Here is a 112,160-nt window from a genome sequence, read left to right as displayed (position 1 = left end):
AGCTTGCCAGCGCTAACGTCAGCTCAAACAGCACCTGACAAGACGTTAGCCCCGGCACTCCGCCAACCCTTTCACCTGCCCCGAAGCGCTCTGGTTGTCCTCGCTCAACCAGCGCTCGAACCCTGCGCCGACCTTCGGCCATTCGCAGTCGAGGATCGAGAACCAGGCGGTATCGCGGTTCTGGCCCTTGACCACCATGTGCTGGCGGAACACGCCCTCGAAACTGAAGCCCAGGCGCTCGGCCGCATAACGCGAGCGGGCGTTGGCGTTGTTGCACTTCCACTCCAGGCGGCGATAGCCCAGGGCAAAGGCTTCCTTGGCCAGCAGGTATACCGCTTCGGTGCTCTTGGGCGAACGCTGCATGGGCGCGCCGAAGGTGACGTGGCCGATCTCGATGCGGCCCTGGGCCGGGACGATCGACATCAGGCTGAGCAAGCCCTGCACCTGGCCGTTGGCCCGGTCGATCACGCAGAAGAAATACGGGTCGTTGCCGGCCGCGTGGTTGTTCAGCCAGTCAGTGAAGGCGCTGCGTGCGGTAAAGGGACCGTAGGGCAGGTAATCCCACAGCTTGGGATCGGCGCCCGGGCCCTGGAAGGCTTGCCACAGGTCGTCGGCGTGGCGCGCCGGGTCGAGTTTTTCCAGGCGGATGAAGCGCCCTTCGAGCAGGGTGGTCGACGGCGGTGGCACGCCTTGCCAGTCGGCGAGTGAGGTCGGCATGGGGTTCTCCTTGAGCGCTTAAAGGGCTTTGCGAAATTGAATGAAACCCGGGCGCTCGGCGATCCGCTCGTAGAGCCGGATGGCGGTGGCGTTGGTTTCGTGGGTCAGCCAGTGGACCTTGCAGCAGCCGTCGGCCTTGGCGGTGGCGTAGACGAATTCGATCAGTTGGCGACCGACGCCGGTGCCGCGTTGCTCCGGGATGACCAGCAGATCCTGCAGGTAGCAGGAGTTCTCGATGCTCCAGTTGGAGCGGTGGTAGATGAAATGCACCATGCCCACCGCCTGCTCGCCGTCCCAGGCCAGGGCGGCGTGGGTCGGCTCGGCAGGATCGAGGAAGCGCTGCCAGCTGCTGCGGGTGACCGCGTCGGCCAGCTCGGTGTCGTAGAACCGCAGGTAGGCCTGCCACAGCGGCAGCCAGGCTGCGTGGTCAGCGGCGGTGACGGGACGAATCTGGATCTGGCTCATGGCTGCTCCTGGCGCATCAGTTGGGAAATGCTCTGGTCATGGGGATCGGCGCTGGCGCCCAATCCGTCGCGCACGCCGTCGATGTCGGCGGCGGTGCGGTTCTGGCTGAGTTTGCGTTTGCCCTCCAGGCGCTGGATCGGCAGGGCGAAACCGACGATGGCGCGCAGCATGCTGTCCATGAACTCGGCGGGGGCGTCCTCGAATTTCCAGGGGCTGGCGCGGCCGGCTTCATGCCGGTTGGTCAGGGCGCTGACCACTTCGCGGATGCGCTGCGGCTCATGGAACACCTCGGCCACGCCATAGGCATGCACGCTCACATAGTTCCAGGTCGGCACCACTTTGCCGTGCTCGGCCTTGCTCGGGTACAGCGACGGGCTGACATAGGCCTCGGCGCCCTGGAAGATCAGCAGCGCCTCGGCGCCGTTGGCCAGTTCCTGCCATTGCGGGTTGGCCCTGGCCAGGTGGCCGTAGAGGGTGCCGTAAGGGCCCTGGTCCGGGGCGAACAACAGCGGCAGGTGGTTGGCCTGCAGGCCGCGTTCCCCGTAGGTCACCAGGGTAGCGAGGCGGGTTTCCGCGATCAGCTGGTGCAGGGTGGGCAGGTCTTCTTCGGCGAAAGCGCGGGGTAGGTACATGGAAAATATCCTTGGCGAATGGCTGCATCCTAGGCAGGCTATTGGTCTGTTGTAAGAGCCATCTTTGGTCATTTTCACCGGTCCATTTGATCGCTCTATCCCGTCGCTCGGAGGGGCAAGCCCATGAACAGCCCGACATTGCCGCTTTCCTTCAACCCCGCCGGTATCGAACTGGACCGCGGCCAGGGGCTCAGCCGCCAGCTCTACCAGGCGTTGCGCCAACGGGTGCTGGACGGCCGGCTGGCCAGCGGCATGCGGTTGCCGGCCAGCCGCGACCTGGCGGCGGCCCTGGAAATTTCCCGCAACAGCGTGGTGCGCGCCTACGACCAGCTGTACGCCGAAGGTTTTATCGAAGGCCGGGTCGGCGATGGCACCTATGTGGCGCAATTGCCCGAGAGCCGGCTGCCGATCAAAAAGGCAGTGAAAAATTTATCCACAAAAGTATCCACAGGGTTATCACCAAGCTTATCCATAGGGTTATCCACAGAAAGCCTGGGTTTACCTGGGATTACATCCAGTAAAGCTATCCATAGCGAGGCGTTGGAGCGGGTCGGACAGCACCATCTGGCGACCCCGCAAAGCGGTCCGCCGCGGGCTTTCCGGGTGGGGATTGCGGCCTTCGATCTGTTTCCGTTCGAGGTCTGGGCCAAGCTGAACGCGGCTTTCTGGCGCAAGCCGGATCTGGGCCAGCTGTGTTATGGCGATTCGGCCGGCGAGGAGCGCCTGCGCGAATTGATCGCGGCCTACCTGCGCAGTTCGCGCGGCATGCAGTGCAGCGCTGAACAAATTGTGATCACCAGTGGTGCGCAACAGGGCATAAGCCTTTGTGCACAGTTGCTGGTGAACCCTGGCGACGGCGTGGCTGTGGAAAACCCCGGCTATCGGGCGGCGGGGCATGCCTTCGCGATTGCCGGCGCGCGCCTGCATGGGGTGGCGGTGGATAACGAGGGCTTCGATTGTGGGGCGCTGGCGGCCCTGGGCGATTGCCGCCTGGCCTATGTCACGCCGTCCCACCAGTACCCCACCGGAGTGACCCTGAGCCTGGCCCGGCGCCTGGAACTGCTGGCCTGGGCCGAGCGCACCAATGGTTGGATAGTCGAGGACGACTATGACGGCGAGTACCGTTACAGCGGAGCGCCACTGGCACCCTTGGCGGCCCTCGACCGGCAGGGCCGGGTGCTGTACGTCGGCACTTTCGGCAAGGTCGCGTTCCCGGCCTTGCGCCTGGGTTACCTGGTGTTGCCGCCGGCGCTGGTGCAGCCTTTCGCCCAGCGCCGGGCGGTGGATGTGCGCCATTCCGAGGTCAGCACCCAGGCGGTGATGGCCGAATTCATGGCTGCCGGGCATTTCCAGCGGCATATCCGGCGCATGCGCCGCGCTGCCTTGAGCCGGCGCAATGCCTTGCTGGCCGGCTGGCCTGTGGATATCCCCGGGGTGGGCACGTTGCCGAGCGTGGCGGCGGGCCTGCACCTGATGATCCCGGTGGACAGCCTGGCCCGGGAGCAGGAATTGGTGGCGCAAGCCGCGGCGGTGGATGTCGAGATCAATGGCCTGAGCAACTACTGGCTGCCGGATTCGCCGCTGCCGCAGGACAGGCGCGCCGGGCTGGTGCTGGGCTTTGCCGCGGTGCCCGAGGCCGCTATCGCCTGTGCCCTGGAGCGGTTGCGCCGGGCCTGGGGCGTGTGACGGCTATACTCGCGGCCATTGTCTTTGCCGAGAATCCTTATGAGCCTGACTCTGTCCGCGGTGCCCGAACGCAAGCTCGGCGCTCCCTTGTTCGCTTTGATCGCATTGCTCGCCGGCGGTGTATTCCTGCAGGCCCAGGTCGGCTCGCGCCAGGTGTGGCTGTTGCTGCTGGGCGCGGCCCTGGGCCTGACCCTGTATCACGCCGCCTTCGGTTTCACTTCGGCCTGGCGGGTGTTCATCCGCGATCGGCGCGGCGCCGGCCTGCGGGCGCAGATGGTCATGCTGGCGCTGGCGGTGCTGCTGTTCTTCCCGGCCCTGGGCGCGGGCAGCCTGTTCGGTTCGCCGGTCACGGGGCTGGTGGCGCCGGCCGGCGTCTCGGTGATTGTCGGTGCGTTCATCTTCGGTATCGGCATGCAGCTGGGCGGCGGCTGCGCGTCCGGCACGTTATTTACCGTGGGTGGCGGTAACGCGCGGATGCTGGTGACCCTGCTGTTTTTCATCTGCGGTTCACTGATTGCCACCCACCATGTGGACTGGTGGTTTGCCTTGCCGTCGTTGCCGCCGGTTTCCATCGTGCAGCGCTTCGGTGTGGCACCGGCATTGGGGCTCAGCCTGGGCCTGCTGGCCTTGATTGCCCTGGTCACGGTACGCCTGGAAAAGAGCCGCCACGGCGCCCTGGAAGCACCGGTCGACAGCACGCACCAAGGCTGGCGCCGCCTGCTGCGCGGGCCCTGGCCGCTGGTGTGGGGCGCGGTCGCCCTGGCCTTGCTGAACTTCGCCACCCTGGCCCTGGCCGGACGGCCCTGGGGCATCACCTCGGCTTTTGCCCTGTGGGGCGCCAAGGCCGCCAGCGGGCTGGGGGGGGATGTCGGCAGCTGGGTGTTCTGGCAGGGCGCGGCGAACGCCAAGGCCCTGGCCGCGCCGGTGTGGCAGGACATCACCAGCGTGATGGATATCGGCATCGTCTTCGGCGCCTTGCTGGCAGCGGGCCTGGCCGGGCGTTTTGCGCCGAGCCTGAAGATTCCCGCGCGTTCGCTGGTGGCGGCGGTGATCGGTGGTTTGCTGCTGGGCTACGGTTCGCGCCTGGCCTATGGCTGCAACATCGGCGCCTATTTCAGCGGCATCGCCTCCGGCAGCCTGCACGGCTGGTTGTGGCTGGTGGCGGCCTTTATCGGCAACGGCGTGGGTGTGCGCCTGCGGCCTTGGTTCTTTGCCGAAGAGCGTCAGCCGCAAGGGCTGACGGGGTGTTGAAACGTCCTTGAGCTTCTAGCTTCTGGAGCGAGGCTTGCCCGCGAAGGGCGTAAACGATGGTGCGGTATAGCGGCCAGATCGCCGCTGCGCGGCTATCGCGAGCAAGCTTCGCGCCTACAGAAGAACCGGGCAGTCAGGTCCCGGCCTTGATCTTGGTCCAGGCCCGGGTCCGTGCCCGTTCCGCGTCGCGGGGTAGCGGCTGCAGGGTGTACAGCGTGCTCATCGCCGCGTCGGTCGGGTACAGGTTGGGGTTGTTGCGGATCGCCGGATCGACCCGCTCGGTGGCGTCCTTGTTCGGGTTCGGGTAGCCGACGAAGTCGCTGACCGGGGCGATCACCTTCGGTTGCAGCAGGTAGTTGATGAAGGTGTAGGCATCGTCCGGGTTCTTCGCACCTTTGGGGATCGCCAGCATGTCGAACCAGATCGGCGCCCCTTCCTTGGGCAGGCGCATGTCCACCACCACGCCGTTCCTGGCTTCCTTGGCGCGGTTGGCGGCCTGGGAGAAGCTGCCGGAATAACCCACCGCCACGCAGATGTCGCCGTTGGCGATGTCGGCCATGTACTTGGACGAGTGGAAGTAGGTGACGTAGGGGCGGATCTTCAGCAGCAGCGCTTCGGCCTTGGCGTAGTCCGCCGGCTGCCTGCTGTTGGGGTCCAGGCCCAGGTGCTGCAGGGCCAGCGGCAGGATCTCCGACGGCGAGTCGAGCAAGGCCACACCACACTGCTTGAGCTTGCTGATGTGCTCTTCCTTGAAGATCAGGTCCCAGCTGTCCACCGGCGCGTTCTCGCCGAGGGCGGCCTTGACCTTGGCTGGGTTGAAGCCGATCAGGATGGTGCCGTACATATAGGGCACGGCGAACTGGTTGCCCGGGTCGTTGGCCTCGATCAGCTTCATCAGCTTGGGATCGAGGTGGTTCCAGTTCGGCAGCTTGCTACGGTCCAGCGGCTGGAACACCCCGGCCTCGATCTGCTTGGCGAGGAACACGTTGGACGGCACCACCACGTCGTAGCCGGAGTTGCCGGTCAGCAGCTTGGCCTCCAGCGCCTCGTTGGTGTCGAAGATGTCGTAGACCAGCTTGACCTGGCTGTTCTCGGCCTTGAAGTCTGCCAGGGCCTTGGGGGTGATGTAGTCGAACCAGTTGTAGACGCGCAGGGTGCGTTCTTCGGCCTGTGCGGCAGCGCCCAGCAGCGCCGCGCAGAGCACCGGCGCGATGTAGCGTTTGAGCCTGTTCATGTGGCGGGTTTCCTTCACTGGGCGCTTTGAAAGCCTTCGAGAACGTTCACGGCATTGATGCCGATTTCTTCCACCGCGTAGCCGCCTTCCATGACGAACAGCGTCGGCGTGCCCAGGGCGGCGATGCGTTGCCCCATGGCCAGGTAGTCCGGGCTGTCGAGCTTGAACTGCGAGATCGGGTCGTCCTTGAAGGTGTCCACGCCCAGCGATACCACGACGATGTCGGCGCCATAACGGCGGATTTCCTCGCAGGCCTGTTCCAGGGCCGCGCTCCAGCTGTCCCAGCCGCTGCCGGCGGGCAGCGGGTAGTTGAAGTTGAAGCCAACGCCTGCGCCTTCGCCAAGCTCGTCCGCATAGCCCAGGAAGAACGGGAATTCGGCTTCCGGGTGGCCGTGGATCGAGGTGAACAGCACGTCGTTGCGCGCGTAGAAAATCGACTGGGTGCCGTTGCCGTGGTGATAGTCGACGTCGAGGATCGCGACCTTCTTGTGGCCCTGGTCGAGGAAGGCCTGGGCGGCGATGGCCGCGTTGTTCAGGTAGCAGTAGCCGCCCATCAGGTCGCCGGCGGCGTGGTGTCCCGGTGGACGGCACAGGGCGAAGGCACTGCGCGCGCCGCGCTGGATCACCGCCTGGGCGGTCAGGGCGACTTGCGCGGCGCTGTAGGCCGCTTGCCAGGTGCCGGCGGTGATCGGCGCGCCGCCGTCGAAGCTGTAGTAGCCGAGCTGGCCGTGCAGGCTGGTGGGGATCACGCTGCGCAGGGTGCGCGCCGGCCAGGTGTAGGGCAGCAGGTCGCCGTCGATGCCCTGGGCGGCCCAGCGGTCCCAGGCGCCCTTGAAGAAGTCCAGGTAGGCGCGGCTGTGGATGCGTTCGATCGGCCCCAGGCCGAAGTCCCTGGGCGCCTCGACCGGACCCAGGTTGCGATACTTCACGCGGTCCAGCACGTGGTCGGCGCGGGACGGCATTTCGAAGCAGGGCATCAGTTGCCCGTCGATCAGTTCGCAGCGGCCGTGGTGCAGGTGGTGATCGTCCGAGTAGATCGTCAGCATTTGTTGTTCTCCGCAGGCTGGTTCAGTGCTCACAGTCTTGCGGCGCCGGGGCTTTTGGAGAACGGCAGGAGCGGCCAAAAGGAGATCGATATGGCCAAAACCTGTGTCCGCAATTCGCCCCTCACCGCGCACGGACGCTGTTTCTGTAGGCGCGAAGCTTGCTCGCGATAGCCGCAAAGCGGCGGTCTGTCAGCTACACCGCATTATGGTTGACGTTCATCGCGAGCAATCGAGCGTCGACCGGCTGCTCCTACAGGGGAGGGCGGGGTGAATCAGGGCCGGAACTGACTCGGGGCGACGCCGCTCCAGCGCACGAAGGCATGGCGGAAACTCGCGGTTTCGCTGAAGCCCAGGGCTTCGGCGATGCGGTAGATCGGCAGGTCGTCCTCGCAGAGCATCTGCTTGGCCCGCTCGAAGCGCAGCTCGTCGAGCAGTTCCTGATAGCTGCACCCCAGGTCCTTGAGGTGCCGGCGCAGGGTGCGGGCCGAGCAGTTCATCTGTTCGGCCAGGCCTTCCAGGCCCGGCGCGGCGTCCAGTTGCGCCGCCAGCAGCTGGCGGATGCGCCCCAGCCAGGCCTGGCGTCCGGTGAATTCGGTGTTCTGCTTGCGGCAGCGTTCGGCCATGGCCTGGTGGGTGATGGCGTCCGCCAGGGGCAGCGGTTGCTCGAGCCAGCGCCGGTCGAAGGCGAAGGCGTTGGACGTCGCATCGAATTGCAGCGGGCAGTCGAAGCGCTCGGCGTAACGGCTCTGGTAATCGGGCGCGGGGTAGTCGAAGCGGGCACCGCGCAAGGGCAGCGGATGGCCCAGCAGGTCGTCGCAGATGACCTTCATCGACACCAGGCAGAACTCGATATTGAAGGTCGCCAGCGCCGGGTTTTCGCGGTAATCCGCGGCGGTCAGCCAGATCAGCTCGCCGTCCGTTTCCAGGCTCAGCTCGAAAAGTGTTCCCAACAGCGCCGGATAACGCAGCGCCAGATGCAAAGCGTCACCTAAGGTGGCACTGGTGAGCAGGGCATAACCGAGCATGCCGTAGCTGGAAACGTGCATGCGCCGGCCCAGCTCCAGGCCGATATCCCGTTGCAGGGCCACGGCGTTGGCGCACACCAGCATCTCTTGGTTGGTGGTGATACGGGTGTCGGCGCGGCTCAGGTCGGCGGCGTTGATGCCGCTGCCGGCCAGCAGCGCTTCGCTGTCCTGGCCCTGGTCCTTGAAGGTATTGAGCACCAGCGAGACGGCGTTGAGGGTGGTGAGGTGGGAATGCAGCATGTCCGTTTCCAGCCCGGGGGATGCTGAAAACGGAGCAATTTATATGCCGCGCCTGCGACGAATGCCAACGATAGCGCGGGGCGGTTGCTGGATCGCCGCGTTGCGGCTATCGCGAGCAATCGAGCGTCGACCGGCCGCTCCTACAAGGGATTGTGGCGCTTCTGTAGGAGCGAGCTTGCTCGCGATGAAGGTGAACGATGACGCGTTGTCAGCTCAGCTCGCCGCACAGGTCCAGCTCCACCAGGCGCCGCACTTCGGCGGTGTCCAGGCCGGCGCCGAGCAGGGCGTTGAGCTTGCCGAACGCCGCTTCGCGGGTCATGCCGCCGCCGGACAGCACGCCGACGCCGCGCAGGCGGCTGCCGGCTTCGTAGATGTCCAGCTCCACGCCGCCTTCATGGCATTGGGTGATGGCCACGACCACGATGCCCTGTTCCCGGGCGCGTTGCAGGCTGGCCAGGAACTGCGGGTTGTCGCTCGGCCCGGTGCCGCTGCCGAAGCATTCCAGCACCAGCGCCTGGATGCCGCTGCCCAGCAGGGCGTCGAGCTGTTCGGCGGCGATCCCCGGCACCAGCGGCAATACGCCGACCTTGGCCAGTTGCTTGCCCTGGCGGTAATCCAGTTGCGGTGGAATCGACGTCGCCTTGGTTCCGCCGCCCTGGCGCTGCAACGCCGCGAATGGATGACGGCCGAAGCTGCGGATCTTCGCGCAACGGGTCGGCGCCAGCAGTTCGCCGTGGAAGTACAGGTGCACGCCCGGCGCCAGGCCCTGGCCGAGGGCGACCAGCGCGCCGCCGAGGTTCTCCCAGGCATCGCTGTCGGTTACGCCGGCCGGCAGCATGGAGCCAGTGAACACCACGCGGGCATGCAGGCCCAGCAACTGGAAACTCATGGCCGCGGCACTGTAGGCCAGGGTGTCGGTGCCGTGCAGGATCAGTACGCTGTCGCAGCCCTCGTCGACCGCATCGACCACGGCTTCGCGCAAGCGCTGCCAGTAGGCGGGGGTCATGTTGGCGCTGTCGATCAGCGGCGCCATCTCGCGAAAGCGCCAGTCGGGCACCACCAGCTCGGGCTGGCTGTGCAGGTAATCGCGCATCCGCGCCTCGAAGCCGGAGGCCGGGGCCAGGCCATGGGCGCTGGCCTGCATGCCGATGGTGCCGCCGGTGTAAAGCACCATGACGCTCTGCGCGCCGGGGTAGGTCGTGGAATTCATGGGAAGTTCTCCAGAACGATGACAGCGTGCGGTCGAGCATGAAGCTGACCGCCGCTTGTGTCACGCCGGGCGCAAGACATGCGCCCGGTTTTTGCCCGGTCAGCGTTGCGCTGCGGGAATGCCTTGCGGCTGAACGTCGGCCTCGGCAGCAACCGACGGGCTGGTCGGCCAGGCCTTCAGGTCCAGGTCCAGATCGGTAAATTTGCTGGAGTCGAACACTGGCTGGCTGACGCCGGCGCGGCGCTGCTCGTCGTAGTCGCGCATCACCCGCATGCCAACCTTGAACAGCATGGCCAGGGCCACCAGGTTGACGAAGGCCAGGCAGGTCATGGTGATGTCGGCGAAGGCGAACACGGTCGAAAGGTCCTGCATCGAACCCCATACCACCAGCGCCAGCACGAGGCCGCGGAAAACCATCAGCACGGCGCGGTTGCGGCTGAGGAACTGCAGGCTGTTCTCGCCCAGGTAGTAGTTGTAGAGGATGCAGGTGAAGACGAACAGCGACAGTGCGACGCTGACGAACATGCGGCCCCAGTCACCGACCACGGCGGCCAGCGAGTTCTGGGTCAGGACGATGCCATCACCTTCGAAGCCCGGGGTGTAGAAGCCCGACAGCAGGATCAGTAGCGCGGTGCAGGTGCAGATCACGAAGGTGTCGAGGAACACGCTGAAGGCCTGGACCACGCCCTGGGCGCCGGGGTGCTTCACGGCGGCCACGGCGGCGACGTTCGGCGCACTGCCCAGGCCCGCTTCGTTGGCGAACACGCCACGCTTCACGCCCATGACGATGGCGCTGCCGAGCAGGCCGCCGAAGGCCGGGTCGAGGCCGAAGGCGCTCTTGAAGATGGTTTCCAGCATGGCTGGCACGTGTTCGATCTGGGTGCCGATCACGTACAGGGTCACGCCGATATAGGCCAGGGTCTTGATCGGTACCAGCAGGTCGGACACCGCGGCGATGCGCTTGATACCGCCGATGAAGGTGAGGGCCAGCAGCACCGCCAGGACGATACCGGTGTGGCGTGGGTCGAAGGCAAAGGCGTTCTGCAGCGAGTGGGTCACGGTGTAGGACTGCAGGCCGATGAAGGCGAAGCCGTAGGTGACCAGCAGCAGGATCGAGAACACCACCGCCATGCCTTTGAGCTTCAGGCCGTGCTGGATGTAGTAGGCCGGGCCGCCACGGTACAGGCCGTCGCCATCGGCGCGTTTGTAGACCTGGGCCAGGGTGCATTCGAAGAAGCTGCTGGACATGCCGACCAGTGCGGTCACCCACATCCAGAACACCGCACCCGGACCGCCGAGGGTCACGGCGATGCCGACACCGGCGATGTTGCCTGCACCGACACGGCCGGCAAGGCTGAGCATCAGGGCCTGGAACGAGCTGAGTTGCCCGGCGCTGCCTTTGAGGCTGTCGCGGAACACCGCGAACATGTGGAAGAAGTGGCGCAGTTGGACGAAACGCGAGCGGATCGTGAAGTAGCTGCCGAGCCCGACGATGAGCACGATCAGTACTTTCCCTGAGAGGAAGTCGTTGATGACTTCGAGCATGGATTATTCCTCGCTGTTTTTTGTAAAGGCAGAAACTGGGTGGTCCGAAACATCAAGTTACACGCCGTCGCGCGGGCAGCACGACAGGTGGGGCGAGCGTCCGTCCCGGTTCCAATTCGCGGGTTGTTATTAGTTCGGGTTCGCATGGGTTTGGGTCTCGTTACCGACGACCGCGCACGCGAAGAGGGGGCGCACTATACCTATCAGTGCGCTGCCCGTCTGCACGGTTGTGGTGCGCCCGACGAAACGAGGGGGCCGCAAGATCATCGGATCGCAGCCTTCGACAGCCTCGGCGCGAGGTTTTTCCTGCGTCCGCGGAAGCTGTCGAAGGCTGCGATCCTGGCGTTTTGAGCATGGAGCGCCTCTGGAAAGTTAAAAAAAAGGGCTTGGAGACGAGGCTCCAAGCCCTCAAAAGGTGAGAGGTGTCTAGTCCCTCGACCTGGTGAGCGGTGTTACAGGGTCGGTTACGCCTTCAGCGGAACCAGACGCGGGGCAATCATGTTTTCCGGGCTCAGGATGTCGGCGAGCATGGCGTCGTCGAGCAAGCCTTCTTCGCGCACCAGCTCCAGTACGCCGCGGCCGCTTTCCAGGGCGATGCGGGCGATACGGGTGGCGTTTTCATAGCCGATGTACGGGTTCAGCGCGGTGACCAGGCCGATCGAGTGCTCGACCAGTTCGCGGCAGCGCTGCTCGTTGGCGGTGATGCCGGTGATGCAGTGCTCGCGCAGCATGTCCATGGCGCGTTGCAGCAGGCGGATCGAGTCGAAGATCTTGAAGGCGATCAGCGGCTCCATCACGTTCAGTTGCAGCTGGCCGCCTTCGGCCGCGATGGTCAGGGCCAGGTCGTTGCCGATGATCTGGAACGCCACCTGGTTGACTGCTTCCGGGATGACCGGGTTGACCTTGCCGGGCATGATCGAGCTGCCTGGCTGACGCGCTGGCAGGTTGATTTCGTTGATCCCGGTGCGTGGGCCGCTGGACAGCAGGCGCAGGTCGTTGCAGATCTTCGACAGCTTGACCGCGGTGCGCTTGAGCATGCCGGAGAACAGCACGAAGGCGCCCATGTCGGAGGTGGCTTCGATCAGGTCGGCGGCCGGCACCAGCGGCTGGCCGCTGATGGTGGCCAGGCGCTGAACGGCCAGGGCCTGGTAGCGCGGGTCGGCGTTGATGCCGGTACCGATGGCGGTACCGCCCAGGTTCACTTCGGTCAGCACTTCAGGCGCCAGGGTCTTCAGGCGGGCCAGGTCTTCGCTGAGGGTGGTGGCGAAGGCGCGGAACTCCTGGCCCAGGGTCATCGGCACGGCGTCTTGCAGCTGGGTGCGGCCCATCTTCAGGACGTGGCTGAATTCTTCACCCTTGGCGGCGAACGACTGGATCAGGCTGTCGAGGCTGGCCAGCAGCGCGTCGTGGCCCAGCAGCAGACCCAGGCGGATCGCGGTCGGGTAGGCGTCGTTGGTCGACTGCGCCATGTTCACGTCGTTGTTCGGGTGCAGGTACTGGTATTCGCCCTTGCTGTGGCCCATGGCCTCCAGCGCGATGTTGGCGATGACTTCGTTGGCATTCATGTTGGTCGAAGTGCCAGCGCCGCCTTGAATCATGTCCACCACGAACTCTTCGTGGAAGTCGCCGCGGATCAGACGGGCACAGGCTTCGCTGATGGCAGCGTGCTTGGCTTCGCTCAGGTGACCCAGCTCGCGGTTGGCGTCAGCAGCTGCCTGCTTGACCATTGCCAGGGCCACGACCAGTTTTGGGTAGTGCGAAATCGGAACACCGGAGAGGCGGAAGTTGTTCACCGCTCGCAGGGTCTGGATGCCGTAATACGCTTGAGCAGGTACTTCGAGTACGCCAAGCAGGTCTTTTTCTGTGCGGAAAGATGCAGCGGAGGACATGATAGAAATCATCTCGATATGGACCCGGTCTGTGCCGGAACGCTGCGAATCCTAGGCCTGCGGGAAAATTTGGGCCAATGCTGTTAAACACTGGCCTATGCATAAACGGCATAATGCCCGTGTGACGCCGCTTGCGCGGCAAGCGTGTGACCTAAAATGGTGCGCTCCCCTGGAGGACGTGATGAATCTGGAAAGCAAATGGCTCGAGGACTTCAGTGCCCTGGCCGCCACCCGCAGCTTCTCGCAGGCCGCCGAGCGGCGCTTCGTGACCCAGCCGGCCTTCAGCCGGCGGATCCGCAGCCTGGAAGCGGCGCTGGGGCTGACCCTGGTCAACCGCTCGCGCACGCCGATCGAACTGACGGCGGCGGGGCAGCTGTTCCTGGTGACGGCGCGCACGGTGGTCGAGCAACTGGGTGAGGTGTTGCGGCACTTGCATCACCTCGAAGGCGGGCAGGGCGAAGTGATGCAGGTCGCCGCGGCGCATTCCCTGGCGCTGGGCTTCTTTCCGCGCTGGATCGCCCAGCTGCGTAACGAAGGCTTGAACATCGCCACGCGGCTGGTGGCAACCAACGTCGGCGATGCCGTGCACGCCCTGCGCGAAGGCGGTTGCGACCTGATGCTGGCCTTCTACGACCCGGATTCGGCCATGCAGATGGACCCGGAAATCTTCCCTTCGCTGCACCTGGGGCAGACCGAGATGATGCCGGTGTGCGCGGCGGATGCCGCCGGCAAGCCGTTGTTCGACCTGGAAGGCGAGGCCAGCGTGCCGCTGCTGGCGTACAGCGCCGGGGCGTTTCTCGGGCGTTCGGTGAACCAGCTGCTGCGCCAGCGCAACCTGCGCTTCACCACGGTGTATGAAACCGCCATGGCCGACAGCCTCAAGAGCATGGCCCTGGAAGGCCTGGGGATCGCCTGGGTGCCGCACCTGAGCGTGCGCGCCGAACTGGCCCGGGGCGAACTGGTGGTCTGCGGCGGCGCGCAATGGCATGTGCCGCTGGAGATCCGCCTGTACCGCTGCGCCCTGGTGCGCAAGGCCAATGTCCGGTTGCTGTGGCGCAAGCTGGAGGGCGGCGCGGCACAGGGCGCAAGCAACACCTGACCTGTAGCCGCTGCCGCAGGCTGCGCTCGGCACCGCAGGGGCCGCAAAACCTGGCGACGCGGTCTGCCTGAAGAATTGGCAATACCACCTGTGCGCCGGCTTCGCCGTCGATCGCAGCCTGCGGCAGCGGCTACAGGAATCCGGCAACGATCCTGGCCCGTGCCGACTGACCCCAAAGTCAATAAAACCGCCGCTTTGCGCCTGAAACATGGTGTATGACAGATGGTCGGCAAAAGTGCGTTTAACTCGCCTTTTTCGGTATACTGCGCGGCCTTCGGCCGGTTCGTCCGGTCACGTTTCGAGTTCAGAACTCGCCGAGCGAAGGTCAGGCAAGGCAAAAACAAGCGAGGAAGCGGAGTTGACGTCAGTCAATGAGCATTCCGAGTTTGTTTTTAACGCAGCCTGATCGAGCGTAGGCAGTTCTGGACCGAAACTAATTCGTACAACAAGCCACGCATACTGCGTGGCTTGTTGTTTTTTGACGCGCCTGCGGGCGCCCAGAGAGAAGAGGCACGACGATGAGTGCACTGGTTGGCGTGATCATGGGCTCCAAGTCCGATTGGTCCACCCTTAGCCACACCGCCGATATGCTGGAAAAGCTCGGCATCCCTTACGAGGTGAAAGTGGTCTCTGCCCACCGCACCCCGGACCTGCTGTTCCAGTACGCCGAAGAGGCCGAAGCGCGTGGCATCGAGGTGATCATCGCCGGTGCCGGTGGCGCGGCCCACCTGCCAGGCATGTGTGCGGCCAAGACCCACCTGCCGGTGCTGGGCGTTCCGGTGCAGTCGTCGATGCTCTCGGGCGTGGACTCGCTGCTCTCCATCGTGCAGATGCCCGCAGGCATTCCGGTCGCCACCCTGGCCATCGGCAAGGCGGGCGCGATCAACGCCGCGCTGCTGTCGGCGAGCATCCTCGGCGCCAAGCATCCGCAGTTCCATACCGTGCTGAAAAAATTCCGCGCTGAGCAGACAGACAGCGTCCTGGACAATCCAGACCCACGCGTCGCCTGAGGTTTTTGACGATGAAGATCGGTGTAATCGGTGGCGGCCAGCTGGGTCGCATGTTGGCTCTGGCGGGTACTCCGCTGGGGATGAACTTCGCTTTCCTCGACCCGGCTCCGGACGCCTGTGCCGCAGCCCTGGGCGAACACCTGCGAGCCGATTACGGCGATCAGGATCACCTGCGCCAGTTGGCTGACGAAGTGGACCTGGTGACCTTCGAGTTCGAAAGCGTGCCGGCGGAAACCGTGGCTTTCCTGTCGCAGTTCGTCCCGGTCTATCCGAGCGCCGAAGCCCTGCGCATCGCCCGCGATCGCTGGTTCGAGAAGAGCATGTTCAAGAGCCTGGGGATTCCCACCCCGGCGTTCGCCGACATCCAGTCGCAAGCCGACCTGGAGGCCGCCGTGGCCAGCATCGGCCTGCCGGCCGTGCTGAAAACCCGCACCCTGGGTTACGACGGCAAGGGCCAGAAGGTCCTGCGCACCCCCGAAGACGTGGCCGGCACCTTCGCCGAGCTGGGCAGCGTGGCCTGCCTGCTGGAGGGCTTCGTGCCGTTCACCGGCGAAGTCTCGCTGATCGCCGTGCGTGCCCGCGATGGCGAAACCCGCTTCTACCCGCTGGTGCACAACACTCACCACAGCGGCATCCTCAAGCTGTCCGTGGCCAGCAGCGACCACCCGCTGCAGGCCCTGGCCGAAGACTACTCCAGCCGCGTGCTCAAGCAGCTGGACTACGTCGGCGTGATGGCGTTCGAGTTCTTTGAAGTCGACGGTGGCCTCAAGGCCAACGAGATCGCGCCACGGGTGCACAACTCCGGGCACTGGACCACCGAAGGCGCCGAGTGCAGCCAGTTCGAAAACCACCTGCGGGCCGTTGCCGGCCTGCCACTGGGTTCGACGGCCAAGGTCGGCGAGAGCGCGATGATCAACTTCATCGGCGAAGTGCCGGCGGTGGAGAAGGTCATTGCGATCGACGACTGCCACCTGCATCACTACGGCAAGGCCTTCAAGGCCGGGCGCAAGGTCGGTCACGCCAACCTGCGCTGCAAGGACAAGGCGACCCTCGAGGCACAGATCCTCAAGGTCGAGGCGCTGATCGCCGAATAACTTCCTGGGGCTGCGGTGGAACCAATCGGGGCCGCCGTTCTCTGATGGCAGGATGCCAAGGCACTCACTAGGCTTTGGCATACCTAACTCATACAGAGGGAAATGCCATGGGAATTATTGGAACCATCTTTATCGGCTTGATCGTTGGCCTGCTGGCTCGCTTCCTGAAACCGGGCGATGACAGCATGGGCTGGATCATGACCATCCTGCTCGGTATCGGCGGTTCGCTGGCAGCCACCTACGGCGGCCAGGCCCTGGGCATCTACCAGGCAGGCCAGGGTGCGGGCTTCCTCGGCGCGCTGGTTGGCGCGGTCGTGCTGCTGGTGATCTACGGCCTGGTCAAAAAGAACTGATTTAGCGACAAAGCCCTCTCTGCTGCGCAGGTAGAGAGGGCTAGAATGCCCGGCGTTGTCTTGTACCTTTCTTGCCGAGCTCCTCCATGCGCCGTCTTCTGTTGACTCTTGTTCTGCTGGGCTCAGGCCTGGCCCATGCCGGCGAACTGCCGGAAACCGACTGGCTCGAACTGATGCCCAAGTCGGACCAGAAAGCCCTCGAGCAAATGCCGGAAATCGATCACAACTCCCCCGAAGCCAATGGCACCTTTACCGAAAAGGGCGGCCTGAAGCAGAGCAAAGGGTTGCCGGCGGTGATGTATTCGACCAAGACCGTGCCGGCCATGAACGGCAAGGACATCCGCATCGGTGGTTATCCAGTGCCGCTGGAGTCCGATGCCAAGGGGCGCAGCACGCTGTTTTTCCTCGTGCCTTACCCGGGTGCCTGCATCCATGTGCCGCCACCGCCGCCCAATCAGTTGGTGCTGGTGCGTTTCCCCAAGGGTGTGAAGCTGGACGATATCTACACGCCGCTGTGGGTGACCGGCCACCTGAAGATCGAGACGGTCAGCAACGACCTGGCCGACGCGGCCTATGCGCTGGATGCGCAGAAAGTACGGGTGGTGCAGGAGTCGGATCTGTAAGCCGAAAGGCTTTCCCCTGTAGGAGCGCAGCTTGCTCGCGATGGACGTCAACGATTACGCGGTTTTACTGAAGCGCGTCGATGTAGCTGCCATTTATCGCGAGCAAGCTTCGCTCCTACAGGAGGCCGCGCCTGGCGTTACAACGGTACGCTGGTAATGCTCACACCCAGGGTATGGCTGGCGCCTGGCGCCAGGGTCACCACGTCATCCATCACGTTGGCGGTCTCGATGCACAGCATGCGTTGCCAGCCATCGTCGGCCATGTCGCTGAACTGCTCGGCGCGAGCGATCCACGGGTTCCAGATCACCGCCGAGCGCGAGCCCTTGCTGGTCAGCTGGATACGTCGCTCCCAGGCCGGGTCGACGATGCTCAGCTGTGGTGGTGGGTCGAGGTAGATACGGTCGGTCTCACCGGTGAAATGCAGGTCGCCGGACTGCTGCCGGGTCTTCCAGTCATCCAGGGTCTCGATGTAATTCAGGCCGTCCAGCCCTTCGACATGCACCTTGCGCACATCGCTGACCGCGAAGTAACTGTGCAGCGCCTGGCTGATGGTGACGCTGTCGTCGCCCAGGTTGTGGCTGGTGAGGTTGATGTGCAGTTGGTCGTCGAGACGGATGCTCAGCTTCAGCTCGACCTGGTGCGGCCAGCCTGGCAGCCCGCCCTCGGGGATCGGCAGTTGCAATTCCACCAGCAGGCTTTCGCCTTCGGCCTCGATACCCAGCAGTTCCCAGTCGGTGGCGCGGACCAGGCCGTGGGCCCCGGCCGGCTCGCTGCCCTGGCGCATGGCCTGGACGCTTTGCGGGTTGCGCGCGAAATTACCGAACCATGGCCAGCACACCGGAACGCCGGCGCGAATGCTTTTGCCGGTCTTGAACACGGCCTCGTCGTTGAGCCAGATCAGCGGCGGTTGCCCGGCCAATTGATAGCTGAGGATGTGCGCGCCTTGCTGGGCCACCAGCAGTTCGGCCTGACCGTGGCGGATGCGCCAGCAGTTCAGTTCATCCAGTTTCACCGTTTCAACGTGAGGGGTAGGCATGGTGCGGTTCTCGTTCAAAAGCAGGGCTGCTATGGACCACGTAACGGCCACCGGGTTTAACCCTCGCCGGAATTAACGGGCTCTGGGTGGAACCGAGCGGGTGCGGCCGCTGCCGTCGATGGCAACGAACACGAACACCGCCTCGGTGACCTTGCGCCATTCGCTGGACAACGGATCGTCGCTCCAGACCTCGACCATCATCTGGATCGAGCTGCGACCGATTTCCAGGGTCTGGGTATAAAAGGAAAGCTGTGCGCCGACCGCTACCGGCACCAGGAATGCCATGCGGTCGATGGCGACGGTGGCGACACGTCCGCCGGCCACGCGACTGGCCATGGCGGTACCCGCCAAATCCATCTGAGCCACCAGCCAGCCGCCGAAAATATCGCCAAAGCCGTTGGTTTCGCGGGGAAGCGCGGTGATTTGCAGGGCCAGGTCGCCTTGCGGGATCGGATCTTCTTGTTCGAGCTCTATCATGCCGGGGGTGCCTCTGACCCGTGACTCTTCATTGGTACTTCAGGTGAATAGCCGTCTTGAGGAAAAACGATTCAGCCCGAACATACTACGTTCGTCACGTTCTTCGTAAGGCGTACTAAAGGGAAACTCTGCGAAACCGGCTGGCCCAGTCGGCGCCTGGGGCGCCCAGCGGCGTTTTCGCACAGCAACCCTTGCCGGGGCGGCTTTACTCCAATGCCTGCGAGTATATCGGTCGACAGGCTCCACGACGACCATCCGGTTCTGATTTTGACCGTCAATTGTGCACATCTATGTGCTTTTTCGAACAATTTGCTATCGTGCCGAACCTGCCAGGCCACAACCAGCGCTGTTGCGGCTTCCAGGACCGACTATAAGAGAAGCCCTTGCCATGACCACTGTGCCTTCGAGCATCGCGCAGCCCGCGCAACCTGCTCGTCCGTTGACCCGCAACGACTACAAGACCCTGTCGCTGTCCGCCCTGGGCGGTGCGCTGGAATTCTACGACTTCATCATCTTCGTGTTCTTCGCCACGGTGGTCGGCAAGCTGTTCTTCCCGGCGGACATGCCCGAGTGGCTGCGCCTGATGCAGACCTTCGGCATCTTCGCCGCCGGCTACCTGGCGCGGCCCCTGGGCGGGATCGTCATGGCGCACTTCGGCGACCTGCTCGGGCGCAAGAAGATGTTCACCCTGAGTATTTTCATGATGGCGGTGCCGACCCTGATCATGGGCCTGCTGCCGACCTACGCGCAGATCGGCATGTGGGCGCCGATCCTGTTGCTGCTGATGCGGGTGATCCAGGGCGCGGCCATCGGCGGTGAAGTGCCGGGCGCCTGGGTGTTCGTTTCCGAGCATGTACCGCAGCGGCATATCGGCTACGCCTGCGGCACCCTGACCTCGGGCCTGACCGCCGGCATCCTCCTGGGCTCGCTGGTGGCCACCGCGATCAACAGCATTTATACCCCGGGCGAAGTCGCCGATTACGCCTGGCGGATTCCTTTCCTGCTGGGGGGCGTGTTCGGCCTGTTCTCGGTGTACCTGCGCCGCTGGCTGCATGAAACCCCGGTGTTCGCCGAGCTGCAACTGCGCAAGGCCCTGGCCGAGGAAGTGCCGCTGCGCGCGGTGCTGCGCGACCACCGCAGCGCGATCATCCTCTCGATGCTGCTGACCTGGCTGCTGTCCGCCGGGATCATCGTGGTGATCCTGATGACCCCGACCGTGCTGCAGACGGTCTATCACTTCACCCCGACTACCGCGTTGCAGGCCAACAGCCTGGCGATCGTGTTCCTCAGCCTGGGTTGCGTGGCGTCCGGCGCGCTGGCCGACCGTTTTGGCGCCGGCCGGGTGTTCGTGTTCGGCAGCACGTTGCTGCTGGCGACTTCCTGGACCTTCTACCACAGCCTGCTGGATCACCCGGACTGGCTGTTCCCGCTGTACGCGCTGACCGGCCTGCTGGTGGGCACCATCGGCGCGGTGCCGTATGTGATGGTCAAGGCGTTCCCGGCGGTGGTGCGCTTCAGCGGCCTGTCGTTCTCCTACAACCTGGCCTATGCGATCTTCGGTGGCCTGACGCCGATGGTGGTGACCGCGCTGCTCAAGGAGAGCCCGATGGGCCCGGCCTATTATGTTGCAATTATTTGCAGCATCGGGATCCTGGTCGGCCTGTACCTGTGGAAAAAGGGCCGCTGATCCGGGCCATCCTGTAGCCGCTGCCGCAAGGCCGCAGGCCCTTCTGCGCGCTGACGATCGTCGCGCCCCTTCGGGTCGATCGCAGCCTTGGGCAGCGGCTGCAAAACGCTCTATAAGAAAGGCCAGCCTTCCATCGAGAATGCTGGCCTTTCATCTAATTGTCATATTTCAGCCATAGAGTGTTCACACGGCCTACAGATACTTGGCCCGACTTAACACACCCTATCTGCTAGGAGTAAGGCATGAAACTGAAGCGTTTGATGGCGGCAATGACTTTTGTCGCTGCTGGCGTTGCGACTGCCCATGCGGTTGCCGCTGTTGACCCTGCTATCCCGAGCTACACCAAGACCACTGGTGTGTCGGGCAACCTGTCCAGCGTCGGCTCCGATACCCTGGCCAACCTCATGACCCTGTGGGCCGAGCACTACAAGAAAGAATACCCGAACGTAAACATCCAGATTCAGGCCGCTGGCTCCGCCACTGCGCCACCTGCGCTGACCGAAGGCACCTCCAACCTGGGCCCGATGAGCCGCAAGATGAAGGACACCGAACTGGCGGCTTTCGAGCAGAAGTACGGCTACAAGCCAACCGCCATCCCGGTTGCCGTGGACGCCCTGGCTGTGTTCGTGCACAAGGACAACCCGATCCAGCACCTGACCATGGAACAGGTTGACGCGATCTTCTCCTCGACCCGCCTGTGCGGCGCCAAAGCCGACGTCAAGACCTGGGGCGACCTGGGCGTGACTGGCGACCTGGCCAACAAGCCGGTCCAGCTGTTCGGTCGTAACTCGGTATCCGGCACCTACGGCTACTTCAAGGAAGAAGCCCTGTGCAAAGGCGACTACAAGCCTAACGTCAACGAACAGCCAGGTTCGGCTTCGGTGGTCCAGTCCATCAGCTCCTCGCTGAACGGCATCGGCTACTCGGGCATCGGCTACAAGACCGCTAGCGTGAAGACCGTGGCCCTGGCCAAGAAAGGCAGCAGCGACTTCATCGAAGACACCGAAGAAAACGCCCTGAACGGCAAGTACCCGCTGTCCCGCTTCCTGTACGTGTACATCAACAAGGCCCCGAACAAGCCTCTGGCCCCGCTGGAAGCCGAGTTCGTGAAGCTGGTTCTGTCGAAACAGGGCCAGGAAGTGGTCGTGAAAGACGGTTACATCCCACTGCCAGCCAAAGTCGCCGCCAAGGCGCTGGCTGACCTGGGCCTGCAGGAAGGTGCTGCAGTCGTAAAAAAGTAACACCCTAGGTCCGGGCCTGTCCCGGACCTTGTAGGAGCGAGCGGGTTCGCTCCTACACCCCTCAATTTTCGATCCGCTGCCAGCTCTGCTCCGCGGCGGATTTGTTGCGTCACTGCATTGTCATCTTTCTGTCATACAGGATCGCTAGGGTGTGCGCATGAATGATCTGGCCAACTCCACCATGACTCCGACTTCTCCCCCCAAGCGCATTGACTTCAATACGCCTGAGCTGCAACGCAAGCGCCGTATCCGCGCGCTGAAAGATCGCCTGACCCGTTGGTACGTCCTCGTCGGCGGTCTGGCCGTGCTGGCCGCGATCACCTTGATCTTCTTCTTCCTCGCCTATGTCGTGCTGCCCCTGTTCCAGGGCGCTGACCTGAGCGCCAAGGACCCGCTGACCCCCGCCTGGATGCAGGACGCCGGCAAGCCGCTGATGTTCTCCCTGGAAGAGCAGAACCAGGTCGGCATGCGGGTTTCCGACAAGGGCCAGGCGCTGTTCTTCGACATCGACAACGGTGCCGAGCTGCGCCGCGTCGACCTGCCGATTCCGGCCGGCGCCACCGTGACCGCCATCGGCAAGGATCAGCCGGGCAACCCGCTGGTGGTGGTTGGCCTGTCCAACGGCCAGGCGCTGGTGTTCCGTCACACCTATAAGGTCAGCTACCCGGACGGCAAGAAAACCATCTCGCCGGCCATTGAATACCCCTACGGTGAAACCCCGATCGTGCTGAACGAGCAGGGCGGCGCACTGGAGCATGTCAACCTCAACGCCACCGATTCGGCGCTGGTGGTGGCCGGTTCCAGCGGCGCGCAACTGCACGTGCTGCAGCTGACCCGCGAAGAAAACATGATGACCGGCGAGGTCACCAGCGAGCAGAACCGCATCGAGCTGCCGCAGATGACCGAACCGGTCAAGGCCATGTACATCGACCCGCGCCAGCAGTGGCTGTACGTGATCAACGGGCGTGCCCAGGCCGACGTGTTCAGCCTGCGCGACAAGAGCCTCAACGGTCGCTACAAGCTGCTGGAGGATGCCAATGCCGAAGTGACGGCCAGCACCCAGCTGGTGGGTGGCATCTCGCTGATCATCGGTACCTCCAAGGGCGGCCTGGCCCAGTGGTTCATGGCTCGCGATCCGGACGGCGAACTGCGCCTGAAGCAGATCCGCACCTTCCAGATGGGCACTACGCCAATCATCGAGATCACCGCCGAAGAGCGCCGCAAAGGCTTTGTCGCGCTGGACGCCTCGGGCAAGCTCGGTGTGTTCCACAGCACCGCGCACCGCACCCTGCTGGTGGACCAGGTGGTCGAGGGCGAAGGCCTGTTCGGCCTGTCGCCACGGGCCAACCGGGTGATCGTCGAAGCCGGCGGCAAGCTGCAGCCGCTGGTGCTCGACAACCCGCACCCGGAAGTGTCCTGGAGCGCGCTGTGGAGCAAGGTCTGGTACGAGAACTACGACGAGCCCAAATACGTCTGGCAATCGACGGCGGCCAACACCGACTTCGAACCCAAGCTGAGCCTCTCGCCCCTGACCTTCGGTACGTTGAAGGCAGCGTTCTACGCGATGCTGCTGGCGGCGCCGCTGGCGGTTGCCGCGGCGATCTACACCGCTTACTTCATGGCTCCGGGCATGCGCCGCAAGGTCAAGCCGGTGATCGAGCTGATGGAGGCGATGCCGACGGTGATCCTCGGCTTCTTCGCCGGCCTGTTCCTCGCGCCTTATGTCGAAGGCCACCTGCCGGGCATCTTCAGTCTGCTGATGCTGCTGCCGATCGGCATCCTGGTCGCCGGTTTCACCTTCAGCCGCCTGCCGGAGTCGATCCGCCTGAAGATCCCGGACGGCTGGGAAAGCGCGCTGCTGATTCCGGTGATCCTGTTCGTGGGCTGGCTGTCGCTGTACATGAGCCCGTTCATGGAGAACTGGTTCTTCGGCGGCGACATGCGCATGTGGATCTCCCACGACCTGGGCATCACCTACGACCAGCGCAACGCCCTGGTGGTCGGCCTGGCCATGGGTTTCGCGGTGATCCCGAACATCTACTCGATCGCCGAAGACGCCGTGTTCAGCGTGCCGCGCGGCCTGACCCTGGGTTCCCTGGCCCTGGGCGCGACCCCATGGCAGACCATGACCCGCGTGGTGATCCTCACCGCCAGCCCGGGTATCTTCTCGGCGCTGATGATCGGCATGGGCCGCGCGGTCGGCGAAACCATGATCGTGCTGATGGCCACCGGTAACACCCCGGTCATGGAAATGAACCTGTTCGAAGGCCTGCGCACCCTGGCGGCCAACGTCGCGGTGGAAATGCCGGAGTCGGAAGTCGGCGGCAGCCACTACCGCGTGCTGTTCCTCTCGGCGTTGGTGCTGCTGCTGTTCACCTTCGTCATGAACACCCTCGCCGAGCTGATCCGTCAGCGTCTGCGCAAGAAATACTCGTCGCTTTAAGAAAGGTAGAAGTCTGTGAAACAGAACTCCCTAAAAGACTGGTTCAAGAGCGGCGCCCCGGGCGTCTGGATCAGCGGTGGCGCGGTGTCCATCGCGGTCATCATGACCATCGGCCTGCTGGCGGTGATCGCCGTGCGGGGCCTGGGCCACTTCTGGCCGGCGGACCTGGTGCATGCCCACTACGATGTGCCGGGCCAGGCCAACCACCTGGTCATCGGCGAAGTGGTACAGAAAGAAGAAGTGCCGCGGGCCCGCCTGAAGAGCGCCGGCCTGCCGGTGCCGGACGAAGGCCCCGAGTTCATGACCCGCGAGCTGATCAAGGTCGGCAACCGTGACCTGAACGGCAACGACTTCACCTGGATCGTCGGCGACTGGCTGACCAACCAGACCACGCCACCGGAGCTGATGGCCATCGAGCGGCGCGAGTGGGGCAACTTCTACGGCTACCTGGTCAACGTCAAGCAGGATGGCAAGGTCATCGCCGAAGGCGAAGCGGCCTGGCTGGAACTGCAGGCGCGGATCGAGCGGGTGAGCAAGCTGGCTGCCCAGCTCAAGACCCTGGAGAAAGTCGACATCGGCGCGATCAACGCCGGCCTCGAGCGTATCCGCCTGCACGGTCGCAAGCTGGAACTGGACGGCAAGCTCGATGCCGCCGCCCAGGCCGACATGGAAAGCGAACGTGCCGAGCTGAACGCCCGTTACCAGGACGTCGAGGCCCGCCTGAGCGACCTGCACGCGCAGTTCAACCGCGACAGCCTCACTGCCCGCGATGCCAATGGCAAGGAAGTGGAAATCAGCCTGGGCAAGGTGGTGCATGCCTATCAGCCGAACGGCATGGGCACCCTGACCAAAATGGGTTTCTACTTCAGCAAGGTCTGGGAATTCCTCAGCGACGACCCGCGTGAAGCCAACACCGAGGGCGGCATCTTCCCGGCGATCTTCGGTACGGTGATGATGACCCTGATCATGGCGATGATCGTGACCCCGTTCGGCGTACTGGCCGCGGTGTACCTGCGTGAATACGCCAAGCAGAACGCCCTGACCCGGGTGATCCGCATCGCGGTGAACAACCTGGCGGGCGTTCCGGCCATCGTCTACGGCGTGTTCGGCCTGGGCTTCTTCGTCTATGTGCTGGGCGGTTCCCTCGACCGCTTGTTCTTCCCGGAAGCCTTGCCGGCGCCGACCTTCGGTACTCCGGGCCTGCTCTGGGCTTCCCTGACCCTGGCGTTGCTGGCGGTGCCGGTGGTGATCGTGGCCACCGAGGAAGGCCTGGCGCGGATTCCCCGCACCGTGCGTGAAGGTTCCCTGGCCCTGGGCGCGACCAAGGCGGAAACCCTGTGGAAGATCGTGCTGCCGATGGCCAGCCCGGCGATGATGACCGGCATGATCCTCGCCGTGGCCCGCGCCGCCGGTGAAGTGGCGCCGCTGATGCTGGTGGGCGTGGTGAAACTGGCGCCGTCGCTGCCGGTGGACGGCAACTACCCGTACCTGCACCTGGACCAGAAGATCATGCACCTGGGCTTCCACATCTACGACGTCGGCTTCCAGAGCCCCAACGTCGAGGCCGCGCGGCCGCTGGTGTACGCCACGGCACTGCTGCTGGTGCTGGTGATCGCGACGCTCAACCTGTCGGCGGTGTGGATTCGTAACCACCTGCGCGAGAAATACAAGGCTTTGGACAGTTAATCACCGCCACCCCCTGTAGGAGCGAGCTTGCTCGCGATGGGATCCTCCAGACGCAGATGCTGCGTTGGTTTCACCATCATTTCGCGAGCAAGCTCGCTCCTACAGAGAACGGCGTTACCGCTGGCAAGGCTAGCGGCTCACTGAAACGAATTTGTTAGCGTAGGGAGTTACCCATGCAGCAAGAAGCACATACCCACGGCATCAACATGTCGGCCCTGGGCCGCGACAAGCAGAGCCTGAGCCTGGAGCAGGAAACCGTGGCCATCGAAGTCCCGGGCCTGAGCCTGTACTACGGTGAGAAGCAGGCGCTGTTCGACGTCAGCATGAACATTCCGAAGCAGCGCGTGACCGCCTTCATCGGCCCGTCCGGCTGCGGCAAGTCGACCCTGCTGCGGACCTTCAACCGGATGAACGACCTGGTGGACGGTTGCCGCGTGGAAGGCGAGATCAACCTCTACGGCAACAACATCTACCGCAAGGGTGAAGATGTGGCCGAGCTGCGCCGCCGTGTGGGCATGGTGTTCCAGAAGCCCAACCCGTTCCCGAAAACCATCTACGAGAACGTGGTCTACGGCCTGCGCATCCAGGGCATCAACAAGAAGCGCATCCTCGACGAGGCCGTCGAGTGGGCCCTCAAGGGCGCGGCGCTGTGGGACGAGGTCAAGGACCGCCTGCACGACTCGGCACTCGGCCTGTCCGGTGGTCAGCAGCAGCGTCTGGTAATTGCCCGTACCATCGCCGTGGAACCGGAAGTGCTGCTGCTCGACGAACCCTGCTCGGCACTCGACCCGATTTCCACCCTGAAGGTCGAAGAACTGATCTACGAACTGAAATCGAAGTTCACCATTGTGATCGTGACCCACAACATGCAACAGGCCGCGCGCGTCTCCGACTACACGGCGTTCATGTACATGGGCAAGTTGGTGGAATTCGGTGACACCGACACGCTGTTCACCAATCCGGCGAAGAAGCAGACCGAAGACTACATCACCGGTCGTTACGGCTAGGAAGCAGCTGCAAGCCGCGAGCTTCAAGCGGCAAGGCAGAAACGGTGCGGTACCGGATCAATATTTAACTGCTTGAAGCTTGCAGCTTGAAGCTTGCAACTTTCGCGGAGTGAACAAGATGATTTCGAAGGAAGGCCTTACTCACCACATCTCCCAGCAGTTCAACGCCGAACTCGAGGAGGTGCGCAGCCACCTCCTGGCGATGGGCGGGCTGGTCGAGAAACAAGTCAACGACGCCGTCACCGCACTGATCGAAGCCGACTCGGGGCTCGCCCAGCAGGTGCGCGAGATCGACGACCAGATCAACCAGATGGAACGCAACATCGACGAAGAATGCCTGCGCATTCTCGCCCGTCGCCAGCCGGCGGCTTCCGACCTGCGCCTGATCATCAGCATCTCCAAGTCGGTGATCGACCTGGAGCGCATCGGCGACGAATCGACCAAGATCGCCCGGCGCGCCATCCAGCTGTGCGAAGAAGGCGAAGCCCCGCGCGGCTACGTGGAGGTGCGGCATATCGGCGACCAGGTGCGCAACATGGTGCGCGATGCGCTGGACGCCTTTGCCCGCTTCGACGCCGACCTGGCGCTGTCGGTGGCCCAGTACGACAAGACCATCGACCGCGAGTACAAGACCGCGCTGCGCGAGCTGGCCACCTACATGATGGAAGATCCGCGCTCGATCTCGCGCGTTCTGAGCATCATCTGGGTCCTGCGGTCCCTGGAGCGGATCGGCGACCACGCGCGCAACATCTCGGAGCTGGTGATTTACCTGGTGCGCGGCACCGATGTGCGCCATCTGGGGCTCAAGCGGATGAAGGAAGAAGTTGAAGGCACAAGTGCCGAAACCGCTAATGTTCCGGGTGAAGCTGACGATAAGTAAGGTTGCCCGAGAGAAGCGCCCGGCCCTTTTGGCCGGGCGTTTTCGTTTATGGGGATCGAACTTGAAAAGCAGCGCCCGCGAACGAAAAGTCCTGGCGTGACTGAAGAGTTTTGGCAAAGTGCCATCAGTAAAGCGTTATGCTAGCCGGGATTTTTAAAGGGGTGGTCGATGAGTAAGGTAAGTGTGTTGGTGGTGGATGACGCTTCGTTCATTCGTGACCTGGTGAAGAAGTGTCTGCGCAACTACTTCCCTGGCATCAAGATCGAGGACGCCATCAACGGCCGTAAAGCCCAGGCCCTGCTGGCCCGTGAAGCCTTCGACCTGGTCCTGTGCGACTGGGAAATGCCGGAAATGTCCGGCCTGGAGCTGCTGACCTGGTGCCGCGGCCAGGAGGCGATGAAGACCATGCCGTTCATCATGGTCACCAGTCGCGGCGACAAGGAGAACGTGGTGCAGGCGATCCAGGCCGGCGTCTCCGGCTACGTCAGCAAGCCGTTCACCAACGAGCAGCTGCTGACCAAGGTCAAGCAGGCGCTGAACAAGGTCGGCAAGCTCGACACCCTGATGAACAGCGCGCCGACCAAGATGAACTCGGCGTTCGGCAACGACTCCCTGAGTGCCCTGACCGGTGGCAAGGCCGAAGTCATCGGTGCCGCGCCGGCGGCTGCGGCGGTCAATCCGTTTGCCAAGCCAGCCGTGGTGTCTGCTCCTGCTCCCGCTGCAGCCCCGTCCCGTGGGTTGCTCAACAGTCCTGCGGTGAAGGCGCCGGCTCCTGCCGCCGCTGCGCCTGCCGGTGGTCGTGGCCAGGGGCAATTGCGCCTGCCCAGCGGTACCCAGCAGTGCGTGATCAAGGCACTGAGCATCAAGGAGGCGCTGTTGGTGGTGAAGCGTACGGATACGCTGCCGCAGGTGCTCGACAGTGCCGTGCTGGACCTGGAGCAGGGTGACAATGCCGAAGTGGCGCGCCTGAACGGCTACCTGCATGCGGTGGTGGCCTATGAGCCGAAGCCGGACAGCGAATGGTTGCAGCTGACTTTCCGCTTCGTCGACCAGGATGCGCAGAAGCTCGACTACATCTCCCGCCTGATCGCCCGCGGCACGGCGCAGAAACACTTCGTCCCTGGCGCCTGACGGGTTCCCGCCTTCTGTTTCGCGGGCAGCCACGCCTCTGTAGCGAGGCTTGCCCGCGATAACGTCCGTTCTGACGCTGCATTCTCCGGACCGCTGGCCCGCCCCTTGTAGCCGCTGCCACAGGCTGCGATAAGGCCGAAGGCCTTCAGCAATCTCAAAACCCAACGCCCGCTTCGTCAGAGTGCCGCCCAAGTCGATCGCAGCCTGCGACAGTAGCTACAACATCCCCGCTCCAGCGCCAGGGCGCGTCTGAATGCGGCGCGAAACCTGCTGCAAACACTTTCCTTTACCATGCTTTTGCACGCTGACGAGGGTGATCTGGGGCGTGTCACCCGGGCGTTGTATCTGTTGCTGGATGATGGTTGTAATGTGTTGCAGGCCGCACAGTGCAAGGCATTGGGGGAGGGAGTGGTGGTTTGATGCCGTGCGTCTGATTCTTGGTTTTTCAGGTTGATTTATATCTGTATGGATATAAGTTGTGGTCTGTGCTTTCGGCTTTTCTTGTGCCTGGCCACGCTTTGAAACAACCCGGCCGCGCGCTGTGGCGACCGGGTTGTTTAACCTCTCCGGGGTCAGTCACGGGAGGGGTTCGATGTCTAGGCACAAGGATGTGGTGTTTGTCGGGAGCGCGCTCCGGGACCTCCGGGCTTTTCCGCTGGATGCGCGAAGGGCCGCGGGTTTTCAGCTGGATCTGTTGCAGCAGGGCGAGCAGCCCTATGACTGCCGGTCGATGAAAACCGTGGGGCCGGGGGTATTCGAAATCAGGATCAGCGAGGAATCAGGGGCGTTTCGGGTGTTTTACGTGGCCAACCGGCCTGCGGCCATTTACGTGCTGCACGCCATGCGCAAGGCCACCCGCAAGACCGAAGCGCGGGACATCGAGCTGGCTCGGGCCAGACTTCAGGAGATAAGTGCACGCCATGACCGATCACATGCATACCGAGCGTTTCACCAGTGTCTGGGACGCGCTCGAAGGTTCGCCCCAGGAAGCCGCCAATATGCGCCTGCGCTCCAAGCTCATGCTGGAGCTGGGCAAGACCATCAAGGCCTGGGGCATTTCGCAGAAGGAGGCCGCCCGGCGGCTCAATATCACCCAGCCGCGACTGAACGACGTGCTCAGCGGCAAGATCAACAAGTTTTCCCTGGATGCGCTGGTCAATCTCTCCGACGCCGCACAGCTGGGTGTCGATATCAGCTTCAGTTCGTCGGCTGTGGAACCTCTGGCGCAGGGTTGATTCATACAAAGTCCACGTCGGGCTGCTAGCCTGACTTCAGGCTTTCTTCAGAATCTTGCCCATGTTCACGCACTTGCTGATTTCCTGCGGTCTGTTGCTGGCTGCCACCTCGGCCATGGCCATGACCATCTACAAGTCCACCGACGCCAATGGCGTGGTGTCCTACAGCGACCGTCCGTCGCCGGGCGCCCAGGTGTTCGTGTTTCGCGATCGCATGGTCGAGCACCTGGAGCGCCAGGTGCGTCTGGACGTCGAGAAGAGCTGGGGCGTAGACAGCGTCTTTGTGCGTAACGACCTGTATGCGCCGGTGGAGATCGAGTTGGGGTTTAGCGGCCTGAAGAACATCCGCAGCGCCCCCAGGCAGCCGATTCGCCGGGTACTGCCGGCCCGCAGCCGACAGCGCCTGGCGCAGCTCACGGCCATGCAGGCGGGCAAGCCGCTGATCTATGTCCCGCAGTTCCGTTATTCCCTGGGCGACCCCGCAGGCGCTGCCCAGGTCTATCGTTACCCGTTGCCCTGGCGTGGCGGCCCCTTTCGCCTGACCCAGGGCGCCAACGGCCGATACAGCCATTTCGGCCCCAAAAGCCGTTATGCCATGGACATCGCCATGCCCGAGGGCACGCCGATCATCGCCGCGCGGGGCGGGGTGGTGGTGAAGACCGAGAACCGCCAGAGCGGGCGCGGCACCGATCCTTCCGGCAATTTCGTGCGGGTGCTGCACAACGACGGCACCATGGGGGTGTACCTGCACCTCAAGCGCGGCTCGGTCAGGGTGCGTGAAGGCCAGCGGGTCGTGGTGGGCAGCCCGCTGGCGCTGTCGGGCAACACCGGTAACAGCAGTGGCCCGCACCTGCACTTCGTGGTGCAGCGCAATACGGGGTTGGGGCTGGTGTCGATTCCCTATCAGTTCAACCAGCCCATCGGTAGCCTGCCGAACTTCGCGTTGGGCAAGAAGTAGCCTGTAGCCGCTGCCGCAGGCTGCGATTGACTTAGGCTGTGCCTCGACGCAGCGGGCGCAGGATCTTGAGATCGCGAAGGCCTTCGGCCTTATCGCAGCCTGCGGCAGCGGCTACAGGGCGATCAGCGGGATGGGCGGTAATCGGGGGAGGGGATCGCGAGCAAGCTCGCTCCTACAAATCAACGCGGTTCATTGTAGGAGCAGCCGGTCGACGCTCGATGGCTCGCGATGGGATCTCAGGCCTGGCTCAATCGAGCATCAACACCTTGGCCAGGACGATTTTCGGGCCTTTCATCTTCTTGATGATGATGCGCAGGCCTTCGACTTCCATGACCTCTTCTTCTTCCGGTACCCGTTTCAGGGTCTCGTAGACCAGGCCGGCGAGGGTTTCGGCCTCGATATGGTCCAGGTCGATGCCCAGCAGGCGTTCCACCTTGAACAGCGGGGTATCGCCGCGCACCAACAACTTGCCGGGCTGGTAGGCGAGGATGCCGCGCTCGGCCTTGCGGTGTTCGTCCTGGATATCGCCGACCAGCACTTCCAGCACGTCTTCCATGGTCAGGTAGCCGATGATCTTGCCGTCGGCTTCCTCCACCAGGGCGAAGTGCGAACCGCCTTTACGGAACTGTTCCAGCAGCTGCGACAGCGGCATGTGCCGGGAAACGCGCTCCAGCGGGCGGGTCAGCTCGGCCAGGTTGAACGATTCGGGGATGTGGTCCAGCGCCGCCAGTTCCAGCAGCAGGTCCTTGATGTGCAGCAGGCCGACGAACTCGTTGCGCTCGCTGTCGTAGACCGGATAGCGGCTGAACTTGTGGCGGCGGAACAGGGCGAGGATCTGCTTCAGCGGCGCGTTGAACTCCACGCTGATCAGGTCTTCCCGGGAGTTGGCCCAGTCCACCACTTCCAGCTCGCCCATTTCCACGGCCGAGGCCAGTACGCGCATGCCCTGGTCGCTGGGGTCCTGGCCCCGGCTGGAGTGCAGGATCAGCTTCAGTTCTTCGCGGCTGTAGTGGTGTTCGTGATGCGGGCCGGGCTCGCCCTGGCCGGCGATGCGCAGGATGGTGTTGGCGCTGGCGTTGAGCAGGTAGATCGCCGGGTACATCAGCCAGTAGAACAGGTACAGCGGCACCGCCGTCCACAGCGACAGCAGCTCGGGCTTGCGGATCGCCCAGGACTTGGGCGCCAGCTCACCGACCACGATGTGCAGGTAGGAAATGATGAAGAAGGCGGTAAAGAACGACACGCCCTTGACCACTTCCGGCGAGTCCACGCCCACGGCGCTGAGCAGCGGCGCCAGCAGGTGCGCGAAGGCCGGCTCACCGACCCAGCCCAGGCCGAGGGAGGCCAGGGTGATACCCAGCTGGCACGCGGAAAGGTAGGCATCCAGCTGGCTGTGTACGGTGCGCAGGATCTGCCCGCGCCAGCCGTTCTTGTGGGCGATGGCCTCGACCCGGGTCGAGCGCAGTTTGACCATGGCGAACTCGGCGGCTACGAAAAAGCCGTTGAGCAGAACCAGGAGCAGTGCAAAAAGAATCATGCCGAAGTCGGCGAAAAGAGACGCGAGGGTAAAACCAGGGGAAGGGTCCATGATGGAGTTTTGCGGGTTCCGTGTATTCGAAAAAGAGAGAAATGCGCGGCGTAATGGCCGGCGCAAGCCAGCCAATGTAGCGGCTGGCAGGGCGATTGCCTAGTGGCGCGTGGCTGTCACCGCTGGTCGGTCAGGGTGCCGGCATGGAATCTTTTCACCTGGGCCGGGGCGAAATGGCAGGTAAAGGTGCTGCCGTGGCCCGGTACGCTGCTGATCTCCAGGCGCGCCCGGTGGCGCAGCAGCACATGCTTGACGATGGCCAGGCCCAGGCCGGTGCCGCCGGTGTTGGAGTTGCGGCTGGAGTCGACCCGGTAGAAGCGCTCGGTCAGGCGCGGCAAGTGCTTGCTGTCGATGCCGATCCCCGAATCCTGCACGCTCAGGTGCGCGCCTTGCTCGTCGCCCCACCAGCGGATGCGGATGTTGCCCTCGGCCGGGGTGTATTTCACGGCGTTGAACACCAGGTTGGAAAAGGCGCTGCGCAGTTCCGCCTCGCTGCCCTTGAGCATGACCTGCGCGTCGGCTTCCAGGGTGATGCGCTGGTTGCGCTCCCCGGACAGCGCCTGGGCATCGCTCTTGATCGATTGCAGCAGCACATCGATCGGCACCGGCTGGTTGTCCGACGGGTAGTCGGTGGCTTCCAGCTTGGCCAACAGCAGCAGGTCGTTGAGCAGGGTCTGCATGCGCCCGCCTTGCTGCTGCATCTGCTGCAGGGCGCGGCTCCAGCGCGGGTTCACTTCCTCGACGTTGTCGAGCAGGGTTTCCAGGTAGCCGCAGATCACCGTCAGCGGCGTGCGCAGCTCGTGGGAGACGTTGGCGATGAAGTCTTTGCGCATCTGTTCCAGCTGGTGGATGCGGGTCACGTCGCGCACCAGCATCAGGTGTTCGTTGTTGCCGTAGCGGGTGATGTACAGCTGGATACGTACGCGGTCGTTGGTCGGCGAGGGAATTTCCAATGGCTCGTTGTAATTGTCCTGCTCGAAATATTCCTTGAAGCGCGGATGGCGCACCAGGTTGGTCACCGGCTGGCCGCTGTCCTGCGGGGTCTTCAGGCCCAGCAGGGTTTCCGCGGCACGGTTCCACCACTCCAGGTTGCCGTCGCTGTCGAGCATGATCACCGCGTCTTTCAGCGCCGCGGTGGATTCCTGGACCCGGTCGATCACCGCTTGCAGGCGCCCGCGCACCCGTTGGTCGCGGCGTTGCAGATGGTAGATGCTGTCGAACACCTCGCCCCACAGGCCGTAGCCATCGGGCGGTGCTTCATCGGGTTGGTGCAGGCGCAGCCACTCGTGCAGGCGCAGCAGTTGCTTGAGGGTCCAGGCCAGATAGATCCCCAGGCCGATGGCCAGGCTCCAGCCGTAGTAGCCGCTGATCAGGCCCACCAGCAGGCAGCCGGTGACCAACAGCAACATGTGGCGAATCAGGGTGCCATGCCAGTTCTGGTTCAATTGGGATCCTTAGCGGATCAGCTGCAAGTTGCAAGCTACACGCTGCAAGGTTGAAGCGGATCTGCGTTTGCTTTTGCTCTTTCTTGCAGCCTGAGGCTTGCAGCTTTCTCAACTTTTAGTTGAGAACCGGTAGCCGGTGCCCCGCACGGTTTGTACCAGATTCTCGTAGGCATCGCCCAAGGCTTTGCGCAGGCGGCGGATATGCACGTCGACGGTACGCTCTTCGACGTAGACGTTGCCGCCCCAGACCTGGTCCAGCAGCTGGCCGCGGGTGTAGGCGCGCTCCTGGTGGGTCATGAAGAATTGCAGCAGGCGGTATTCGGTCGGGCCCATTTCGGCCGGTTTGCCGTCGATGGTCACGCGGTGGCTGATCGGGTCCAGCAGCAGGCCGCCGACTTCGATCGGCGCCTCGCCGTCGGTCGGGCCGGCGCGGCGCAGCACGGCCTTGAGGCGCGCGACCAGCTCGCGGGGGGAGAACGGCTTGGTGATGTAGTCGTCGGCACCCACTTCCAGGCCCTGGATCTTGTTGTCCTCTTCGCCCTTGGCGGTGAGCATGATGATCGGGATGTCACCGGTCAGCTCATCGCGTTTCAGGCGCCGGGCCAGCTCGATGCCGGAGGTGCCGGGCAGCATCCAGTCGAGCAGGATCAGGTCGGGCTTGCGGTCGACGATGATGGCATGGGCCTGCTGGGAGTTCTCCGCCTCCAGGCAGTCGTAGCCGGCCATTTCCAACGCAACGGCGATCATTTCGCGAATGGGCGCTTCGTCGTCAACGATCAGAATGCTCCTGCCAACCATGCTTAATCCTCTTGTCATTTAGCTGTCTTGCGCCGCATTAGATAACGGAATTATTGCAGTCGTGTGACAGTATTTTAGGTGCTGGAGCGAGGGTTGCATTCGTGGACTAAGCTTTGGGTCCGAATCCTGACAACCACCCAAGAAGGTTTCCATGACTCAACTCACACAATCCTGCAAAGCCCTGTTGCTGAGCGCTGCGCTGGCCCTGCCCGGGCTGGCGTTCGCCGCGGAACCGGCGATGACCAAAGACGGTATGTTTGTCGACCACAAGGGCATGACCTTGTACACCTTCGCCAAGGACACCGGCGGCAAGTCCATGTGCAATGACAAGTGCGCCGCCAACTGGCCACCGCTGATGGCCGCCAGCGGCGACAAGGCCATGGGCGAGTGGACCGTCATCCAGCGTGACGACGGCTCCATGCAGTGGGCCTACGACGGCAAGCCGTTGTACACCTTCGTGATGGACAAGAAAGCCGGTGACATGACCGGCGACGGCAAGATGGACGGTGCCTGGAAAGTGGCCAAGCCTGATTGACCCTGGTGCTTTCATCGCGGGCCAGCCTCGCTCCTACAGGTAGGCGTGAGGCCGGCTCGCGATAACGATCCTCAGCGAACCGCGTAATCCACGACTATCCCCAGGAAAATCGCCAGCCCCGCCCAGTGGTTATGCAGGAAGGCCTTGAAGCACTTCATCCGGTCGCGATCGCGGGTGTACCAGAACTCCCAGGCAAAACACCCGGCCGCCGCCAGCAAGCCCAGGTGGAACCAGATACCCAACTCGAAGCGCGCGCCCGCCAGCAGCAGGCACACCAGCGCCAGGCCCTGCAGGGTCAGGATGATCACCCGGTCGGCTTCGCCGAACAGGATCGCGGTGGATTTCACCCCGATCTTCAGGTCGTCGTCGCGGTCGGTCATTGCGTAATAGGTGTCATAACCCACGGTCCACAGCAGGTTGGCGATGTACAGCAGCCAGGCGGTGGCCGGCAGTTCGCCGGTCTCGGCGGTGAAGGCCATCGGGATGCCCCAGGAGAATGCCGCGCCCAGCACCACTTGCGGGTAATAGGTGTAGCGCTTCATGAAGGGGTAGGTGGCCGCCAGGGCCAGGCCGCCCAGCGACAGCCAGATGGTCGCCGCGTTGGTGCCCAGCACCAGCAGGAAGCTGATGAACATCAGCACGGCGAAGAACACCAGGGCTTCCTTGGAACTGATCTTGCCGCTGACCAGCGGGCGCTGTTCGGTGCGTTTCACATGGCCGTCGACCTTGCGGTCGGCCCAGTCGTTGATCACGCAGCCGCCGGCCCGGGTGAGGGTCACGCCGAGGACGAAAATCACGATATTGGCCAGCGACGGCGAGCCTTCGCCGGCAATCCACAGGGCCCAGAGGGTCGGCCAGAGCAGCAGGTAGATGCCGATCGGCTTGTCCATGCGGGTCAGCTGGACAAAGTCCCAGGCGCGCGGATTCAGGCGGTTGAGGGATTTGAGCAGGCTCTGATACATCAGCGGTTCTCCGGCTGGGCGCTGACAGCGCTCCACAGGGACGGCAGGAAGATTTCGGCGACCAGCACGCTCAGGGTTGCGCGATCGAAGCGCGAACGGCGGGCCCAGAGGTCATCGGCTTGCACCTCGTCGGGCAGCCACGGGCGTGGGTAATGGCAGACCTCGATGGGGCGGCGCTGAAAAGCCTGGTCGCAGAACAGCAGTTCGCCCAGGGAGCGGCTGCCCAACTCGTCCATGTTCAGCCCGCCATCCTGCAGGGCACTGCGGGCCGCCACGCTGCGGGCGAATACCCAGGCCTGGCCGTGACCGCGCAGATACACCTCGCGTACCCAGCCCTGGCTGCCCGGCGACAGGTCCAGCGCGGCGCATTCGTCGGCGCGCAGGGTCTGCCAGCCCTCGACCAGCGGCGTCACGCTGAAACCGTCATTGGAGAGACGGGTCAGGCGCCGGGTCAGCGAACCTTCATCGAACAGCCAGTCGAGGGTCTGTGCGTCGGGGAGGGGCGTCAGCCGGCTTTGCGGGAGCCAGTCCGGGGTGGAAAATGGAGAAATTGAGTGCGGCACAGTGGGTCATTATTGGCAGCAAATGAGGCCGCGAGCTTAGCATGGCGACAGGCGATTTTGCCGTTATGGAGCGGCCGCTCGCAGCGAACGTGCTTGCATCCGTCGGTGCTCATCAGTACAAAACGCGCTGGGCCGGACGCGCCCCCTGGCGTCATCCAGAGTCGATTCATCGACCATCCCGCCGGCAACAGCCTGAGAACCTGAGGATTTGCGTAAATGAAAAAGTGGCAATGTGTGGTCTGCGGCCTGATCTATAACGAAGCCGACGGCTGGCCGGACGACGGAATCTTGCCCGGTACCCGCTGGGAAGACGTGCCTGAAGACTGGCTCTGCCCGGATTGCGGAGTCGGCAAAATGGATTTCGAAATGATCGAAATCGGCTGATCACAACCAGTGATCCCCTGAACCTGAAGGAGTAAGGAATGAACGCACCTGTCGTCATCGTGGGCACCGGGCTGGCCGGCTACAACCTGGCCCGCGAGTTTCGCAAGCTCGATAGCGAAACGCCGCTGCTGCTGATCACCGCAGATGACGGACGTTCCTATTCCAAGCCAATGCTTTCCACCGGCTTTGGCAAGAACAAGGAAGCCGACGGCCTGAGCATGGCCGAACCCGGGGCCATGGCCGAGCAGCTGAAGGCCGAGGTGCGCACCCATACCCGCATCAGCGGTATCGACCCTGGCCACAAGCGCCTGTGGATGGGTGAAGAAGCGGTGAACTACCGCGACCTGATCCTCGCCTGGGGCGCGGAAACCGTGCGCGTACCGGTGGAGGGCGATGCCGGCGAACTGATCTTCCCGATCAACGACCTGGAAGACTACGCGCGCTTTCGCGCGGCCGCGGCCGGCAAGCGCCGGGTGTTGCTGCTGGGCGCCGGCCTGATCGGCTGCGAGTTCGCCAACGACCTGATCCTCGGCGGTTATGAAGTGGACCTGGTGGCACCCTGCGAGCAGGTCATGCCAACGCTGCTGCACCCTGCGGCTGCCGTGGCGGTACAGGCCGGGTTGGAAAGCCTGGGCGCGCGCTTCCACCTGGGGCCGGTGCTCAATCGCCTGCAGCGCACGACGGATGGCCTCGAGGCGCATCTGTCCGACGGCGAGGTGATTGCCTGCGATCTGGTGGTGTCGGCAATCGGCCTGCGGCCGCGTATCGACCTGGCCGCGGCGGCGGGGTTGATGGTCAACCGTGGAGTGGTGGTGGACCGGCATCTCAAGACGTCCCACGCCAACATCTATGCCTTGGGCGACTGCGCCGAGGTCGACGGGTTGAATCTGTTGTACGTCATGCCCCTCATGAGCTGTGCGCGAGCGCTGGCGCAGACCCTGGCGGGCAACCCGACGGCAGTCAGCTACGGCCCGATGCCGATCACCGTGAAAACCCCGGTCTGCCCGCTGGTGGTTTCGCCACCGCCACGCGGCCTGGAAGGCGTGTGGACGGTCGAAGGGCAGGGCGCCGACATCAAGGCGCTGTGTCGCGATGCCGACGGCAAACTGCTGGGTTATGCCCTGACAGGGGCTGCGGTCATGGAGAAATTGGCCCTGAACAAGGAGCTTCCCGGCTTGTTGGCCTAAATACCGGTCGTTCTGTCGGAATAATCATGTGTTTGCCACTACAAAGGTCGCGCAGAGACTGGCGCCACTCCTAACCGCGTGCCATCCTCACACCCGTCTGCCGCAGAGTAGAGCCTGCGGCGCCTTGGGCGCTGTTCTGGAAGAACAGCACGGACATAACAACAAAAAACCGTCAAAGAGGCTTCACTATGCGTAAACCAGAACTCGCCGCTGCAATTGCTGAAAAAGCGGATTTGACCAAAGAACAAGCCAACCGCGTTCTCAACGCCGTTCTCGAAGAAATCACCGGCGCCCTGCATCGTAAAGACAGCGTCACCCTGGTAGGTTTCGGAACCTTCCTGCAGCGTCACCGTGGCGCCCGTACCGGCAAGAACCCGCAAACCGGGGAGCCGGTGAAGATCAAGGCCAGCAACACTGTAGCCTTCAAGCCAGGCAAATCGCTGAAAGACAGCGTCAATCCATAACTGTTGCGAACTCCCTCGATAGCAGGGAGAACCGTATTGAAAAATGGGCAAGCCGATAACTCGGATGCCCATTTTTTATGGATGGCTGTTCGGCATATAAAGAACAGGAATGCCTAACACAAGTTTCACAGGACTACATCTGTATTGCTCAAAAAGCATACAGAATGGTTGATGGCAAACTATCATTTCGGGTGACATCATATTGGTGGCACTTTTTTAAAGTTAGACGTTGTTCAGGGACTCACTTTTTATAGAAGTTCAAAATTAAGACTATTCCTATGTCCGGCACTTTTCGGCTCGGTGTAGCATTGTCCCTTAATCATTGAATCGTGCTTTGGTTCATATCACGCAAGGCTCTGGCTCAGGGATCCTGGCGTTTCTGGTTGGAATGGGAATTCAACAGGCTGTCTAGGGGGAACCCCTGCCATATATAAGGCAATCTCTTACGAGTAGTCGCTGACAGTTCGTCTTGTCATGTGAGGGGATGCTTGCTAGTGGCCATCATACTGATTACGATGCGCGCTCTTGAAAGAGCAGGCTCAATTGGATGAGTGCGCTCTTCGATACTGTCCAGCACGTGAAAAAAGTCTCGCGTGCGTATAGACCGTAATCTCAAAAAAGGCCATGGATGTCCTACTCAAGTAAACTTTCTGCCCATTACCTCGAACTCGCCAAGGCCTCTGTTTCCAAAGAGAGTTTCGCGGGCGAGGACGTTCGCTTCTCCAGCGAATACGAGGCACTGGAAAGTGAGCTGGGCAAAGCCCAATCCATGCACGAAAGCGGTCAGATCGACTGGCTGAAAATCCTCGAAAACAGCGAAGCGCTGCTGCGTACCCAGTCCAAGGATCTGCGGGTAGCCGCCTGGCTCACCTGGGCCTTGTATCAGCGCGAATCCTTTCCCGGCCTGCTGGCCGGTTTTGGTCTTCTGCAGCACCTGTGCGAACAGCATTGGGCACAGATCCACCCCGCCAAACTGCGTACCCGGGCTGCCGCCATCGGCTGGCTGGTGCCGCGTCTCGAGCAGGTGCTGGGCGAAAACGTCGCGATCAAGGAGCAACTGCCGCTGTTCCGCCGCCTGGTGGAACACCTGGAAGGGCTCGATGCCGTGCTCACCGAACATCTGGGCGACGATGCACCCTTGCTGCTGCCGATCTGCCGGCGGCTGTCGACCATGGTCCAGCGCGCTGCCGACAACCAGCCGGAACCCGGCGCGGTGGGCGCAGTGGTGGCGCAGGTCAAGCAGGCCGCGACCCAGCTGTTCACCCCCGGCGCGCCGATCGACAACGAGAAGGAAGCGCAGAAAGCCCTGCGTGCGTTGCAGGAAAACGCCCGTCCGCTGAGTGCCTGGTGGCTCAAGCAGAAGGCCACCGATGTGCGCGCCCTGCGCTTGAACCGCACCATGCTGTGGTTGCCCATCGATGCCGTCCCGGAGCGCAATGCCGAACAGATCACCGCGTTGCGCGGGCTGCCGGCCGACAAGCTGAAGACCTATCAGGAACGTTTTGCCAATGGGCAATACGCCGACCTGCTGGTGGAACTCGAAGCCAGCCTGGCCAGGGCGCCGTTCTGGTTCGACGGCCAGCGCATGGTCTGGGAGTGCCTGCAGGGGCTGAACGCCGACCAGGCGATGCGCGAAGTGGAGTTTCACTTCGCACTCCTGTTGCAGCGCCTGCCGGGGGTGGTCGAACTGCGTTTCCACGACGGCGCGCCGTTCGCCGATCCGGCCACCCGCAGCTGGATCAGCGCCCACGTCATGCCCCATCTGCAAAGCGCCAGCGCGCCGCGCAAGGTCGAAGCGACCACCAGCCAACCGGCCTGGGAAGAAGCCCTCGAAGAGGTCTTGCCGATCCTGCGCAAGGACGGCCTCAAGGCCGCCGTGCAGATCCTCAAGCAAGGCCTGCAGAACGCCCATGGCGGACGGGTGCGGTTCTTCTGGCAGTTCAGCCTGGCGCGGCTGTGCTTCATGGCCAAGAAGTACGAGCTGGCCAAGACCCAGCTCGAAACCCTCGATCAAGAATTACTGAGCTCGGGCCTGCATGCCTGGGAGCCGGATCTTGCGTTGGAAGTGCTGCACCTCCTGCATAGCTGCTGTGAGTTGTTGCCGCAGAACCACGCAGTGCGAGAACGCAAGGAAGAGATTTATCGCAGGCTGTGCCACCTCGACCTCGAAGTGGTACTCGAATAGGCCCCAGGGCCAACAACCGCAAGGAGAAAAGCCATGGCCAAAGAAGGCTCGGTAGCCCCCAAGGAACGCATCAACGTCACCTTCAAACCCGCCACCGGCGGTGCTCAGGAAGAGATTGAACTGCCGTTGAAGCTACTGGCAATCGGTGATTACACCCAGCGCGTGGACGAGCGCAAAGTGGAAGACCGCAAGCCGATCAGCATCGACAAAATGACGTTCGACGAAGTGCTGGCCAAGCAGGAGCTGAGCCTGACGCTGAGCGTGCCTAACCGTCTTCAGGAAGAGGGCGACACCGAAGAGCTGGCGGTCAAGCTGCGCGTCAACTCGATGAAGGACTTCAACCCGGCCAGCCTGGTGGAGCAAGTGCCTGAGCTGAAAAAACTGATGGAACTGCGCGACGCGCTGGTGGCCCTCAAGGGTCCGCTGGGTAACGCCCCTGCATTCCGTAAAGCCATCGAAGGCGTACTCGCCGACGACGAATCGCGCGGTCGTGTACTCGGTGAGCTGGGCCTGAACGCCGCAGCCACCGAAGCCTGAGTCTCCATCAGTCAAGGAAGCCAACCCTATGAGCACTAGTGCAGCACAACAGAAAAGCAACGAGAACGGCGAGTACAGCATTCTCGACAGCATCATCGCCGAAACCCGCCTGACTCCGGACGACGAAGCCTACGACATCGCCAAGCGTGGTGTGTCGGCCTTCATCGAAGAGCTGCTCAAGCCTCAGAACGACGGCGAGCCGGTCAAGAAGGCCATGGTTGACCGCATGATCGCCGAGATCGATGCCAAGCTCAGCCGCCAGATGGATGAAATCCTCCACCACGAAGACTTCCAGTCCCTGGAATCGGCCTGGCGTGGCCTGCAGTTGCTGGTCGACCGCACCAACTTCCGCGAAAACATCAAGATCGAAATCCTCAACGTCTCCAAGCAGGACCTGCTGGACGACTTCGAAGATTCGCCGGAAGTGATGCAGTCTGGCCTGTACAAGCACATCTACACCGCTGAATACGGCCAGTTCGGTGGCCAGCCGGTGGGCGCGATCATCGCCAACTACTTCATGTCGCCAAGCTCGCCAGACGTGAAGCTGATGCAGTACGTGTCCAGCGTTGCCTGCATGTCCCACGCGCCGTTCATCGCCGCGGCCGGTCCGAAGTTCTTCGGCCTGGAAAGCTTCACCGGCCTGCCGGACCTGAAGGACCTGAAGGATCACTTCGAAGGCCCGCAGTTCGCCAAATGGCAGAGCTTCCGCCAGTCGGAAGACTCGCGCTACATCGGCCTGACCGTACCGCGCTTCCTGCTGCGCAACCCGTACGATCCGGAAGAGAACCCGGTCAAATCCTTCGTCTACAAGGAAACCGTTGCCAACAGCCACGAGCACTACCTGTGGGGCAACACCGCGTACGCCTTCGGTACCAAGCTGACCGACAGCTTCGCCAAGTTCCGCTGGTGCCCGAACATCATCGGCCCGCAGAGCGGTGGCGCGGTAGAAGACCTGCCGCTGCACCACTTCGAAAGCATGGGCGAAATCGAAACCAAGATTCCTACAGAGGTACTGGTCAGCGACCGTCGTGAATACGAACTGGCCGAGGAAGGCTTCATCTCCCTGACCATGCGCAAAGGCAGCGACAACGCGGCGTTCTTCTCCGCCAGCTCGGTGCAGAAGCCGAAGTTCTTCGGCATCAGCGCCGAAGGCAAGGCTGCGGAGCTGAACTACAAGCTCGGCACCCAGCTGCCGTACATGATGATCGTCAACCGCCTGGCTCACTACCTGAAAGTGCTGCAGCGCGAGCAACTCGGTTCGTGGAAAGAACGTACCGACCTCGAGCTGGAACTCAACAAGTGGATCCGCCAGTACGTCGCCGACCAGGAAAACCCGAGCGCCGAAGTCCGTGGCCGCCGTCCGCTGCGCGCCGCGCAGATCATCGTCAGCGATGTGGAAGGTGAGCCGGGCTGGTACCGCGTCAGCCTGAACGTGCGCCCGCACTTCAAGTACATGGGGGCCGATTTCACCCTGTCGCTGGTTGGCAAGCTGGACAAAGAGTAACCAGGAGCAAGGTCATGACCGGATACGGCAGCCTTTTCGAACGCCTGAGTGGCGAGGCCGACAAGCGTGTCGGCTGGAGCCGCGAGGTTTCCGCCATGGCGTCGGTGGCTGCCCATCTGGGCAAGATGCTCAGCACCCGTGCGGGCAGCGTGCAGACGCTGTCCGATTACGGGTTGCCCGATCTCAACGACATGCGCCTGAGCCTGCACGACGCCCTGAGCCAGGCTCGCCTGGCCATCGAAAGCTTCATCGAAGCCTACGAGCCGCGTCTGAGCAATGTGCGTGTCGTTTCCCTGCCGCGTGATCACGACCAGCTCAAGCTGGCTTTCAATATCGAAGGCCTGCTTGAGGTGGACGGGTTCAAGCGCCAGGTCAGTTTTTCCGCGCGCCTGGATGGCAGCGGTCAGGTCAAGGTCAGTTAAGCAAGGAGAGGACGATGTCAGGTAAACCCGCAGCACGCGTCAGCGACCCCACCGCCTGCCCGCTCCCCGGCCACGCGACCAACCCGATCGTCGCCGGCTCCGGCGATGTGTTCTTCGACGGACTTCCGGCCGCTCGCCAAGGCGATGCCTCGGCCTGTGGCGGCGCGATGTCCGGCGGCCTGGCGACCACAGTGCTGATCAACGGCAAGCCGGCGGCCACGGTTGATTCGGTCGGCACTCATGGAAATATCGTTATCGGTGGGTCGGGGACGGTGATCATCGGCAGTTCCCATTCACCGGCGCCGTTTGTGGCGCCCGTGCCTTTGGTGTTGCCTGGCTTTGATGAGCAATTCGTGCTGACCGACAAGTCCGGGGCACCTATGGCGAACTCCCGCTACCTGCTGGTTCGAGAAGACGGCACCGAGGAGGAAGGCGTGACGAACGAGCAAGGCCTAACTCATCGGGTGGCTCGCCACAAGCAGGCCGAGAAGATCGACATCTACATTGCATCGAGAGACTGATCAATGGGCGCCGAAATCAAAACCACCGCCAATGGCAACTTCGTGAAAATTGGCACGATGCAAAGTACCCCTACTAAAGATCCAGGGCCAAAGCCTGTTGCAGTGGAACATGGGCTTACAGTGTTCCTCGGTGGTGCGGGCATGGTGGGTGCTTATAACGACGACATGATCGCCGCATTCACAGAGGCGGGCATTTCAAACTCGGTTTACGGTAACTACTCTTCGCTTATCACCGGCATGGACAAGTATGTTCCTGATTTTGCCGACATGCTGAGCGATGCCTCTTCGGTGGTGCTTTACAATCAGGATGAAAAGGATCCGGTCGTTCTGGAGTATGGCGAGCTACAGACGTGCGAGTACGGCAATGAGTATATTGAAAAGAAATACTTGTTTGGCCTGGTTACTGTCAGAAACTATAAAGAAGTGGTATGTACGCCGACCAGTGACTTGATGGCGATGAAAATCAGCCGTGACGTCAGCAAGATCAAAGCCACGGAATTTCCTTTAAGTGCCCTGCAGATAAGCAAACCACTACCGAAGGTGGGGCAATTCAATATCGTTGGTTACTCTTGGGGGGCGGTCATTGCCGCGCGGAGTGCCATCTATTACGCCCGTGCCGGTATTAAGATCGATCACCTTGTGCTGATCGGCGCTCCGATCAACAAGAGCCTGAGGGATGCAGTCAGCACCCATCCGAATATCGGCAGCACCATCATCATCGACCTCAAGGACAAAGGCGACCCCATTTATGCGGGGATCTCGGACGAAGAGTTGATGAAGGCCTCCATCGAGTTGGGCAAACAGATGCTGAACGGCGGTGGGCACTTCTACTATTCGGGCAACAATCCCGAGGGAAAAGCCCGGCGCCGGGAACTGGCCAAACTTCTTTATAAAAAGGGGTTGCGCTGAATGTTCCGTTATTTTTATCTCGCCGTATCAGCGCTTTTGTTGCTGATGTCTTTCACGCATCCGCGCACGCAACCACCGAGCGACTTCAGTTGGGCTGGCTTCACTTTTCCGACTGACTGGTACGAGTGGCTTTTCTTATTCTGCACTGTTGCTTTCATTCCCATGATGGGGGTGGCTTTTTATTATTTTCTGAAAGGCATCAGTCTCTCGCTGAAACAACGAAGTTTGCGGGCAGGCGCTTCTGCATTACTGGTTTCAATCGCAGCTTCCATTGCACTTTATAGTTTTAACAAGTGGGTGTTCAGTGAGTTGTTTTAGGTTTGGCCCAAAAAGCAGCAAGAGAGGAGTCGGCAGGGTATCAACTCTGTTTTGCAGTCGCGTTTTTCTGTCGAGGGTATACAGCGTGCAATTGCAAGTAGGGGAGTCGTATCTGGGCAATGTCTATGACTTCAGAAATCTGGATGTCATGCAGGGGGCGGGTTCTTGGTGCTCAAACCTGAGGCTGACATGAATAAGCTCTACCGTCTCGCCATGTGCCTGATTGTCCACGCTCTGGGATGTGGTGCTTATGCATTTCTGAATAATGCGGTGGTGGTTGTCTACAAAGGTCTGAACGGTGGTTTTACGACCCGAAGTGTTGCAATCGGGATTGCCAGCTACGCGCTTTTTTATATTTTCCTGACCGTTAATTTACTCATCGCCTTAATCCCCAACCTCGTTGTCAAGCTAGGGCTTTTGTGCCTGATGGTGGGTTTCATCTTGCTCTGGATGTTGCCTGATAACCCGATCAGAGCGCTGTTCTACGGCGTGGCTCAAGGCTGTATCACGTTGCTGGCGATTCTTGTCACTCAAGTCATTGAATTGCGTTGGGTATTACGAACCTTAGCCTGTCGTGTCGAACAGATCCCACCCATAGGGGACTGCTAATGACCGGCTCTGATGTTGTGAGTTTTTTGGGGGGCGGATGGTCATGCCTCTCAGGACGGTTTTCATGGAATCCATTACCAGGCAGGTAACCCGTGTCCTTTAACCACTACTACCAAAGCGAACTCACCGCGCTGCGCCAGTTGGGTCGCCGTTTCGCCGAGCGTAGTCCGGCCCTGGCACCGTTTCTCGGCCAGGCCGGGCGGGATCCGGATGTGGAGCGCCTGCTCGAAGGTTTCGCTTTCCTCACCGGTCGCTTGCGGCAGAAGTTGGATGACGAGCTGCCGGAGCTGAGCCACTCGCTGATGCACCTGCTGTGGCCGAACTACATGCGGCCGTTGCCGGCGTTCAGCATTTTGCAGTTCGACCCGCTGAAGCAGTCCGGGCCGGCCCTGCGGGTGGAGCGTGATACGCCGGTGGAGAGCCAGCCCATCGATGACGTGCGTTGCCGCTTCCGCACCTGCTACCCGACCGAAGTCCTGCCGCTGGACCTGACGGCATTGAATTACTCGGTGAAAGGCGACGGCGCGCTGCTCAGCCTGCGCCTGGAGATGAGCTGCGACGGCCATCTCGGCGAGTTGAACCTGAGCCGCCTGCGCCTGCACCTGGCGGGCGAGCGCTACATCAGCCAGATGCTCTACCTGAGCCTGCTGCGCAACCTCGAAGGTATCGAACTGGTGCCGCTGGGCATGGACGGCAAGCCATTCCCGGGTGTCAGCGGCAACGCCATGTCGTTCAAGATGCCCGGCAACCGCGTGCAGCCGGTGGGCTTCGCCGAAGAAGAAGCGTTGATCCCGTATCCGCTGAACACCTTCCGCGGTTATCGCTATCTGCAGGAGTATTTCGCCTTCCAGGACAAGTTCCTGTTCGTCGACCTGAACGGCCTGGACCTGCTCAAGTCGTTGCCGGAGGACACCCTCAAGCAGATGCGCGGCCTGGAAGTGCGCTTCGACATTCGCAAGAGCGGCATCCAGCGCCTGCGGCCGACCCTGGATAACGTGAAGCTGTATTGCACGCCGATCGCCAACCTGTTCAAGCACGACGCGCTGCCGATCCGCCTCGATGGCAAGCAAGACGAATACCTGCTGCTGCCGGCCGAGTACGACCTGGAAAACTGCGGCGTGTTCTCGGTGGAAACCGTCACCGGCTGGAAGCCCGGCGGCCTGGGTTACCAGGAATATGTGCCGTTCGAGTCCTTCGAGCACGACCCGAGTTTCGACGTCCCGCAAAGCCGTCCGCACTACAGCATCCGCCAGCGTTCCTCGCTGCTGCACGACGGCCTGGACACTTACCTGAGTTTCGGCATCCGCCACACCGAGGCCCACGAGACCCTGTCCATCGAGCTGACCTGCACCAACCAGAACCTGCCGCGCCGGCTCAAGCTCGGCGAAATCAACCAGGCGTGCGAGGAAACCCCGGAGTTCCTCAGCTTCCGCAACATCACCCCGGCCACTTCGAGCTACGCGCCACCGCTGAATCGCGACTTCCTGTGGAAGCTGATCAGCAACATGTCGCTCAACTATCTGTCGCTGGCCAACGTCGACGCGCTCAAGGTGATTCTCGAAACCTACGACTTGCCGCGCTACTACGACCAGCACCTGGAAAAGGTCAGCAAGCGCCTGCTGGGCGGGCTCAAGTCGATCCGCCACGAGCATGTCGACCGGCTGCATCGGGGCCTGCCGCTGCGCGGTCTGCGCACCGAGCTGACCATCGATCCGGAAGGGTATATCGGTGAAGGCGACATGTTCGTCTTCGCTTCGGTTCTCAACGAGTTTTTCGCTCTTTACGCCAGTCTCAACTCGTACCACGAGCTGCGGGTAAAAAGTACACAGGGAGAGGTGTACCAATGGACACCACGTATGGGTCTGCAGCCCCTGCTTTAAGCGGGCTGACCCGGGTCATCCGCGAGTACTCGCTGTTCCAGGCCGTGCTGCTGGTGGTGGACCGGCTGCGCGATTCCCACCCGGGCCTGAGCGAAGAGGATCTCTACGACCAGCTGGAATTCCAGGCCAATCCGAGCCTGGGTTTCCCTGGCAGCGATGTCGATCGCGTGGAGTTTTTCGAAGAGCACGGGCAGATGCGCGCGCGCCTGCGGTTCAACCTGATCGGGCTGTTCGGCTCCGGCTCGCCGCTACCGGCGTTCTACGGTGAGCAGGCCCTGGGCGACAGCGAAGACGGCAACCCGACCCGCAACTTCCTCGACCTGTTCCACCATCGCCTGCAGCGGCTGATGCTGCCGATCTGGCGCAAGTACCGCTACCGCGCGAGCTTCAAGAGCGGTGCGCTCGACCCGTTTTCCGCCCAGCTGTTCGCCCTGATCGGCCTCGGTGGCGAGGACATCCGCAAGGCCAAGGAACTGAACTGGAAGCGCCTGTTGCCGTACCTCGGCCTGCTCAGCCTGCGGGCCCACTCGGCGGCGCTGATCGAGGCCGTGCTGCGCTACTACTTCAAGCATGCGGACCTGGTGATCGAGCAGTGCATCGAGCGGCGGGTGGAGATTCTCGAAGAGCAACGTAACCGCCTGGGTCGCGCCAACAGCCAGCTCGGCGAAGACCTGGTGCTGGGCGAGCGGGTGCGCGACCGCAGCGGCAAGTTCCGCATCCATATCCGCCAGCTCGACTGGCAACGCTTCCACGAGTTCCTGCCGATCGGTTTCGGCTACCAGCCGCTGTGCGCGCTGGTGCGGTTCACCCTGCGTGACCCGCTGGACTACGACATTCGCCTGGTCCTGCGCCAGGAAGAAATCCGCGAACTGCGCATCGGTGAGCAGAACGCCTGTCGCCTGGGGTGGACCAGTTGGCTCGGCCGCGAACGCGCGGACGGCGTGGTGACCCTGGGCAGCAAAATTCATTAAGGACAGATGACATGATCAACGTAGACCTGCAGCAACTGATCCAGGCGCTGGACGCCGAAACCCGCCGCGACCTGGAAAGCTCCGCCGAACGCTGTGTCGCCCGTGGCGGCAGCAAGATCCTGGTCGAAGACCTGCTGCTGGGCTTGCTGGAGCGTCCGCAAGGCCTGCTCGCACGCGCATTGCAGGACGCCGAAGTGGATGCCGGCGAGCTGAGTGCGGCACTGCAATCGCGGGTCGAGCACAGCGCCTCGCGCAACCCGGTGTTCGCCCCGGAGCTGGTGCAGTGGCTGCAGGACGCCTTGCTGGTGGCCAACCTCGAACTGGGCCAGAGCCAGGTCGAGCAGGCGGCGCTGATCCTCGCCCTGCTGCGTAACCCGATGCGCTACGCCGGTAGCCGTTACCAGCCGCTGCTGGCCAAGCTGAACATCGAGCGCCTGAAGGATTTCGCCCTGTCGCAGAAGCAAGAGCCGGCCAGCGGCAAGCCGGCGGCGCCGGGCGAGTCGTTGTTGCAGCGCTTCACTCACAACCTGACCCAGCAGGCGCGCGAGGGCAAGCTCGACCCGGTGCTGTGCCGCGATGGCGCGATCCGCCAGATGGTCGACATCCTCGCCCGTCGCCGCAAGAACAACCCGATCGTGGTCGGCGAACCCGGCGTCGGCAAGACCGCAGTGGTCGAAGGCCTGGCCTCGCGCATCGCCGCCGGTGAAGTGCCGCAGGTGCTCAAGGGCGTCGAGCTGCTGTCGCTGGACATGGGCCTGCTGCAGGCGGGCGCCAGCGTGAAGGGTGAGTTCGAGCGCCGCCTCAAGGGCGTGATCGACGAGGTCAAGGCCTCGCCCAAGCCGATCATTCTGTTTATCGACGAAGCCCACACCCTGATCGGCGCCGGCGGCAACGCGGGCGGTTCCGATGCGGCCAACCTGCTCAAGCCGGCCCTGGCCCGTGGCGAGCTGCGCACCATCGCCGCCACCACCTGGGCCGAGTACAAGAAGTACTTCGAGAAGGACCCGGCGCTGGCCCGGCGCTTCCAGCCGGTGCAGCTGCATGAGCCGACTGTCGGCGAGGCGGTGACTATCCTGCGTGGCCTGGCCCAGGTCTACGAGAAGAGCCACGGCATCTACCTGCGCGATGACGCGGTGGTGGCCGCGGCGGAACTGTCGGCCCGCTACCTGGCTGGCCGCCAGCTGCCGGACAAGGCGGTGGACGTGCTCGACACCGCCTGTGCCCGGGTGCGCATCAGCCTGGCGGCGGCGCCGGAGAGCCTGGAACGCCTGCGTGGCGAGCTGGCCGAAGGCGGCCGGCAGCGTCAGGCGCTGCGCCGCGACGCCGAGGCCGGCCTGGTGATCGACCAGGAAGCGCTGGACGCGCTGGAGGCCCGTCTGGACGAAGCCGAAAGCGAAAGGGTCGCCCTGGAAACCCTGTGGACTGAGCAGAAGCAGTTGGCCGAGCGTCTGTTGCAACTGCGTCAGCAACTGGCCAAGGCCCGTGAGGCCGCAGCCGTCGAGCCGGCCATCAGCGTTGAAGAAGACGCCGAAGGCACGGTGATCGAAACCCTCGCTACCGAAGTCGATGAAGGCCAAAGCGTCGAAACGCTGGAAGCCGAACTGAACCAGACTCACAGCGCCCTGACCGCCGCGCAAGCCAAGGAGCGCCTGGTCAGCTTCGAAGTCTGCCCGCGCCTGGTGGCCGAAGTGATCAGCGCCTGGACCGGTGTGCCGCTGGCGCAGCTGGCCCGCGAACACAACGCCAAGGTGGCGAGCTTCGCCACCGACCTGCGCGCGCGGATTCGCGGTCAGGAGCAGGCGGTGCACGCGCTGGATCGTTCGATGCGCGCCACCGCTGCTGGCCTGAACAAGCCGGATGCCCCGGTCGGCGTGTTCCTGCTGGTGGGGCCGAGCGGCGTCGGCAAGACCGAAACCGCCCTGGCCCTGGCCGACCTGCTGTATGGCGGCGATCGCTTCATCACCACCATCAACATGTCCGAGTTCCAGGAGAAGCACACCGTGTCGCGCCTGATCGGCGCGCCGCCAGGCTACGTCGGCTACGGCGAAGGCGGCATGCTCACCGAGGCGGTGCGGCAGAAGCCGTATTCGGTGGTGCTGCTCGATGAGGTCGAGAAAGCCGACCCGGACGTGCTCAACCTGTTCTATCAGATCTTCGACAAGGGCGTGGCCAACGACGGCGAAGGGCGCGAGATCGATTTTCGCAACACGCTGATCCTGATGACCTCGAACCTGGCCAGCGATCGCATCAGCGCGCTGTGCGAGAACGGCGAGCGGCCGAGCGCCGAGACCCTGGAGGAGACCATCCGTCCGGTGCTGAGCAAGCACTTCAAGCCGGCGCTGCTGGCGCGCATGCGCGTGGTGCCGTACTACCCGGTGGGTGGCCCGGTGCTGCGCGAGCTGATCGAAATCAAGCTGGGCCGCCTGGGCGAGCGCCTGAACCGCCGTCAGCTGGACTTCAGCTACTGCCAGAACCTGGTGGATCACCTGGCCGAGCGCTGCACCCAGAGCGAAAGCGGCGCGCGCCTGATCGACCACTTGCTCGACTTGCACGTACTGCCGCTGGTGGCCGACCGCCTGCTGGACGCCATGGCCACCGGCGAGAACCTCAAGCGCGTGCACGCGACGCTCGACGGCAGCGGCGGCGTGACCTGCGAGTTCGCCTGAGGTGGGTGTGATGTTCACTCGTGTACCGCAACCGCTGATCTATGCCGAGGCGCTGCTGGCGCAGTTCGCCAGCCTGTCGCGGGCGGCCGACGGTGGCGCGCTGCTGGGCGACTTCGTGCGCGGCGTGGCCGGGCTCAGCGGTTGCGAGCTGAGCCAGCTGTACCTGCTGGATGCCACCCATACCCGGCTGGGCCTGAGCGCCGAATGCCTGGGCGGCATCCTGCAACCGCGGGAGGCGGCGAGCCTGCCGGCGGACTACAACGGTGAGCAGCTGCTGCAGTTCGCCCTGTGCCAGAACCGCGTGGTGAGCCTGGTGGGGCTGAGTGGCAGCCTGCACGAAACCAGTTTCCTGCCGCCCCGTGACACACCCTGGCAGTCGTTGTTGTGCGTGCCGCTGGTGAACACGCAAAAGGCCGTCGAGGGCCTGCTGCTGTGCGCCAGTCGCGAACATATCGACCTGCAGGGCTTCGCCGATTCCATGGGGCAGTTGGGCTCGTTCGTGCTCGGGCAATTGCACCTGCTGCAACGCCTGCGCCGTCCGGTGGGCGACACGGCGCCGGTGGCCAGTACCCCGGTCAGCGCCAGCGGCTACGGGCTGATCGGCAACAGCACGGCCATGCGCCAGACCTATCAGTTGATCAGCAAGGTGCTGCACAGCCCCTACACCGTGTTGTTGCGCGGCGAGACCGGCACCGGCAAGGAAGTGGTGGCGCGGGCCATCCACGACTACGGCCCGCGGCGCTCCCAGGCGTTCATCGTGCAGAACTGCGCGGCCTTCCCGGAGAACCTGCTGGAGAGCGAGCTGTTCGGCTACCGCAAGGGCGCCTTCACCGGCGCCGATCGCGACCGTCCGGGGCTGTTCGACGCGGCCAATGGCGGCACCCTGTTGCTGGACGAGATCGGTGACATGCCGCTGTCCCTGCAGGCCAAGCTGCTGCGCGTGTTGCAGGAGGGCGAGATCCGTCCGCTGGGTTCCAACGACACCCACAAGATCGACGTGCGCATCATCGCCGCGACCCACCGCGACCTGGCGGTGCTGGTCAGCGAAGGCAAGTTCCGCGAGGACCTGTACTACCGCCTGGCGCAGTTCCCGATCGAGTTGCCGGCCCTGCGCCAACGCGAAGGCGACATCCTCGACCTGGCCCGGCACTTCGCCGACAAGGCCTGTGCCTTCCTGCAGCGCGACCCGGTGAGCTGGTCGGAAACCGCCCTCAATCACCTGTCGGGCTACACCTTCCCGGGCAACGTGCGCGAGCTCAAGGGCCTGGTGGAACGGGCGGTGTTGCTGTGCGAAGGCGGCGAGCTGCTGGCCGAGCATTTCTCCCTGAGCAGCGAAGCACTGCCGGAAGAGCCCGGCCTGAACCTGCGCGAACGCCTGGAAAAGGTCGAGCGCCACCTGCTGCTCGATTGCCTGCGCAAGAACGACGGCAACCAGACCCTGGCGGCCCGCGAGCTGGGGCTGCCCAGGCGCACGCTGCTGTACCGCCTCGGGCGGTTGAACATCAATCTCGGCGACTTCGAGGGCTAGCGCGACATGACTTTCCCCAGCGCCTTTTTCGTTTCGCCAAGCGTCGCCCGCCAGGGTCGGCGCTTTGTGCATTGTCTACCCATGGAGACCCTCTGATGTCTGTTCGTCACTGGCAAGCCGCCCTGCTGGCTCTGATCGTTCTCAGCGGCCTCGGCGGCTGTAGCGGCAATTATAAATTCAACGACAACACCTATCGCCCATTGGGTGATCCGCAGGCGGTCAATCGCGGCAAGTGACCGCAAGGAGCATCATCATGGAACTGGTTTTCGAAATGCTGAACACCAAGCAGTTCGTGCCCACGGAGTTGAGCAGCAAAACCTTCAAGCAGGCCGGTGGGGTGATCGGGCGGGGCGAGGATTGCGACTGGATCATTCCGGACCGCAAGCGTCACCTGTCCAATCACCACGCGATCGTCAGCTACCGCGACGGAATGTTTTTCCTCACCGATACCAGCAGCAACGGTATCCAGGCCAGCGACAGCGGCGCGCGCCTGCGCAAGGGCGAGCCGCAGCGTATCGAGCACGGCAGCGTCTATGTGCTGGGGGACTTCGAGATCCGCGCGCGCCTGGTGCGCGATCCGGCGACCTTCGACACCGAGGTCGGTCGTCCGCAAGCCGCTGGCAGCATCATTCCCGATGACGCATTCCTCGACCTCGACCCGCTCAACGCGCTGGACCAGCAGGAGCGGGTGTATTCGGAAATCGACGAGCTGACCGCGCTCAACACGCCGCGCCAGGAACCACGGCAGCGCGCGGACTATGCGCGGATCGACATGGAAAGCCTGCTGGTGCCGGAACTGGTGGCGCAGCCCGAGGCGCCGGTCGCCGTCGAGCCGGCCCCGGTGGAGCGCCAGCGCGAAGGCTTCTGGGAGCATTTCGGCGCGGCGCTGGGGGTGGACCTCAAAGGCCTCGATCACGACGCCCGCGAAGCCCTGGCGATCAATGCCGCGCGCCTGCTCAAGCAAAGCATCGGCGGCCTGCAGCAGAGCCTGCGCACCCGCAGCGAGCTGAAAAACGAGCTGCGCCTGGCCCAGACCACCGCCCAGGGCGGCAGCAAGAACCCGCTCAAGTTCGCCGTGGACGCCAGCGAAGCGCTGGGCATCCTGCTGCAGGGCAACAAGCCCGGCCAGTTGCCGGCCGAGCAGGCGATCTCCCGCGCTTTCCGCGATCTGCAGGCGCACCAGGTGGCGCTGTTGACCGCCAGTCGCGCGGCCGTGCGCGGCACCCTCGAGCATTTCTCGCCGCAGCAACTGACCCTGCGTTTCGAGCGCGACAACAAGCCGTTGCTGGCTACCTCCGGCAGCCGCTGGAGAGCCTACAACCGCTATCACCAGGCCCTGCGCCAGGACGATGACTGGAGCGAGCGCCTGTTGGCCCGCGACTTCGCCCAGGCCTACGAAGAACAGATCCGCCTGATCTCCACCCTTCACACCGAACACCAAGGATGATGCGCATGTCTCGCTGCTCGACCCTGTTACTCAAGACGCTGGCTGCGCTGATCGCCCTGGCGTTGCTCGCCGGCTGCTCGTCGCTGTCGCCGTACTCGACCCTGACCAAGCTCAACCTCAAGCTGACCGCCAGCGACCAGCTCAACCCGGACCTCAACGGTCGCCCCTCACCGATCGTGGTGCGGCTGATCGAGCTCAAGCATCCGGTGGCCTTCGAGAACGCCGATTTCTTCAGCCTCTACGAGCGCGCCAAGGAGTCCCTGGCGCCGGACATGGTAGCCAGCGAAGAACTGGAACTGCGCCCGGGTGAAACCGTGGAGCTCAAGCTCAGCGTCGAAGAAGGCAGCCGCTACGTCGGTGTGCTGGCGGCCTACCGCGACCTGTCGGAAACCCAGTGGCGCTATGTGGTGCAGCTCACTCCGGTGGAGCTGACCGAAGCCGACCTGACCCTCGACCAGGCGGGTATCCGCACCAGCAACGTAGCCCTCGCCAAGGCGGACAAGTAATCATGAACGTGCATAAAGTCATTTGGCAGGAAGGCATGTTGCTGCGCCCGCAGCACTTCCAGCACAACGATCGCTACTACGACTACCAGATGAAAACCCGTACCCAGTTGCTGGGCAGTTATTCCTGGGGTTTCCTGAGCCTGGAGATCGACCTGCAGTTCCTCAACATGGGCAAGCTGGTGATCAGCCAGGCCTCCGGCATCCTGCCCGACGGCAGCCTGTTCGAACTGGGCGGCAACACCGAGCCGCTGGCCCTCGACGTGCCGCCGAACACCGGCAACACCCCGGTCTACCTGGCCTTGCCGCTGGTGACCGGCAACCACATCGAGGCGCGCCGTCCGGAGCAGTCCGACGTGCTGGCGCGCTACACCACCTACGAGGCGGAAGTGGCCGACTCCAACGCCGGCGACGATTCCAGCAGCCAGGTCAGCTGCGCCCGGCCAGACTTCCGCCTGCTGCTCGGCGAGCAACAGAGCGACCAGGCCTATGTGAAGCTCAAGCTCTGCGAAGTCCTCGACACCACGCCCGACGGGGTGATCAGCCTCGACCCGGACTTCGTGCCGACCTTCATCCACGCCCATGCCTCGAGCTACCTGCTGTCGTGCCTGAAAGAAGTGATCAGCATGCTCAGCCACCGCGGCGACACCATCGCCGACCGGATCCGTTCCAACGGCAAGGTCGGCGGTGCCGAAGTCGGCGATTTCATGATGCTGCAACTGATCAACCGCACCGAGCTGCTGCTGCGCCACTACCTGGGCCTGGAGCAGGTGCATCCGGAAGAGCTGTACCGCACGCTGTTGACCATGCTCGGCGATCTGGCGACCTTCGCCAGCGACAGCAAGCGGCCGCGCCTGGACAGCCGTTACCAGCACAGCGACCAGGGCGCGAGCTTTCGCAAGTTGATGGACGCGATCCGCCAGGTGCTGTCGATGGTGCTCGAACAGCACGCCATCGAGCTGGTGCTGCAGGCGCGCCAGTACGGGATCATCGTGTCGCCGTTGCACGACCACAAGCTGTTGGGCTCGGCTTCGTTCGTCCTGGCCGCCAGCGCCAACTGCGACTCCGAAGAACTGCGCCACCGCTTGCCGGCGCACCTCAAGGTCGGCCCGGTGGAACGCATTCGCCAACTGGTCAACCTGCACCTGCCGGGGATCAAGGTCAAACCCTTGCCGGTGGCCCCGCGGCAGATCGCGTTCCACTCCAACAAAACCTATTTCATCCTCGAACTCAGTTCCGAAGACCTGGCGCAACTGGAGCGTTCCGGCGGCTTTGCCTTCCACGTGTCCGGCGAATTCGCCGAGCTTGAACTGAAATTCTGGGCCATCAGGAACTGACCGACATGATCAAGGACATGGAACACAACCAGGACGACAAGACCGTCCTGCTCGATCGCCAGGGCCATGGCCCGGCGCAGAGTCCGCTGACCGATTTCGCCGCGCCGCCGCGCTTCGAGCAACTGGAAGAGCGGATGATCTACGCCGCGCGCCTGCGCCCGGCCGAGGCCTTCAACATCAGCCTGAACGCGCTGGTGGCGGCGGCCTCGGACCTGTTGTCGGAAGTGGTGCGCCTCAAGCACAGCGACACCCGCGAAGACCTGTACGCGCTCAACGAGCGCCTGACCTCGGCCCTGAAGCTGTTCGAGGTGCGCGCCCTGCACAACGGCGCCGAAAGCAGCCAGGTCATGGCCGCCCGCTACGTGCTGTGTACCGTGGTCGACGAGGCGGTGGTCACCACCCCGTGGGGCAATGAAAGCGAGTGGTCGCAGATGAGCCTGCTCAGCAGCTTCCACAACGAGACCTTTGGTGGCGAGAAGTTCTTCCAGCTGCTGGACCGGCTGTCGAAGAACCCAGTCAAGCACCTGCCGATGCTGGAGCTGATGTACCTGTGCCTGTCGCTGGGCTTCGAAGGCAAGTACCGGGTCATGGCCCGCGGCATGCTCGAACTCGAAGGCATCCGCGATGCGCTGTACCGGCAGATCCGCCAGCTGCGCGGCGATGTGCCGCGCGAGCTGTCGCCGCATTGGGAAGGCCTGCAGGACAAGCGCCGCAGCCTGGTGCGCATCGTGCCGTGGTGGATGGTTGCGTTGTTCACGGTGGTCTGCCTGGTGGTGATGTATTCGGGGTTCGCCTGGGTACTGGGCGAGCAGCGCGAGACCGTTCTGCAACCTTATCAGCAGCTTGACCCGGCCGTGGTCCAGCCCCAGCCGTAATACAGGGACGTGTGATGAAAAACTTCTTCAAGAAAGTCGGCGCCTTCCTGCGCAAGACGTGGGTCTGGACGCTGTTGCTGGTGCTGTTCGTGGCGCTGCTGGTGTGGTTCGTCGGGCCGCTGCTGGCGGTCAACGACTACAAGTTCTGGGAAAGCGCGACCTCGCGCCTGCTGACCATCAGCGTGCTGTTCCTGATCTGGGGCCTGACCATGGTCTTCGTCAGCTGGCGCGCCGGGATCCGCAAGAAAGAAATGGAAGACAGCGAAGACGGCCAGGAACGCCTGCGCCGCGAAGAGCTGATCGACGAGGAACAGAAAGAGCTGCGCAGCCGCTTCAAGGAAGCCATGCGTACCCTCAAGACCTCCAGCCTGTACCGCGGGCGCAGCGAGCGCTGGCGCAACGACCTGCCCTGGTACCTGCTGATCGGCCCGCAGAGCAGCGGCAAGACCAGCCTGCTGGACTTCTCGGGCCTTGAGTTCCCGATCAACAAGATCGACCGCAAGCTGACCCGCGACACCATCGGCACCCGGCATTGCGACTGGTACTTCGCCGACCACGGCGTGCTGATCGACACCGCCGGCCGCTACCTGACCCAGCCCGACGCAGAAGTCGACGGCAGCGCCTGGAGCACCTTGCTCAACCTGCTGCGCAAGCGCCGTCGCGGGCGTCCGCTCAACGGCGTGCTGGTGACCATCCCGGTGGAACTGCTGCTGAGCGGCAACGAGCCGGATCTCGACACCCTGGCGCGCCAGGTCCGCGCGCGCCTGCAGGACGTGCACCAGAAGCTGCACGTCGATGTGCCGGTGTACCTGGTGCTGAGCAAGGCCGACCAGTTGCTGGGCTTCGACGAGTTCTTCGACCAACTGAGCCGCGAGGAAAGCGACCAGGTGCTCGGCACCAGCTTCCGCAAGGAACAGAACGGCACCGACGTTGCCGTGCTGCGCCAGGAGTTCGAAGAGCTGCTGCGGCGCCTGAACAGCCAGGTGATCATGCGCATGCACCAGGAGCGCGACACCCAGCGCCGTGGCCGCATCCTCGACTTCCCGCACCAGCTGGGCCAGATCGGCGAGCGCCTGTGCCTGTTCGTCGACATGGCCTTCACCGGCAACCGCTACCAGCGGGCCAGCCAGCTGCGCGGTTTCTACCTGACCAGCGCGCCGCACCTGACGCAAAAGCTCGACCCCGACACTGCCAGCATCGGCGCCAGCCTGGGCATGGCGGCCGGCGTGCTGCCGACCCTGCGCAGCGGTCGTTCGCGCTTCATTCACCACCTGCTGAGCCGGGTGATCTTCCCCGAGGCCGACCTGGCTGGCCTGGACAAGCGCGAGCGCAACCGCATCCATTGGGGCCAGCGTGCGCTCTACGTCGGCGCGCTGGTGGCCCTGGCCTTGTTCGGCCTGCTCTGGGCCGGCGGTTTTTCCGCCAACTACGAGCGCCTGGAAAACCTGCGCTCCCTGGCGCAGAACTGGAACCAGCAGCGCACCGCACTGACCGCCCGCGACGACGCGATGGCGGCGCTCAAGACCCTCGACACCAGCTTCGAAGCCACCAAGGTGTTCCCGGCCAAGGGCGACGTCTCGCTGCACGAGCGGGTCGGCCTGTACCAGGGCGAGGAAAGCAACCCGGTGGTGCTCAGCGCCTACGAGCGTGAGCTGCAAGCGCAGCTGCTGCCACGGGTAGCGCAGATGCTCGAAGGGCAGATCCGCAGCAACCTGCGCGACCGCGACCGCCTGCTCAACAGCTTGCGGGCGTACCTGATGCTGAACATGCAGGATCGTCGCGATCCGTCCTGGCTCAAGGACTGGGTGGCCACCGACTGGTCGACGCGCTACGCCGGCAACACCGCGGTGCAGAACGGCCTGAACGCGCACTTCGAGCGCCTGCTCAAGCTGCCGTTCAGCTACCCGCTCAACGACACGCTGGTGGCCCAGGCGCGCCAGGTGCTGCGCAGCGAATCGTTGGCCAATGTGGTCTATCGCGTGCTGCGCGAACAAGCGCGGAGCCTGCCGGAGTACCGCCTGAGCCAGCATCTGGGGCCACAAGGCAGCCTGTTCGTCGGCACCGACTACGCGATCCCGGGTTTCTACACCCAGCAGGGTTACCAGCAGTATTTCTCGGTCCAGGGCACGGCGCTGGTCACCGATATCCTGCGTGACAACTGGGTGCTGGGCGAAGGCAGCGGCATCAGCGGCATGGACCTGCGCCGCCTGATGGTGGAGCTGGAGCAGCTGTACTTCCGCGACTACGCCAACTTCTGGAGCGAAGCGGTCGGCCAGGTCGGCCTGCAGCCGTTCAACGATGCTGGCGAAGGCGCCGATCAGGTCGCCGGCCTGACCTCGGCCAACTCGCCAGTGTTGCAACTGTTGGTGGAGGTGCGTGAGAACACCCGCTTCCAGGCCATCGCCGAAAGCGCCGAAGACGTGACCGCCGCGGCGGACAAGGCCGCCGAGAAGGGCGGGGCGCTGGGCAAGGTCGCGGCGGCCGCCGCGGGCAAGGCCCAGGAAGCCCTGGCCAAGAACCTGCCGGACACCGCGAAGAAGTCGCTGCAACGGCGCTTCGAACCGCTGCACCGTCTGCTGGACGACAACAACGGCCCGGCGGCGGACCTGACGCCGGCGCTGCAAGCGCTGAACGACCTGCAACTGCAACTGGCCGGCCTGGCCCGTGCCAGCGCGCCCGAGCAGGCGGCGTTCGAGATGGCCAAGACCCGCATGAGCGGCCAGCGCGATGCCCTGAGCAACCTGCGCAACGCCTCGGTACGCCTGCCGCGTCCGGTGAGCGTGTGGTTCAACGTGCTGGCCGAAGACACCTGGCGCCTGGTGCTCAACGACTCCTACCAGTACCTCAACCAGCGCTATCAGAGCGAGCTGTACAGCTTCTACGGCAAGGCCATCAGCAAGCGTTATCCGTTCAGCGCCCACAGCACCAGCGATGTCGCCATCAGCGACTTCCGCGAGTTCTTCAAGGCCCAGGGCATTGCCGATCGCTTCTTCGAAACCTACATGCGGCCTTTCGTCAGCGGCGATCCGGGCAACTACCGCCTGCGCAGCATCGATGGCCACAGCCTGCCGATGTCCAAGGTCTACCTCGACCAGATGGCCGCGGCCCAGGTGATCCGCCAGAGCTTCTTCTCGGAGAACCCGGCGGAGCCGCAGGTGCAGTTCAAGCTGGAGCCCTACACCCTGGACCCGGCGGTGAGCCGTTCCGAGTTCCGCTTCGGCGACAAGACCATGGAATACCGTCACGGGCCGATCGTGCCGGTGTCCTTCAAGTGGCCGACCGATGCCGAAGACGGTCGCACCAGCCTGGTGCTGGACAAGATGGCCGGGCGCCCGGTGGGCATCGAAAAGAACACCGGCCCCTGGTCGCTGTTCCGCCTGTTCGACCTGATGCAGACCGAGTACCTGACCGGCCGTGACGTGCTGGTGCTCAAGGCCGACCTGGGCGGCCTGCGCGCCAACTACCTGCTGATGAGCCAGCGCACGCCGAACCCGTTCGACATGGGCGTGCTGCGCACCTTCCGCATGCCGGTGCAGCTCTGATGCTGGTTGCCAGTACCTGGCGCAGCGCTGCGCGCACCGACCCGGGCAAGGTTCGGGCGCGCAACGAAGATGCCTTCCTCGACTGTCCGGAGCAGGGGCTCTGGGTGGTCGCGGACGGCATGGGCGGGCATCAGGGTGGCGACATCGCCAGCCAGTTGATCGTCGCCAGCCTGGCCGAGTTGCCGGCGCAGGACAGTTTCGACGAGCGGCTCAAGGGTCTGCGCCAGTGCCTGCACTGGCTCAACCGGCGCCTGGGCCAGGAGTTGACCGTCACCGCCGGGCGCCACGACAGCATCATGGGCAGCACCGTGGTCGCGCTGTTGCTGGAAGGCGACCGCGCGGCATGCATCTGGGCCGGCGACAGCCGTTGTTACCTGTGGCGCGGCCAGCGTCTGTACCAGCTGTCCAAGGACCATTCGCTGCAGCAGCAACTGATCGACGAGCAGCAGATGAGCGTCGAGCAGGCGCGGGCCCATCCGGCCGCCAATGCCCTGACCCGGGCGGTGGGCGCCAGCGAGCAGCTGACCCTGGATGTGCTGGAGTTGCAGGTCTACCCCGGCGATGCCTTCCTGCTGTGCAGCGACGGCCTGTACCAGGGGCTGACCAGCGACGCGCTGGGCAACGCCTTGAGCCTGGCTTCGCCGCAGGTGGCGCTGGAGCGTCTGTTCGACGGCGCCTTGCGCGGCTCGGCGCGGGACAACCTGACAGCCGTGGTGATCCGCCAATGAGTGATCTCAAATCCGGTCTGGACAACATCCTGATGAGCGAGGAAGAGGCCAGCAACCTGACCTATTTCGCCTTCGCCAAGGCCAATGAGGCGCCGCGTCCCGTGGCGCCCAAGGCCAAGGGCAAGGGGCGCAACCGCTTCAGGAACCGCTCCCGTTCCAAGGCCAAGGCCGTGGCGCCGGTGGGCGGGCTGCCGGATGTGCTGGCCGGACGTTACCGCCTCGAGCGCCTGCTCGGGGCCGGAGGCATGGGCGCGGTCTACCGCGCGCGGGACCTGCTGCATGAGCAGTTCGGCGATCCCGACCCTTACATAGCGCTCAAAGTCATGAGCGAAGAATTCTCCGAGACGCCGGATGCCAGCGCCTTGCTCTACAGCGAGTTCGCCCTGACCCGACGCCTGCGCCACCCGAACGTCGTGCGCCTGCACAGCTTCGAGGTGGACACCCAGTGCCAGCGCGCCTTCATCACCATGGAGCTGATGCGCGGCCTGACCCTGGACAAACTGCTCTGCGAACGGCCGTTGGGCCTGCCGTGGAAAGAGCTGCGCGATGTGGTGCGGCCACTGCTCGATGCCCTGGCGTACAGCCATGCTCGCGGTGTGCTGCACGGCGACCTGAAGCCGAGCAACGTGATGCTCTGCGAAGACGGCGTGCGGCTGTTCGACTTCGGCCTGAGCCAGGCCGAGGAGGGCGTGCTGCCCGGCCTGCCGCAGCTCAGCCGCAGCCGCTTCAACGCCTGGACGCCCGGCTATGCCGCCCCCGAGTTGCTGGAGGGCGGCGCCTTGTCGGCCAGCGCCGATCTGTACGCGGTGGCCTGTGTGATCTATGAACTGGCCTGCGGCAAGCACCCGTATCGCCGGTTGCCGTCGACCCAGGCCCGCGACGAACGCCTGGACCGCACGCTGCAGGCGCCCAGGAACCTTCCCAGACACTGTTGGCCAGCCCTGCGCGCGGCGCTGGCCTTCGACGTGGCGCAACGCACCATTACCGCCCAAGCATTGCGCGACGCCATGCGCGCGGACTCGTCCTGGCTGCAACGCTGGTTCCATCGGCGTAACGGATGACCACCGAACAGGGAGCAAGCTATGTTCAATCCTTCCAATGAAACCCACTTCAGCCTGACCGTCCATGACTTCCAGGGTGACTTGCAGGTGCTGTCTTTCGAGGGGATCGAAGGCATCAGCCAGCCGTTCCGTTTCGACCTGGAACTGGTCAGCGAGAACCCCGACCTGGACCTGGAGACGCTGCTGCACAAGCAGGCTTTTCTAGCGTTTGATCCGCAAGGCAGTGGCATCCACGGCCAGATCTACCGCGTGGCCCAGGGCGATGCCGGCAAGCGCCTGACCCGCTACAAGGTGTCGCTGGTGCCGCAGTTGCAGTACCTCGCGCACCGCAGTAACCAGCGCATCTACCAGCAGCTGTCGGCACCGAAGATCATCGCCCTGATCCTCGAAGAGCACGGCATCCAGGGCAACGCCTACCAGTTCCAGCTCGGCACACCGTGCCCGGACCGCGACTACTGCGTGCAGTACGACGAAACCGACCTGCATTTCATCCAGCGCCTGTGCGAGGAGGAAGGCCTGCATTACCACTTCCAGCACAGCCCGCAAGGCCACCTGCTGGTATTCGGCGACGACCAGACCGTGTTCCCCAAGCTCGGCCAGCCCACCGCCTATATCCAGGGCAGCGGCATGGTCGCCGACGAGCCGGTGATCAAGGGCTTCAACCTGCGCCTGGAGACCCGCACCCGCCGCACTACCCGTCGCGACTACGACTTCGAGAAGCCGCGCCTGCAACTGGAGGCCGCCTACAAACCCGAGGCTGAAAGCGAAGAACCGGACCTGGAGGACTACGACTACCCGGGCCGTTTCACCGACCGTGCGCGCGGCAAGTTCCTCAGCCAGCGCGCCCTCGAACGCCACCGCGCCGACTACCAGCAGGCCGAGGGCTGGGGTGACCAGACACGGCTGGTCAGTGGGCATTTCCTGGAGCTGTCCGAGCACCCGCGCAGCGAGTGGAACGACCTCTGGCTGCTGACCCAGATCGTCCACGAAGGCAAGCAGCCGCAGGTGCTGGAAGAGTCGGTGACCAGCGACACCACCGACCACAAGGACGACTTCCACCAGGGCTACCGCAACCGCTTCCTCGCCACGCCCTGGCAGGTGTTCTACCGCCCGGCCCTGAACCACCCGAAACCGCGCGTTCTCGGCAGCCAGACCGCGGTGGTCACCGGGCCCAAGGGCGAAGAAATCCACTGCGACCAGTACGGCCGGGTGAAGGTGCAATTCCACTGGGACCGCGAAGGCAAAGCCGACGACAAGACCAGCTGCTGGCTGCGGGTGTCCTCCAGCTGGGCCGGCGACCGCTACGGCGCCATCGTCATCCCGCGCATCGGCATGGAAGTGCTGGTGACCTTCCTTGAAGGCGACCCCGACCAGCCGCTGATCACCGGCTGCCTGTACCACAAGGAACACCCGGTGCCTTACGCCTTGCCGGCGAACAAGACCCGCACAGTGTTCAAGTCCATGAGCTCGCCGGGCGGCGCCGGCTACAACGAACTGCGCATCGAAGACAAAAAGGGCGCCGAACAGATCTTCATCCACGCCCAGCGCGACTGGGACGAAAACATCGAGCACGACCAGAAAATCCGCATCGGCCACGAACGCCACGACACCGTGGAAAAGAACACCTACACCGAACTCAAGGCCGAAGAACACCGCATCACCCACGCCGACCGCAAGACCGAAACCAAGGTGGATGACCACCTGACCGTGGGCGAAAACCAGCACATCAAACTCGGCACCGCGCAACTGACCAAAGCCGGCCAGGAAATCCACCTCAAGGCCGGGGCCAAGATGGTGATCGAGGCCGGCAGCGAACTGACGATCAAGGCCGGGGGCAGCTTTATCAAACTCGATGCCGGCGGCGTCACGGTGGTGGGGCCGGTGGTGAAGATCAATGCCGGGGGCTCGCCGGGGAATGGCACCGGGATCGGGATCAAGCCGCCGGGGTTGCCGGGGGCGGCGGATAAGGATAAGGCGGGGAGTTTGATGGATGAGGCGTTGGCCAACCCGGCGAAAGAAACAGTACCGGGTCAGTTGTGCATCCGTATTTCCCCGTTGCCCAACATGCCTGGGTATCCGGATGAGCCCTATCGGCTTTACGCCGATGGCGCACTTATCGACAAAGGCTTCAGCGATGAGAAGGGTAATGTGCTTTTCCAGCATATTCCCGGTACCCGCAACTACTCGGTGGAAACGGTGAACGGACACCGCTTCAACCTGGACATGAGCGAAGCCTCGACCGAACAGACGCGCCAGCGCAGTGAGCGTCTGGGGCGTGAGGGATATCGCGACTTCCCGGGCGCGGCTGCCTCTCTGGAGGCGTTGAGCAGCAGTGAGGCGTTCCGCCAATTGTGGGCGGATCAAAGCGAGCAGAAAGAGTAAAGGAAGCACTCCATGACATACCTCGATCAGAAACTGTCGATCTCGCTTGAAGAAAGCGCCGCAACCCTGACCTCGGATTGGTTCGCCCACAAGAACAATCCACTCAGCCCACCGCGTCCGGCAGGCAACGTGGTGACGCCGCTGGTGTGTGGCGAGGAGGCCTTCGGCAAGGTCTATGAATGTATCCAGAAAGCCACGAAAAGCATCGATCTCATCAGCTGGGGTTTCGATCCGGGGCTACGCCTCAACCGAGCCTCAGCCGACAGCCTCAGCCTGGGTGAATTGCTCAAGCAGAAGGCTGACCAGGGCGTCGAGGTGCGGATACTGATCTGGAACAACCGGTTGGCCCAGCTCGGGGAAAACTCGGTTATCGGTGAGGGCTGGAGCGGCGAGGGTGGGACCTCCGCAGGCTCTGGTCTGACCGCGGGGAAGCCGGCTGACACCGGCGCCCGGGAGGGCAAACGGCAAAAGCTCCTGCGAGCGCAGCAGGAGGAGCAGGCGCGCCTGGAGAAGCTCTCGGCAAACGACGAGTCCGGTCGGCGCGCCTCGCGTAATCGTCTGATCGACATTCAGCAAAGCCTGGATGCCCTGGACAGCGGCTACACCAAGGGCAGCGATTCGGGGGGAACGGTCCAGGACCCGGACGAACAGGTCAAGACCCGCGACTGGCATCGCTGGGTACACAGCCGCGAAGCCCGTAACATCGAGTTCCGTACGCGGGATTTCGAGTTCATAGGACAGTTGACCTATGACGATCAGAATGGTCTGCGGATGCATTGGGGACGCCTTGCCATCCTGTGGCGACTGCTCAAGGACGAGTCTCACGATGTGCCTTTCATGCAGATGCTGGCCCTGAGCCTGTTTCCCAGTCATCACCAGAAAACCCTGGTGGTCGACTACATGGACCCGCAAAAGGCGGAAGGCTTCGTGATGGGCCATAACCTGCAGCGCAACTACTGGGACACCACCGCCCATGCCTACGATGATAAAACCGGCAAGCGCGACTTGGGCTTCGGTCCCTGGCAAGACCTCTCACTGCATGTACTCGGCCCGGTGCTGTTCGACCTCAATCACAACTTCTGCAATGCCTGGGACAAGAGCAGCAGTTGGATACGTCGGGTCTTCAAGGGCACCCTGAATCACGAGCGGTCGTCGGTCAAACCACTGAGCCTGATCCGTGACGGTGGAGAGCCCGCGCAGATTTGCCGGACTCAACCGGAAGAAGGCCCGGAAAAAACCATCCTCGAGGTATATGAGAAAGCCCTGGGCAATGTGCATCAGTACGCCTATATCGAGAACCAGTACTTCCGCTACAAGCCGCTGGCCGAACGCCTGAAGAAAATTGCCGCCGACTACGTCGCCGCCGGCAAACAACAGGACCTGCACCTGTTCGTGGTCACCAATAACCCGGAGAGTGGGCACTTCTCCAGTTCCACCTACGAGATGCTCGACACCCTTGGCCAGGGCGAACTGATGCCCCTGGCCCACCGCGACCTGCTCTACGATCAACGCCAGCTTGCCTATCGCCAGCGCGAACTGAAGGCCCGCGACGAATCGCCGGCACGCGATCAGGAACTGGCCAAGGTACAGACGCAAATGCATGAGCAGGGTATCGATCCGAGTCGCGCGGACGAACTCCTGGCCATGGACCCCAATAAACACTACAACCAGGCCGCGGCTCGCGAACTGGAGCCGGAGATGCTGCCGCCCAAGGGGTTGAAAATCATTGTCGCGACCCTGGTCAGTTGCAAGGACGGCGGCGAAACCGCTACTGCCAAGACACGCGAGCAACGCCAGACCGAACGCGATATCACCGAACACCTCGGCCCGGAACAGGGCATGGCGCAGTACAAGTCCATCTATGTGCACAGCAAGCTGCTGCTGGTGGACGACCTGTTCTTCACCCTGGGCTCCGCCAACATCAACGAACGCAGCCTGAAATCCGACTCCGAACTGAATATCGCCATGCCAAGCCCGCAAACCACTCGGACCTGGCGGGAGCGGTTGTGGGGGATGCATTCGGGGAAAGCAATCAATACGAGTAAAAGCAGCTTAAGTGAGAACGTTGCATTTGATTATGAAAATTGGGAACAAGTGGTAGCTGATAACTGGAGAAATCAGAAGAAAAACTTACCGCTTGATGGAAATTTGGTCAGATTTTGGGATGTGGTGACACCTTATGCAAAAGCCCTTGATTAAATATTTATCTTTTTTGTTCTTTTGTCTTTTTGGAGCAGCGGCTATGGCTGATGAATTCAAGTGTGTTCATGAAATTAATACGGCTCCCCCTCTTGATCAGCAGGCCGATCAATGGTTCAAGCAGGCAAGGGGTATGAGTAAAGAGAGACTTCCTGATTGGGTAAAAATTGCTGGTCTCTATCAGCAAGCAGTAGATAAAGATCATTGGAAAGCAATGCATAACTTAGCAGAGCTATACCTCCGCGGTGATGGCGTAGCCAAAAATACAAACAAGGCAATCGACCTATATTTGCATATGGTCAACCTACAGGTTCCGCTAGGTTATTATGATATGAGCGTGATGACTCAGAGAGGTGTTGGGGTAGTTCAGTCAAACAGAGAGGCCATGAACTTTTTGCTCAAGGCGAGTGACTTGGGTAGCCCGTTAGCGCAGACTAGATTGGGTAATATATATATATATGAATTAAACAAAGATAAACTCGGCGAGTCCTATCTGCGTTGCGCGGCGCATCAGAATGACGCTGAGGCGAATTACGAGCTTGCTGCGTACTATAAAGTAGTAGATAAAAACTACCCTGTTGCGATGCACTATTATCAAAAAGCTGCGGCTCTAGGTTTGAAAAAAGGTTCTTTATTGATTGAAAATACTTTCAGGGATGGTGACTTTGGTTATGCGAAGAATGAAAAAATAGCAAGTGCTTACAGTGATATCTCTAGTCGGCTATATAAAGATCCTGATCTCCGACTTCCTAATTTGGCCAAAGACTACCCACTTCCACCGCATCCTATTCAAGGCTATCACGCCGACAAAGACATCAACTGGAAGCCGACCGGACGTGATGACGACTATTAAAGCACTGCTGGCTGTTGTGCTATTGGGCAGCAGTGGTTTTTCCATGGCATACGATTTCAAGTGTGTTCATGAAAAAGACACTGCTCCAGCTCTGGACCAGCAAGCAGACCAATGGTTTAAACAAGCTCGGGTGCTTAGCAAAAAACGACCGGCTGACTGGAGTAAAGTGGCCAGCCTGTACCAGCAGGCTGTAGAGAAGAACCATTGGAAAGCGATGCACAACCTTGCAGAGCTATATTTACGCGGTGACGGGGTAGTCAAGGATACGAATAGGGCTATTGATCTTTATATGCGAATGGTCGAACTTGAGGCTCCGTTGGGCTACTACGATATGAGTGTGATGGTACAGCGGGGTATAGGGGTTACTCAGTCCGATAAGAATGCAATGCAGTATTTAATCAAGGCAGCAGATTTAGGTAGTCCTCAAGCTTTAACTCACATTGGATATTTGTATGTATACGAAAAAAACAATGATCAGCTAGGCTTGAAGTTTCTTAAATGTGCTGAAAAACAAAATCATGCAGATGCTGCCTACAAGCTGGCATCTTACAATAGTAATATTGATAAGAATTATCCGGTTGCAATGTATTATTATCAGCGAGCTACTGCGTTGGGCATGCGGAAGGCAGCATTGGTAATTGAAAGCACTTTTGCGGATGGCGACTTTGGTTATAAAAAAGATGCCAAAATAGCACTTTTGTACAGTAATATTTCCAGTCAGCTGTACAAAAAACCCGAACTTCGCTTTCCTGATCTAGCCAAAGAGCACCCACTTCCTGCACACCCAATTCAGGGTTATCACGCCGACAAAGACATCAACTGGAAACCAACCGGACGTGATGACGATTATTAAGGGAAACCTCACAACGAGAAATATCCCGAAAAAATAGCTTCAACAAGCCTATGCAAAGTATCAAAACGGATTGATGAGCTGTCCCGATCAAGGAGCCGCATAATGCATAAGATATTTACGGTACTGGCAATCTTGCTGCTTGCCATCTCGATACTCAGCGCTTTGCTCGGGTTGGCTGGCATTGCTAGTGGGGCAAGCGGCAGTGGGGGCATTTCCGACTCTGTCGACGTTGCGTTCCTGGTTGCCAAATGGCTGCTCGCCTTGAGCCTGTTGTCTGGAGTGCTGGCTATTGCCTGGCCCAGGAGTGGATGAGGCTGGATAAGGTTTCAGGATTCACAGGGTTATGAGCAGGTCTCCCCGTGCCCGGCTTATAACGGCAGCTCGTAAACGAGTATGACTTGGCGGTCATAATCTTCAATAACGCGTTCATCTTCACTTAACGCTGCATAACGGTGGCGTTCCCCTCCGAAGCCGCTACACTGCGCCAGCCGTTCATTTTTTCTTTGGGGCTGTGCGCATGAAATTTCGTTTTCTGCTGTGGATGATGGGGCTGTTGATGGGCAAGGCCAGCCGGACCAATCCGGCGTTCCAGCAGCAGTTGGGTGACAAGGAACTGGTGTTTCAACTGCAGACGCTGGATGGCAAGGTGGCGCGGCATTTCCGGGTGAAGGACCAGCGGATTACCAGCAAGTCGGGTCTGTATCCCGAGCCGGCGTTTGCTATTGCCTTTAAAGACGCGGCCTACGGTTTTGCCACGATGCAGGCGAAAAACAAGCAATTGGCCTTTATGACCGGGATTCAGGACAAGTCGATCCAGATCAAGGGCAACCCGGCGCTGGTGATCTGGTTCCAGGGGCTGACCAAGTACCTGAAGCCGAAGAAGGCCAAGCCGAAGGCTTGAGGGCGGGCTGTATACCAGCCGGAAGATGATCGCGGGCAAGCCTCGCTCCTACGGGAGCGGGGCTTTTTTCTGGGTGTCAGTGCTGGCTGAACTGCGAGGCCAGTTCGCGTAGCAGCACTTCGGCTTCGAGGACTTTGCTGACCACGTCTTCGGCTTTGTCGCGGGACAGGCCGAGGCGTTCGAGCAGGGCGTCAGGAATGTCCTCGACTGGGCCGGAGCCGATGCCGCGGCTGCGCAGCAGGCGCACGGCCAGGCACACCAGGTTCGGGTATTCGGCGTAGGCGCCGTCATAGCTTGGGTCGTGCTGGAAGCGCAAGGCAGTGCACAGCTCGTCCGGCATGTCCCAGTAGCGCATCAGCCAGGCGCCGATCTGCTCGCGGCTGATGCCCAGCAGGTGCTGTTCGACGTAGCTGTGGCACAGGTGCGGGTTGACCTCCAGGTGGCGGCAGATCAGCGAGAAGTGTGGGGGGAAGACGTGGGCCAGCAGCAGGTAGCCGAAGTTGTGCAGCAGGCCGGCGAGGTAGGTCAGGCCGGCTTCCGGGCGCTGGGCGCGGGGCATGGCGCGGGTCAGGCCTTCGATGACGGCGGCGGTGTAGATCGACTGCTGCCAGTACGGCGTGCTGTGTTGCGGGCGGTCCTTGGGCAGGCTCAGGGTCTTGCCCAGGGCCAGGCCCAGCGCCAGGTTGATCACCAGGTCGAAGCCCAGCACGCGGACGATGGCGTCTTCCACCGAGCGGATCTTGCCCGGCGAGGCGTAGTAGGGCGAGGCCGCCCAGCTCACCACTTGCGCAGCCAGGGCCGGGTCGGTTTCCACCACGCCGGTGATGTCGTCGATGGTGGCATTGGGGTCGACCCGCAGCTTGATGATCTTCTGCGCGGTTTCGGCGAGCGGCGGAATCTCGATGGTCGCTTCCAGGCGTTGCTGGATGCGCCGGGCGGTGAAGGCCTGCACCGCCTGGGTGATTTCCTCGCGGTCGTCGTCCGGGCGGTCGAGGTTCGGGCGGATGCTGCTCAGGGCTTCGCCGAAGTTGCCGGCGCTGGCCTTGCTCAACATGCTCTTGAAGGCGTCGCTGGTGATTTCCAGGAGCAGCCCCGGCTCGCCGGAGTTGATCAGCAGGTGCGGCTCGCGCAGCAGGCTTTCTTCATACAGGCAGGGCGAGCTGGTGAGCGCCGGCAGGCCGGGCAGCAGGCTCAGGTTGTGTTTGCCGAGCATGCGCTCCAGGCGTTCCGTGGAGACGGCGGTCAGGCGGCGGCCGGTCAGTTCGGCGAGGCGATTGAGGTCCAGCAACTGGCTCTGCGGGAACAGCACCATCAGCGCGCCGACGGCGTCGTCCAGCAGGACCGCCTGTACTTTGCGCGCGGCTGGCAGGCCTGGGTGGTCGAGGACTTCCGTGAAGCCGATGTTCAGCTTGCCGAGCAGCAGCCGGATTACAGACGGAGCGTGCGGGGCTGCGGTGGCGAGGGCAACTTCTGTCATGGTCTGTATCCGTTTTCAAACAATTTCAGGAGTATAACCAGCTTGATCGGGGCATTCGCCCCATAACTGAGACGCTGCTCACACTTGGCCGTATTGCTGCCCATGGCGCAGCCAGCGTTCCAGCAGCGGGCTGACGTGATGCGGCCAACGCTCCAGCAAGGCCTGGGCGGCATCGCGCACGGCCGGCAGCAGGTCGGCGTCGCGCATCAGGTCGGCGACCTTGAATTGCAGCAGTCCGGTCTGGCGGGTGCCGAGCATCTCGCCGGGGCCGCGCAGTTCCAGGTCCTTTTCGGCAATGACGAAGCCGTCGTTGGTTTCGCGCATGATGCCCAGGCGCTGGCGGCCGATCTGCGACAAGGGCGGATGGTAGAGCATGACGCAATGGCTGGCGGCGCTGCCCCGACCCACGCGACCGCGCAGCTGGTGCAGCTGGGCCAGGCCCAGGCGTTCGGGGTTCTCGATGATCATCAGGCTGGCGTTGGGCACATCGACGCCGACTTCGATCACGGTAGTGGCCACCAGCAACTGCAATTCACCGGCTTTGAACCGGCCCATGACCTCGGCCTTTTCCGCCGGCTTCATGCGTCCGTGGATCAGGCCGACCCGCAGCTCGCCCAGGGCGCTGCTGAGGTCTTCGTAAGTGGTTTCCGCGGCCTGGCAGGTCAGCTCCTCGGATTCCTCGATCAGCGTGCACACCCAATAGGCCTGGCGCCCTTCGGCGCAGGCGGCGCGCACCCGCTCGATGACTTCGACGCGCCGCGAGTCGGTCACCAGCACGGTGTTCACCGGCGTGCGGCCAGGGGGCAGCTCGTCGAGGATAGAGGTGTCCAGGTCGGCGTAGGCGCTCATCGCCAGGGTCCGTGGAATCGGTGTGGCGGTCATGATCAGCTGGTGCGGGCACAGGCGTCCGCCCACGCCTTTCTGGCGCAGGGCCAGGCGCTGCTGCACGCCGAAGCGGTGTTGTTCGTCGATGATCACCAGCGCCAGGTTCTTGAACTGCACTTCGTCCTGGAACAGCGCGTGGGTGCCGACCACCATGGGCGCGCCGGCGGCGATCTGTTCCAGGGCCGCGGTGCGGTTCTTGCCCTTGAGCTTGCCGGCCAGCCAGGCGACTTCCAGCCCCAGCGGCTCGAGCCAGCGCTTGAAGGTGATGAAGTGTTGCTCGGCGAGGATCTCGGTCGGCGCCATCAGCGCCACCTGATAACCGGCCTCCAGCGCCTGCAGGGCGGCGAGGGCGGCGACCACGGTCTTGCCGGCCCCCACGTCGCCCTGGATCAGCCGCAGCATCGGCTCGGGCTGGCTGAGGTCGTAGGCGATCTCGTTGCCGACCCGCTGCTGCGCGCCGGTGGGCGGAAAACCGAGGTTCTTCAGGTACTGCGCCGGCAGCCGGGTGGCCTTGGGCAGCGCCGGGGCGAGTTGCGAGCGCAGGCTTTCGCGCAGGCGCTGCTGGGACAGCTGATGGGTCAGCAGTTCCTCGAACGCCAGGCGATGCTGTGCCCAATGGTGACCCAGGGCCAGCTCATCGACATCGGCGTCGGCCGGCGGGTGGTGCAGGTAGCGGATCGCCTCGTCCAGCGGCGCCAGTTGGTAGTCCCGCGCCAACTCTTGCGGCAGCCAGTCCGGCAGGCTGCGCGGGCCGAGCAGGGCCAGGCTCTGCTGGCACAGCATGCGCAGGCGTTGCTGGGTCAGGCCTTCGGTGAGCGGGTAGATGGGGGTCAGCGTCTGGTCCACGGGCGGCGGTTCATCGCCGCTGATGGCGCGGTATTCCGGGTGGTAGATTTCCAGTCCCGAGGCACCAGGGCGGGCTTCGCCATAACAGCGCACGCGGGTGCCGCGCTTGAGGCCTTCCTTCTGCGCGTTGCTGAAATGATAGAAGCGCAGGCTGAGCCCGCCGGTGCCGTCCTGCAGGCGTACCAGCAGGCTGCGGCGCTTGCCCATCACCACGTCGGCGCCGCTGACGGTGCCTTCGATCACCGCATCCTGCCCAGGGCGCAGCGCGCCGATCGGCACCACGCGCGTGCGGTCCTGATAACGCAGGGGCAAGTGGAACAGTACGTCCTGCAGGTTCTCCAGGCCGACCTTGGCCAGCTTTTCGGCCATGGCTTCGCCAACGCCCTTGAGTGCCGTGACCGGCACGTTCGACAGCTCAGTCATCGCGACGGTTTAACTCGCGGCAGGCGGCTTGGCCACCGAACACAGGCGGATCGAGTCGGCGAGGATCTCGATGGCTTTCGGCCGCGGGAAGCTGGCGCGCCAGGCGATCGCCACGGTGCGGAATGGCACGGGCGCGCTCAGCGGCCGCACTTCGATCACGCCCGGGGCGTAGTGATGGCTGTCCACCGCCGAGAGCGGCAGGATCGAGACGCCAAGGCCGGAAGCGACCATGTGGCGAATGGTTTCCAGGGAGCTGGATTCCACCGTGGTGTGCTTGGCGCCGTCGTTGCCTTTGGCCAGGGTCGGGCAGGCCTCGAGTACCTGGTCGCGGAAACAGTGGCCTTCGCCCAGCAGCAACAGGCTCTTGTCGTTGAGCAGGTTGGCGTCGATGCTCTCTTTCTGGGTCCAGGGGTGGGTGCTTGGCATCAGCACGTAGAAGGGTTCGTCGTACAGCGGCAGGGTCAGCACGTCGGCTTCGTTGAATGGCAGGGCGATGATGATCGCGTCCAGTTCGCCGTTGCGCAGCTTGTCGCGCAGCACGTGGGTGAAGTTCTCTTCGATGTACAACGGCATCTGCGGGGCAACCCGGTGCAGTTGCGGGATCAGGTGCGGGAACAGGTAGGGGCCGACGGTGTAGATCGCGCCGACTTTCAGCGGGGCAGTCAGCTGGTTCTTGCCGGCCTGGGCCAGTTCGCGAATGCCCTGGGCCTGTTCGAGGACCTTTTGCGCCTGGGCGACAATGCCTTCGCCGACCGGTGTCAGACGTACCGCACTCTTGCTGCGCTCGAAAATCAGCACACCGAGTTCGTCTTCAAGCTTCTTCACGCCGACCGACAGGGTCGGCTGGCTGACATGGCAACGCTCGGCCGCGTGGCCGAAGTGCTGCTCTTGGGCGAGGGTAACGATGTAGCGTAATTCAGTCAGAGTCATAGCGGACGTCCATGAGGTTGCGGGCCAAGCATACCGGCTGCAATCGATAGACGCACGTTATCAGACTCAATGCTCGCTGTGACACCGGGCAATGCATGCAGGTCTGCCCAGAAAAGCAAAAAAGGCACCTTGGGGTGCCTTTTTGCTGGGGATAGCCTGTGCGCCATGCTCAGCGGCGACGTTTCTCCAGGGAGTAAACGAAGGGCGCGACGATCTCGATCGAGCCGTTGTTGAGCATGTCCGCCGGTGGCTTGGGCAGCGGCTGGGCGCGGCGGATCATTTCCAGGGTGGCCCGGTCCAGATCGGCGTTGCCCGAGCGTCCCACCAGCTCATAGGACAGCACGTTGCCTTGGGCGTCGACCACGAAGCGCAGCCGGTTCAGGCCTTCCTTGCCGCGTGCCTGAGCACCCGGCGGGTACTTCTTGTACTTGGCCAGGTGCGCCAGCAGCGTGCCTTGCCAGCTTTCCTTGGCGGCGATCTGGGCCGGCGAGGGGCCCGGAGCAGGTGCCGAGGACGGTGCCGCGGTGGGCGTCGGCGGAGCGTCGCTGGGCTTCTCTTCGCTGGGCTTTTCCTTCGGCGGTTCCGGCTTTTTCTCCACCGGCTTGGGCGGTTGTGGCTTGGGCTTGGGTTTGACCGGCTTGGGCACGGAAATCGTCGGCTTCGGCGCTTGCGCGAGTTTCGGCAACGGTAATTCTTCGACCGGAGCCGGCGGCTGCGGTGGCGTCACGACCTTGGGCGGTGCGGGAGGAGGCGGTGCCGGCAGCGGCGCCAACTCGACCATCATCGCCTGGGGTGGCAGCTCGACCGGCGTGGGGGAACTCCAGTTGAGCGCGAGCAGGATCGCGACCGCATGGACCCCCAGGACGATGGCCAGGCTAGCGCTGTAACGCGTCAGTTTTTGGCGCGTCGTGATCATTTCTTGGTAGCCGTCTCAAGTCCGACCAGGCCGACCTTCAGGTATCCGGCGGCCCGCAGGGCATCCATCACGCTCATCAGGTCGCCGTAATCCACGCCTTTGTCGGCCTGGAAGAAGATCGTCGTGTCTTTTTTGCCCTGGGTCTTGGCGTCGAGGGTGGCGCCGAGGGCTTCGGCCTTCACTTCGTCGTCGCCAAGGTACAGGCGTTGGTCGGCCTTGACGCTGAGAAACACCGGTTTCTCGGGGCGTGGCGCCGGTTTGGCCGTCGAGGCCGGGAGATCGACCTTGATGTCCACGGTGGCCAGCGGCGCCGCGACCATGAAGATGATCAGCAGCACCAGCATCACGTCGATGAACGGCGTGACGTTGATTTCGTGGTTTTCGGCGAGATCGTCTTCCGCGCCTTCTTTCAAATGCAGGCCCATGGCGGATTACCCTACTTTGGCCACATGAGGTTGCGCAGAGCGCTCGGCGGTCGGCAGGTGATCGAGATCACGGCTGACCAGCAGCAGGACTTGCGCGGAAGCGTCGGAGACCTGGGCCTTGTAGCCGGCGATGGAGCGGGCGAAGACGTTGTAGATGACCACCGCCGGAATGGCCGCGACCAGGCCCAGGGCGGTGGCCAGCAGGGCTTCGGCGATGCCGGGAGCGACGACGGCGAGGTTGGTGGTCTGGGTTTTGGCGATGCCGATGAAGCTGTTCATGATGCCCCACACCGTACCGAACAGGCCGACGAAGGGCGCGGTGGAACCGATGGTGGCGAGCACGCCGGTGCCGCTGCTCATGTTGCGGCCACAGGCGGCTACCAGGCGCTCGAGGCGGAAGCTGACGCGTTCCTTGATGCCTTCTTTTTCGCGGCTGTTGGCCGACAGGCGCATTTCTTCCAGGGCGTCATGGACCAGCAGATTGGCCAGGGTGCCTTCTTTGGCGGCGGTGACGCTGGCTTCCTTGAGGGTGGTGGCCTTTTTCAGGGCGAGGATCTCACCGCGCAGGCGACGCTTGGCGCCCATCAACTCGAAGCCTTTGGCGATCCAGATGGTCCAGGTGATGATCGAGGCGATGGCCAGGCCGATCATCACCAGCTTCACGATGATGTCGGCGTTCTGGTACATGCCCCAAGGGGACAGGTCGTGGGCCATGCCCAGGCTGTTGTCCGCTTCGAGGGCTTCAGGCGCATCGCCGGCCGGCTCGCCGTCGGCAGGCACCGGCGCTGCTGCGACCGGGGTGGCTACCGCCGCCGCGGCATCGGCCGGCGCGTGGGCTGCCGCAGGTGTCGAGGCGCCAGTCGGGGCCTGTTCATCGGCGAAAGCCGCGGTCGGTGCCAGCAGCAGGCTGAGCAGCAACGCTGCGGCCGCGCTCATGGCGCGTAGCGGGCTTGGGCGTTGGGTTGGCGAAGCGGAGAATGGATTGCGTGTCATGCTGGCCGGACCTGAGAGGAAAAAGGGTAAGTGTCCTTCTAGGCCTCGCAGGGCCGAGAACAAATGGGCCGTCATTATTGCAACTAATTCTTGTTAACAGAAGTAATAGAGTATCTTTTTTTCTTTGATTGCTAGCCGCTCGTTCATTGCCGACGCTAGTCTGTGCCTTTCTGATAGGAGTTTTCTGATGTCCGCCCCTTCTGTTCTGATCGCTGGTTGCGGTGATATCGGCAGTCGTCTGGCGAAGCAACTGCTGGCTGAAAACTGGCGGGTCTACGGCTTGCGGCGCACGGTTTCGCAATTGCCGGAGGGTGTGATCGGCGTGGCGGGCGATCTTTTCAGTGAGCAGTGCCCGGCAGCCTGGCCCGCCACACCGCTGGATTACCTGGTGTACAGCGCGGCCGCCACCGAGCATGACGAGGCGGGCTATCGCGCGGCCTATGTCGAGGGGCTGACCCATGTCCTGGGCTGGCTCAAGCAGAGCGGGCAGGCGCCGAAGCGCCTGTTGTTCGTTTCCAGCAGCAGCGTCTATGGGCAGAAAGACGGCGAGTGGATCGACGAGACTTCGCCGGCGCAGGCTGACAGCTATTCCGGCCGGCTGATGCTCGAGGCCGAGCAAGTGGCTTTGCAGAGCGGCATGCCCGCCAGCCTGGTGCGCCTGACCGGGATTTACGGCCCGGGGCGGGAATGGCTGTTGAACCAGGTGCGCCAGGGGTATCGCGTGGCCATCGATCCGCCGTTGTATGGCAACCGCATCCATGCCGACGATGCCGCGGGGTTGCTGGCCTTCCTGCTGCAGGCCGATCGGCGTGGCGTGGCGCTTGAGGACTGCTACATCGGGGTCGACGACGCACCGGTGCCGTTGGCGGACGTGGTGGGCTGGCTGCGCGAGTACCTGGGCGTGACCGAGTGGGCAGAGAGTTCGAGTGTGCGACGCTCTGGCAGCAAGCGCTGCAGCAATGCCCGGGCCAAGGCCCTGGGTTGGGAGCCGCGTTATCCGAGTTTTCGCGAGGGTTATGCGGAGATTATCGGAGGCTGAAACTGCAGGAGCGAGCTTGCTCGCGATAGCGGTCTGACCTGAGACAGCGCTGATCGCGAGCAAGCTCGCTCCTGCAGGGAGGCGGGGATCACTGTTTTTCCAGTAGCCACTGGCGCTTACCCGGGGTGAGGGACGGTACCTCGTCCGCCTGGGCAGTGTTGATAGGCTGGAAGATTTCCAGTTTCTTGCCGTCGCGGGCAAAGATCCACGGGTTGCCCTGGCCGTTGAGCTGCAGCCACAGGTTGTCGTAGCCGCCGCTCATCGACGCGCAGTCGCCGGCGAGGCAGAGTGCATAGCGATCGGCACCTGGCAGGCCCATGACCTGGCCGTTGGACTGGAACAACACGGTGCCGCCTTCGCCCGGGCCGTTGACGATTTTCCATTCGCCGCCCAGGTAGGCCGAGTACAACGCGCGCTCGAAGTTGGCGCCCAGAGGCGCGCCTTCCGGGGCCGGGTCCTTGGGACGATCGAAGACCTGTTCCGGCTCGTTGTCGTTGGCTTCTTGCAGCAGCTGTTTGCCGTCGCGTTTCAATTCGCTGGCGGAGCTGCCGTAGAAATCGATTTTCCAGGCGCCGGACTCTTCAGCCAGCACCTTGCCTTCGACGTTTTCGAAGCCATTGGTGTAGCGCGCCTGGCTGGCCTTGGTGTTGACGTCCCATTCCAGGTTCGGGCCGTAGCCTTGCAGGGCTTCGCGCAGCGGTCCGCCTTTGGCGGCGGCGTCGATGGCGACTTGGTTGATCCAAGTGCCACTGATGTCACGGTCGGCGGGATCGCTGGCGCAGCCGCCAAGGAACAGGGCGCACAACGAGAGGGCTAGCGCTTTGCGCATGAGGAAATCCTTTCAGAACGAAGACGGCGCGGCCCGGGTGGCCGTGCCGGACGTGTTACTCGATGACCAGGATGGCATCCATTTCAACCTGCGCGCCTTTTGGCAGGGCGGCAACGCCGATGGCGGCGCGGGCAGGGTAAGGCTGCTGGAAGTACTTGCCCATGATCTCGTTGACCTTGGCGAAGTGGCTCAGGTCGGTGAGGAAGATGTTGAGCTTGACGATGTCCTTGAACGAACCACCGGCGGCCTCGGCCACGGACTTGAGGTTCTCGAATACCTGGACGGTCTGGGCTTCGAAGCCTTCCACCAGTTCCATGGTCTTTGGATCGAGCGGGATCTGGCCGGACATGTAGACAGTGTTGCCTGCCTTGATCGCCTGGGAATAGGTGCCGATCGCGGCGGGTGCCTTGTCGCTGGTGATAACGGTCTTGGTCATGAATGACTCCTTGTAATGGGCGGGCTATATAGCGAGCTATGCACGCATGCGAGTGATGCGAATGACCCCGGTCAGGGCGCGCAGTTTCTTGATCACGCGGGCCAGGTGCACACGGTCGTGCACGCTGACCACCAGTTGGACCACGCTGATGCGACCATCCCGTTCGTCCATGCTGATTTTCTCGATATTGCCGTCGGCCGCGTTGACGCTGCTGGCCAGCAGGGCGATCAGGCCACGCTGGTGTTCCAGTTCGACGCGCAACTCGACGTTGAACTCGCCGGTGACATCCTTGGCCCACGAAAGCTGGATGCATTTTTCCGGGTTGTGGCGGATTTCACTGATATTGCGGCAGTTGTCCAGGTGCACCACCATCCCTTTGCCCGCGGACAGGTGGCCGACAATCGGGTCGCCCGGGATCGGCGTGCAGCACTTGGCGTAGCTCAGGACCAGGCCTTCGGTGCCGCGAATGGCCAGCGGACCTTCCGGGCTTGGCAGCTGTTCGCCTTCGCCGAGCAGGCGGCGGGCGACCACATAGGCCATGCGGTTGCCCAGGCCGATGTCTTCCAGCAGGTCTTCGATCAGCTCCAGGCGGTACTCGGTGAGCATCGCTTGCACGCGTTCGGCGGGGATCTTCTCCAGCGAACTGTCGAAACCGTTGAGCACCTTGTTCAACAGGCGCTCGCCCAGGCTGATGGATTCGGAACGGCGTTGCAGTTTCAGCGCGTGGCGAATGTGGGTGCGAGCCTTGCCGGTGACCACGAAGTTGAGCCAGGCCGGGTTGGGGCGTGCGCCCGGGGCGCTGACGATTTCCACGGTGGAGCCGCTTTGCAGCGGTTCGGACAGCGGCGCCAGGCGGCGATTGATACGGCAGGCGATGCAGCTGTTGCCGACGTCGGTGTGCACCGCGTAGGCGAAGTCCACTGCGGTGGAGCCTTTGGGCAGCTCCATGATCCGGCCCTTCGGCGTGAACACGTAGACCTCGTCCGGGAACAGGTCGATCTTCACGCTCTCGATGAACTCCAGGGAGTTGCCGGCGCGTTGCTGCATCTCCAGCACGCCCTTGACCCACTGACGAGCCCGGGCATGGGTGCCCTTTGGCTGCTCGTCACCGCTGGATTTGTACAGCCAGTGGGCGGCGATGCCGTTGTTGGCCATCTCTTCCATTTCGCGGGTGCGGATCTGGATCTCGATCGGAACACCATGCATGCCGAACAGCGTGGTATGCAGCGACTGGTAGCCGTTGGCCTTGGGAATCGCGATGTAATCCTTGAAGCGACCTGGCAACGGCTTGTACAGGTTGTGTACGGCGCCGAGCACGCGGTAGCAGGTATCGACCTTGTCGACGATGATCCGGAACGCATAGACGTCCATGATCTCGTTGAAGGCCCGGCGTTTGCCGCGCATCTTTTTATAGATGCCATACAAGTGCTTCTGGCGGCCGCTGACCTCGCCCTGGATGCCGTCGATGGCCAGGCAGTGGCTCAGGGACTCTTCGATCTTGTTGACGATTTCCTTGCGGTTGCCCCGGGCGCGCTTGACCGCCTGGTAGATCCGCGCGGAACGCATCGGGTGCATGGCCTTGAAGCCGAGGTCTTCGAATTCGATGCGGATGCTGTGCATGCCCAGGCGGTTGGCGATGGGCGCGTAGATCTCCAGGGTTTCCTTGGCGATCCGCCGGCGTTTTTCACCGGACAGCACTTCCAGGGTGCGCATGTTGTGCAGGCGGTCGGCCAGCTTGACCAGGATCACGCGAATGTCGCGCGCCATGGCCATGGCCATCTTCTGGAAGTTTTCCGCTTGGGCTTCGGCCTTGGTCTCGAAGTTCATCTGGGTCAGTTTGCTGACCCCGTCGACCAGTTCGGCCACGGTTTCACCGAACTGCGCTTGCAGCGCCTCTTTGGCGATACCGGTGTCTTCGATCACATCATGCAGCATGGCCGCCATCAGGCTCTGATGGTCCATATGCATGTCGGCGAGAATGTTTGCGACCGCTAATGGGTGCGTGACGTACGCCTCGCCGCTGCGACGGCGCTGACCGTCATGGGCTTGTTCGGCGTAGAAATACGCTCGGCGGACCAGATTGACCTGGTCCGTGCCGAGATAGGTCGATAAGCGATCGGCGAGGGCGTCTATGCTCGGCATGATGACTCCTGCCGTAAGCTGTGATCCCGCGCCGTGCTACGTCGACCAGGCATAGGCTTAGACGGCCTCGTTGGACTCGTCCTCGAAAGCAGCAAAAAGCGGTTCATCTTCAACGATTTCGGCTTCGGCGATAGCTGCGTAGTCGATCAGGCCTTCAGCGATTTCACGCAGGGCGACGACGGTAGGCTTGTCGTTTTCCCATGCTACTTTCGGCTCTTTGCCGCCGGTTGCCAGTTGACGGGCACGCTTGGTAGAGAGCATGACCAGCTCAAAGCGGTTATCCACGTGTTCTAGACAGTCTTCAACGGTTACGCGGGCCATGGTCTTCCTCGTAGCAAATGCAATATGCGCGCTGCCCGGATGGGCGAGCGGACTCAACAGTTTAAAAAATCACCAGCGATTAGGGAAGCGCTGATTTTTTAACCAAGCCTTCCGACGCGCTACAAGCGCCAATGTAAAGCCCTTGCAGCGGTTTTGGGAAGTGCTATTCAGCCCAGCAATTCGGCGAGCAATTTGCCGAAACGCTGTTGCTGATGCTTTTGGTGCAGCTGGTTGGTGCGGAAAATCGCCTTCAGGTCGTCCAGCGCATGGGCGAAATCGTCGTTGATGATCAGGTAGTCGTAGTCGACGTAGTGGCTCATCTCGCTGACGGCTTCGCGCATCCGACCTTCGATGATCTCGTCGCTGTCCTGGCCGCGGTTGGTCAGGCGCTGACGCAAGGCTTGCTGGGACGGCGGCAGGATGAAGATCGAACGAGCCTGGGGCATCAGCTTGCGCACTTGCTCGGCACCTTGCCAGTCGATCTCCAGGATCAGGTCGTGACCTTCATCCAGGGTCTGCTGCAAGTGGCTTTGGGAAGTGCCATAGAGATTGCCGAAGACTTCGGCGCGCTCGAGGAAGTCGCCGTGCTCGCCCATTTTCACGAATGCTTCGCGCGAGACGAAGTGGTAGTTCACACCGTCCACTTCACCCGGGCGCATGGCGCGGGTGGTGTGGGAAACGGAAACGCGGATCGACGGGTCGGCGTCGATCAGGGCCTTGACCAGGCTGGTCTTGCCCGCGCCCGAGGGGGCGGAAATGATGTAGAGGGTGCCGGTGCTGTGGTTCATGTCTGGGTAGCCTTACTCAATATTCTGTACTTGTTCGCGCATCTGCTCGATCAACACCTTGAGGTTGACCGCAGCCTGGGTGCTGCGCGGGTCGAAGGCCTTGGAGCCCAGTGTGTTGGCTTCGCGGTTGAGCTCCTGCATCAGGAAGTCCAGGCGCCGGCCGGCGGCGCCGCCGGACTTGAGTACGCGGCGCACTTCGATGATGTGGGTGCTCAGGCGGTCCAGTTCTTCGGCGACGTCGCTCTTCTGGGCGAGCATCACCATTTCCTGTTCCAGGCGGGTAGGGTCCAGCTCGGCCTGCATGTCGGCGAAGCGATCGAGAACCTTCTGGCGCTGGGTCGCGAGCATCTGCGGGACCAGTTCGCGCAGGGTCACGACGTCTTCCTCGATGGAGGTCAGGCGTTCGTTGATCAGCCGGGCCAGTTCCGCACCTTCTCGCTCGCGGCCGCTCTTCAACTCTTTCAGTCCCTGGTTGAACAGGCTCAGGGCTTCGATGTTCAGCGCCTGCGGGTCACTGGCATCGGCCACCAGGACCCCGGGCCAGGCCAGCACTTCCAGTGGGTTCAGCGCCGCCGGCTGTTTGATCAGGCTGGCAACGGATTCGGCTGCCGCCACCAGTTGTGCGGCGCGCTCCCGGTCGACCTGCAGTGGTTTGCCGGTGGTTTCTTCGGTGAAGCGCAAGGTGCATTCGAGCTTGCCGCGCGACAGTCCCTGGCGTAGCGCCTCGCGGACCGCGCCTTCCAGGTCGCGAAAGGATTCCGGCAAGCGCAGGTGCGGTTCCAGGTAACGGCTGTTGACCGAGCGCAGCTCCCAACTCAGGGTGCCCTGAGTGCCGGCCCGTTCTACCCGGGCGAAGGCGGTCATGCTGTGCACCATGGAGGTACCTCCGATACAGGTCCGCCGCCAACCTTGGAAGGTTGCACGGGCCCGATATGAATGAATTGAAGCCGACAGGCTGCGAAGGCGCAGGATTGTAGCGCAGTGCGATGGATGCTCCCAAACTGCGGGTGTGACAAAGCACTGCGAAGCGACCGGAGGGCCATTCCAGAGGTGTCGCCGACGGGGCGGGTTTTTTAGAACTGCCCAGGTGGGGCCGCGGGCTCTATAATGACCGGCAGTTTTCCGTCCCCGTACAGGTATTTCCCTATGAAACGTCCAAGTGGTCGCGCTGCCGATCAGCTCCGCTCGATCCGCATCACCCGCAACTACACCAAGCATGCCGAGGGATCTGTACTGGTCGAGTTCGGTGATACCAAAGTGATTTGCACGGTCAGCGTCGAGAACGGTGTGCCCCGCTTCCTCAAGGGGCAGGGCCAGGGTTGGTTGACCGCCGAATACGGCATGCTGCCGCGCGCCACCGGCGAGCGTAACCAGCGTGAGGCCAGTCGTGGCAAGCAAGGCGGTCGCACCCTGGAGATCCAGCGTCTGATCGGTCGCTCCCTGCGCGCCGCGCTGGATATGACCAAGCTGGGCGACGTCACCCTGTATGTCGACTGCGATGTGATCCAGGCCGATGGTGGTACCCGTACCGCGTCGATCACCGGTGCCATGGTGGCCCTGGTGGATGCGCTGAAAGTGATCAAGAAGCGTGGCGGCCTGAAGGGCGGCGACCCGATCAAGCAAATGATCGCGGCGGTGTCCGTGGGCATGTACCAGGGCGAGCCGGTGCTGGATCTGGATTACCTGGAAGACTCGGCGGCCGAGACCGACCTGAACGTGGTCATGACCAGCACTGGCGGCTTCATCGAAGTCCAGGGCACTGCCGAAGGCGCGCCGTTCCAGCCGGAAGAGCTGAACGCCATGCTGGCGTTGGCCAAGAAAGGCATGAGCGAGATCTTTGAATTGCAACAGGCAGCCCTGGCTGACTGATTGCCCGGTAGCTTTCAGCAAGGAAGGAGAGCAGCATGAACGACGACCAGCTTCCGCAACCTGTTCCGAGCCATGAGGTGCGTCAGTGGGCGATGTTCTGTCACCTGTCGGCCTTGCTGGGCATCTGGATTCCGTTCGGCACCCTGATCGGCCCGTTGATCCTCTGGCAGATGAAGCGCGAGACGGACCCGTTCATCGATGCCCAGGGCAAGGAAGCACTGAACTTTCAGATCACCGTGGCCCTTGCCTCGCTGGTCTGCTTCCTGCTGATGGTGGTGCTGGTGGGTTTCCTGCTTTTCGGTCTGCTGGCGATCGGCGCCCTGGTGCTGACCATCATCGCCGGGGTCAAGGCCAATGAAGGGGTGGCGTATCGTTACCCCTTCACCTGGCGATTGATCAAATAGGCCGAGCACCCACAAAAAAGCCGACAGTGATGTCGGCTTTTTTGTGGCTGCGAAAAGACGCTTAGATGGTCAGCGTCCAGTCGTAGTCCACGATCAGCGGCGCGTGCTGCGAGAAGCGCGGCTGGCGTGGCAGGCGTGCGCTGCGCACGAAGCGACGCAGGCCCGGGGTCAGCAGCTGATAGTCGAAGCGCCAGCCCAGGTTGAGCATCTCGGCCTGTTCGTTGTCCGGCCACCAGCTGTATTGATCGCCTTCGCGGCTGACTTCGCGCAGGGCGTCGACATACCCCATGTTGCCGACAATCTCGTCCATCCAGGCACGCTCAGGCGCCAGGAAGCCCGGAGATTGCTGGCTGTCACGCCAGTTCTTGATATCCAGCTTCTGTTGCGCCACGTACAGCGAGCCACAATAAATGTACTCGCGACGTTTGCGCCGCTGTTTATCCAGGTAACGGGCGAAGTCGTCCATAAGCTTGAACTTCTGGTTCAAATCTTCATCGCCGTTCTGCCCGGAAGGAAGCAGCAAGGTCGCGATGCTGACCTTGTCGAAATCGGCTTGCAGGTAGCGCCCGTAGCGGTCGGCCGTCTCGAAGCCGAGACCGCTGATGACAGCCTTCGGTTGCAACCGCGAATACAAAGCCACACCGCCTTGGGCGGGAACTTCGGCATCGCAGGCATAAAGGAAGTAGCCATCCAGTTGGAAGGCTGGATCGTCCAGTTCAAAGGCGGAGGCGCGGGTGTCCTGCAGGCAGATGACGTCGGCATTCTGTGCTTGCAGCCAACTGAGCAAACCTCGCTCCACTGCAGCCTGAATACCATTGACGTTCACACTGATGATCCGCATAAATGGCCCCAAAAATCACGTGCGTGTATGATACCCGAGGTCTACCTAATTAGCTAAATCCGTGGTATTTGGGGCTTTTTCATGCAGGCGTATCAGCGCGATTTCATTCGTTTTGCCATCGATCGCGGGGTTTTGCGCTTCGGTGAGTTCACCCTGAAGTCCGGGCGTACCAGTCCTTACTTCTTCAATGCCGGCCTGTTCAACAGCGGTTCGGCCCTGGCGCAGCTGGGGCGTTTTTATGCCGCGGCAATCGTCGACAGCGGCATTTCTTTCGATGTGCTGTTTGGCCCGGCATACAAAGGCATTCCTTTGGCGGCGGCGACGGCCGTGGCCCTGGCCGAGCATCATCAGCGCGATCTGCCATGGTGCTTCAACCGCAAGGAAGCCAAGGCTCACGGCGAAGGCGGCAGCCTGGTCGGCGCGCCATTGACTGGCGACGTGCTGATCATCGACGACGTGATCACCGCGGGCACGGCGATTCGCGAAGTGATGCAGATCATCGAATCCCAGGAAGGCGCCAAGGCGGCGGGTGTGTTGATTGCCCTGAACCGCCAGGAGCGTGGCAACGGTGAGTTGTCGGCGATCCAGGAAGTCGAGCGCGACTTCGGCATTCCGGTGGTGAGCATCGTTTCCCTGACCCAGGTCTTGCAGTTCCTGGCGGACGATCCGGTGCTCAAGCAGCATCTGCCGGCGGTGGAAGCCTACCGCGCGCAATTCGGCGTCTGATTCCGTAGGGGCGAGGCTTGCCCGCGATAGCGATGTGTCAGGCCAGACCGCTATCGCGAGCAAGCTCGCTCCTACAGAAGGCGCAATGAAAAAGACCCCGTCGGGCCAGGCCGGACGGGGTCTTTTTTACTGCGGTGCTTCTTAAGGACGCTTGCGATTGCTGATCAGGGTGCCGACACCGGTATCGGTGAAGATCTCCAGCAGAATCGCGTTGGGTACGCGACCGTCGATGATCAACGAGCTGCCCACGCCGCCTTGTACCGCTTCCAGTGCGCAACGAATCTTCGGCAGCATGCCGCCGTAGATGGTGCCGTCTTCGATCAGGGCATCGACCTGTTGGGTGGTCAGGCCGGTCAGGACCTTGCCCGACTTGTCCATCAGGCCGGCGATGTTGGTCAGCAGCATCAGCTTCTCGGCTTTCAGCGCCTCGGCCACCTTGCCGGCCACCAGGTCGGCGTTGATGTTGTACGACTCGCCGTTGGCGCCGACGCCGATCGGGGCGATCACCGGGATGAAATCACCTTTGACCAGCAGGTTCAGCAGGTCGGTGTTGATGCCGACCACTTCGCCGACGTGGCCGATGTCGATGATTTCCGGGGTGGTCATTTCCGGCGTCTTGCGGGTGACGGTGAGCTTCTTCGCGCGAATCAGCTCCGCGTCCTTGCCGGTCAGGCCGATGGCGCTGCCGCCATGCCGGTTGATCAGGTTGACGATGTCCTTGTTCACCTGGCCGCCGAGGACCATCTCCACCACGTCCATGGTCGCCGCGTCGGTGACGCGCATGCCATCGATGAAGTGGCTTTCGATGGACAGGCGCTTGAGCAGGTCACCGATTTGCGGGCCGCCGCCGTGCACCACTACCGGGTTGATCCCGACAGCCTTCATCAGCACGATGTCGCGGGCGAAGCCGGTCTTCAGCTCCTCGCTTTCCATCGCGTTGCCGCCGTATTTGATCACCAGGGTCTTGCCGACATAGCGGCGAATGTAAGGCAGCGCTTCGGACAGGACCTTGGCGGTATTGGCGGCGGCATCGCGTTCGAGGGTCATTCAGGGCTCCGGCACTTCAATAAAGGCGCTTGAAGAAAATCAAAACGGTAGTTGGAGGTCAGGTGCAACACGTTTCAGCTGGGTGTGGAACACATCCTTGATGCGCTGCAGTTCGGCTTCGTCATCGGCTTCGAAACGCAGTACCAGCACCGGTGTGGTGTTGGAGGCGCGAACCAGGCCCCAGCCTTTGGGGTAGTCGACTCGTACGCCGTCGATGGTGGTCAGGTCGGCGCCTTCGCCCCATTGCGCGTCGTGCAGCGCATCAATGATGCTGAATTTGCTCTCTTCGGTCACATGGATATTGATTTCCGGCGTAGAAATATCGTTCGGGAAGGTAGCAAACAGCTCTTCCGCGTTGGATTTTTCCTTGCTGAGGATCTCCAGCAGCCGCGCGGCACTGTAGATACCGTCGTCGAAACCGAACCAGCGTTCCTTGAAGAAGACATGCCCGCTCATTTCACCGGCCAGCAACGCGCCGCTCTGCTTCATTTTCTTTTTGATCAGCGAGTGGCCGGTCTTCCACATGAGTGGGCGTCCGCCGTATTCCTTGATCAGCGGGATCAGGCGGCGGGTGCACTTGACGTCGAAGATGATCTCCGCGCCCGGGTTGCGGGCTACCACGTCCTTGGCGAACAGCATCAGCAGGCGATCGGGGAAGACAATGCTGCCGGTGTTGGTCACGACGCCGACGCGGTCGCCGTCGCCGTCGAAGGCCAGGCCGATGTCGGCGTTGGTCTCTGCGACCTTGGCGATCAGGTCTTCCAGGTTCTCGGGCTTGCCCGGGTCCGGGTGGTGGTTGGGGAAGTTGCCGTCCACTTCGCAGAACAGCGGGATGACTTCGCAGTTCAGCGCTTCGATCAGCTGAGGTGCGATGACGCCGGCCGCGCCGTTGCCGCAGTCGACCACCACTTTCAGGCGGCGCGCGAGTTTGACGTCGGCGGTGATTTCCTTGCCATAGCGATCGAGGATATCGACCTTGGTGATGCTGCCCTGGCCGCTGCTCAGGTTGTTGCTCTTGAGGCGATCGTGCAGGGCCTGGATCTGTTCGTTGGCCAGGGTATCGCCAGCGATGACGATCTTGAAGCCGTTGTAGTTCGATGGGTTGTGGCTGCCGGTGAGCATCACTCCGGATTTGCCAGCCAGCACGTTGGCCGCGTAATACAGCGCCGGTGTCGGTACCAGGCCGACATCGCTGACGTGGCAACCACTGTCGTGCAGGCCCTGGATCAACTGCTCTACCAGCTCAGGGCCGGACAGGCGACCGTCACGGCCTACGCAAACGTTGGGTTCGCCCTGGGCCAGGCTCTCGGAGCCAATGGCGCGACCGATCCAGTAGGCGGTTTCAGCGTTCAGGGTTTCCGGAACGGTTCCGCGAATGTCGTAAGCGCGAAAGATGCTTTCAGGGAACTTGGGTACGACTTGGGCTGCATTGCTCATCACTGGGGGTGCTCCGTCTAAAAGGGGGCAGGACAGGCCGGAATACTGACCGGAAGGCTCAAACTGAAGGGTATGACGGCGTTTTTGCCCTTGGGTTCATGGTGCAAAAATGCCATCTGATGAGCGTCAGCTCTTTTCGATCACCTTGTGCCGCGATTCCGGGTGGTCAAGTCTGCGAATAAATCTGCTAAGTTTTTTGTGCTGAAACCCAGCCCACCAATCTTAGGCGAGCCGCTGGAGCGGCCCGGATTTTTTGCTCAATGGCTGCCGGAGTGACCGAAACCGCCCGCGCCGCGCTGGCTTTCGTCGAAGGCTTCGACCACTTCGAAGTGCGCCTGGACCACGGGTACCAGCACCAGCTGGGCAATGCGTTCGCCGACGGCGATGTTGAATGCGGTATGGCCACGGTTCCAGCAGGAGACCATGAGTTCGCCCTGGTAATCGGAGTCGATCAGGCCGACCAGGTTGCCCAGGACAATGCCGTGCTTGTGACCCAGGCCGGAGCGCGGCAGGATCAGCGCGGCGAGGCCAGGATCACCGATGTAGACGGACAGGCCGGTAGGAATCAGCAGGGTCTGGCCCGGTTCCAGGAGGGTGTCCTGCTTGAGCATGGCGCGCAGGTCGAGGCCGGCGGAGCCTGGCGTGGCGTACTGCGGCAGAGGGAATTCGTTGCCGATGCGTGGGTCGAGGATCTTGGCTTGTAAAGCGTGCATGCGAGTTAAACCTGGTTCAGCCGTTCGGCGATGAAAGAGATCAGTTGGCGGGCAATCTTGCCCTTGCTGGTCTGGGCGAAGAGAGTTGCGTGCAACTCCCGGTCAATCACGCTGCAGGCGTTTTCCTCGCTGTTGAAGCCAATGCTCGGGTTGGCCACGTCGTTGGCGACGATCAGGTCGAGGTTCTTGTCTTTGAGTTTGCGCGCAGCGTAGTCGAGCAAGTGTTCGGTTTCAGCGGCGAAGCCGACGCTGAACGGACGGTCGGGGCGGGTGGCGATGGTGGCCAGGATGTCCGGGTTGCGCACCATCTGCAGCAGCAGGCCATCACCGTTCGTAGGGTCTTTCTTCAATTTCTGTGGGGCGACGACTTCCGGGCGGTAGTCCGCGACTGCGGCCGAGGCGATGAACAGGTCGCAGGGGATGGCGGCCTCACAGGCGGCGAGCATGTCGCGGGCGCTGACCACGTCGATGCGGGTCACGCGATCCGGGGTCGGCAGGTGCACCGGACCGGTGATCAGGGTCACCCGGGCACCGGCTTCGACCGCGGCTTCAGCCAGGGCAAAGCCCATTTTTCCGGAGCTGTGGTTGGTGATGTAGCGCACCGGGTCGATGTTTTCCTGGGTCGGGCCGGCGGTAATCAGCACGTGTTTGCCGGTCAGCGCCAGGTGCTGGAAGCAGTCGGCGGCGCACAGCGCCAGCTCGTTGGCTTCGAGCATGCGGCCCAGGCCGACGTCGCCGCAGGCCTGGCTGCCGGAAGCCGGGCCGAAGACTTTCAGGCCACGGCTTTGCAGCAATTGGGTATTGGCCTGGGTGGCCGGGTCGCGCCACATGGCCTGGTTCATGGCCGGGGCGATGGCGACGGTGGCATCGGTGGCCAGGACCAGGGTGGTCAGCAGGTCGTCGGCGATGCCTTGGGCCAGGCGGGCGATCAGGTCGGCGGTGGCCGGGGCGATCAGCACCAGGTCGGCCCATTTGGCCAGTTCGATATGGCCCATGGCGGCTTCGGCCGCGGGGTCGAGCAGGTCCAGGTGGACCGGGTGCCCGGACAGGGCCTGCATGGTCAGCGGGGTGATGAATTCACTGCCGCCACGGGTCATGACCACACGCACTTCCGCGCCATGGTCGAGGAGTCGGCGAACCAGCTCGGCGCTCTTATAGGCAGCGATGCCGCCGCCGACGCCGAGAACGATGCGTTTCCGATACAGCCGCTGCATAGGCCTGCCTTTCAGTTCAATGATTGCTGCGTGTAACACCCCCTCCCCAGGGGAAATCCCACGCAAAAAGATGGGCTAAGATAGCACAGCGACCGCTATGGAACAGCGGCGCCCACACACATGGAGGTGCTATGAGCATTCGCGACTGGCCTGCGGCGGAGCGCCCGCGGGAGAAGCTTCTCGAACAGGGCGCGCTGACCCTTTCCGATGCGGAATTGCTGGCAATCTTCCTGCGCACCGGGGTCGCCGGAAAAAGCGCGGTCGACCTGGCGCGACACCTGTTGCATCAGTTCGGCAGCCTGCGTGGCCTGCTCGAGGCGGACCAATTGACCTTCAGTCGGCAACTGGGCCTGGGTCCGGCCAAGTTCGCACAATTGCAGGCGGTGCTGGAAATGGCGCGGCGGCATCTGGCGGAAAAGCTCAGCCGCAATTCGGTGCTGGAAAGCCCGGTGGCGGTCCGCGACTACCTCAAGGCGATGTTGCGGCATGAGCCGCATGAGGTCTTCGGTTGCCTGTTCCTCGACTCCAAGCACCGGGTGCTGGCGTTCGAGGCTCTGTTCCAGGGCTCCATCAACACCACCAGCGTCTATCCGCGGCAAGTGGTCAAACGTGCCCTGGCACACAACGCGGCCGCACTGATCCTGTGCCACAACCATCCTTCGGGCGTCTCCGAGCCGAGCCAGGCGGATCGGGTGCTGACCCGCAGGCTCACGGAAGCGCTGGACCTGGTGGATGTGCGCGTACTCGACCATTTCATCGTCGGCGAGGGTGAGCCACTGTCGATGGCCGAGTACGGCTGGATGTAGCCGGGGTCAGGGCTTGAGGCTGACTTTCGAGTAGTCCTGGCGACCGAACGGGCTGACCTGGTACCCATGGACATCCTTGCGCGTCAGGGCGAAGGCGGTCGGATGGGCCAGCGGCAGCCACAGGGCCTGTTGCTGGATCTGGGTTTGCGCCTGCTGGTAAAGCTTGCTGCGCACACCCTGCTCGGTGGTGGTCTTGCCGGCGGTGATCAGCTTGTCCAGGCCCGGGTCGCAGTAGCGGGCGAAGTTGGTCCCGGACTTCACTGCCGCGCAGGTGAACTGCGGGGAGAGGAAGTTATCCGGGTCGCCATTGTCGCCGGACCAGCCCATGAACAGCAGGTCGTGCTCGCCGGCCTTGGCCCGACGGATCAGTTCGCCCCATTCGATCACGCGGATCTCCGCCTGGACCCCTATTTCCGCCAGGTCTGCTTGCAGCTGTTGCGCACCCAGGCTCGGGTTGGGGTTCAGCAGGCTGCCGGAAGGGCGGGTCCAGATCGTGGTCTGGAAGCCGTCTTTCAGGCCGGCCTTGGCCAGCAGCTGGCGCGCTTTCGCCGGGTCGTGGGCGTAGCCCGGCAACTCCTTGGCATAGCTCCAGGTGTTGGGCGGGAAGGGGCCGTTGGCGGGCTCCGCGGTGTTTTCGAAGACCGCTTTCAGGTAGCTGGCCTTGTCGAAGGCGAGGTTGATGGCCTGGCGCACTTCAGGTTTGTCCAGCGGAGGGTGCTGGCTGTTGATGGCGACGAACGCGGTCATGAAGGCCGCGGTGTTCTCGACCTTGAGCGCCGGCTCTTCACGCGCGGCGGTCACGTCCAGCGGCTTGGGCGACAGGGCGATCTGGCATTCGTTGCGGCGCAGCTTCTGCAGGCGCACGTTGGCGTCCGGGGTGATGGCGAAGATCAGCGAGTCCACCGCCGGCTTGCCGGCAAAGTAGTCGGGGTTGGCCTTGTAGCGGATCGACGCGTCTTTCTGGAAGCGGCCGAAAACGAAGGGGCCGGTGCCGATCGGCTGGTTGTTGAGCTTGTCCTGGGTGCCGGCCTTGAGCAGGTGGTCGGCGTATTCGGCGGAGTAGATCGACGCAAACCCCATGCTCAGGGTGGCGAGGAAGGTCGAATCGGCATGGTCGAGGGTAAAACGCACGGTCAGCGGATCCAGGGCATCGATCTTCTTGATCAGCGCCGGCAGTTGCAACGACTGGGCATGGGGATAGCCGCTCTGCGCCACTTTATGCCAGGGGTTGGCCGGGTCGAGCATGCGGTCGAAGCTGAACTTCACGTCTTCGGCGGTGAGCTCGCGGCTCGGGTTGAAGTACGCGGTGCGGTGAAACTTCACTTTCGGGTGCAGCTTGAACACGTAGGTCAGGCCGTCGGCCGAGACTTCCCAGCTGTCGGCCAGGCTCGGTACCACCTTGCCGCTGCTGGCGTCGAAGTCCACCAGGCGATTCATCAGCACATCGGCCGAGGCGTTGGTGGTGGTCAGCGAGTTGTACTGCACTACGTCGAAGCCTTCCGGGCTGGCCTCGGTGCACACGCTTAATGTGGCGGCGTGGGCCAGCGGGCTCAGAAGAAGAGGGGCGAACAGGAGCGGGAGGGCAGCGAGGCGCATGTTTGGCTTCCTTTGCAGATCGAAGGCCCATCTGCGAGTGCAGTCTGGAAAAGGCTTACCCTAGTGGCCTCGTTGGAAAATGACTATCCCCTTTTTCTGCCTGTGGGCTGGATATGTTCATGTTTATCGCCCCGTCGAGGCTGTCCGCGGCAGGCTGTCATGGTCACATCAGGCATGAAATGGCAGAGGTTTTTGCCATAGATTGACCTGAAGTCACCGGCACAGCGGCTGTTCATGCTGGTTTTGCCGTCTGTTTCGTCCACGGAAAACTTATTCTGCGACGAGCGGTCAGTCATGGCCCCAGCCCTTGGTGCAGGCATCCGGAGCAAGAAAACAGGGACTTTTCGAAATCCAAAGCGTAGCGGCTGTTGTTGCTACGGGGTCTTTCTGGTATAAAGCAGCGCTCTTTTCTAGGGGCCCGGTTCCTTCGCTTGTAGGTGTAGCCGGTAAGACCCTAAAGAAACGCGGCGCCTGGCGCCAAATGACTGAGAGATTAAGCGGCCAACCCATGCCGGGTTGGGCATGTGGTTTTAGAGGGCTGAGGCATGTCGAGAGTCTGTCAAGTTACCGGTAAGGGTCCGGTGACTGGGAATAACATTTCCCACGCAAACAACAAAACCCGTCGTCGTTTCCTGCCGAACCTGCAGCATCACCGCTTCTGGGTTGAGTCCGAGAAACGTTTTGTGCGTCTGCGCGTATCTGCCAAGGGCATGCGTATCATCGACAAGCGTGGCATTGATGTCGTGCTGGCCGAACTTCGTCGCGATGGCAAGGTTTAAGGGAGCTAATCATGCGTGAATTGATTCGTTTGATTTCGAGCGCCGGTACTGGTCACTTCTACACTACCGACAAGAACAAGCGCACTACTCCGGACAAAATCGAGATCAAGAAATATGATCCGGTTGTTCGTAAGCACGTGATCTACAAGGAAGGCAAAATCAAGTAATTGATTTTTCTTCTGACAAAAAACCCGCCTTCAAGCGGGTTTTTTTGTGCCTGCGATTCAGGCTTTCGGCTCGAAGATCACATAGATCTTGCGGCACGGCTCCAGCACCTCCCAGGTGCCGCGGAAACCGGCGGGAATGACGAAACGATCGCCGGCGCGCAAGGTCTTGGCATTGCCTTCGTCGTCACGCAGGACCGAAACCCCCTGCACGATCTCGCAATACTCATGCTCGGTGTAGTTCACCGTCCATTGGCCGACCTCGCCTTCCCACACGCCGGCGTTCATCTGGCCGCACGGGCTGCTGTAGTGGTTGAAGACGGTTTGCTCGGGGTCGCCCTTGAGGACTTTTTCCTGGGCGGGGCGATACCGTTCGGCCGCAGTGTTGGCCTGATTGAAGTCGACGATGTCCTGGATGCTCATTGTTGGTATTCCCCCCTGGTTGCACTGCGAGTGGCTGGAAAGCCCAAAGTCTATGTTTATTAAAATGAACATAGCAATGGCATTTGCCCAGCCTCTGTCAAATATATTGAAACTTCGGGTGCCGCTGGTTTAGGGTGGCGAATGCCATGGGCCGAAGCAGGCTGGCCGGGCAGAATTCCTGAAGGTGCCGGCATCGATCGCGTGGCGCCTGTATCCAACAAGAGGAGGACACTCGCATGACCACCCTGACTCGAGCCGACTGGGAACAACGCGCCCGCGAACTGAAAATCGAAGGCCGCGCCTACATCAATGGCGAATACACCGCCGCCGTTTCCAACGAAACCTTCGAATGCATCAGCCCGGTCGATGGCCGTCTGCTGGCCAACATTGCCAGCTGTGACGCCGCCGACGCGCAACGTGCCGTGGAAAACGCCCGCGCCACCTTCAATTCCGGCGTCTGGTCGCGCCTGGCGCCGGCCAAGCGCAAAGCCACCATGATTCGTTTTGCCGGCCTGCTGAAGCAGCACGCCGAAGAGCTGGCCCTGCTTGAGACCCTGGACATGGGCAAGCCGATCAGCGACTCCCTGGGTATCGACGTTCCAGGCGCGGCGCAAGCGCTGAGCTGGAGCGGCGAAGCCATCGACAAGATCTACGACGAAGTCGCCGCCACGCCCCACGACCAGTTGGGCCTGGTGACTCGCGAGCCGGTGGGCGTGGTCGGCGCCATCGTGCCATGGAACTTCCCGTTGATGATGGCCTGCTGGAAGCTCGGTCCGGCACTGTCCACCGGTAACTCGGTGATCCTCAAGCCGTCGGAAAAGTCGCCGCTGACCGCTATCCGTATCGCTGCCCTGGCGGTCGAGGCCGGCATTCCCAAAGGCGTGCTGAACGTGCTGCCGGGTTATGGCCACACCGTGGGCAAGGCCCTGGCCCTGCACATGGACGTCGATACCCTGGTGTTCACCGGTTCGACCAAGATCGCCAAGCAACTGATGGTCTACTCCGGCGAATCGAACATGAAGCGCGTCTGGCTGGAAGCTGGCGGCAAGAGCCCGAACATCGTGTTCGCCGATGCCCCGGACCTGCAGGCCGCGGCCGAATCCGCGGCCAGCGCGATTGCCTTCAACCAGGGCGAAGTCTGCACCGCCGGTTCGCGCCTGCTGGTGGAACGTTCGATCAAGGATAAATTCCTGCCGCTGGTGATCGAGGCCCTTGAGGCCTGGAAGCCGGGCAACCCGCTGGACCCGGCCACCAACGTCGGCGCGCTGGTGGATACCCAGCAGATGAACACCGTGCTGTCGTACATCGAGTCCGGCCATGCCGATGGCGCCAAGCTGGTGGTGGGCGGCAAGCGCACCCTGCAGGAAACCGGCGGGACCTACGTTGAGCCGACCCTCTTCGACGGCGTCAGCAACGCGATGAAGATCGCCCAGGAAGAAATCTTCGGCCCGGTGCTTTCGGTCATCGCCTTCGACACGGTGGAAGAAGCCATCCAGATCGCCAACGACACGCCGTATGGCCTGGCCGCGGCGGTATGGACGGCCAATATCTCCAAGGCCCACCTGACCGCCAAGGCGCTGCGTGCCGGCAGTGTCTGGGTCAACCAGTACGACGGCGGCGACATGACCGCGCCGTTCGGCGGCTTCAAGCAGTCGGGCAACGGTCGCGACAAGTCGCTGCACGCGTTCGACAAGTACACCGAACTGAAGGCGACCTGGATCAAGCTGTAATTCAAGGGGCGCGGATATCGGGCGTCTGAACAGGCGCCACCCCGCGCACCGTTAGCCGATCCATATCGCAGCCGGACTTTCCGCCAGGGAGGTCCGGCTGCGTTGTCTCTGTCATGAAAAAAACCATCCACAGGAGCGTGGAAATGCGCTGGGCAACTTATTTCGCCGTTTTGGCGGCTGTCCTGAGTGTGGGCCTGGCCCTGGGCGTGAGCATGCCGCTGGTGTCGTTTCGCCTGGAGAGCTGGGGGTATGGGCCCTTTGCAATCGGGGTGATGGCCTCGATGCCGGCAATCGGCGTCTTGCTCGGGGCGAAGGTGTCCAGCCGCCTGGCGGCGCGTTTCGGCACGGCGGGGCTGATGCGCCTGTGCCTGTGGGGCGGGGCGATCTCCATTGGCCTGCTGGCGCTGTTGCCGAGTTATCCCCTATGGCTGGTGCTGCGGCTGATGATCGGCGTGGTGCTGACCATCGTCTTCATTCTTGGCGAAAGCTGGATCAACCAATTGGTGGTGGAGCAGTGGCGCGGTCGCCTGGTGGCGCTGTATGGCAGCAGCTATGCCCTGAGCCAGTTGGCTGGCCCGCTGCTGCTGGGGGCCTTGGGTACCGAGCATGACTACGGTTTCTGGGTGGGCGTCGTGCTGCTGGTGGTGTCGCCTCTGCTGCTGATGGGCCGCAGCGGCGCACCGAGCAGCGAGTCCTGCAGCGTGACTTTCGGCGACCTATGGCGGTTCTGCCGCGGCCTGCCGGCCATTGGCTGGGCGGTGGCGCTGTTCGCCGCGTTTGAAGCGATGATCCTGACCCTGCTGCCGGTCTATTGCCTGCGCCAGGGGTTTACCGAGGAAATCGCCCTGGCGATGGTCAGCACCGTGGTGGTGGGCGATGCCTTGTTGCAACTGCCGATTGGCGCCCTGGCCGATCGTATATCGCGGCGCGCCTTGTTCGCTGGCTGCGCGGTGGTCCTGCTGCTGTCGAGCCTGGCGATTCCGTTGCTGCTCGACACCCTGCTGATCTGGCCGTTGTGGGTACTGTTCGGCGCTAGCGCCGGGGGGCTGTTTACCTTGTCGTTGATTCTGATCGGCGAACGCTACCGCGACGATGCGCTGGTGCGCGCCAATGCCCACGTCGCCCAGCTGTGGGGCATCGGCTGCCTGATCGGGCCGCTGGTGGCGGGGGCGGGTAGCCAGTGGATCAGCGGGCATGCCTTGCTGTTGCTGATGGCGGCCGGAGCCCTGGGGCTGATTGTGCTGTTGTTGCGTGAAGGCGCGTTTGGCGCGGCCCAGCCACAAACTTCGTAGGCACGAAGCCTGCGATAGCGGAACTACATTCAATCAAGATGTTGACTGTCAGTCCCTCATCGCGGGCAAGCCTCGCTCCTGCAAGGGTTGGGGTCAGAGCATCCGTTCGAGGCCGATGGTATTGCTCATCCAGGCATTGAAGCGCCGCCACCAGCTACCCGGCTCGCGGGTCAGGGTGTGCAGTTGCTGGTTGTCTTCGGTAACCCAGACCAGCTTGCCGTCCTGCAGCTTCGCTTCGTAGCTCAGGGCCGGCTCCATGCCTTGCAGCGCCAGGTTGCGGACGTGTTCGGCCAGCTCGGGGCTGTCCACCAGCACCCCGACTTCGGTGTTCCACAACACCGAGCGCGGGTCGAAATTGAAGGAGCCGATAAAGGACTTCTGACGATCGAAAATCATCGCCTTGCTGTGCAGGCTGGAGTCCGAGCCACGATACGAACCACTGTGAAACAGATGGGGGCCGCTACCGCCGCCGTTACCGGGTTGACGCCGCAGTTCGTAGAGCTTCACTCCGTGTTGCAGCAACGCCTTGCGATACGGCGCGTAGCCACCGTGGACCGCCGGCACGTCGGTGGCCTCCAGGGAGTTGGTCAGCAGGCTCACCGCAACCCCGGCGTCGGCGCGCCCAGTGAGGTAGACCAGCCCTGGTTGGCCGGGGACGAAGTAGGCTGAAACCATCATCAGCTCTTTGCTGACACCCTGCAGCTCCGGCGCCAACTGGGTGGTCAGCAGCAGGTGCGGGTCGGGTTCGCCGTTGGACAGCACCTTGCTCGGAGCATCCCACAGCGCCTGGTTCCAGGCCCAGATCAGCTCCTTGCGCCAGAGGTCCATGCGTGGCTGGGTGCGATAGGTCTTGAGTTCCTGAAACAGCGCGTGGTTCTGTTGCTGCGCCTCGCCCAGCGATTGCTCCAGGCGCAGCCGAGTGTTGGCCAGTTCCCTGGCCGATGGCAGGCGTGACAGAAACTCGCCGATGGGTTTGCTCAGGGCGCTGTTCCAGTACTGGTCGAAGCTGTGCCCGAGCTGTTCGGCCACCGGGCCGATACCGAGGATGTCGATGTCGGTGAAGTTCAGGTTGGGTTCGGCGTCGAAGTACTCGTCCCCCAGGTTGCGCCCGCCGACAATGGCCGCGCTGTTGTCCGCCAGCCACAGCTTGTTGTGCATGCGTCGATGTTGCAGCGACAGGTTGAACAGGCGCCCCATGGTACGGGTCACGCCGGTGCTGCGCCCCAGGTGCAGGGGGTTGAACAGGCGGATCTGTATGCGTGGATGGGCGGCGAGGGTGGCCATGATCTGGTCCAGGCCGTCGCTGGTGGTGTCGTCCAGCAGGATGCGGATGCGCACGCCGCGGTCGGCGGCCTTGAGCAGTTCGTCCACCAGCATCCGGGTGCTGATGCCGTCATGGACGATGTAGTACTGCAGGTCGAGGCTGCTCTGGGCGTTGCGGACCAGCTCGGCGCGGGCCATGAAGGCTTCACTGCTGTCGGACAGCAGGCGAAAGCCGGAGCGTCCCTGATAGGGGGCGGCCTGGGCCTGGATCGAGCGACCGAAGGCCGAGTCGGCGGCCGGCAGTGCCTGGCTGGGCTCGCGAGGCGCATTCAGGCTGACGCAGCCGCTCAGGCACAGTGCGATCAGCATAAGGGAAGCCAAGGCTTGTCTGGATCTCAAGTCAGCTCATCTCGAATCGCTGCGATGGTCTAGCTGTGACGCCGGTTTCACAGGAAAAGGTCAGTCCGTTGCGCACTCTTCAGCCAGCAGCTTGATGGCGGCGGCCCCCACTCTGCGCACGGCTTCTTCGATCTGTGGGGTTGGCTTGGCAGCGTAGTTCATTCGCAGGCAATTGCGGTACTTGCCCGAGGCCGAAAAGATGCTGCCCACGGCAATCTGCACGCCCTGGCCGAGCAGCGCGCGGTTCAGGCGCAAGGTGTCGAAGCCTTCCGGCAGTTCGACCCACAGCATGAACCCGCCCTGCGGCCGGCTGGCACGGGTGCCGGAGGGGAAGTAGCGGCTGACCCAGTCGATCATCAGGTCGCGATTGCGCTGGTACTGGGTGCGCATACGCCGCAGGTGTGGCTCGAAGTTGCCGCTCTTGAGGAACTCGGCGATGGCGATCTGCGGCTGCGGCGCGGTGGAGCCGGTGCTGATGTATTTCATGTGCAGCACCCGCTCCAGGTAGCGCCCGGGGGCGACCCAGCCGATGCGCAGTCCCGGTGCCAGGGTCTTGGAGAAGGAGCTGCACAGCAGTACCCGGCCATCGTCGTCGAACGACTTGATGGTCCGCGGGCGTGGGTAGGTGTAGGACAGCTCGCCATACACATCGTCTTCGATGATCGCCACGTCGAAGCGCTGGGCCAGGGTCAGCAGGGCCCGTTTGCGCGACTCCGGCATGATATAGCCCAGTGGGTTGTTGCAGTTGGGGGTCAACTGTATGGCCTTGATCGGCCATTGCTCCAGGGCCAGTTCCAGGGCATCGAGGCTGATGCCGGTGAGCGGGTCGGTGGGGATTTCCAGGGCCTTCATGCCCAGGCCCTTGAGGGTCTGCATGGCGCCGTGGAAGCTCGGCGAGTCGACGGCGACGATATCCCCGGGCTCGCAGGTGGCACGGATGCTGGTGGACAGGGCTTCATGGCAGCCGGTGGTGATCACCAGGTCGTTGGCGCCGAGCTGGCAGCCGGAATCGAGCATCAGCCGCGCCAGTTGTTCACGCAGTTCGTGCACGCCGTAGATGGTGTCGTAATACAGGCCGGGCATGTCCTGGCGCCGGCTGATGCGGGCCAGCCCGCGCAGCAGGGGCTTGAGGGTCGGGCTGGTGACGTCGGGCATGCCGCGGCCCAGCTGGACGATGTCCTTGCGCGGCACGCTGCGGATCAGTTCCAGCACCTGGTCCCACTGCGAAATTTCCACCGGCCGCTGCGCCGGGCGGCCCACCGCGGGCAATGCCGGCAGCTCGCGACTGACCGGCACGAAGTAACCGGACTTGGGTTTGGGCGTCGCCAGGCCGCTGTCTTCCAGCATCCGATAAGCCTGCTGCACGGTGCTCAGGCTGACCCCGTGTTCGACACTCAAGGCCCGTACCGACGGCAGTCGGTCGCCGGGGCGATAGAAGCCTTGTTCGATACGTGTGCCCAGCAGTTCGGCGAGATTGACGTACAGGGTCATGGCGCAGCCTCGGGGTGATTTAATCGGGTAACCGGTACAGATGGCGCAAAATTACAGGATTCAGCCCGGATAGGGGAAATTCTGTATGGAAATAATAGCGGTGCTTTGAATCTGTAATGGTTTTTGGCTCCCGCGCATGATGTCTGCTCATAGCGACCCAAGTAAACAGGAGCAGCAAACATGAACGGCTTGAGCGATGTGCGTCTGTCGTTACACAGTCAGGAACTGGCGGCTGGGCAGGAGCGGGCAGCAGGGGCGACGTCCGCCCGCAATGCGCCGTCCGGTCTCGGTCTCTGGGGCCTGTACTGGCATCGACTGCGTACACGCAAGGCACTGCTTGAGTTGAGCACCGAACAGTTGCGCGATATCGGCCTGAGTCGCGAGCAGGCGCGGCAGGAAGGGCTCAAGCCGTTCTGGCGGCTGTGAAAGCCCCGCCGATCGGTAGCCGCTGGCGCAGCCTGCGATCGGCTGCGCCGCAACCGTAAAAAGGCCGCATCCGATTTCACTGGATGCGGCCTTTTTCATGCCTGTCGTGTGGCGGCTACAAACGCCTTCAGACCAGCTCTTTCAACCGATGCCAGAGCATTCCCAGCGCCAGCAGGGGCGAGCGCAGGTGCTTGCCACCCGGGAAGGTGATGTGCGGGACCTGGGCGAACAGGTCGAATCCGCCGCTCTGTTGGCCGCTGATGGCTTCGGCCAGCAGCTTGCCGGCCAGGTGCGTGGCATTCACGCCATGCCCCGAATAGGCCTGGGCGTAATACACATTGGGCTGGTCCTTGAGTCGGCCGATCTGCGGCAGGCGGTTGGCGCCAATGCCGATCATGCCGCCCCATTGATAGTCGATCTTCACCGCCGCCAGTTGCGGGAACACCTGCAGCATCTTCGGGCGCATATAAGCAGCGATGTCTCGCGGGTCGCGGCCGGAATAATGGCAGGCGCCGCCGAACAGCAAGCGGCGATCGGCCGAAAGACGGTAGTAATCCAGGGCCACTCGCTGGTCGCAGACCGCCATGTTCTGGGGCAACAGGGCGTGGGCCAGCTCTTCGCTCAAGGGCTCGGTGGCGATGATGTAGCTGCCGGCCGGCAGCACCTTGCCACCCAGTTGCGGGTTGAGACCGTTGAGGTAGGCGTTGCAGCCCAGCACCAGGGTATTGGCGCGCACCGAGCCCTGGGCGGTATGGACCTTGACCTGCGGCCCGTAATCGATGCGGGTCACGGCCGAGTGTTCGAACAGGTGCACGCCCAGTTGCTGCGCGACCGCGGCTTCGCCCAAGGCCAGGTTCAGCGGGTGCAGGTGCCCCGAGCCCATGTCGATCAGGCCGCCGACGTAGCGGTCGGAACCCACCACACTGTGCATCTCATGGGCTTGCAGCAGCCGGGTTTCATGGCGATAGCCCAGGTCGCGCAACTCTTGGGCATCTTCGGCGAAACCTTCGAGGTCGCGCGGTTTGTTGGCCAGGTCGCAATAACCCCAGGTCAGGTCGCAGGGGATCTGGAAGCGTTCGATGCGCTGGCGGACGATTTCCACGGCTTCCAGGCCCATCAGTTTCATCTGGCGTACGCCGTCCTCGCCGATTATCGGGGTGAACTGCTCGAGGCCGTGACCGACCCCGCGAATCAGTTGCCCGCCGTTGCGCCCGCTGGCGCCCCAGCCGATCTTGCGCGCTTCCAGCAGAATGACGCTGAGCCCGCGCTCGGCCAGTTCGATCGCGGTGTTGAGCCCGGAAAAGCCGCCGCCGACCACGCAGACATCCGCCACCTGCTCGTCGGCCAGCGCCGGATAATCGGGCTGGGGCAGGCTGCTGGCGGCGTAGTAGGAGGCGGGGTGCGAATGGCCTGGCCCCGACGGCTGAACACGGGTGTTCATGTAGATCATCCTGATTCGTGTGTTTGGAAAATTTGACGGAGCATAAGCCGGACCTTTCCGGCGCGGCAACACTGGTCGGCCAGTGCTGTCTGGAACAGGGCTTTTAGGGCAAAATCGCGGCCTCTCCATACTCCCGGTAAGCGCGTCGATGAGCTGCAACAGCCAGAAAGTCCGCATGCTCCGTCAGCAGATCCCCTCGTTCGAGTGCGTGCCCGGCTGTCATGACTGCTGCGGTCCGGTCACCACCTCGACCGAAGAGATGTCGCGCCTGCCGCGCAAGACCCGGGCCGAGCAGGACGCGGCGATGGAGGAACTGAACTGTGTGCACCTGGGGCCCAACGGTTGCACGGTGTATGACGAGCGACCGCTGATCTGCCGCCTGTTCGGGACCACGCCGAGCCTGCCATGTCCCAATGGCCGGCGCCCGGTGGAGCTGATCCACCCACGGGTGGAAAAGCAGATCCATGAATACATGGCCAGCACCCGGCAGGTGCTGGTCTGATCCGAGGCCATCGCGAGCATGCAGGCGCAAGGCTTGCCCGCGAAAGCGATTGCCCTGACGACAGGGCCTCCGGGGCCGTTGCAATCAATCCGGAATTGGCAGGCTCAGGCTCTCTTTCACCTCTTCCATCACGATATAGCTCTTGGATTCGCGCACGTGGGGCAGCTTGAGCAGGATGTCGCCCAGCAGTTTGCGGTACGAGGCCATTTCGGAAATCCGCGCCTTCACCAGATAGTCGAAGTCCCCCGACACCAGATGGCACTCCAGCACGTGCGGCAGTTTCAGCACGGCACGGCGGAACTCCTCGAAGGTGTCGCCGGATTTGTAGTCCAGGCTGATTTCGACGAACACCAGCAGGCTACCCTTGAGGTGCTGCGGGTTGAGCCGGGCGTTGTAGCCCATGATGATGCCTTCGCGCTCCAGGCGGCGGACCCGCTCGGTGCACGGCGTGGTCGACAGCCCGACCTTTTCCCCCAGCTCGGTAAAGGAGATGCGCCCATCGGCTTGCAGGATGCGCAGGATATTGCGATCGATCTTGTCTAGCTCGCGCTTCGTCTGGTGGTTGGTACGCATAGGGGATGCGCCTCCGTGAAAAGGGTTTTTGCCGAGAATTCTCGCCAAATATAGGTGTTTATATAGTGAAAAGCACTGGTCATTGCTTTTTATACTGCGCGCATCTTCGCTCTGAATAACAAACGTCAGCGGTTATCCGCGATGAGGGATATGAAAATGCGCGTTCTGGTCTTGGGTAGCGGCGTGATCGGTACCACCAGTGCCTACTATCTGGCCCGTGCCGGTTTCGAAGTGACCGTTGTCGACCGTCAGCCGGCCGTTGCCATGGAAACCAGCTTCGCCAACGCCGGCCAGGTTTCGCCGGGTTATGCCTCGCCCTGGGCCGCGCCGGGCGTGCCGCTCAAGGCCATCAAATGGCTGCTGCAGCGCCACGCGCCGCTGGCGATCAAGGCCACCGCCGACATCGATCAATACCTGTGGATGGCGCAGATGCTGCGCAATTGCACCGCTGCCCGCTATGCCGTGAACAAGGAACGCATGGTCCGCCTGTCCGAGTACAGCCGCGACTGCCTCGACGAACTGCGCCTGGAGACCGGCATCGCCTATGAAGGCCGTAGCCTGGGGACCACCCAGCTGTTCCGCACCCAGGCGCAACTGGATGGCGCGGCCAAGGATATCGCCGTGCTCAAGGAGTCCGGCGTACCTTTCGAAGTGCTGGACCGCGAAGGCATCGCCCGCGTCGAGCCGGCTCTGGCCAGCGTGACCGACATCCTGGCCGGCGCCCTGCGCCTGCCGAACGACCAGACCGGCGACTGCCAGATGTTCACCACGCGCCTGGCGCAAATGTGCACCAGGCTGGGTGTGGAATTCCGCTTCGACCAGGACATCCAGCGCCTGGACTTCGCCGGCGACCGCATCAACGGCGTCTGGATTGACGGCAAGCTGGAAACCGCCGACCGCTACGTGCTGGCCCTCGGCAGCTATTCGCCGCAACTGCTCAAGCCACTGGGCATCAAGGCCCCGGTGTATCCGCTCAAGGGTTACTCGCTGACCGTGCCGATCACCAATCCGGCCATGGCCCCGACTTCGACCATCCTCGACGAAACCTACAAGGTGGCGATCACCCGTTTCGACAACCGTATTCGCGTTGGCGGCATGGCGGAAATCGCCGGTTTTGACCTCTCGCTGAACCCGCGCCGGCGCGAAACGCTGGAGATGATCGTCAACGATCTTTATCCTCAGGGCGGCGATCTGTCCCAGGCCAGTTTCTGGACCGGCCTGCGTCCCACCACTCCGGACGGCACGCCGATCGTTGGCGCCACGCCCATGCGCAACCTGTTCTTGAACACGGGGCATGGCACGCTTGGCTGGACCATGGCCTGTGGTTCCGGTCGTCTGCTGGCTGACCTGATGGCGAAGAAAAAGCCGCAGATCAGCGCCGAAGGTCTCGATATTTCTCGTTACGGTAATCCTCAGGAGCCTGCAAAACATGTCAATCCAGCGCCAGCTCACCAATGAGCGCATGAGCCAGATCGTCGTTCACAGCGGTACCGTGTATCTGGCCGGGCAAGTCGGCGACGACCTGAACGCCGGGATTGAGCAGCAGACCCGCGAGACCCTCGCCAACATCGAGCGTCTGTTGGACCTGGCCGGCACCGACAAGTCGCGCCTGCTGTCGGTGACTATCTACCTGAAGGACATCGATGCGCACTTCGCCGGGATGAACAGCGTATGGGACCAGTGGCTGCCAAAAGGCGTCGCCCCGGCCCGCGCAACCGTCGAAGCCAAGCTCTGCGAACCACAAATCCTGGTCGAGCTGTCTGTCGTGGCCGCTCTGCCGTAAGCCAGATCCCTCTCCCGGCGCCACTGATGGTTAACGTTGTCGGCCGGCGCCGGTTTTTTCTTCCCATGACCGCCTAGAAGTCTGCCGCCATGCGTCCTGCCCGTGCCCTGATCGATCTTCAAGCCCTGCGTCACAACTACCAACTGGCCCGCGAAGCGTCGCCGGGCGCCCGTGCGCTCGCCGTGATCAAGGCCGATGCCTATGGCCATGGCGCGGTGCGTTGCGCCCAGGCGCTGGAAGCCGAGGCCGATGGCTTTGCCGTGGCCTGCATCGAAGAAGCCCTGGAACTGCGGGCGGCGGGGATTCGCGCGCCGATATTGCTGCTTGAAGGTTTTTTCGAGGCCGACGAGCTGGACCTGATCGTCGAGCATGATTTCTGGTGTGTGGTGCATTCGTTGTGGCAGCTGGAAGCCATCGAACAGGCCTCCATCGCCAAGCCGCTGACGGTATGGCTCAAGCTGGATTCGGGCATGCACCGCGTCGGCCTGCATCCCAAGGATTACCAGCCGGCCTATCAGCGGCTGCTGGCCAGCGGCAAGGTGGCGAAGATCGTGCTGATGAGCCACTTCGCCCGCGCCGACGAGCTCAGCTGCAGCCGCAGCGACGAGCAGGTCGCGGTGTTCGAGGCGGCGCGCCAGGGTTTGTCCGCCGAGATCAGCCTGCGCAACTCGCCGGCTGTACTGGGATGGCCGAACATCCCCAGCGACTGGGTGCGCCCCGGCATCATGCTGTATGGCTCGACCCCGTTCGAAGAGCCGCATCCGCTGGCCGCGCGCCTGCAACCGGTGATGACCCTGGAGTCGAAGGTGATCTGCGTGCGCGAACTGCCGCCCGGCGAACCGGTGGGGTACGGCGCCAAATTCGTCACGCCGCGGCCGATGCGGATCGGCGTGGTGGCCATGGGGTACGCCGACGGTTATCCGCGGCATGCGCCGACTGGTGCGCCGGTGCTGGTGGCAGGGCAGCGCAGCCAGCTGCTTGGCCGGGTCTCCATGGACATGCTGTGCATCGACCTGACCGACGTGCCGCAGGCCGGGCTGGGATCTACCGTCGAGCTGTGGGGCAAGCACATCCTCGCCAGCGAGCTGGCAGCGGCCGCCGAGACCATCCCTTACCAGTTGTTCTGCAACCTGCGCCGGGTGCCACGCGTCTATTCCGGGGACTGAGCTGCGCGGCGCCCTGCCGAAAGTCGCCTTGCCGCCTGGGATTGGGGCCCAAGTGTTGTAAATACTGAACGCTATCGCCATGATAACGCTCAACTACAACAACGCCTGATCCCTAGGAGGCTGCCGCATTGGACGTCGGTGAACGACTGCAATCCATCCGTAAACTCAAAGGCCTTTCCCAGCGTGAACTCGCCAAGCGCGCGGGCGTCACCAACAGCACCATTTCGATGATCGAGAAGAACAGCGTCAGCCCCTCGATCAGTTCGCTGAGAAAGGTTCTTGGCGGCATTCCCATGTCGATGGTCGAGTTTTTCTCGGAAGAAATCCTTCAGGAAAAACCCACTCAGATCGTCTACAAAGCCAACGAGTTGATCGATATTTCCGATGGCGCGGTGACCATGAAACTGGTGGGCCGGGCGCACCCGAGCCGGGCGATCGCTTTTCTCAACGAAATCTATCCGCCGGGCGCCGATACCGGTGAAGAGATGCTTACCCACGAAGGCGAGGAAACCGGGATTCTCGTGGAAGGACGCCTGGAGCTGGTGGTGGGCCTTGAGACATTCGTGCTCGAAGCCGGTGACAGCTACTATTTCGAAAGCACCAAGCCACACCGTTTCCGTAATCCTTTCGATGCACCCGCGCGACTAATCAGCGCAGCCACGCCCGCGAACTTCTAATAGAAGAGGCGTCCTGCAAGGATTGCAGCGGTGCCCGAAGCAGCATTTCGCCCTCTCTAATCCCCCTTTGAATCTAGGGTTGTTTCAGAGTGGCGGGCTAACCGCTATACTTGCGCCCGCCCGCGAAACCGTGGCCGTGGGCGTGACTAGCCACCATTGAGGGTGTACGCGTGAACCTAATTATGAAAATGCTGGCTGCACCAGCAACCGTATTGGCCCTCTGGGCTGTCAGCGCTCAAGCTGCGACCAACGACGACATTGCCAAGCGCCTCGAGCCGGTTGGCCAGGTGTGCGTCCAGGGTCAGGAATGCAAGGGCATGGAAGTCGCTGTTGCCGCCGGTGGCGGTGGTGCGAAGACTCCAGACGAAGTGATTGCCAAGCATTGCAATGCTTGCCATGGCTCCGGCCTGCTGGGCGCGCCGAAAATCGGCGATGCCGCTGCCTGGAAAGAGCGTGCGGATCACCAGGGCGGCCTCGACGGCATCCTGGCCAAGGCCATTACCGGTATCAACGCGATGCCGCCTAAAGGCACCTGCGCCGACTGCTCCGACGAAGAACTCAAAGGCGCCATCCAGAAGATGTCCGGCTTGAAATAAGCCTGTATCTTGCGCAAAAAAGCCGCTTACGAGCGGCTTTTTTCATGCCTGCGATCCGGCCGGACTGTTCATTGCGGCAAAGACCCGGCAAGCTCGGTCCAACCTCAATGCATGGAAGGTTCTGGAGGATCGAATGGTGCAGTCATCTTCTATCGAGCGGGCGGTCGATGAGGTCCTGGCACGTCTGCCGGCGCATATTCACATGGGCATGCCCCTGGGGCTGGGTAAGCCCAACCGCTTCGCCAATGCCCTGTATCGTCGGGTCGCGCAACTGCCCGAGCGCCAACTGACCCTCTACACCGCCCTGAGCCTGGGCCGTCCGCCACTGGGCGATGGCCTGCAACGGCGCTTCCTCGAGCCCTTTATCGAGCAGGTCTTCGGCGACTACCCCGAGCTGGAATTCCTCGCCGACCTGCACCGCAACCAGGTGCCGGCCAATATCCATATCGAACAGTTCTTCATGCAGCCCGGCAGCCTGCTCAACAGCGCAACGGCGCAGCAGGATTACGTCTGCAGCAACTACAGCCACGCCGCGCGCGACATCAATGCCGCCGGCCTGAACCTGGTCGCGCAACTGGTCGCCCGGGACCCGCAACAGACTGACCGTCTGAGCCTGAGCTGCAACCCGGACGTCACCCTCGACCTGCTGCCGATGATCGCCGAACGACGTGCCGCCGGCGAAACCATCCTGCTGCTGGGCCAGGTGCATCGCGACCTGCCTTACATGCCGGGTGACGCCGAGATCGATGCCGCCACCTTCGACCTGCTGATCGACGAAGAGGAGAGCAGCACACTGTTTTCCACGCCGAACATGCCGGTGGGGTTCCAGGATCACTTTATCGGCCTGCATGCCAGCACCCTGGTGCGCGACGGCGGCACCCTGCAGATCGGCATCGGCTCCATGGGCGATGCGCTGACGGCGGCGTTGTTGGCGCGCCAGGCGGATAACGACGGATATCGGGCGCTGCTGGCGGACCTGGAGATCCAGTGCTGGAAGCCGCTGATCGAGCGCGAAGGTGGGGTGGAGCCTTTCGCCAAGGGCCTGTATGGCTGCAGTGAAATGTTCGTCAATGGCCTGCTGGCCCTGGCCGATGCCGGTATCGTGCGGCGCAAGGTCTACCCTTCGGTGGCCCTGCAGCAACAGGCCAACGCCGGGACCCTGGATGAAGACCAGGCGCTGGGCGGGGTGTCGGTGCATGGTGGTTTTTTCCTTGGGCCGCGCAGTTTCTACCAGCGCCTCAGGGACCTGCCCAAGAGCAAGCTCGGCGAGTTCAACATGACCGCCATCAGCTACATCAACGAGCTGTATGGCCACGAAGAACTCAAGCGCCTGCAGCGCCTGGATGCGCGGTTCATCAACAGCTCGATCATGGTCACCCTGCTGGGGGCCGGGGTCGCGGATCAGCTGGAAGACGGCCGGGTGCTCAGTGGCGTCGGCGGGCAATACAACTTCGTCGCCCAGGGCCATTCGCTGCGAGGCGCGCGCTCGATCCTGATCCTGCGCAGCTGGCGCGAATCCGCGGGCCTGGTCAGTTCCAACATCGTCTGGGAATACGGCCACTGCACCATCCCGCGACACCTGCGGGACATCGTGGTCACCGAGTACGGCATCGCCGATCTGCGCGGCAAGACCGATGCGAAGGTGGTCGAAGCGCTGCTCAATATCAGCGACTCGCGTTTCCAGCCGGGCCTGATCGAACAGGCACAGAAGGCCGGCAAGCTGCCCAAGGACTTCCGCCTCGATCCGCGCTTCACCGATAACCATCCACAGCGCCTGCTGGCGATCCAGGCGCAGCACCGGCATCTGTTCCCGGAATATCCGCTGGGCAGCGACTTCAGTGCGCAGGAACGGGACTTGCTGCGGGCGCTGAACTGGCTGAAGAGCAAGTTCAAGCTCAGCGAGATTCTCGAATTGGGCAAGGCGGCGCTGGATGCACCACCGCCCGAGGCCTTCCCGGAGCATCTTGAGCGGATGCGGCTGGTGCAGCCCGAGGGTTGGCGCGAGGATGTGTATCAGCGCCTGCTGCTGGCGGCGTTGCAGGAGACGGCGCAGCCATAGGCCTGACGCTTCGCAAGCAGGCTCGTGCCCAGTGGGAGCCTGCTCGCGATTGAAGAGGCAGCGCTTCTTTAGATAAAACTCACCACGCCACCGGCCAGGGACTTGACCCGGGCCAGGGATTCCACGCGATAGCCTTGCGCGTCCAGTTCGGCGCGGCCGCCCTGGAACGATTTCTCGATCACGATGCCGAGGCCGGCCACGGTGGCGCCCGCCTGCTTGATGATCGAGATCAGCGCCTGGGACGCTTTGCCGTTGGCCAGGAAGTCATCGATGATCAGCACGCGGTCGCTGCTGGTCAGGTGACGCGGGGAAATCGCCACGGTGCTTTCGGTCTGCTTGGTGAACGAGTAGACAGTCGCCGACAGCAAGTTCTCGGTCAGGGTCAGGGACTGGTGTTTGCGCGCGAAGATCACCGGCACGCCCAGGTTCAGGCCGGTCATGATCGCCGGAGCGATGCCCGAGGCTTCGATGGTGACGATCTTGGTGATGCCCGAATCCTTGAACAGCGTGGCGAATTCGTCGCCGATCAGCTTCATCAATGCCGGGTCGATCTGGTGGTTCAGAAAGGCGTCGACTTTCAGGACCTGGTCGGAAAGCACGATGCCTTCTTCGCGAATTTTCTTGTGCAGTGCTTCCATGAAGCTTTCCTCTTTTGACGCCTTGTGCGCCTGAGCTCTGATAAAAGGTGTTCGGTTAAAAATGCTGCGGCTAAAAAGTGTTCAATTCTAGCGTTTTAACATCGCTCGTATATCCGCTAGCGCGTTATTACCGCGAACGGCTTTGACTTCGGTCGGGGTGTCGTCGTTGCCTTCCCAGGCCAGGTCGTCCGGCGGCAGTTCGTCGAGGAAGCGGCTGGGGGCGCAGTCGATGATTTCACCGTACTGCTTGCGCTTGGCGGCGAAGGTGAAGGCCAGGGTCTGGCGCGCGCGGGTGATGCCCACGTAGGCCAGGCGGCGTTCTTCCTCGATGGTGTCGGCTTCGATACTGGAACGGTGGGGGAGGATTTCCTCTTCCATGCCCATGATGAACACATAAGGGAACTCCAGGCCCTTGGAGGCATGCAGGGTCATCATCTGCACGCCCTCGGCGCCGTCTTCCTCTTCCTGCTGACGCTCCAGCATGTCGCGCAGGACCAGTTTGCCGATGGCGTCCTCGACGGTCATTTCGCCGTCTTCGTCTTTTTCCAGGGTGTTCTTCAAAGCCTCGATCAGGAACCACACGTTACCCATGCGGTAGTCGGCGGCCTTGTCGCTGGAGCTGTTGGTGCGCAGCCAGTTCTCGTAGTCGATGTCCATGACCATGCTGCGCAGGGCCGAGATCGGGTCTTCGCCGGCGCACTGCTCGCGCACCTTGTCCATGAAGCGCTTGAAGCGCGCCAGGCGGTCGGTGAAGCGGCTGTCCAGGTGTTCGCCCAGGCCGATTTCGTCGGTGGCGGCGTACATCGAGATCTTGCGTTCGGTGGCGTAGTTGCCGAGCTTTTCCAGGGTGGTGGAGCCGATTTCCCGGCGCGGCACGTTGATCACCCGCAGGAAGGCGTTGTCGTCGTCCGGGTTCACGATCAGGCGGAAGTAGGCCATCAGGTCCTTCACTTCCTGGCGCCCGAAGAAGCTGTTGCCGCCGGACAGGCGATAGGGAATCTGGTGATGCTGCAGCTTCAGCTCGATCAGCTTGGCCTGGTAGTTGCCGCGATAGAGGATCGCGAAATCGCTGTAGGGCCGGTCGGTGCGCAAGTGCAGGCTGAGGATTTCCATGGCCACCCGTTCGGCCTCGGCGTCCTCGTTGCGGCAGCGGATCACGCGGATCTCGTCGCCATGGCCCATCTCGCTCCACAGCTGTTTCTCGAACTCGTGGGGGTTGTTGGAGATCAGCACGTTGGCGCAGCGCAGGATGCGGCTGGTGGAGCGGTAGTTCTGCTCGAGCATCACCACCTTCAAGGACGGGTAGTCCTCCTTGAGCAGCATCAGGTTTTCCGGGCGGGCGCCGCGCCAGGCGTAGATCGACTGGTCGTCGTCGCCCACCACGGTGAACTGGTTGCGCTTGCCGATGAGCATTTTCACCAGCAGGTACTGGCTGGCGTTGGTGTCCTGGTATTCGTCCACCAGCAGGTAGCGCACCTTGTTCTGCCACTTCTCCAGGATGTCGGCGTGTTCCTCGAACAGCTTCACTGGCAGCAGGATCAGGTCGTCGAAGTCCACCGCGTTGAACGCCTTGAGCGTGCGCTGGTAGTGGGTGTAGACGATGGCCGCGGTCTGTTCCTTGGGGTTGCGCGCGTTTTCCAGGGCCTGGGCCGGCAGGATCAGGTCGTTCTTCCAGGCGCCGATCATGTTCTTGATCTCGTCGACACCGTCGTCGCCCGAGTATTCCTTTTGCATGATGTCGGTCATCAGGGCCTTGACGTCGGTCTCGTCGAAGATCGAGAAGCCCGGCTTGTAGCCCAGTCGCACATGCTCCTTGCGGATAATGTTCAGCCCCAGGTTGTGGAAGGTCGACACAGTCAGGCCACGGCCCTCGCCACTGCGCAGCAGGGTGCCGACCCGCTCCTTCATCTCCCGCGCGGCCTTGTTGGTGAAGGTCATGGCGACGATGTACTGCGCGCGAATGCCGCAGTTCTGGATCAGGTGGGCGATCTTGCGTGTGATTACACTGGTCTTGCCGGAGCCAGCACCGGCGAGCACCAAAAGAGGGCCGCCGACATAGTTCACGGCTTCTTGCTGCCGGGGATTGAGTCGGGACAT

At 62.8% G+C, this 112,160-nt stretch carries 103 protein-coding genes and 2 pseudogenes; 64 read left to right on the top strand and 41 right to left on the bottom strand.

The window, feature by feature from the left end:
* Window positions 1-45: 45 nt before the first annotated feature.
* The 3 genes from IF690_RS00525 to IF690_RS00515 are packed head-to-tail and all read right to left on the bottom strand — an operon-like array spanning window position 46 to window position 1,814.
* Complete coding sequence (locus tag IF690_RS00525) at window positions 46-717, bottom strand: GNAT family N-acetyltransferase (protein ID WP_202698423.1); 672 nt, start codon at window positions 715-717, stop codon at window positions 46-48.
* A gap of 18 nt (window positions 718-735) precedes the next feature.
* Window positions 736-1,182 (bottom strand): GNAT family N-acetyltransferase, encoded by a 447-nt coding sequence (locus IF690_RS00520; protein ID WP_202698422.1) that lies wholly within the window; start codon window positions 1,180-1,182, stop codon window positions 736-738.
* The gene (locus tag IF690_RS00515; RefSeq protein WP_202698421.1) at window positions 1,179-1,814 is read right to left on the bottom strand and encodes an FMN-binding negative transcriptional regulator; all 636 of its coding nucleotides are present in this window, start codon (window positions 1,812-1,814) and stop codon (window positions 1,179-1,181) included. Before IF690_RS00515 ends, IF690_RS00520 begins: the two co-directional genes overlap by 4 nt.
* Window positions 1,815-1,937: 123 nt before the next feature.
* Between IF690_RS00515 and pdxR the strand changes: the two genes are divergently transcribed.
* Both pdxR and IF690_RS00505 read left to right on the top strand, forming a co-directional pair.
* Window positions 1,938-3,500, top strand: coding sequence for a MocR-like pyridoxine biosynthesis transcription factor PdxR (gene pdxR, locus IF690_RS00510; RefSeq protein ID WP_202698420.1), 1,563 nt, complete (start codon window positions 1,938-1,940; stop codon window positions 3,498-3,500).
* Window positions 3,501-3,539: 39 nt separating this feature from the next.
* Complete coding sequence (locus IF690_RS00505) at window positions 3,540-4,751, top strand: YeeE/YedE family protein (RefSeq protein WP_202698419.1); 1,212 nt, start codon at window positions 3,540-3,542, stop codon at window positions 4,749-4,751.
* A gap of 133 nt (window positions 4,752-4,884) precedes the next feature.
* Here IF690_RS00505 and IF690_RS00500 read toward each other — a convergent pair whose 3' ends face one another.
* The 6 genes from IF690_RS00500 to aspA form a co-directional block, all read right to left on the bottom strand.
* Window positions 4,885-5,985 (bottom strand): polyamine ABC transporter substrate-binding protein, encoded by a 1,101-nt coding sequence (locus IF690_RS00500; protein ID WP_202698418.1) that lies wholly within the window; start codon window positions 5,983-5,985, stop codon window positions 4,885-4,887.
* Between the two features lie 14 nt (window positions 5,986-5,999).
* Window positions 6,000-7,031, bottom strand: a complete 1,032-nt coding sequence (locus tag IF690_RS00495; protein WP_009051617.1) for a histone deacetylase family protein — start codon at window positions 7,029-7,031, stop codon at window positions 6,000-6,002.
* Window positions 7,032-7,303: 272 nt separating this feature from the next.
* Complete coding sequence (locus IF690_RS00490) at window positions 7,304-8,296, bottom strand: AraC family transcriptional regulator (RefSeq protein ID WP_202698417.1); 993 nt, start codon at window positions 8,294-8,296, stop codon at window positions 7,304-7,306.
* Between the two features lie 208 nt (window positions 8,297-8,504).
* A complete protein-coding gene (locus IF690_RS00485) occupies window positions 8,505-9,506 on the bottom strand; it encodes an asparaginase (RefSeq protein ID WP_202698416.1) in 1,002 nt (333 codons plus the stop codon).
* A gap of 99 nt (window positions 9,507-9,605) precedes the next feature.
* Window positions 9,606-11,051 carry an alanine/glycine:cation symporter family protein gene (locus IF690_RS00480; RefSeq protein ID WP_202698415.1) on the bottom strand — a complete coding sequence of 482 codons (1,446 nt, stop codon included), beginning with the start codon at window positions 11,049-11,051 and terminating at the stop codon, window positions 9,606-9,608.
* 464 nt (window positions 11,052-11,515) lie between these two features.
* Complete coding sequence (gene aspA, locus IF690_RS00475; protein WP_023967781.1) at window positions 11,516-12,940, bottom strand: aspartate ammonia-lyase; 1,425 nt, start codon at window positions 12,938-12,940, stop codon at window positions 11,516-11,518.
* Window positions 12,941-13,121: 181 nt separating this feature from the next.
* Between aspA and IF690_RS00470 the strand changes: the two genes are divergently transcribed.
* From IF690_RS00470 to IF690_RS00450, 5 genes are all read left to right on the top strand, one after another.
* Complete coding sequence (locus IF690_RS00470; protein WP_202698414.1) at window positions 13,122-14,039, top strand: LysR substrate-binding domain-containing protein; 918 nt, start codon at window positions 13,122-13,124, stop codon at window positions 14,037-14,039.
* 518 nt (window positions 14,040-14,557) lie between these two features.
* Entirely contained in the window at window positions 14,558-15,049 is a 492-nt protein-coding gene (gene purE / locus IF690_RS00465) for a 5-(carboxyamino)imidazole ribonucleotide mutase (protein WP_020298262.1), read from the top strand.
* Between the two features lie 11 nt (window positions 15,050-15,060).
* Window positions 15,061-16,143: a 5-(carboxyamino)imidazole ribonucleotide synthase gene (locus IF690_RS00460; protein WP_202698413.1), complete on the top strand. Its 1,083-nt coding sequence runs from the start codon at window positions 15,061-15,063 to the stop codon at window positions 16,141-16,143.
* 107 nt (window positions 16,144-16,250) lie between these two features.
* Window positions 16,251-16,496 (top strand): GlsB/YeaQ/YmgE family stress response membrane protein, encoded by a 246-nt coding sequence (locus tag IF690_RS00455; RefSeq protein WP_092297726.1) that lies wholly within the window; start codon window positions 16,251-16,253, stop codon window positions 16,494-16,496.
* 86 nt (window positions 16,497-16,582) lie between these two features.
* Entirely contained in the window at window positions 16,583-17,119 is a 537-nt protein-coding gene (locus tag IF690_RS00450) for a DUF3299 domain-containing protein (protein WP_009051609.1), read from the top strand.
* 137 nt (window positions 17,120-17,256) lie between these two features.
* On the opposite strand, the gene IF690_RS00445 is transcribed toward IF690_RS00450, so the two are convergent.
* Window positions 17,257-18,156 carry a D-hexose-6-phosphate mutarotase gene (locus IF690_RS00445; RefSeq protein WP_202698412.1) on the bottom strand — a complete coding sequence of 300 codons (900 nt, stop codon included), beginning with the start codon at window positions 18,154-18,156 and terminating at the stop codon, window positions 17,257-17,259.
* Between the two features lie 72 nt (window positions 18,157-18,228).
* Window positions 18,229-18,633, bottom strand: coding sequence for an acyl-CoA thioesterase (locus IF690_RS00440; protein WP_003229628.1), 405 nt, complete (start codon window positions 18,631-18,633; stop codon window positions 18,229-18,231).
* A gap of 388 nt (window positions 18,634-19,021) precedes the next feature.
* On the opposite strand from IF690_RS00440, the gene IF690_RS00435 reads away from it, so the two are divergent.
* The 10 genes and pseudogenes from IF690_RS00435 (at window position 19,022) to IF690_RS00390 (ending at window position 30,901) form a co-directional block, all read left to right on the top strand.
* Window positions 19,022-20,320 (top strand): MFS transporter, encoded by a 1,299-nt coding sequence (locus IF690_RS00435; RefSeq protein ID WP_502710160.1) that lies wholly within the window; start codon window positions 19,022-19,024, stop codon window positions 20,318-20,320.
* Between the two features lie 242 nt (window positions 20,321-20,562).
* Complete coding sequence (locus IF690_RS00430) at window positions 20,563-21,561, top strand: phosphate ABC transporter substrate-binding protein PstS family protein (RefSeq protein WP_007928520.1); 999 nt, start codon at window positions 20,563-20,565, stop codon at window positions 21,559-21,561.
* A gap of 409 nt (window positions 21,562-21,970) precedes the next feature.
* Window positions 21,971-24,004, top strand: a complete 2,034-nt coding sequence (locus tag IF690_RS00425) for an ABC transporter permease subunit (RefSeq protein WP_202701237.1) — start codon at window positions 21,971-21,973, stop codon at window positions 24,002-24,004.
* 15 nt (window positions 24,005-24,019) lie between these two features.
* Window positions 24,020-25,690, top strand: coding sequence for a phosphate ABC transporter permease PstA (gene pstA / locus IF690_RS00420; protein WP_202698411.1), 1,671 nt, complete (start codon window positions 24,020-24,022; stop codon window positions 25,688-25,690).
* A 173-nt stretch (window positions 25,691-25,863) separates the two neighbouring features.
* Window positions 25,864-26,697, top strand: a complete 834-nt coding sequence (gene pstB, locus IF690_RS00415) for a phosphate ABC transporter ATP-binding protein PstB (RefSeq protein WP_202698410.1) — start codon at window positions 25,864-25,866, stop codon at window positions 26,695-26,697.
* A 118-nt stretch (window positions 26,698-26,815) separates the two neighbouring features.
* Window positions 26,816-27,577, top strand: coding sequence for a phosphate signaling complex protein PhoU (gene phoU / locus IF690_RS00410; RefSeq protein ID WP_202698409.1), 762 nt, complete (start codon window positions 26,816-26,818; stop codon window positions 27,575-27,577).
* A 168-nt stretch (window positions 27,578-27,745) separates the two neighbouring features.
* Window positions 27,746-28,708 carry a response regulator gene (locus IF690_RS00405; protein WP_202698408.1) on the top strand — a complete coding sequence of 321 codons (963 nt, stop codon included), beginning with the start codon at window positions 27,746-27,748 and terminating at the stop codon, window positions 28,706-28,708.
* Window positions 28,709-29,300: 592 nt separating this feature from the next.
* Window positions 29,301-29,621, top strand: a pseudogene (locus IF690_RS00400) (type II toxin-antitoxin system RelE/ParE family toxin); the annotation flags it as partial.
* 7 nt (window positions 29,622-29,628) lie between these two features.
* Window positions 29,629-29,943 (top strand): helix-turn-helix domain-containing protein, encoded by a 315-nt coding sequence (locus IF690_RS00395; RefSeq protein WP_202698407.1) that lies wholly within the window; start codon window positions 29,629-29,631, stop codon window positions 29,941-29,943.
* 61 nt (window positions 29,944-30,004) lie between these two features.
* Window positions 30,005-30,901 carry a peptidoglycan DD-metalloendopeptidase family protein gene (locus IF690_RS00390; protein ID WP_202698406.1) on the top strand — a complete coding sequence of 299 codons (897 nt, stop codon included), beginning with the start codon at window positions 30,005-30,007 and terminating at the stop codon, window positions 30,899-30,901.
* 247 nt (window positions 30,902-31,148) lie between these two features.
* Here IF690_RS00390 and IF690_RS00385 read toward each other — a convergent pair whose 3' ends face one another.
* The 3 genes from IF690_RS00385 to phoB all read right to left on the bottom strand — a co-directional run bounded on the left by IF690_RS00385 (window position 31,149) and on the right by phoB (window position 34,732).
* Window positions 31,149-32,489 (bottom strand): hemolysin family protein, encoded by a 1,341-nt coding sequence (locus IF690_RS00385; RefSeq protein ID WP_009051600.1) that lies wholly within the window; start codon window positions 32,487-32,489, stop codon window positions 31,149-31,151.
* Between the two features lie 116 nt (window positions 32,490-32,605).
* Window positions 32,606-33,898 carry a phosphate regulon sensor histidine kinase PhoR gene (phoR, locus tag IF690_RS00380; protein ID WP_252189584.1) on the bottom strand — a complete coding sequence of 431 codons (1,293 nt, stop codon included), beginning with the start codon at window positions 33,896-33,898 and terminating at the stop codon, window positions 32,606-32,608.
* Between the two features lie 144 nt (window positions 33,899-34,042).
* Window positions 34,043-34,732 carry a phosphate regulon transcriptional regulator PhoB gene (phoB, locus tag IF690_RS00375; protein ID WP_016703132.1) on the bottom strand — a complete coding sequence of 230 codons (690 nt, stop codon included), beginning with the start codon at window positions 34,730-34,732 and terminating at the stop codon, window positions 34,043-34,045.
* Window positions 34,733-34,883: 151 nt separating this feature from the next.
* Between phoB and IF690_RS00370 the strand changes: the two genes are divergently transcribed.
* Window positions 34,884-35,267: a COG4315 family predicted lipoprotein gene (locus tag IF690_RS00370; RefSeq protein ID WP_202698404.1), complete on the top strand. Its 384-nt coding sequence runs from the start codon at window positions 34,884-34,886 to the stop codon at window positions 35,265-35,267.
* Between the two features lie 71 nt (window positions 35,268-35,338).
* Here IF690_RS00370 and ubiA read toward each other — a convergent pair whose 3' ends face one another.
* On the bottom strand, window positions 35,339-36,229 hold the full coding sequence (gene ubiA, locus IF690_RS00365) for a 4-hydroxybenzoate octaprenyltransferase (RefSeq protein ID WP_202698403.1): 891 nt from the start codon (window positions 36,227-36,229) through the stop codon (window positions 35,339-35,341).
* Window positions 36,229-36,792 carry a chorismate--pyruvate lyase family protein gene (locus IF690_RS00360; protein WP_202698402.1) on the bottom strand — a complete coding sequence of 188 codons (564 nt, stop codon included), beginning with the start codon at window positions 36,790-36,792 and terminating at the stop codon, window positions 36,229-36,231. Before IF690_RS00360 ends, ubiA begins: the two co-directional genes overlap by 1 nt.
* A gap of 216 nt (window positions 36,793-37,008) precedes the next feature.
* On the opposite strand from IF690_RS00360, the gene IF690_RS00355 reads away from it, so the two are divergent.
* The 29 genes from IF690_RS00355 (at window position 37,009) to IF690_RS00215 (ending at window position 69,558) form a co-directional block, all read left to right on the top strand.
* A complete protein-coding gene (locus IF690_RS00355; protein ID WP_007930291.1) occupies window positions 37,009-37,176 on the top strand; it encodes a rubredoxin in 168 nt (55 codons plus the stop codon).
* A gap of 38 nt (window positions 37,177-37,214) precedes the next feature.
* Window positions 37,215-38,363, top strand: a complete 1,149-nt coding sequence (locus IF690_RS00350; protein ID WP_202698401.1) for an NAD(P)/FAD-dependent oxidoreductase — start codon at window positions 37,215-37,217, stop codon at window positions 38,361-38,363.
* Between the two features lie 188 nt (window positions 38,364-38,551).
* Complete coding sequence (locus IF690_RS00345) at window positions 38,552-38,827, top strand: HU family DNA-binding protein (protein ID WP_003213368.1); 276 nt, start codon at window positions 38,552-38,554, stop codon at window positions 38,825-38,827.
* A 628-nt stretch (window positions 38,828-39,455) separates the two neighbouring features.
* The gene (gene tssA, locus IF690_RS00340) at window positions 39,456-41,012 is read left to right on the top strand and encodes a type VI secretion system protein TssA (protein ID WP_202698400.1); all 1,557 of its coding nucleotides are present in this window, start codon (window positions 39,456-39,458) and stop codon (window positions 41,010-41,012) included.
* A 33-nt stretch (window positions 41,013-41,045) separates the two neighbouring features.
* Window positions 41,046-41,549 (top strand): type VI secretion system contractile sheath small subunit, encoded by a 504-nt coding sequence (gene tssB, locus IF690_RS00335; protein ID WP_007930286.1) that lies wholly within the window; start codon window positions 41,046-41,048, stop codon window positions 41,547-41,549.
* Window positions 41,550-41,577: 28 nt separating this feature from the next.
* Entirely contained in the window at window positions 41,578-43,053 is a 1,476-nt protein-coding gene (gene tssC / locus IF690_RS00330; RefSeq protein ID WP_009051592.1) for a type VI secretion system contractile sheath large subunit, read from the top strand.
* A gap of 14 nt (window positions 43,054-43,067) precedes the next feature.
* Complete coding sequence (gene tssE / locus IF690_RS00325; RefSeq protein ID WP_007930282.1) at window positions 43,068-43,475, top strand: type VI secretion system baseplate subunit TssE; 408 nt, start codon at window positions 43,068-43,070, stop codon at window positions 43,473-43,475.
* Between the two features lie 14 nt (window positions 43,476-43,489).
* The gene (locus tag IF690_RS00320; RefSeq protein ID WP_202698399.1) at window positions 43,490-43,996 is read left to right on the top strand and encodes a PAAR domain-containing protein; all 507 of its coding nucleotides are present in this window, start codon (window positions 43,490-43,492) and stop codon (window positions 43,994-43,996) included.
* Between the two features lie 3 nt (window positions 43,997-43,999).
* Window positions 44,000-44,905 (top strand): hypothetical protein, encoded by a 906-nt coding sequence (locus IF690_RS00315; protein WP_202698398.1) that lies wholly within the window; start codon window positions 44,000-44,002, stop codon window positions 44,903-44,905.
* The gene (locus IF690_RS00310) at window positions 44,906-45,223 is read left to right on the top strand and encodes a hypothetical protein (RefSeq protein WP_202698397.1); all 318 of its coding nucleotides are present in this window, start codon (window positions 44,906-44,908) and stop codon (window positions 45,221-45,223) included. It begins immediately after the preceding gene.
* A gap of 189 nt (window positions 45,224-45,412) precedes the next feature.
* On the top strand, window positions 45,413-45,832 hold the full coding sequence (locus tag IF690_RS00305) for a hypothetical protein (protein WP_202698396.1): 420 nt from the start codon (window positions 45,413-45,415) through the stop codon (window positions 45,830-45,832).
* 92 nt (window positions 45,833-45,924) lie between these two features.
* Window positions 45,925-47,712 (top strand): type VI secretion system baseplate subunit TssF, encoded by a 1,788-nt coding sequence (gene tssF, locus IF690_RS00300; RefSeq protein ID WP_202698395.1) that lies wholly within the window; start codon window positions 45,925-45,927, stop codon window positions 47,710-47,712.
* Entirely contained in the window at window positions 47,676-48,683 is a 1,008-nt protein-coding gene (gene tssG / locus IF690_RS00295) for a type VI secretion system baseplate subunit TssG (protein WP_023967802.1), read from the top strand. Before tssF ends, tssG begins: the two co-directional genes overlap by 37 nt.
* Before the next feature lie 11 nt (window positions 48,684-48,694).
* On the top strand, window positions 48,695-51,349 hold the full coding sequence (gene tssH, locus IF690_RS00290; protein ID WP_202698394.1) for a type VI secretion system ATPase TssH: 2,655 nt from the start codon (window positions 48,695-48,697) through the stop codon (window positions 51,347-51,349).
* Between the two features lie 10 nt (window positions 51,350-51,359).
* A complete protein-coding gene (locus IF690_RS00285; protein ID WP_202698393.1) occupies window positions 51,360-52,877 on the top strand; it encodes a sigma-54 interaction domain-containing protein in 1,518 nt (505 codons plus the stop codon).
* A gap of 95 nt (window positions 52,878-52,972) precedes the next feature.
* Window positions 52,973-53,113: a hypothetical protein gene (locus tag IF690_RS00280; protein ID WP_007930271.1), complete on the top strand. Its 141-nt coding sequence runs from the start codon at window positions 52,973-52,975 to the stop codon at window positions 53,111-53,113.
* 17 nt (window positions 53,114-53,130) lie between these two features.
* On the top strand, window positions 53,131-54,324 hold the full coding sequence (tagH, locus tag IF690_RS00275; RefSeq protein WP_202698392.1) for a type VI secretion system-associated FHA domain protein TagH: 1,194 nt from the start codon (window positions 53,131-53,133) through the stop codon (window positions 54,322-54,324).
* Between the two features lie 5 nt (window positions 54,325-54,329).
* The gene (gene tssJ, locus IF690_RS00270) at window positions 54,330-54,830 is read left to right on the top strand and encodes a type VI secretion system lipoprotein TssJ (RefSeq protein WP_202698391.1); all 501 of its coding nucleotides are present in this window, start codon (window positions 54,330-54,332) and stop codon (window positions 54,828-54,830) included.
* Window positions 54,831-54,832: 2 nt separating this feature from the next.
* A complete protein-coding gene (tssK, locus tag IF690_RS00265) occupies window positions 54,833-56,164 on the top strand; it encodes a type VI secretion system baseplate subunit TssK (RefSeq protein WP_009051584.1) in 1,332 nt (443 codons plus the stop codon).
* A 5-nt stretch (window positions 56,165-56,169) separates the two neighbouring features.
* Window positions 56,170-57,039 (top strand): type IVB secretion system protein IcmH/DotU, encoded by an 870-nt coding sequence (icmH, locus tag IF690_RS00260; protein WP_202698390.1) that lies wholly within the window; start codon window positions 56,170-56,172, stop codon window positions 57,037-57,039.
* Window positions 57,040-57,053: 14 nt separating this feature from the next.
* Window positions 57,054-60,581, top strand: coding sequence for a type VI secretion system membrane subunit TssM (gene tssM / locus IF690_RS00255; protein ID WP_202698389.1), 3,528 nt, complete (start codon window positions 57,054-57,056; stop codon window positions 60,579-60,581).
* Entirely contained in the window at window positions 60,581-61,309 is a 729-nt protein-coding gene (locus tag IF690_RS00250) for a PP2C family protein-serine/threonine phosphatase (RefSeq protein ID WP_023967807.1), read from the top strand. Before tssM ends, IF690_RS00250 begins: the two co-directional genes overlap by 1 nt.
* Window positions 61,306-62,370: a serine/threonine-protein kinase gene (locus IF690_RS00245; protein WP_202698388.1), complete on the top strand. Its 1,065-nt coding sequence runs from the start codon at window positions 61,306-61,308 to the stop codon at window positions 62,368-62,370. The genes IF690_RS00250 and IF690_RS00245 overlap by 4 nt, the downstream gene beginning before the upstream one ends.
* A 21-nt stretch (window positions 62,371-62,391) precedes the next feature.
* Window positions 62,392-64,752, top strand: coding sequence for a type VI secretion system Vgr family protein (locus tag IF690_RS00240; RefSeq protein ID WP_202698387.1), 2,361 nt, complete (start codon window positions 62,392-62,394; stop codon window positions 64,750-64,752).
* A 12-nt stretch (window positions 64,753-64,764) separates the two neighbouring features.
* Window positions 64,765-66,951 (top strand): phospholipase D-like domain-containing protein, encoded by a 2,187-nt coding sequence (locus IF690_RS28950; RefSeq protein ID WP_252189524.1) that lies wholly within the window; start codon window positions 64,765-64,767, stop codon window positions 66,949-66,951.
* Window positions 66,932-67,804 carry a tetratricopeptide repeat protein gene (locus IF690_RS00230; protein WP_252189523.1) on the top strand — a complete coding sequence of 291 codons (873 nt, stop codon included), beginning with the start codon at window positions 66,932-66,934 and terminating at the stop codon, window positions 67,802-67,804. Before IF690_RS28950 ends, IF690_RS00230 begins: the two co-directional genes overlap by 20 nt.
* Window positions 67,791-68,657 carry a tetratricopeptide repeat protein gene (locus IF690_RS00225; protein WP_202701235.1) on the top strand — a complete coding sequence of 289 codons (867 nt, stop codon included), beginning with the start codon at window positions 67,791-67,793 and terminating at the stop codon, window positions 68,655-68,657. Before IF690_RS00230 ends, IF690_RS00225 begins: the two co-directional genes overlap by 14 nt.
* Before the next feature lie 102 nt (window positions 68,658-68,759).
* A complete protein-coding gene (locus IF690_RS00220; protein ID WP_202698386.1) occupies window positions 68,760-68,969 on the top strand; it encodes a hypothetical protein in 210 nt (69 codons plus the stop codon).
* A 205-nt stretch (window positions 68,970-69,174) separates the two neighbouring features.
* On the top strand, window positions 69,175-69,558 hold the full coding sequence (locus tag IF690_RS00215; protein ID WP_202698385.1) for a helicase: 384 nt from the start codon (window positions 69,175-69,177) through the stop codon (window positions 69,556-69,558).
* Window positions 69,559-69,634: 76 nt separating this feature from the next.
* Here IF690_RS00215 and IF690_RS00210 read toward each other — a convergent pair whose 3' ends face one another.
* The 6 genes from IF690_RS00210 to exbB form a co-directional block, all read right to left on the bottom strand.
* The gene (locus IF690_RS00210; RefSeq protein WP_202698384.1) at window positions 69,635-71,035 is read right to left on the bottom strand and encodes an aminoacyl-tRNA deacylase and HDOD domain-containing protein; all 1,401 of its coding nucleotides are present in this window, start codon (window positions 71,033-71,035) and stop codon (window positions 69,635-69,637) included.
* A 78-nt stretch (window positions 71,036-71,113) separates the two neighbouring features.
* Entirely contained in the window at window positions 71,114-73,189 is a 2,076-nt protein-coding gene (recG, locus tag IF690_RS00205; RefSeq protein WP_202698383.1) for an ATP-dependent DNA helicase RecG, read from the bottom strand.
* Window positions 73,190-73,198: 9 nt separating this feature from the next.
* On the bottom strand, window positions 73,199-74,119 hold the full coding sequence (locus IF690_RS00200; RefSeq protein WP_009051573.1) for a hydrogen peroxide-inducible genes activator: 921 nt from the start codon (window positions 74,117-74,119) through the stop codon (window positions 73,199-73,201).
* Window positions 74,120-74,288: 169 nt separating this feature from the next.
* The gene (locus IF690_RS00195) at window positions 74,289-75,035 is read right to left on the bottom strand and encodes an energy transducer TonB family protein (RefSeq protein ID WP_023967817.1); all 747 of its coding nucleotides are present in this window, start codon (window positions 75,033-75,035) and stop codon (window positions 74,289-74,291) included.
* A complete protein-coding gene (exbD, locus tag IF690_RS00190; RefSeq protein WP_007921142.1) occupies window positions 75,032-75,460 on the bottom strand; it encodes a TonB system transport protein ExbD in 429 nt (142 codons plus the stop codon). Before exbD ends, IF690_RS00195 begins: the two co-directional genes overlap by 4 nt.
* Before the next feature lie 6 nt (window positions 75,461-75,466).
* Complete coding sequence (exbB, locus tag IF690_RS00185; RefSeq protein ID WP_202698382.1) at window positions 75,467-76,453, bottom strand: tonB-system energizer ExbB; 987 nt, start codon at window positions 76,451-76,453, stop codon at window positions 75,467-75,469.
* Between the two features lie 187 nt (window positions 76,454-76,640).
* On the opposite strand from exbB, the gene IF690_RS00180 reads away from it, so the two are divergent.
* Window positions 76,641-77,492, top strand: a complete 852-nt coding sequence (locus tag IF690_RS00180) for an SDR family oxidoreductase (RefSeq protein ID WP_202698381.1) — start codon at window positions 76,641-76,643, stop codon at window positions 77,490-77,492.
* A gap of 88 nt (window positions 77,493-77,580) precedes the next feature.
* On the opposite strand, the gene IF690_RS00175 is transcribed toward IF690_RS00180, so the two are convergent.
* The 6 genes from IF690_RS00175 to IF690_RS00150 all read right to left on the bottom strand — a co-directional run bounded on the left by IF690_RS00175 (window position 77,581) and on the right by IF690_RS00150 (window position 82,884).
* Window positions 77,581-78,321 (bottom strand): putative periplasmic lipoprotein, encoded by a 741-nt coding sequence (locus IF690_RS00175; protein ID WP_202698380.1) that lies wholly within the window; start codon window positions 78,319-78,321, stop codon window positions 77,581-77,583.
* A gap of 55 nt (window positions 78,322-78,376) precedes the next feature.
* A complete protein-coding gene (ridA, locus tag IF690_RS00170; protein WP_007921133.1) occupies window positions 78,377-78,757 on the bottom strand; it encodes a deaminase RidA in 381 nt (126 codons plus the stop codon).
* A 36-nt stretch (window positions 78,758-78,793) separates the two neighbouring features.
* Entirely contained in the window at window positions 78,794-80,899 is a 2,106-nt protein-coding gene (gene spoT, locus IF690_RS00165; protein ID WP_123572277.1) for a bifunctional GTP diphosphokinase/guanosine-3',5'-bis pyrophosphate 3'-pyrophosphohydrolase, read from the bottom strand.
* A gap of 57 nt (window positions 80,900-80,956) precedes the next feature.
* A complete protein-coding gene (gene rpoZ / locus IF690_RS00160) occupies window positions 80,957-81,220 on the bottom strand; it encodes a DNA-directed RNA polymerase subunit omega (RefSeq protein WP_007921129.1) in 264 nt (87 codons plus the stop codon).
* Between the two features lie 167 nt (window positions 81,221-81,387).
* Window positions 81,388-82,008 (bottom strand): guanylate kinase, encoded by a 621-nt coding sequence (gene gmk, locus IF690_RS00155; protein WP_009051568.1) that lies wholly within the window; start codon window positions 82,006-82,008, stop codon window positions 81,388-81,390.
* Between the two features lie 12 nt (window positions 82,009-82,020).
* Window positions 82,021-82,884: a YicC/YloC family endoribonuclease gene (locus IF690_RS00150; protein WP_202698379.1), complete on the bottom strand. Its 864-nt coding sequence runs from the start codon at window positions 82,882-82,884 to the stop codon at window positions 82,021-82,023.
* Between the two features lie 270 nt (window positions 82,885-83,154).
* Between IF690_RS00150 and rph the strand changes: the two genes are divergently transcribed.
* Window positions 83,155-83,877: a ribonuclease PH gene (rph, locus tag IF690_RS00145; protein WP_007921124.1), complete on the top strand. Its 723-nt coding sequence runs from the start codon at window positions 83,155-83,157 to the stop codon at window positions 83,875-83,877.
* A gap of 35 nt (window positions 83,878-83,912) precedes the next feature.
* Complete coding sequence (locus tag IF690_RS00140; RefSeq protein WP_202698378.1) at window positions 83,913-84,281, top strand: DUF4870 domain-containing protein; 369 nt, start codon at window positions 83,913-83,915, stop codon at window positions 84,279-84,281.
* A gap of 61 nt (window positions 84,282-84,342) precedes the next feature.
* Here IF690_RS00140 and crc read toward each other — a convergent pair whose 3' ends face one another.
* The gene (gene crc / locus IF690_RS00135; protein ID WP_003176915.1) at window positions 84,343-85,122 is read right to left on the bottom strand and encodes a catabolite repression control protein Crc; all 780 of its coding nucleotides are present in this window, start codon (window positions 85,120-85,122) and stop codon (window positions 84,343-84,345) included.
* Between the two features lie 81 nt (window positions 85,123-85,203).
* Between crc and pyrE the strand changes: the two genes are divergently transcribed.
* Window positions 85,204-85,848 carry an orotate phosphoribosyltransferase gene (gene pyrE / locus IF690_RS00130; protein ID WP_025807015.1) on the top strand — a complete coding sequence of 215 codons (645 nt, stop codon included), beginning with the start codon at window positions 85,204-85,206 and terminating at the stop codon, window positions 85,846-85,848.
* A gap of 141 nt (window positions 85,849-85,989) precedes the next feature.
* On the opposite strand, the gene argB is transcribed toward pyrE, so the two are convergent.
* The 4 genes and pseudogenes from argB to coaBC form a co-directional block, all read right to left on the bottom strand.
* Entirely contained in the window at window positions 85,990-86,895 is a 906-nt protein-coding gene (gene argB, locus IF690_RS00125) for an acetylglutamate kinase (protein ID WP_007921120.1), read from the bottom strand.
* Window positions 86,896-86,934: 39 nt separating this feature from the next.
* A pseudogene (locus IF690_RS00120) lies at window positions 86,935-88,338 on the bottom strand (phosphomannomutase/phosphoglucomutase); the annotation flags it as partial.
* Between the two features lie 251 nt (window positions 88,339-88,589).
* Window positions 88,590-89,045, bottom strand: coding sequence for a dUTP diphosphatase (gene dut / locus IF690_RS00115; RefSeq protein WP_202698376.1), 456 nt, complete (start codon window positions 89,043-89,045; stop codon window positions 88,590-88,592).
* A gap of 5 nt (window positions 89,046-89,050) precedes the next feature.
* Window positions 89,051-90,259 carry a bifunctional phosphopantothenoylcysteine decarboxylase/phosphopantothenate--cysteine ligase CoaBC gene (gene coaBC, locus IF690_RS00110; RefSeq protein ID WP_202698375.1) on the bottom strand — a complete coding sequence of 403 codons (1,209 nt, stop codon included), beginning with the start codon at window positions 90,257-90,259 and terminating at the stop codon, window positions 89,051-89,053.
* Between the two features lie 131 nt (window positions 90,260-90,390).
* Between coaBC and radC the strand changes: the two genes are divergently transcribed.
* On the top strand, window positions 90,391-91,065 hold the full coding sequence (radC, locus tag IF690_RS00105) for a RadC family protein (RefSeq protein ID WP_202698374.1): 675 nt from the start codon (window positions 90,391-90,393) through the stop codon (window positions 91,063-91,065).
* Between the two features lie 6 nt (window positions 91,066-91,071).
* On the opposite strand, the gene IF690_RS00100 is transcribed toward radC, so the two are convergent.
* Window positions 91,072-92,661 carry an ABC transporter substrate-binding protein gene (locus tag IF690_RS00100; protein ID WP_202698373.1) on the bottom strand — a complete coding sequence of 530 codons (1,590 nt, stop codon included), beginning with the start codon at window positions 92,659-92,661 and terminating at the stop codon, window positions 91,072-91,074.
* 545 nt (window positions 92,662-93,206) lie between these two features.
* Here IF690_RS00100 and rpmB point away from each other — a divergent pair.
* On the top strand, window positions 93,207-93,440 hold the full coding sequence (gene rpmB / locus IF690_RS00095) for a 50S ribosomal protein L28 (protein WP_007921114.1): 234 nt from the start codon (window positions 93,207-93,209) through the stop codon (window positions 93,438-93,440).
* 11 nt (window positions 93,441-93,451) lie between these two features.
* On the top strand, window positions 93,452-93,607 hold the full coding sequence (gene rpmG / locus IF690_RS00090) for a 50S ribosomal protein L33 (RefSeq protein ID WP_003177274.1): 156 nt from the start codon (window positions 93,452-93,454) through the stop codon (window positions 93,605-93,607).
* A gap of 57 nt (window positions 93,608-93,664) precedes the next feature.
* Here the strand turns inward: rpmG and IF690_RS00085 are convergent, their stop codons facing one another.
* Window positions 93,665-94,027, bottom strand: a complete 363-nt coding sequence (locus tag IF690_RS00085; protein WP_202698372.1) for a cupin domain-containing protein — start codon at window positions 94,025-94,027, stop codon at window positions 93,665-93,667.
* A 236-nt stretch (window positions 94,028-94,263) separates the two neighbouring features.
* Here IF690_RS00085 and IF690_RS00080 point away from each other — a divergent pair, with 236 nt between their 5' ends.
* Both IF690_RS00080 and IF690_RS00075 read left to right on the top strand, forming a co-directional pair.
* Window positions 94,264-95,757: an aldehyde dehydrogenase gene (locus tag IF690_RS00080; RefSeq protein ID WP_202698371.1), complete on the top strand. Its 1,494-nt coding sequence runs from the start codon at window positions 94,264-94,266 to the stop codon at window positions 95,755-95,757.
* A 143-nt stretch (window positions 95,758-95,900) separates the two neighbouring features.
* Window positions 95,901-97,049 carry an MFS transporter gene (locus IF690_RS00075; RefSeq protein WP_202698370.1) on the top strand — a complete coding sequence of 383 codons (1,149 nt, stop codon included), beginning with the start codon at window positions 95,901-95,903 and terminating at the stop codon, window positions 97,047-97,049.
* Between the two features lie 93 nt (window positions 97,050-97,142).
* Here the strand turns inward: IF690_RS00075 and IF690_RS00070 are convergent, their stop codons facing one another.
* Both IF690_RS00070 and IF690_RS00065 read right to left on the bottom strand, forming a co-directional pair.
* Window positions 97,143-98,681, bottom strand: coding sequence for a phospholipase D family protein (locus IF690_RS00070; protein WP_202698369.1), 1,539 nt, complete (start codon window positions 98,679-98,681; stop codon window positions 97,143-97,145).
* 90 nt (window positions 98,682-98,771) lie between these two features.
* Window positions 98,772-100,202 carry an aminotransferase-like domain-containing protein gene (locus IF690_RS00065; RefSeq protein WP_202698368.1) on the bottom strand — a complete coding sequence of 477 codons (1,431 nt, stop codon included), beginning with the start codon at window positions 100,200-100,202 and terminating at the stop codon, window positions 98,772-98,774.
* A 180-nt stretch (window positions 100,203-100,382) separates the two neighbouring features.
* Between IF690_RS00065 and IF690_RS00060 the strand changes: the two genes are divergently transcribed.
* Window positions 100,383-100,628 carry a DUF1127 domain-containing protein gene (locus tag IF690_RS00060; protein ID WP_016703163.1) on the top strand — a complete coding sequence of 82 codons (246 nt, stop codon included), beginning with the start codon at window positions 100,383-100,385 and terminating at the stop codon, window positions 100,626-100,628.
* Between the two features lie 127 nt (window positions 100,629-100,755).
* Here the strand turns inward: IF690_RS00060 and IF690_RS00055 are convergent, their stop codons facing one another.
* Window positions 100,756-102,069: an NAD(P)/FAD-dependent oxidoreductase gene (locus tag IF690_RS00055; RefSeq protein ID WP_202698367.1), complete on the bottom strand. Its 1,314-nt coding sequence runs from the start codon at window positions 102,067-102,069 to the stop codon at window positions 100,756-100,758.
* Between the two features lie 148 nt (window positions 102,070-102,217).
* Here IF690_RS00055 and IF690_RS00050 point away from each other — a divergent pair, with 148 nt between their 5' ends.
* A complete protein-coding gene (locus IF690_RS00050) occupies window positions 102,218-102,571 on the top strand; it encodes a YkgJ family cysteine cluster protein (RefSeq protein ID WP_009051553.1) in 354 nt (117 codons plus the stop codon).
* An 84-nt stretch (window positions 102,572-102,655) separates the two neighbouring features.
* Here the strand turns inward: IF690_RS00050 and IF690_RS00045 are convergent, their stop codons facing one another.
* Window positions 102,656-103,144, bottom strand: coding sequence for an Lrp/AsnC ligand binding domain-containing protein (locus IF690_RS00045; protein WP_007932443.1), 489 nt, complete (start codon window positions 103,142-103,144; stop codon window positions 102,656-102,658).
* A gap of 156 nt (window positions 103,145-103,300) precedes the next feature.
* Here IF690_RS00045 and dadA point away from each other — a divergent pair, with 156 nt between their 5' ends.
* The 6 genes from dadA (at window position 103,301) to IF690_RS00015 (ending at window position 109,425) form a co-directional block, all read left to right on the top strand.
* Window positions 103,301-104,602: a D-amino acid dehydrogenase gene (gene dadA / locus IF690_RS00040; protein WP_202698366.1), complete on the top strand. Its 1,302-nt coding sequence runs from the start codon at window positions 103,301-103,303 to the stop codon at window positions 104,600-104,602.
* Window positions 104,574-104,927 (top strand): RidA family protein, encoded by a 354-nt coding sequence (locus tag IF690_RS00035; protein WP_092297910.1) that lies wholly within the window; start codon window positions 104,574-104,576, stop codon window positions 104,925-104,927. The genes dadA and IF690_RS00035 overlap by 29 nt, the downstream gene beginning before the upstream one ends.
* Before the next feature lie 89 nt (window positions 104,928-105,016).
* Entirely contained in the window at window positions 105,017-106,093 is a 1,077-nt protein-coding gene (alr, locus tag IF690_RS00030) for an alanine racemase (RefSeq protein WP_202698365.1), read from the top strand.
* A gap of 128 nt (window positions 106,094-106,221) precedes the next feature.
* Entirely contained in the window at window positions 106,222-106,770 is a 549-nt protein-coding gene (locus tag IF690_RS00025; protein ID WP_007932420.1) for a cupin domain-containing protein, read from the top strand.
* Between the two features lie 182 nt (window positions 106,771-106,952).
* Window positions 106,953-107,366 (top strand): c-type cytochrome, encoded by a 414-nt coding sequence (locus IF690_RS00020; RefSeq protein WP_009046174.1) that lies wholly within the window; start codon window positions 106,953-106,955, stop codon window positions 107,364-107,366.
* Between the two features lie 133 nt (window positions 107,367-107,499).
* Entirely contained in the window at window positions 107,500-109,425 is a 1,926-nt protein-coding gene (locus tag IF690_RS00015) for an acetyl-CoA hydrolase/transferase C-terminal domain-containing protein (RefSeq protein WP_202698364.1), read from the top strand.
* 68 nt (window positions 109,426-109,493) lie between these two features.
* Here IF690_RS00015 and IF690_RS00010 read toward each other — a convergent pair whose 3' ends face one another.
* Both IF690_RS00010 and rep read right to left on the bottom strand, forming a co-directional pair.
* Window positions 109,494-110,063, bottom strand: coding sequence for a xanthine phosphoribosyltransferase (locus IF690_RS00010; RefSeq protein WP_009051549.1), 570 nt, complete (start codon window positions 110,061-110,063; stop codon window positions 109,494-109,496).
* An 87-nt stretch (window positions 110,064-110,150) separates the two neighbouring features.
* Window positions 110,151-112,160 (bottom strand): DNA helicase Rep, encoded by a 2,010-nt coding sequence (gene rep, locus IF690_RS00005; RefSeq protein WP_009046172.1) that lies wholly within the window; start codon window positions 112,158-112,160, stop codon window positions 110,151-110,153.

Origin of the sequence: Pseudomonas sp. SK3(2021) (assembly GCF_016772375.1) — a bacterium.
Lineage (GTDB): Bacteria > Pseudomonadota > Gammaproteobacteria > Pseudomonadales > Pseudomonadaceae > Aquipseudomonas > Aquipseudomonas chlororaphis_I.
This window is presented reverse-complemented; position numbering and strand designations above follow the sequence as displayed.

Excerpts from the sequence above, each read along its gene's own strand:
- IF690_RS00505 (WP_202698419.1), top strand. The coding sequence starts at position 3,540 with ATGAGCCTGACTCTGTCCGCGGTGCCCGAACGCAAGCTCGGCGCTCCC.
- IF690_RS00020 (WP_009046174.1), top strand. The coding sequence starts at position 106,953 with ATGAAAATGCTGGCTGCACCAGCAACCGTATTGGCCCTCTGGGCTGTC.
- IF690_RS00085 (WP_202698372.1), bottom strand. The coding sequence starts at position 94,027 with ATGAGCATCCAGGACATCGTCGACTTCAATCAGGCCAACACTGCGGCC.
- IF690_RS00430 (WP_007928520.1), top strand. The coding sequence starts at position 20,563 with ATGAAACTGAAGCGTTTGATGGCGGCAATGACTTTTGTCGCTGCTGGC.
- IF690_RS00010 (WP_009051549.1), bottom strand. The coding sequence starts at position 110,063 with ATGGAAGCACTGCACAAGAAAATTCGCGAAGAAGGCATCGTGCTTTCC.
- rep (WP_009046172.1), bottom strand. The coding sequence starts at position 112,160 with ATGTCCCGACTCAATCCCCGGCAGCAAGAAGCCGTGAACTATGTCGGC.
- crc (WP_003176915.1), bottom strand. The coding sequence starts at position 85,122 with ATGCGGATCATCAGTGTGAACGTCAATGGTATTCAGGCTGCAGTGGAG.
- alr (WP_202698365.1), top strand. The coding sequence starts at position 105,017 with ATGCGTCCTGCCCGTGCCCTGATCGATCTTCAAGCCCTGCGTCACAAC.
- IF690_RS00350 (WP_202698401.1), top strand. The coding sequence starts at position 37,215 with ATGAACGCACCTGTCGTCATCGTGGGCACCGGGCTGGCCGGCTACAAC.
- tssM (WP_202698389.1), top strand. The coding sequence starts at position 57,054 with ATGAAAAACTTCTTCAAGAAAGTCGGCGCCTTCCTGCGCAAGACGTGG.
- rph (WP_007921124.1), top strand. The coding sequence starts at position 83,155 with ATGAAACGTCCAAGTGGTCGCGCTGCCGATCAGCTCCGCTCGATCCGC.
- phoR (WP_252189584.1), bottom strand. The coding sequence starts at position 33,898 with ATGTTGCTGTTGGTCACCGGCTGCCTGCTGGTGGGCCTGATCAGCGGC.
- IF690_RS00070 (WP_202698369.1), bottom strand. The coding sequence starts at position 98,681 with ATGCTGATCGCACTGTGCCTGAGCGGCTGCGTCAGCCTGAATGCGCCT.
- exbB (WP_202698382.1), bottom strand. The coding sequence starts at position 76,453 with ATGACACGCAATCCATTCTCCGCTTCGCCAACCCAACGCCCAAGCCCG.
- phoU (WP_202698409.1), top strand. The coding sequence starts at position 26,816 with ATGATTTCGAAGGAAGGCCTTACTCACCACATCTCCCAGCAGTTCAAC.
- IF690_RS00245 (WP_202698388.1), top strand. The coding sequence starts at position 61,306 with ATGAGTGATCTCAAATCCGGTCTGGACAACATCCTGATGAGCGAGGAA.
- tssH (WP_202698394.1), top strand. The coding sequence starts at position 48,695 with ATGATCAACGTAGACCTGCAGCAACTGATCCAGGCGCTGGACGCCGAA.
- icmH (WP_202698390.1), top strand. The coding sequence starts at position 56,170 with ATGATCAAGGACATGGAACACAACCAGGACGACAAGACCGTCCTGCTC.
- purE (WP_020298262.1), top strand. The coding sequence starts at position 14,558 with ATGAGTGCACTGGTTGGCGTGATCATGGGCTCCAAGTCCGATTGGTCC.
- IF690_RS00345 (WP_003213368.1), top strand. The coding sequence starts at position 38,552 with ATGCGTAAACCAGAACTCGCCGCTGCAATTGCTGAAAAAGCGGATTTG.
- argB (WP_007921120.1), bottom strand. The coding sequence starts at position 86,895 with ATGACCCTCGAACGCGATGCCGCCGCCAATACCGCCAAGGTCCTGTCC.
- IF690_RS00425 (WP_202701237.1), top strand. The coding sequence starts at position 21,971 with ATGCAGGACGCCGGCAAGCCGCTGATGTTCTCCCTGGAAGAGCAGAAC.
- IF690_RS00285 (WP_202698393.1), top strand. The coding sequence starts at position 51,360 with ATGTTCACTCGTGTACCGCAACCGCTGATCTATGCCGAGGCGCTGCTG.
- tssJ (WP_202698391.1), top strand. The coding sequence starts at position 54,330 with ATGTCTCGCTGCTCGACCCTGTTACTCAAGACGCTGGCTGCGCTGATC.
- IF690_RS00310 (WP_202698397.1), top strand. The coding sequence starts at position 44,906 with ATGTTCCGTTATTTTTATCTCGCCGTATCAGCGCTTTTGTTGCTGATG.
- IF690_RS00305 (WP_202698396.1), top strand. The coding sequence starts at position 45,413 with ATGAATAAGCTCTACCGTCTCGCCATGTGCCTGATTGTCCACGCTCTG.
- IF690_RS00060 (WP_016703163.1), top strand. The coding sequence starts at position 100,383 with ATGAACGGCTTGAGCGATGTGCGTCTGTCGTTACACAGTCAGGAACTG.
- IF690_RS00200 (WP_009051573.1), bottom strand. The coding sequence starts at position 74,119 with ATGACTCTGACTGAATTACGCTACATCGTTACCCTCGCCCAAGAGCAG.
- IF690_RS00460 (WP_202698413.1), top strand. The coding sequence starts at position 15,061 with ATGAAGATCGGTGTAATCGGTGGCGGCCAGCTGGGTCGCATGTTGGCT.
- IF690_RS00050 (WP_009051553.1), top strand. The coding sequence starts at position 102,218 with ATGAGCTGCAACAGCCAGAAAGTCCGCATGCTCCGTCAGCAGATCCCC.
- coaBC (WP_202698375.1), bottom strand. The coding sequence starts at position 90,259 with ATGCAGCGGCTGTATCGGAAACGCATCGTTCTCGGCGTCGGCGGCGGC.
- pstB (WP_202698410.1), top strand. The coding sequence starts at position 25,864 with ATGCAGCAAGAAGCACATACCCACGGCATCAACATGTCGGCCCTGGGC.
- tssK (WP_009051584.1), top strand. The coding sequence starts at position 54,833 with ATGAACGTGCATAAAGTCATTTGGCAGGAAGGCATGTTGCTGCGCCCG.
- aspA (WP_023967781.1), bottom strand. The coding sequence starts at position 12,940 with ATGTCCTCCGCTGCATCTTTCCGCACAGAAAAAGACCTGCTTGGCGTA.
- pdxR (WP_202698420.1), top strand. The coding sequence starts at position 1,938 with ATGAACAGCCCGACATTGCCGCTTTCCTTCAACCCCGCCGGTATCGAA.
- IF690_RS00210 (WP_202698384.1), bottom strand. The coding sequence starts at position 71,035 with ATGACAGAAGTTGCCCTCGCCACCGCAGCCCCGCACGCTCCGTCTGTA.
- spoT (WP_123572277.1), bottom strand. The coding sequence starts at position 80,899 with ATGCCGAGCATAGACGCCCTCGCCGATCGCTTATCGACCTATCTCGGC.
- rpoZ (WP_007921129.1), bottom strand. The coding sequence starts at position 81,220 with ATGGCCCGCGTAACCGTTGAAGACTGTCTAGAACACGTGGATAACCGC.
- IF690_RS00035 (WP_092297910.1), top strand. The coding sequence starts at position 104,574 with ATGTCAATCCAGCGCCAGCTCACCAATGAGCGCATGAGCCAGATCGTC.
- phoB (WP_016703132.1), bottom strand. The coding sequence starts at position 34,732 with ATGGTTGGCAGGAGCATTCTGATCGTTGACGACGAAGCGCCCATTCGC.
- IF690_RS00230 (WP_252189523.1), top strand. The coding sequence starts at position 66,932 with ATGCAAAAGCCCTTGATTAAATATTTATCTTTTTTGTTCTTTTGTCTT.
- IF690_RS00480 (WP_202698415.1), bottom strand. The coding sequence starts at position 11,051 with ATGCTCGAAGTCATCAACGACTTCCTCTCAGGGAAAGTACTGATCGTG.
- IF690_RS00315 (WP_202698398.1), top strand. The coding sequence starts at position 44,000 with ATGGGCGCCGAAATCAAAACCACCGCCAATGGCAACTTCGTGAAAATT.
- IF690_RS00045 (WP_007932443.1), bottom strand. The coding sequence starts at position 103,144 with ATGCGTACCAACCACCAGACGAAGCGCGAGCTAGACAAGATCGATCGC.
- rpmB (WP_007921114.1), top strand. The coding sequence starts at position 93,207 with ATGTCGAGAGTCTGTCAAGTTACCGGTAAGGGTCCGGTGACTGGGAAT.
- IF690_RS00485 (WP_202698416.1), bottom strand. The coding sequence starts at position 9,506 with ATGAATTCCACGACCTACCCCGGCGCGCAGAGCGTCATGGTGCTTTAC.
- IF690_RS00215 (WP_202698385.1), top strand. The coding sequence starts at position 69,175 with ATGAAATTTCGTTTTCTGCTGTGGATGATGGGGCTGTTGATGGGCAAG.
- IF690_RS28950 (WP_252189524.1), top strand. The coding sequence starts at position 64,765 with ATGACATACCTCGATCAGAAACTGTCGATCTCGCTTGAAGAAAGCGCC.
- IF690_RS00065 (WP_202698368.1), bottom strand. The coding sequence starts at position 100,202 with ATGACCCTGTACGTCAATCTCGCCGAACTGCTGGGCACACGTATCGAA.
- IF690_RS00370 (WP_202698404.1), top strand. The coding sequence starts at position 34,884 with ATGACTCAACTCACACAATCCTGCAAAGCCCTGTTGCTGAGCGCTGCG.
- IF690_RS00250 (WP_023967807.1), top strand. The coding sequence starts at position 60,581 with ATGCTGGTTGCCAGTACCTGGCGCAGCGCTGCGCGCACCGACCCGGGC.
- gmk (WP_009051568.1), bottom strand. The coding sequence starts at position 82,008 with ATGAACCACAGCACCGGCACCCTCTACATCATTTCCGCCCCCTCGGGC.
- exbD (WP_007921142.1), bottom strand. The coding sequence starts at position 75,460 with ATGGGCCTGCATTTGAAAGAAGGCGCGGAAGACGATCTCGCCGAAAAC.
- tssG (WP_023967802.1), top strand. The coding sequence starts at position 47,676 with ATGGACACCACGTATGGGTCTGCAGCCCCTGCTTTAAGCGGGCTGACC.
- IF690_RS00280 (WP_007930271.1), top strand. The coding sequence starts at position 52,973 with ATGTCTGTTCGTCACTGGCAAGCCGCCCTGCTGGCTCTGATCGTTCTC.
- IF690_RS00240 (WP_202698387.1), top strand. The coding sequence starts at position 62,392 with ATGTTCAATCCTTCCAATGAAACCCACTTCAGCCTGACCGTCCATGAC.
- tssB (WP_007930286.1), top strand. The coding sequence starts at position 41,046 with ATGGCCAAAGAAGGCTCGGTAGCCCCCAAGGAACGCATCAACGTCACC.
- IF690_RS00320 (WP_202698399.1), top strand. The coding sequence starts at position 43,490 with ATGTCAGGTAAACCCGCAGCACGCGTCAGCGACCCCACCGCCTGCCCG.
- dut (WP_202698376.1), bottom strand. The coding sequence starts at position 89,045 with ATGCACGCTTTACAAGCCAAGATCCTCGACCCACGCATCGGCAACGAA.
- IF690_RS00195 (WP_023967817.1), bottom strand. The coding sequence starts at position 75,035 with ATGATCACGACGCGCCAAAAACTGACGCGTTACAGCGCTAGCCTGGCC.
- pyrE (WP_025807015.1), top strand. The coding sequence starts at position 85,204 with ATGCAGGCGTATCAGCGCGATTTCATTCGTTTTGCCATCGATCGCGGG.
- rpmG (WP_003177274.1), top strand. The coding sequence starts at position 93,452 with ATGCGTGAATTGATTCGTTTGATTTCGAGCGCCGGTACTGGTCACTTC.
- IF690_RS00405 (WP_202698408.1), top strand. The coding sequence starts at position 27,746 with ATGAGTAAGGTAAGTGTGTTGGTGGTGGATGACGCTTCGTTCATTCGT.
- tssA (WP_202698400.1), top strand. The coding sequence starts at position 39,456 with ATGTCCTACTCAAGTAAACTTTCTGCCCATTACCTCGAACTCGCCAAG.
- IF690_RS00455 (WP_092297726.1), top strand. The coding sequence starts at position 16,251 with ATGGGAATTATTGGAACCATCTTTATCGGCTTGATCGTTGGCCTGCTG.
- IF690_RS00355 (WP_007930291.1), top strand. The coding sequence starts at position 37,009 with ATGAAAAAGTGGCAATGTGTGGTCTGCGGCCTGATCTATAACGAAGCC.
- recG (WP_202698383.1), bottom strand. The coding sequence starts at position 73,189 with ATGACTGAGCTGTCGAACGTGCCGGTCACGGCACTCAAGGGCGTTGGC.
- IF690_RS00055 (WP_202698367.1), bottom strand. The coding sequence starts at position 102,069 with ATGAACACCCGTGTTCAGCCGTCGGGGCCAGGCCATTCGCACCCCGCC.
- tagH (WP_202698392.1), top strand. The coding sequence starts at position 53,131 with ATGGAACTGGTTTTCGAAATGCTGAACACCAAGCAGTTCGTGCCCACG.
- IF690_RS00140 (WP_202698378.1), top strand. The coding sequence starts at position 83,913 with ATGAACGACGACCAGCTTCCGCAACCTGTTCCGAGCCATGAGGTGCGT.
- IF690_RS00470 (WP_202698414.1), top strand. The coding sequence starts at position 13,122 with ATGAATCTGGAAAGCAAATGGCTCGAGGACTTCAGTGCCCTGGCCGCC.
- ubiA (WP_202698403.1), bottom strand. The coding sequence starts at position 36,229 with ATGTATCAGAGCCTGCTCAAATCCCTCAACCGCCTGAATCCGCGCGCC.
- IF690_RS00500 (WP_202698418.1), bottom strand. The coding sequence starts at position 5,985 with ATGAACAGGCTCAAACGCTACATCGCGCCGGTGCTCTGCGCGGCGCTG.
- tssC (WP_009051592.1), top strand. The coding sequence starts at position 41,578 with ATGAGCACTAGTGCAGCACAACAGAAAAGCAACGAGAACGGCGAGTAC.
- IF690_RS00175 (WP_202698380.1), bottom strand. The coding sequence starts at position 78,321 with ATGCGCAAAGCGCTAGCCCTCTCGTTGTGCGCCCTGTTCCTTGGCGGC.
- IF690_RS00385 (WP_009051600.1), bottom strand. The coding sequence starts at position 32,489 with ATGGACCCTTCCCCTGGTTTTACCCTCGCGTCTCTTTTCGCCGACTTC.
- dadA (WP_202698366.1), top strand. The coding sequence starts at position 103,301 with ATGCGCGTTCTGGTCTTGGGTAGCGGCGTGATCGGTACCACCAGTGCC.
- IF690_RS00100 (WP_202698373.1), bottom strand. The coding sequence starts at position 92,661 with ATGCGCCTCGCTGCCCTCCCGCTCCTGTTCGCCCCTCTTCTTCTGAGC.
- IF690_RS00075 (WP_202698370.1), top strand. The coding sequence starts at position 95,901 with ATGCGCTGGGCAACTTATTTCGCCGTTTTGGCGGCTGTCCTGAGTGTG.
- radC (WP_202698374.1), top strand. The coding sequence starts at position 90,391 with ATGAGCATTCGCGACTGGCCTGCGGCGGAGCGCCCGCGGGAGAAGCTT.
- IF690_RS00150 (WP_202698379.1), bottom strand. The coding sequence starts at position 82,884 with ATGGTGCACAGCATGACCGCCTTCGCCCGGGTAGAACGGGCCGGCACT.
- IF690_RS00180 (WP_202698381.1), top strand. The coding sequence starts at position 76,641 with ATGTCCGCCCCTTCTGTTCTGATCGCTGGTTGCGGTGATATCGGCAGT.
- IF690_RS00395 (WP_202698407.1), top strand. The coding sequence starts at position 29,629 with ATGACCGATCACATGCATACCGAGCGTTTCACCAGTGTCTGGGACGCG.
- IF690_RS00440 (WP_003229628.1), bottom strand. The coding sequence starts at position 18,633 with ATGATAGAGCTCGAACAAGAAGATCCGATCCCGCAAGGCGACCTGGCC.
- IF690_RS00435 (WP_502710160.1), top strand. The coding sequence starts at position 19,022 with ATGACCACTGTGCCTTCGAGCATCGCGCAGCCCGCGCAACCTGCTCGT.
- IF690_RS00220 (WP_202698386.1), top strand. The coding sequence starts at position 68,760 with ATGCATAAGATATTTACGGTACTGGCAATCTTGCTGCTTGCCATCTCG.
- ridA (WP_007921133.1), bottom strand. The coding sequence starts at position 78,757 with ATGACCAAGACCGTTATCACCAGCGACAAGGCACCCGCCGCGATCGGC.
- IF690_RS00515 (WP_202698421.1), bottom strand. The coding sequence starts at position 1,814 with ATGTACCTACCCCGCGCTTTCGCCGAAGAAGACCTGCCCACCCTGCAC.
- IF690_RS00080 (WP_202698371.1), top strand. The coding sequence starts at position 94,264 with ATGACCACCCTGACTCGAGCCGACTGGGAACAACGCGCCCGCGAACTG.
- IF690_RS00450 (WP_009051609.1), top strand. The coding sequence starts at position 16,583 with ATGCGCCGTCTTCTGTTGACTCTTGTTCTGCTGGGCTCAGGCCTGGCC.
- IF690_RS00445 (WP_202698412.1), bottom strand. The coding sequence starts at position 18,156 with ATGCCTACCCCTCACGTTGAAACGGTGAAACTGGATGAACTGAACTGC.
- IF690_RS00015 (WP_202698364.1), top strand. The coding sequence starts at position 107,500 with ATGGTGCAGTCATCTTCTATCGAGCGGGCGGTCGATGAGGTCCTGGCA.
- IF690_RS00525 (WP_202698423.1), bottom strand. The coding sequence starts at position 717 with ATGCCGACCTCACTCGCCGACTGGCAAGGCGTGCCACCGCCGTCGACC.
- IF690_RS00520 (WP_202698422.1), bottom strand. The coding sequence starts at position 1,182 with ATGAGCCAGATCCAGATTCGTCCCGTCACCGCCGCTGACCACGCAGCC.
- IF690_RS00490 (WP_202698417.1), bottom strand. The coding sequence starts at position 8,296 with ATGCTGCATTCCCACCTCACCACCCTCAACGCCGTCTCGCTGGTGCTC.
- IF690_RS00225 (WP_202701235.1), top strand. The coding sequence starts at position 67,791 with ATGACGACTATTAAAGCACTGCTGGCTGTTGTGCTATTGGGCAGCAGT.
- IF690_RS00495 (WP_009051617.1), bottom strand. The coding sequence starts at position 7,031 with ATGCTGACGATCTACTCGGACGATCACCACCTGCACCACGGCCGCTGC.
- tssE (WP_007930282.1), top strand. The coding sequence starts at position 43,068 with ATGACCGGATACGGCAGCCTTTTCGAACGCCTGAGTGGCGAGGCCGAC.
- IF690_RS00390 (WP_202698406.1), top strand. The coding sequence starts at position 30,005 with ATGTTCACGCACTTGCTGATTTCCTGCGGTCTGTTGCTGGCTGCCACC.